Genomic DNA, 89,597 nt, shown 5'->3' with positions numbered 1-89,597 from the left:
TGCCCCGGCGGGCGTGCCCCGGCGGGCGTGCCCCGGCGGGCGTGCCCCGGCGGGCGTGCCCCGGCGGGCGTGCCCCGGCGGGCGTGCCCCGGCGGGCGTGCCCCGGCGGATCACCTCACACGGTCGGCGATGATCCGCGCACACTCCATGGACTCGCTCCGCGTCGTGTCCACCTCCAGGTCGTAGAACACACCCCGGTGGACCAGGTCCGCCTGCGCCGCCGCCATCCCCGTGATCCGATCGCCGCGCGCGACCTCACGGGCCTCGGCAACCGCGCTCTCGCACCGGACACCGACCCACAACACCCGCAGTCCGCCGAGCGCCCGCTGCCAACGCTGCTGGGACTCCGCCCCGCCGAGGAAGACCTCGTCGACGACGACCCTGGCCCCCGCACGGGCCATCGCGGCGACCCCCTCGATCCATGCCGTCTCCAGCGTGCGGAACTCGGGGCCGACGACCACTTCACCGTCCGGAGCGAATGCGATGCCCGCGTCCGACTCCCGCATGGGCGCGGGCATCGCCTCGATCAGCGTGTCGACCCCGAAGGTCAGCCAGGGATCCGGCAGGACCGCCTGAAGACACCGGGAGATCCCGGACTTCCCCGAGCTGGAACCACCGTTGAGCACGATCATCCGGGTCATCACGGCACCACTTTACGAACGTGCTGCGCCACCTGCGCCACCTGCGTCCCCGGCCTCACCTGCGTCCCCGGCCTCACCTGCGATACCGGCGGCACCGGCGGCACCGGGGACATTGGGAACATCGGCGGCCCCCGTGGTGCGCACGGTCGGATCGCGGACGTGCGCGGCCACCGGCCGTGAGCAACTGCCGGTGCGAGGAGATCCATAATCCCTGGGCCTCCGGCGGGAGCCGTGAGTCCATAGGATTTCTACGGAAACCGGATCAGCTTCGCCAGGGGGTCGTCAATGCCGCGTCGTGGAGTGAGAGTTCCGAGCGGTCGGCTGTGCGCGGGGATCGTGCTCGGCCCTGTCGCCGGAGGGGTAACACTGTGGCTGCTCGCCCTCCTCGGCCATATCCTCTACATCTCGCAGAACACGTTCGATGTGCTGCTGTTGCTGGTGAGCGGCATCGCCGTGGGCTGCGCCGTGACCCTCACGCGGATGGGCACCGGCACCGGGTACTCGCTCGGGCTGCTGGCGGCGATCGCGGCCATGTTCTTCTGTGCCCAGCACATGGAGTACCTCTCGTCCAACGCCCTGCACGACCGGGGCCGGGAGGTGTACGGCGTGATACAGAAGGAGACTTCCAGCGTCACCGACCCGGACGGCGCCGGCACGACGTACAGCTACGCCGTCTCCTACCCGGAGAACCTGCGCCAGCGGGAGCTGCCCACCCTGAACAAGCAGTTGGAGGTCGGGGGTCGGTATCTCATCACCGTCGATCCGCAGCACAAGGTTCGCCCGGCCCTCGGTCCCCGGCCGGGCACGGACGTCTTCCACCTCGTCGGGCAGATCGGGAGCGGGGCCCTCGTCCTGCTCTTCTGGACCTGCGCCGTCGTGCTGGGCTTCCGGCCGGACGAACTCGAAGGCTGGTGACGCACCTGAGCCGTGCCCGTGCGGACGTTCACCGCGTCGCGCGCACGCCGCGCCGGGAGTCCGTGCGCACGGGCAGCGGTCACCACGGTCGACTCGGCGAGCGGGGCACTTGGCGCACATGGCCGTCGGCAGAACCGATTCAGCAGCTCCCGTCCGGGTGAAGAATCCCCGCATGTGGCAGTAACCGCAGGTCAGCGACACAGACTTGGGCCGGTTCTGATTTTTTCCCGGGCAAGGAGTGCCTTTCATGCGTCTTCGTTCCACCGTGGCTGCCGCCTTCGGCGCGCTCGCGCTCATCGTGGCCGTGCCGACCTCGGCCGGCGCGGCCTCCGGCGACTTCAGCTACACGTACAGCGGTCTCGACGGCTCACCGCGGATCGGCATCCTGTTCGACCCGCCGAGCAGGGTGTGCCTCACCTTGCCCGAGGTCGCCGACCCCCATTCGTCGAGCCCCGCCCACACTCCGTGGAACCACACCGACGCGACCGCCACCGTCTTCACCGGCGTCGACTGCGAAGGCGACCACTTCTCCCTCCGGCCGTACGGTGGCCACGCCTCCAGCCGGCTGAAGCTCCGCTCCGTCGTCTTCAGCTGACACCCCTCCTCCCCGACCCGCCCGCCCGGCCGCCCCGGTACGAGCCGCACCGCGCTCGCGCCGGGGTGGTGTCGTTCGTCACGGGAATCGTTGCCGGTCGTCGCCGGTTGACCGGACATGCCCATCCCTCCTGTGATCCTTTTGCTGTCCGGAAGCCTGCGCAGCGGTTCCTCCAACGAGACGGTGCTGCGCACCGCGCGGACGGTGGCGCCCACGGGCGTACGGACCGTTCTCTACGACGGCCTTGCGGCGCTCCCCCACTTCAATCCCGATGACGACACCGATCCGCTGCCGGAGCCGGTGGCCGCGCTGCGTACGGCGATCGACGAGGCGGACGCCCTTCTGGTGTGTACGCCGGAGTACGCGGGGACCCTGCCGGGGACGTTCAAGAACCTGCTGGACTGGACGGTCGGCGGCACCGAGATCTGCGACAAGCCGACCGCGTGGGTCAACGCCGCCGCCCCCGGCCGCGGGCAGGGCGCGGAGGCCACGTTGCGGACGGTACTCGGCTACACGGGTGCGGACATCGTCGAACCGGCCTGTGTACGGATCGCCGTGGACCGGAACGCGGTCGACGCGGACGGTGTCCTCACCGATCCGGAGGCCCGCGAGCGGCTCGGCCACGTGCTCGGGCTGCTGACGGAGCGGGCCGCGGGGATCGACCGGGGGTAGGTGCCCTCAGCCGACGGGGCCTGTCCCCGTCGGAGCCGCCCCCGTCCGGTCGGCACGTCCGGTCGACCCGTCCGGTCGGCTCGTCCGGTCGGCTCGTCCGGTCGGCTCGCCCGGTCGGCTCGCCCAGTGAGCACGATGACAGAATGGGGCGAATGACATCTTGTACGCCTGAATCGCAGCCGCGGCCCGGCTCCTGGACGAGCGGCGGGCCGCTGCACGCCGACCTCCTCGCGGCGAAGGCGCTGGTGTACGACCCGAGCGGCTTCACTTGCACCCGGCCGGTGCCCGAACCGGAGAGCGCCGACTACGGGGCGCATGTGTTCACCGTGGACGGCTCCGCCGTCAGGTTCCGGGTGGCCAGGACGACCCCGACGAAGGTCGGCCAGTTCGTGACGGTGTGGAAGCGGTCGGCCGATGGGCCGATTCAGCCGTACGACTCCGAGGACCCCGTCGATCTCTTCGTCATCAGCAGCCGTGACGCCGGCCGTTTCGGGCAGTTCGTGTTTCCGCGGGACGTGCTCTGCGAGCGGGGCATCGTGTCGCGGAACGGCACCGGCGGGAAGCGCGCCTTCCGCGTCTATCCGCCGTGGGTGACGACGGCCAATCGCCAGGCGGACCGTACTCAGGAGTGGCAGGCGGAGTATTTCCTGCGCGTGGACCTGTGTGCGGACGACGGCGGGGCGGACGGCGGTGGGGCGGACGGCGGTGGGGCGGGTGACCAGGCGGCGGACGAGGGCGCATCGCATGAGAGCGCGGCCGTCGACCTGGTCCGGTGCCGGGCGCTCTACCACCCGTGACCGCTGCCGGGCTTCCGGGACTGCGGGGCCGGGACCGCCGGACCTCCGGGCCGGGCGTCAGCGGTAGTCCTCCGGGTGGCCCTGCATCCAGGTGTTGACGCGGTCGCGGGTGCCGAGCAGTTCGGAGCGGTGCTTCTCCAGGTTGGCCGTGGCGGTGTCACCGTTCAGCGTCTTGCGCAGGGCGCTGATCCGGGCCAGCGGTTCCTCGAAGCGGCCCGGACCCTGGGCGTCCGCCCTCATCGCCTTGTCCAGGCGCGCCAGTTCGTCGTTGACCCGGCCCAGGAAGTAGGCGCAGTTCGCCGATCCCGGGGTGCAGTTGTCGTTCAGCGTGGCCTGGAGGCCCGCGAAGGCGTCGCGTACGGCCTCCGGCCTGTTCCGGGCGGCCGCGGCCGACGCGTTCACGGAGGGTGCCACGTAGGGGACGCTGTCACCCGGCCCCTGCGATGTGGTGGCGCCGCTACAGCCCACCAGGAACGCCCCGAGAACCGCGGTCGCGACCACGGTGGTCGCGGCTCCGCGCGCGTCGGTACGGATAGACATGAGGCCCCCTCGTCCGGATGGCCCAGACCATATATCCCCGGCCCGGCGTCGCCGTTGCCTCACCCCGTGATCAGCGTCTGGAGTGCAGGCGCGTACAGGTCCGCGATGTGTTCGGGGGTGGCCTCCGCGCCGGCACCGTCGCGGTGGAGGCTGAGGGTCGCGCCGAGGCCGAGCAGGTGTCCGGCGACGAGTTCGGCGCGCAGGGCGGGTTCGGGGCCGGGGAGGCGGGCGGCCAGGGCGTCGGTGACCTGTCCGTGGAAGCGATCACGCAGCAGGGAGCGTTCGTCACGGTTGCCGAGCGAGAAAACGACCCGCAGCAGGGGGTCGGTCTGCAGTTCCCGGCGGCGGCGCACCAGCGTCACCACCATGTGGCGGCCCAGCGCGTCGAGCGGTGCGTCGAAGAGTTCCGCGGCGGCCGGGCCGAAGTCGGCGACGGTGTTGAAGAGTTCTTCCTTGCGGCCGAAGTGCTTGACGACCAGGGACGGACTCACTCCGGCGTCGGCCGCTATGCCCCTGATGGTCACGTCGGCGTAGGGACGCTGTGTGAACGCCCGGCGGGCGGCGCGCAGGATCGCGTCCCGGCCCGATCCGGGATCCCCGGCTGTGGTCGGCTCCGGCACCGAGTCGCCGGCCGTGGTCGGCTCTGGCACCGGAGCGACGGCGGTCGGTCCCTGAGCCGGTCCGGACGCCGGAGCGACGGCGGTGGGTCCCTGAGCCGGTCCGGACGCCGGAGCAACGGCGGTCGGTCCGGGGGCCGGAACCGGGGCCGGTGCGGTGGCCTGGCCGCTGATCATGCGCCCTCCTGAGTCTCCCGGACCTCCCGGACCGGCATCGTCCGCACGCCGCCCTTCCGGTCGACCGGGGCGTTGCGGCTCCCTTCGACCGTACCCGCCGCCGTGTCCGTACGACCGGGCGGCAGGCACAGCGTGACCAGCAGGGCCGCGAGCGCCGCGCCCGCCGCGATCAGGAAGACGACCTGGTAGGCGTGGAGTGTGGGGGCCGTCCGGCCACCCGCCACGAACGTGATGTTGGCGAGGACCGCGGCCACCGTCGCGCTGCAGAAGGCCTGACCGATCGACCGCATCAGGGTGTTGAGGCCGTTGGCCGCGCCCGTCTCGCTGACCGGGACGCCGCGCATGACCAGCGCGGGCAGCGCCGAATACGCGATGGCGGTGCCCGAGGCGACAACCGTCGCACCCGCGATGATCAACCAGAGAGTGTGGCTGGTGAAGTAGCGCACCACGTACCCGGCCGCGATCACGCCCGCCGCCACCGCCAGACTCACCTTCGGACCGTACTTCGCGGAGATCCGTGCCGAGACCGGCGAGAGCGCCACCATCATCACGCCGCCCGGCAGCAGACACAGCCCGCTGACGACGAGCGAGGCGCCGAGCCCGTAGCCGGTCGCCTTCGGTTCCTGCACCATCTGCGCGGTGACCAGAGAGTTCGCGTAGAAGGCGAAGCCGATCAGCAGTGCGGCGACGTTGGTGAGCAGGACGGCCGGGCGGGCCGAGACCCGCAGGTCGACCATGGGCGTCGGGACGCGGAGTTCGTAGGCGCCCCAGCCCAGCGCCACCAGCACGGCGGCCACCAGCAGCCCGGTCGTACGGGCCGAGGTCCAGCCCCAGTCCGCGCCCTGGGTGACCGCGAGGAGCAGGCAGACCAGGGCCCCGGACAGCCCCAGCGCGCCTACGGCGTCGAAACGGCCGCGGGTGCGGAGCGGGGACTCGGGTACGCACCACAGCACCAGCACGATGTCGACGACACCGATCACCCCCGAGACCCAGAACATCGTGTGCCAGTCGAAGTTCTCGACGACGAGCGCCGCGACCGGCAGCCCGACCGCCGCGCCGATGCCGAGCGTCGAGCTCATCAGCGCCACGGCGGACAGCACCCGCTCGGGCGGGAGTTCGTCGCGCAGGATGCTGATGCCCAGCGGGACGACGGCGAGCGCCGCACCCTGCAGGGCGCGGCCGGTGATCAGTACGCCGATGTGGGAGCTGACCGCGCACAGGACCGAGCCCACCACCAGCACCACGAGCGAGGCGACGAGCACCCGCCGCTTGCCGTACATGTCGCCGACCCGGCCGAGAACCGGCGTGAACACCGCGCCGGTGAGCAGGGTGACGGTGACCAGCCAGCTGGCGGCGGCCGGGGTGGCGCCGGTCAGGGCGGGGATGTGCGGGAGCAGCGGTACGACGATCGTCTGCATGACCGCGACCACGACACCGCAGAAGGCGAGCACGCCGACGGCGAAGCGGGGGTGCGGGGCCTCGGCCGTGGCGTGGTCCGGGGCGGGCATGTCCGCGGGCATGGCTCTCCGTACGGTGCTCGGCGGCAGGGGCGGCGCAGGGCGATCGGACGCGACCCAGGGGGTGCACGCCCGTTCACCCGTCAGAGTAAACGCTTGTGCACCCCCTCGGCGACAGGAACTGCGGGCACCGCGTTAGCCTCGAAGCCCCGGGCTCCCGTCCCGGACGACACGGACAAGAAGGCGAAGGTGGCTGCGATGGCGAAGGTTCCGGCAGCGGCGGTGGCGGCGAGCGGGCTGGTCGGCGGTTACGCCGTCGCACGGTGGACCAAGAAGCGGCCGCTGGGCGGGGTCGCCCTCGCCGCAGCGGGCAGCGTCGCCGCGTACGAGTGGAACCGGCAGGCCGGACCGCGCGCGGCCGTCGGGCTGACCACCGCGTATGTCGCCGCGTTCGCCGGTTCGCACCCGCTGGCCAAGAAGGTCGGCGCCTGGCCCGCCGTGTTCGCCGTCGCGGGCGGCGTGGCCGCCGCGTCGTGGGCGGTCACCCGCCGGGCCGCCTGAATCGGATCGACCGCGCGAATCGGATCATGCGGATCGGACCAACCGCGCGGTGTCTCGGACCAACCGCGTGCTGTCTCGGATCGACCGCGTGCTGTCTCGGATCGACCACACGCTGCCGGTGACGATCCGCCGGACGAGTTGAACGGCGGCCGGGACCCCCGCGTGTGCGGGGGCCCACCCCCGCCGAAACCGGGTGCGTCCCGTACGAACAGGACGGGCACGCACCCGGAGCCCTCTCCGCGAACCGGTCCCTACGCCCCCAGCGCCCACGACACGGTGTAGATCAGCAGCCCCGCCAGCGCACCCACCACCGTGCCGTTGATCCGGATGAACTGCAGGTCGCGGCCGATGTGCGCCTCGATCTTCTTCGACGTCTGGTCCGCGTCCCAGCTCGCGACGGTGTCGCTGATCAACGAGGTGATCTCCGCGCGGTACGTCGTGACGACGTAGACCGCCGCGGCCTCCAGCCAGCCCTCCAGCTTGGCCTGCATCCGCCCGTCCGTCGCCAGCCGCGCGCCGAACGTCAGCAACGACGCCCGTGCCCGCAGCCGCAGCTCGCTCTGCTCGTCGTCCGCCGCCGCGATGACCATCGTGCGTACGGACGACCACGCCGACGCGATGACGTCCTGGACCTCGCCGCGCCCCAGGATCTCCGACTTCAGCCGCTCCACCCGCGCCCGGGTGTCCGCATCCGTCTGGAGGTCGGACGCGAAGTCCGTCAGGAAGGTGTCGATCGACGCGCGCGCCGGGTGTCCCGGCATGTCCCGCATCTCCGTGACGAAGCGCAGAAGCTCCTTGTAGACCCGCTCCCCCACCCGCTTGTCGACGAACCGCGGCGTCCAGCCCGGCGCCCCGCCCTGCACCGCGTCCATCACCGAATCGCCGTGCAGCACCAGCCAGTCGTGGGCGCGCACACAGATCAGGTCCACCACCCTGCGGTGGCCGCCGTCGGCGACGATCTTCTCCAGCATCTTGCCGAGGCCGGGAGCGATCTCCGCCGCGTTGGCCCGCCGGGTGATCGCCTCCCCCACCACGGCCTGCACATCGGAATCCCGCAGCACCGTCAGCGCACCGCGCAGCGCGGTCGACAGCTCGGCGGTGACCCGGTCCGCATGCTCCGGCGCGGCCAGCCAGCCCCCGAGCCGGCCGCCGATGCCGAGGGCGTGTATGCGGCTCCGCACGACATCGCCGGAGAGGAAATTCTCGCCGACGAAGGAACCCAGCGAGGCTCCGAGCTGGTCCTTCTTGGTGGGGATGATGGCCGTGTGCGGGATCGGCAGGCCGAGCGGACGCTTGAACAGCGCCGTGACGGCGAACCAGTCGGCCAGCGCACCCACCATCCCCGCCTCGGCGGCCGCGGCGACGAAGCCCGGCCAGCCGCCCACACCCGCGCTCTTCGCCCAGGTGGCGAGAACGTACACGAGCGCGACCAGCAGAAGGAGGCCCGTGGCCGTGGTCTTCATCCTGCGTACGCCACGCCGCTTCTCCTCGTCGGCCGCGGTGTACGCGAACGCGGCGAGGGGGGCCGGACGCCCGTCGGGCGCGGGACGGGCCGCGCCCGACGCCCGCTCCCGGACACGCTTCTGCTGCCCCGCACCCTGTTCCCCGGGTCCGGTCCGATCGATCCGTTCCATCCGCTCCACCCGTCCGCGTACGCATCGCCCCCGGTGTCCCGTACGCATTGTCCCTACCTGACCTACTCCCGGGCCGCACGCCGAGTTCCCGACACCCTGCCCCATCATGGGATCAGCCCGACCGATCGAGGAGAAACACCGCCCATGCCCAGGCGCCAGGGGTACGCCCTGCTCATCGCCCTCGTGGCGGGCACCGCCGCGCTCGCCGCCGGTGTGGCGTTCGCCGGTTCCCTGCTGTTCGCCGGCCCCGGCGCCCGGTCGCGGCAGATCGTCGCACCCGACCCGCGGTTCGTGGCCCGCACGCCCGCCGCACCGGCCCACTCCGCCGGCCGCTGGTTCGGCACCTGGACGGCGGCCCCCACCGCCGGGGTGAGGGAGACGCACCGCGGCGGCGATCCGGCCCGGCGCACCATCCGCAACGTCGTGCACACCAGCATCGGCGGCGACGCGGCCCGCATCACCCTCTCCAACGTCTTCGGTACGCACCCGCTGGTCGTGGACCACGCCACGGTGAACACCCGCCGCGTGACGTTCCGGGGCGCGGGCGCCGTGACCGTCGCCGCGGGCGGGCGGGTCGTCAGCGACCCGGTCCTCGGCCCGGTCGCCGCGGACGCCGATCTCGTCGTCACCCTGCGCACCCCCACCGCCGAGGGCCCCGTCACCCTCCACCCGGGCGCCCACCAGACGTCGTACGTGGCGGACGAGCGGGGCACCCGGCGCACCACCGACTGGCGCTACCTCACCGCCGTCGACGTACACAACACCTCCGCCGCCGGGACGATCGCCGTGATCGGCGACTCGCTCACCGCGGGCACCGGCTCCACCCTCGACACGAACAGCCGCTGGCCCGACGTGCTCGCCGACCGGCTGGGCGGCCGGTACGGAGTGGTCAACGCCGGCATCGCGGGCAACCGCATCCTGCGCGACGGCCGCGGCGTACGGGCGAGCGCCCGCTTCGACCGCGACGTACTGGACGTCGCCGGGGTGAAGACGGTCGTCATCGCGCTCGGCATCAACGACGTCCAGCAGGTCCCGCAGGAGACCGACCCGCAGCGCATCACGGACGCCCTGCACTCCCTGACCCGGCGCGCCCACGCCCGCGGACTGCGGGTCGTCGGGGCGACACTGATGCCGTACGAGGGGTTCCGCACCTGGACACCCGCGCAGAACGCCGTCCGGGAACGGGTCAACGAGCTGATCCGGGCGGGCGGCGTCTTCGACTCGTTCATCGACTTCGACAAGGCGGCCCGCGACCCGTACCGCCCGACCCGGCTGCTGCCCGCCTACGACTGCGGCGACCACCTCCACCTGAACGACACGGGCTACCGGCGGCTGGGCTCGCTGGTGGACCTGCCGACCCTGCGGCACCGGCAGCCCGTCTCCGACCAGCTCTGACACCCCGGGACCGGCAGCCCGCCTCCGGCCACTTCTGACGCCCCGGCACCGGAAAATCCGGTTGCCGCTCCCGTCCGGTGTGCCGCCATACTCCGGCATGAGCAGATTCGCACAGGTCATCGTGCTGGCGTTGTACGCCGACGACGTCATGGAACCCCTGACCCGGCCCGACGAGACACGCAGCTGGCGGGGCGAGTTCCGGTCGCTCGACCTGTTCGCGGGCGGCTGGGTCATCGAGTTCTACCGTATGGGGCAGCGCAACGGACTGCTGCGGCATCTGGAGTCGCTCCCGTGGCCCGACCCCCGGAAGGTGCAGGTGCTGATCCACGACGAGAACGACGACGTCTTCGGCCTGTGGACGATGCGGGACGGCGCCCTGACCGAGGTGCAGCTGCCGGACACCCGGCGCTACCACGAGGCGGCGCCGACGACCGATGAGTTCGCGCCGAGCCCGGGGTTCCTCTGGCTGGCTGGCGGGCCCGACGCCGAACGCACGGACCTGTTCGCGGAGCGTCAGGATCCGCGCCCCGCCTGGTAGGAGCAGAGCCGGAGCGGCCGGGGAGGGAGCGCCGGGGCCCGCCCTACCGGACCGGCCCTCACCCTTCTCCAGCCCGGTCGGCCCTAGTCGAGCCGTCCCTCGCCCTTCTCCAGTCGGCCCCGCCCGCGCTCCCGGTCCAGCTCCCGGGCCCGCTCGGCCTCCTTCAGCCGCCGCCTCTCCGCCTTGCTGCGCTTGTGCTCCACACCGACGCCGCCCATCAGCGCGAACCCGGTGACCCGCACCCGCGGGGATTCGGGGGACGGAACCCCCTCGTCCTTCGCGCGCTCGCCGAAGCCGCCCATGAAGCCGATGCCCCTGACCTCCACATTCAGCTCCGGCGGGACCGTCACCTGAATTCCGCCCATGATCGTGATGCAGCGGATGACCACCTCGCGGTCCTCGAAGTTGGCCTCGCGCAGGTCGATCTCACCGCCGCCCCACATCGCGAACGCGGTGAACTTCCGGCCCACCGTCCAGTTGCCCCGGCGCCCGAAACCGCCCCACATCGCAAACGCACCGCCCGATGTGGCGGGCTTGCCGATCCGGTCCGCCCAGCGCGCCGCCGAACCGGTCGCCGGGCTCACCGGGGCCCCACTCAACGGGGCCCCCGCCGTGCCCGGCGCCGGAAGGTCGCGGACGAGCGGTTCCAACTCCCCGTGCGTACGCGCCTTGTAGGTCTTTTCGAGCCGCTGCTCGAACTCCTCCATCTCCAGCCGGCCCTCGGCCACCGCCTCACGCAGGGTCTCGGCGATTCGCTCGCGCTCGGCATCGGAAGCGCGCATGTCCGGAAGATCACTTGTCATACCGTCCAGCCTATTGAACGCGTACGCTCACGTCACCGATCCGCTGCGCCTACCTGTCGACGGCCGACGCGTACATCTTCGCGATCACGGCCTCGATGTCCGGCTCCCGGACCGACAGGTCGACCAGCGGGTAGTCCGCGGCGATCCGGGCCACCAGCGGCGCGGCCGACTCCGAGGCCGGGAAGGCCAGCCACTGGCGCGGACCCTCCACCTTCACCGTACGTACCGAGGGCGCCGACTCCAGCCGGATCGGCGGGAGTTGGCACTCCAGGTCGACCACCAGCGTCCGCTCGCTCTCGCCCACCTCGTGCAGTCCGGCGAGCGCACCGTCGTACATCAGACGGCCGTGGTCGATCACCATCACGCGCTTGCAGAGCTGCTCGATGTCCGTCAGGTCATGGGTGGTGAGCAGCACGGTCGTACCGCTGTCGGCGTTCAGGTCCCGCAGGAAGCCCCGGACCTTGGCCTTGGACACGACGTCCAGGCCGATCGTCGGCTCGTCCAGGTACAGCACCTCGGGATCGTGCAGCAGCGCCGCCGCGATGTCCCCGCGCATCCGCTGCCCCAACGACAGCTGCCGTACGGGTACGTCCAACAGCTCGCCCAGGTCGAGGAGTTCGACGCAACGGTCCAGGTTCTCGCGGTAGCGGGCGTCGGGAATCCGGTACATCCGGTGCATCAGCCGGTACGAGTCGCGCAGCGGAAGGTCCCACCAGAGCGTGGTGCGCTGGCCGAACACCACACCGATCCGGTGCGCCAGCCTCGTACGCTCCCTGGAAGGGTCGATGCCCGCCACCCGCAGCCGTCCGCCGCTCGGGGTGAGAATGCCGGTCAGCATCTTGATCGTGGTCGACTTACCGGCCCCGTTGGGACCGATGTAGCCGACCATCTCGCCGCGCGCGACACGGAAGCTGATGGAGTCGACCGCCCGGACCTGGCGGCGTTCACCGCGCATGAAGCCGGTCTTGCGGCGCACGTCGAAGACCTTTTCGACGTTGTCGAGCTCGATGAAGGCGCTGTCGGCTCCGGTGTTGGTTCCAGCGCCGGCTTCGGCGTTGGTTCCGGTGTTGGCTCCGGTGTTGGTTCCGGTGCCGGTCTCGGCGTCAGTGTCAGTGTCGGTTTCGGTGTTCATCTCCGGTGCCCCTGCCCTGCTCTTCTCGCTTGCCTTGCCCTGCTCGGTGTCTTCGTCAACGCCCTGCTCGGTGTCTTCGTCAACTGCCCGTGCTGCGGTACGCCCGCAGTCCCGAGCGCCAGGCCAGGCCCGCGAGCAGCCAGCACAGGCCCGCCACCACCGGGGGCAGGAACGCCACCCAGTCCGGCAGGTCCAGCGGATAGTCCCGGCCCAGTACGTACAGCGCGGGCAGCCAGTTCACGAAGGCCAGCGGCACCACGAACGTCACCCCGCGCACCAGGTCCTTCGCGAAGATCGACGGCGGGTACTGGAGCAGCGTGTTGCCTCCGTACGTGAAGGAGTTCTGCACCTCGGAGGCGTCCTGCGCGACGAACTGGAACGCCGCCCCGGCCACGAACACCGCCGCGAAGACCGCCGCCCCGCTCAGCAGCATCAGCGGGATCATCGCCACCTTCAACGGTGTCCACCCGATGTCCAGCACCACCAGCGCGTACCCGAGGACCAGCGCGCCCTGGGTGATGCGCCCCAGCCTGCGCAGCGCGAACCGGTCCGCCGCGACCTGGGCGAGCACCGGCACCGGCCGCACCAGCAGCGTGTCCAGCGTGCCGTCGCGCACCCGCCGCCCCAGCCGGTCCATCGACCCCATCACCAGGTCGGCGAGACCGAACGCGGTACCGGAGGCCCCGTAGAGCAGGGCGATCTCGGGCAGTGTGTAACCGCCCAGCGCGTCCACGTGCGAGAACATCAGCAGGATCGCGACGAAGTCGAAGGCCGTCACCGCGAAGTTCCCGAACGCCGTCATCGCGAACGAGGCGCGGTACGCCATCGTCGACCGCAGCCACATCGCCGCGATCAGCCCGTACGCCCGGACCCCCTCGACAAGCCTCGACCGCTCGACGAAGACCACCTCGGGCGGGCCGGCCGCATCCGCCCCGGCCACCTCCACCACACCGGCCGTCTCAGCCACCCTGGACCACCACCCTCCGCGTCGCCACCGACTGCACCAACCGTCCCGCCAGCAGCAGCACCAGCGCCCAGCCGCCCTGGAAGGCGTACGCCTCCACCAGCCCCCATCCGGTGCTCCTGCCGAGCAGCACATCGGCCGGCACCTGGAGCAGCGACGACCACGGCAGTACCCGCGCCACGTCGCCCAGCACCCCCGGGAACAGCGTCAGCGGCAGCAGCATCCCGGAGAAGAACATCCCGGCCAGCCCCGTCATCTGCGACGCCCCCGCCCCGTCCAGCAGCCAGAACGCGGAGAGCGCCACCAGGTAGCGGATCGCGAAGCTCACCACGACGCCGAGCGTCACCGAGACGAGGAAGGCCAGCCAGATCCCCGGCGAGGTGGGAAGCGCCAGGTCGAAGGCGAGCGAGCCCAGCAGCATCGGCACGATGCCGCGGCCCAGCAGATGGAACGCGGCCCGCCCCAAGTCACCGGCCAGCCACCAGAGTTGGAGGTCCACCGGGCGATAGAGATCGACCGCGACATCGCCGGTGCGGATCCGCTCGATCAGCTCGTCCTCGAAACCGCCGCCCATCATGGCGCAGGTCATCAGCAGTGCCTGCCCCAGCCATACATAAGTGAGCGCCTGGGGCATGTCGTAGCCGCCGAGCCGCGGACGCTCGTCCCACAGCGCCACATAGGTGTACGCCATGATGAAACCGAAGACGGTGTTGGTGAACACTCCCGCCGCCGTCGCCGTCCGGTAGGTGGCATAGCGCCGGAACCCTCCCGCCGCCACCACCGCATACAGCCGCACCATGTTCACCCCCTTCGCTCGGGCGCCCAACGGCGTTGGACACCAAAGCGCACGACCTTAGTCCAGCCGGCCCGGCCGCCGCGACCGCTTTTCAGGGGTCGATCCGGTGCTTATTCCGTGGAAAAGGGCACTATGGGGGAACTGACCGCGGTCGAGGAGTCTGCACGGACATGAGCGACGAGCCACAGCAGCCGGGCGGGGAACACGAACCCCCGGGCCGGGACCCCAGGACCCCGGCCGCCCACGGCAGCCACAGCGGGGAACCGAGCGAGGCAACCGGCACGGCGAAGAAGCCCAAGCGGCCCAGGCGCACCGGCTGGCGCCGCGCCGTCCCCACCTGGCGGATGGTCCTCGGCGCCGCACTCCTCGTCGCCCTGCTCCTGATCGGCGGATTCATCGCCGGGTACGAGCTCGTCGAGATCCCGCCCGCCAACGCCAGCGCGACCGCGCAGTCGAACCTCTACCTCTACAAGGACGGCAGCGTCATCGCCCGCTCCGGCGAGGTCAACCGGGAGAACGTCGCACTCGCCCAGGTCCCGCTCACCGTTCAGCACGCCGTCCTCGCCGCGGAGGACCGCGACTTCTACTCCGAACGGGCGGTCGACGTCAAAGCCATGGCCCGCGCCGCCTGGAACACCCTCACCGGCAAGGGCAGACAGGGCGGCTCGACCATCACCCAGCAGTACGTCAAGAACTACTACCTCGGCCAGGAACAGACCGTCGTCCGCAAGACCAAGGAGTTCTTCATCGCGGTCAAACTCAACCGCGAGGAGTCCAAGAGCCAGATCTTCGAGGGCTACCTCAACACCAGCTACTTCGGCCGCAACGCCTACGGCATCCAGGCCGCCGCACAGGCCTACTACGGCAAGGACGTCGGCGGCATCACCAGCGCCGAGGGCGCCTACCTCGCCTCCCTGCTCAACGCGCCCAGCGCGTACGACGTCGTCGTCCACCCCGAGAACAAGGCCGCCGCCCTCGCACGCTGGAACTACGTGCTCGACGGCATGGTCAAGGAGAAATGGCTCGGCGCCGGCCCACGCGCGGCCATGGCATTCCCCGTACCCGGCAAGGTCAGGCCACCCACCGGGCTCTCCGGGCAGCGCGGCTACATCGTCCAGGCCGTCGAGGACTACCTCACCAGCAATGACGTCATCGACGAGAACACCCTGGCCACCGGCGGCTACCGGATCACCACCACACTGGAGAAGAAGAAACAGAACGCGCTCGTCAAGGCCGTGGACGACAACGTCATGTCCCAGACGAGCACCGACCGCAAGGCCGACCGCGACGTCCGCGTCGGCGGCGCCTCCATCGACCCCCGCACCGGCCGCGTCGTCGCCATGTACGGCGGTGTCGACTACACCAAGCAGTACGTGAACAACGCGACCCGCCGCGACTACCAGGTCGGCTCCACCTTCAAGCCGTTCGTCTTCACCTCCGCCGTCGCCAACGGCTCCACCACCCAGGACGGCCGGCCCATCACCCCCAACACCGTGTACGACGGCACCAACAAGCGCATGGTCCAGGGCCAGGCCGGGCCCACCGGCTACGCCCCCGCCAACGAGGACGACACCGACTACGGACTCCTCACCGTCCGCGCCGCCACCGACAAGTCCGTCAACGCCGTCTACGCCCAGATGGCCGAGGACGTCGGCCCCGCCAAGGTCAAGCAGACCGCCATCGACCTCGGCATCCCCAAAAACACCCCCGACCTCGCCCCGTACCCGTCCGTCGCGCTCGGCGTCGCGACCGCCAGCGTCCTCGACATGGCCGAGGCGTACGCCACCCTCGCCAACCACGGCAGACACGGCGCGTACGTCCTCGTCGACAAGGTCAGCAAGGGCGGCGAGGACCTGGAACTCCCCGGCCGACACACCGAGCAGGCCGTCGGCCGCGAAGCCGCCGACACCACCACCTCGATCCTCCGCAGCGTCGTCGAGGGCGGCACCGGCACCGCCGCCCAGGGCGCCGGCCGCCCCGCCGCGGGCAAGACCGGCACCGCCGAGGAGGACAAGGCGGCCTGGTTCGCCGGCTACACCCCCGACCTCGCCACCGTCATCGCCGTCATGGGCCAGGACCCCGGCACCGGCGTACAGAAACCGCTCTACGGAGCACTCGGACTGGCCCGCATCAACGGCGGCGGCACCCCCGCCCAGACCTGGGCCCAGTACACCGAGGCGGCGCTGCGCGGCACCCCCGCCCAGGACTTCGACCTCGACCTCGAAAGCGGGGCCGCCGAAACCGCCCTGCCCACCGGGGAGAACACCAGCCCCGGCACCACCCGGACACCGTCCGGACGCCCCTCCGGCATGCGGCCCGGCAGCTCCGGGAACACCGCGCCCGGCACACCGTCGAACCCGGGAAGCAGCGAACCCGCCACCGGCGGCACGGGCACCGGCAGCCCCACGGCCGGCGGAACCCAGAACAGCGGGCCGGAGAACGGCGGAACGCAGAACGGCGGGCCGGAAAACGGCGGCGGGGACAACGGCGGCCCCCGCGGCGGCGCCAACGGCGGCGGGAACGGCACAGACGCCGACGGCTTCCTCCCGGGCGCCCGGGGCACCCCCGCGCCCCCGCCCGCCCCGCGTCAGTGACCCGAGGTCGCCTTCAGCCCCACGACGGCCACCAGCAGCAGACAGACGAAGAAGATCCGAGCGGCGGTCACCGGCTCGTTGAGCACCACCATGCCGAGAACCGCCGCACCGGCCGCACCGATACCGACCCACACGCCGTACGCCGTACCGATCGGCAACGTCCTCGCCGCATGGGACAGCAACAGCATGCTCGCGACGATCCCGAGACCCGTGAACACACTCGGCCACAGCCGGGTGAACCCCTCGGTGTACTTCATCCCGATCGACCAGGCCACTTCGAGCAGACCGGCGACAATCAGCAGAACCCACGCCATGACGGCACCTCCGACGAGACAGAACACGCGAACAACACGGGGTGCGTCGTCTTTGCGAAACCCGGTACGGCGCGTCTCGTCGGGGTGGCTCCACCGTAGCAAAGAACACGCAAAGGGCCTGGTGACACCGGTCACCAGGCCCCACTCGCCACTGCCGCGGACGGCAGCCGCCGACTACAGGTACAACCCGGTGGAATCCACCGACCCCTCGAACCGGTCCGCCGCCACCGCATGCAGATCCCGCTCGCGCATCAGCACGTACGCCACCCCGCGCACCTCGACCTCGGCACGGTCCTCGGGGTCGTACAGCACCCGGTCCCCCGGCTCCACCGTCCGCACGTTCTGGCCCACCGCGACCACCACGGCCCAGGCCAGCCGGCGGCCGACCGCAGCCGTCGCCGGAATCAGGATGCCGCCGCCGGAACGCCGCTCGCCCTCAGGCGTATCGGACCGGACCAGCACACGGTCGTGCAGCATGCGGATGGGCAGCTTGTCGTCGGTGTTCTCGCTCACGCCCCGCAACCTACCTGCCCGCCGCGGCCCCCCGCCCCTCCGGGGTGCACGGACCGCGCCCTCACTTCTTCCGGCGCCGCTTCGACGTGAGCAGACCCACGATGCCCACCACGAGCAGCGCCGCCGGAATCACCCGCTCCAGACGCGGAGCACCGTCCTCGGACACGAACCGCGCCTTCACGTCCGACACCGTCCGGTTCACCGCGACGAAAGCCCGCCCGGCCGTCCGGTCCACAGCCTCGGCGGCCCTGGCCTTCGCATCACCCATGATCGTCTGCGGGTGCACCCGCACCCCGATCTCATCGAGCACCACCGCAAGCTGCTCACGCCTGCTGATGATGTCCGCCTCGATCTGCGCAGGGGTCCTGGCATCCGACACTGCGCCGCCTCCGTGGTCCTCGTCCGGTAAACCTTCATCGACAGTCTGTCAGCTCGACCGTCCATGCACCCGGCGGCACCCCTATTACGCTCGGTCCCGTACACCCCACGTGTCCATCTGAGGAGAACCATGAGCGAGCGACTCCAGCCCGGCGACACCGCCCCCGCCTTCACCCTCCCCGACGCCGACGGCAACGAGATCTCGCTCGCCGACCACCAGGGCCGCAAGGTCATCGTCTACTTCTACCCGGCCGCCCTCACCCCCGGCTGCACCAAGCAGGCCTGCGACTTCACCGACAACCTGGACCTGCTCGCCGGCGCCGGATACGACGTCATCGGCGTCTCCCCCGACAAGCCCGAGAAGCTCGCCAAGTTCCGCGAGAAGGAAGACCTCAAGGTCACCCTGGTCGGCGACCCCTCCAAGGAGACCCTTGAGGCATACGGCGCCTTCGGCGAGAAGAAGCTCTACGGCAAGACGGTGACGGGCGTCATCCGCTCCACGATCGTCGTGGACGAGAACGGCAAGGTCGAGCGGGCCCTCTACAACGTCAGGGCCACCGGCCACGTAGCCAAGATCATCAAGGATCTCGGCATCTGAACCCCGGCCCCCGGCACTGCCCCGTACGGCTGAACGGTGTGAGGGACATCCCATTCGGCCATCGGTCGGGTTTGCAACCGCCATGACCGCGCAGAAGCCTTTCCTGGAACACCCACCCGAGGAGAGGACTCGGCCATGGCGGCCCCCGACCCCCACCAGGCGGCCGACCCGGAAGCGGTCAAACGCCACCCCGCCCTCTTCCGCGCCATCCGGCAGCGGAAGAACCCGAAGCTGCGCCGGACGGACATCACCGTCACCGACGACCGGGCGGTCAAGCGGGCGGTGAGGGCGGCGTCGCTCGGGAACGCGATGGAGTGGTTCGACTTCGGGATCTACTCCTACCTGGCCGCCACCCTGGGCCATGTGTTCTTCCCGTCCGGGAACCACACCACCCAGCTCCTCTCCTCCTTCGCCACCTTCGCCGTGGCCTTCCTCGTCCGTCCCCTCGGCGGGATGTTCTTCGGCCCCATGGGCGACCGGATCGGCCGCAAGAAGGTCCTCGCCCTCACCATGATCATGATGGCGGTCGGCACCTTCGCGATCGGCGTCATCCCCTCCCACGACTCCATCGGGCTGTGGGCCCCCGTCCTGCTGATCTTCTTCCGCCTGGTCCAGGGCTTCTCCACCGGCGGCGAGTACGGCGGCGCCTCCACCTTCATCGCCGAGTACGCCCCCGACAAGCGCCGCGGCTACTTCGGCAGCTTCCTCGAATTCGGCACCCTGGCCGGCTACGTCGGCGCCGCCGGACTCGTCACCGCGCTGACCGCGATGCTCGACTCCGGCCAGATGGAAACCTGGGGCTGGCGCATCCCGTTCCTCGTCGCGGGCCCCCTCGGCCTGGTCGGCCTCTATCTGCGACTGCGCCTGGACGAGACCCCCGCGTTCCAGAAACTGGAGGGCGGCACCGCCCACGCGACGGAGGCCGCCGACGGCGTCGAGACCACCGCCAAGGGCGACCTCTCCACGATCTTCCGGCAGTACTGGCCGTCGCTGATCCTCTGCATCTGCCTGGTCGGCGCGTACAACATCACCGACTACATGCTGCTGTCGTACATGCCGACCTACCTCTCCGACGAGCTCGGCTACAGCGAGACCCACGGCCTGCTCATCCTGCTCGCCGTCATGGTCTTCCTGATGCTGATCATCAATCAGGTCGGCAGGCTCTCCGACCGCTTCGGCCGCAAGCCGCTCCTGATGACCGGCATGCTCGGCTTCCTCCTCCTCTCCCTCCCCGCCTTCCTCCTCATCCGCCAGGGCGGCATCCCCGCCATCACCATCGGCATGCTGATGCTGGGCCTCTCCCTCGTCTGCATGCTCGGCACCATGTCCGCCGCCCTCCCGGCCCTCTTCCCCACCCACGTCCGCTACGGCTCCCTCTCGGTGGGCTACAACCTCTCGGCCTCCCTCTTCGGCGGCACGACCCCGCTGGTGATCACGGCCCTGATCAGCTGGAGCGGCACCGAGCTGATGCCGGCCTACTACGCGATGGCGGCGGCCCTGGTCGGCGCGATCGCCGTGGCCTGCATGAAGGAAACCGCCCAGCAGCCCCTGGCCGGCTCCCCACCGTCGGTGGAGACCGCGCAGGAGGCGGCGGAACTGGTCGCGTCCCAGACACCGGACCCGAAGTTCTGACCCCGCACCCGCCGGCCCTCGGGCACGCCCCGGTAGCATGGCTGACGGCTGGCGGCGGTGGTGCAATGGCGACACAGCAGACTTAGGATCTGTGGCCCGTGAAACGGCTTGAGGGTTCGAATCCCTTCCGCCGCACAGTAAACGGCCTGCGCGTCAAGGGACTTGATACGCAGGCCGTTCTCATGCCCTCGGGCTGTTCCCCTGTTTCCGTCAGGCCCGGCCCAGCAGCTCGCGCACCACGGGTACCAGCGCGCGGAACGCCTTGCCGCGGTGGCTGATCGCGTTCTTCTCCGCGGGGGTCAGTTCGGCGCAGGTGCGGGTGGAGCCGTCCGGCTGGAGGATCGGGTCGTAGCCGAAGCCGTTCGTGCCGGACGGGGTGTGGCGCAGGGTGCCCGTCAGACGGCCCTCGACCACGCGTTCCGTGCCGTCGGGGAGGGCGAGCGCGGCGGCGCAGGCGAAGTGGGCCCGGCGGTGGGGGGTGTCGATGTCGGAGAGCTGGGCCAGGAGCAGGTCCAGGTTGGCCTTGTCGTCGCCGTGGGTGCCGGACCAGCGGGCGGAGAAGATGCCGGGGGCGCCGCCGAGTACGTCCACGCAGAGGCCGGAGTCGTCGGCGACGGCCGGGTGGCCGGTGGCGCGGGCGAGGGCATGGGCCTTGAGCAGGGCGTTCTCGGCGAAGGTGACGCCGGTCTCCTTGACGTCGGGGATGTCGGGGTACGCGTCCGCGCCGACGAGTTCGTGGTCGAGGTCTGCGTCGGCGAGGATCGCGTGGAGTTCGGTGATCTTCCCGGCGTTGCGGGTGGCGAGGATGAGGCGGGTCATGTCACCCAGTATCGGGGGTGGTCAGGGGGTGCAGACCTTGCCGATCTCCTTGGCGGCGTCGGTGACCGGGGTGACGTCGGGGGTGGAGTCGCCCTTGTCGATGGAGTCGCGGACGTTGCCCACGCCTGCCTGGAGCTTGTCGACGGCCTTGCCGAGGTCGGCGTTGTCGGTCTTGTCGCCGAGGTTGCCGAGCTCCTTCTCGATGTCGTCGAGGGCTTCGGACGCCTGGGTGGGGTCGCTGGACGCGTTGGAGACGGCCTGTTGGAGGTTGTCGACGCTGGTGGCGATGGCATCGGCGGTACGCACGCAGTCGAGTGCCTTGTCCACGGCGCCGCAGCCGGCTGTCGCGGTGAGCGTGAGGGTGAGGGCGGTCAGGGTCAGCGCGACGGTGGTGCGTCGGTGGCGGGCGGCCTGGGCCATGGTGCGGGTCCTCCCCGGGTGCGGATACGCGGACGGGCGCACGGTTCGATCCGTGCGCCCGTGCCCGTAACGACGCGTCGCGGTGCGTATGTGGTTGCTTCTTCACTCACCCAGGGTGCGGGCGAGGGCCTCGTTCTGGAAGAGGGTGAGGTCTGCGCAGCCGGCGGTGGCGAGGTCGAGGAGGGCGCCCAGTTCCTTGCGGTCGAAGGGGGCGGCCTCGGCGGTGCCCTGGACTTCGACGAAGCGGCCGTCGCCGGTGCAGACGACGTTCATGTCGGTTTCGGCGCGGACGTCCTCCTCGTAGCAGAGGTCGAGGAGGGGGGTGCCGTCGACGATGCCGACGCTGATCGCGGAGACGGTGTCGGTCAGCGGCTTGCGGCCGTGCTTGACGAGCTTCTTGCGCTGGGCCCAGGCGACGGCGTCGGCGAGCGCGACGTAGGCGCCGGTGATGGCGGCGGTGCGGGTGCCGCCGTCGGCCTGGAGGACGTCGCAGTCGAGGACGATGGTGTTCTCGCCGAGGGCCTTGTAGTCGACGACGGCGCGCAGGGAGCGGCCGACGAGCCGGCTGATCTCGTGGGTGCGGCCGCCGATCTTGCCGCGTACGGATTCGCGGTCGCCGCGGGTGTTGGTGGAGCGGGGCAGCATGGAGTATTCGGCGGTGACCCAGCCTTCGCCGCTGCCCTTGCGCCAGCGGGGGACGCCTTCGGTGACGGAGGCGGTGCAGAAGACCTTGGTGTCGCCGAAGGAGATGAGTACGGAGCCTTCGGCGTGCTTGCTCCATCCGCGTTCGATGGTGACGGGGCGGAGCTGTTCGGGGGTGCGGCCGTCGATACGAGACATGGCATCGACCCTATCGGGTGCGGGGGTGGCGCCCGTTCGGGTGCGGCGCAGGCCCCGTCCGGGGGGAGCGGGGCCTGCGGGGTGCCGGTGCCGGGTGGTCCGTCCGGCCCGGTGGGGGTCCGGCGGGCGGCCGGTGGTGCGGGCCGAGAGGTCAGCCGCGGGGTCGGGCGCGGGTCGGGCGGCCGGTCACATCATGTCTTCGATGTCCGCGGCGATGGGGTCGGCGTCGGTGCCGATGACGACCTGGATCGCGGTGCCCATCTTGACGACGCCGTGGGCTCCGGCGGCCTTGAGCGCGGCTTCGTCGACCTTGCTGGGGTCGTGGACCTCGGTGCGGAGGCGCGTGATGCAGCCTTCGATCTCGTCGATGTTCTCGATACCGCCGAGCCCGGCGACGATCTTCTCAGCCTTGCTGGCCATGGCCTTCTCCCTGGTTGTTCACATGCGTGCGACGGCCCACCCTGGGTCCGTTTCGTCACCGTAACGCACGTTTGGCCCAGCTTCGCGAGCGAGCATCTGGACCGTCCTCAATGATGACGATCATCGGTGCCCTGTCTTCCAGGCGGGTTACGCACCGTACCTCAACTGGTCTACACCAGTGTGCAACGACCCCCGACCGCACCTTGTTCCGGGAGGACGCCGATGAGCTCGAGCAGCGCCGCGGTACCACGGAAGACGTGGTGGAACGGCCTCTTCCAGGGCCTCCAGAAGATGGGCCGCAGCCTCCAGCTCCCGATCGCGGTCCTGCCGGCGGCAGGCATTCTCAACCGGCTGGGCCAGCCGGACGTATTCGGCGACGAGGGTCTGCGCTGGGGCCATGTCGCCAAGGTGTTCGCGGCCGCGGGCGGCGCACTGCTCGATTCGGGACTCGGTCTTCCGCTGCTGTTCTGCATCGGTGTGGCGATCGGCATGGCGAAGAAGTCGGACGGTTCGACCGCACTCGCCGCGGTGGCCGGCTTCCTCGTCTACTACGCGGTGCTGCACGCCTTCCCGGTGGACTGCGCCCCCGGTTCGACGTTCACTTCGGGCGGCACCTGGTTCGGCACCTGCGTCACCGCCGGTGCCAAGGTCACGGCGGCCGAGTACCAGAACCCCGGGGTGTTCGGCGGCATCGTGATGGGGCTGCTGTCCGCCTGGTTCTGGCAGCGGTACCACCGGGTCAGGCTGGTGGACTGGCTGGGCTTCTTCAACGGCCGCCGGCTCGTCCCGATCATCATGGCGTTCGTCGGCCTTCTCTTCGCGGCGCTGTGCGCATGGCTCTGGCAGCCGGTCGGCGACGGTCTGACCGGCTTCTCCAAGTGGCTGGTGGACCTGGACTGGGTGGGCTCCGGCATCTTCGGCGTCGCCAACCGCGCGCTGCTGGTCATCGGACTCCACCAGTTCCTGAACACGTTCGTCTGGTTCCAGTTCGGCGACTTCACCAAGCCGGACGGCACCGTCGTGCACGGCGACATCAACCGGTTCCTGGCGGGTGACCCGACGGCCGGCCAGTTCACCTCGGGCTTCTTCCCGATCATGATGTTCGCCCTCCCGGCGGCGGCACTGGCGATCTACCACTGCGCCAAGCCGCATCGCCGGAAGGCGGTCGGCGGCATGATGCTCTCGGTCGGCCTGACATCGTTCGTGACGGGCATCACCGAGCCGATCGAGTACTCGTTCCTCTTCGTCGCACCGCTGCTGTACGCAATCCACGCGGCGCTCACCGGCGTCTCGATGGCGGTGACATGGGCGCTCGGGGTGAAGGACGGCTTCAGTTTCTCCGCGGGCCTGATCGACTACGTCATCAACTGGAGCCTCGCGACGAAACCATGGCTGATCATTCCGATCGGCCTGGTCCTCGCCGCCGCGTACTACGCGATCTTCCGGTTCGCGATCACCAGGTTCAACCTCCAGACGCCGGGCCGAGAGCCCGACGAGGTGGAGGAGGAGATCGAGAGAGACCTCACGAAGTAGCAGGTCGGACGGGTCTTTCGGCCCACCCGGAGAAGGCCCTCGGACCCTTCCGTCCGGGGGTCTTCGCCGTATCACCGAGCATGGGTGATAGCTCATGCGAAGTAGTCGGAATGCACAGGTTCCTTATCCCGCCCTCACCGTGTTACAACTGGTCTACACCACTGAGTGGTTCAGACCACGTGGCGTTCTGCCGCGTTCTTCGAGTCGCCGCCTCCCCCCGATCGATGACCCGGGCGGCGCCTTGCCCCATGGAGGAAGCTGATGTCCACGGCAGACGCCGCACCCGCGGCGACCAAGAAGAAGGGCGCCGGCGCGATGGCTGTCATGCAGCGCATCGGCCGCAGCCTCATGCTGCCGGTCGCGGTGCTGCCCGCGGCCGCGCTGCTGGTCCGTCTCGGCAACGACGACATGCTCGGCAGGGCGTCGTTCCCGGACTTCGTCACCAAGATCGCGAGCTTCATGTCCGCGGGTGGCAACGCGATCCTCGACAACATGGCGCTGCTGTTCGCCGTCGGCATCGCGATCGGCTTCGCCAAGAAGTCGGACGGCTCGACCGCGCTCGCCGCCGTCACGGGCTACCTGGTCTTCCAGAAGGTGCTCGCCACCTTCACGGACAGCAACCTTCCGAAGGTCGCGACCGTCGTCGACGGCAAGATAGTCATGGCGGACGCCCCCGTGGACGCGAAGGTCCTCGGCGGTGTGGTGATGGGCATCGTCGTGGCGCTGCTCTACCAGCGGTTCTACCGGACGAAGCTGCCGGCCTGGGCGGGCTTCTTCGGCGGCCGCCGCCTGGTCCCGATCCTCTCCGCCTTCGCGGGCCTGGTCATCGGCGTCGTGTTCGGTTACATCTGGCCGGTGCTCGGCACCGTTCTGCACAACTTCGGTGAGTGGCTGGTCGGTTCGGGTGCGGTCGGCGCGGGCGTCTTCGGTGTCGCCAACCGTGCGCTGATCCCGGTCGGCATGCACCACCTGCTGAACTCGTTCCCGTGGTTCCAGGCCGGTGAGTACCACGGCAAGAGCGGCGACATCAACCGCTTCCTGGCCGGCGACCCGACGGCCGGACAGTTCATGACCGGCTTCTTCCCGATCATGATGTTCGCCCTCCCGGCGGCCTGCCTCGCGATCGTCCACTGCGCCCGTCCGGAGCGCCGCAAGGTCGTCGGCGGCATGATGTTCTCCCTCGCGCTGACCGCGTTCGTGACCGGTGTGACCGAGCCGATCGAGTTCACGTTCATGTTCATCGCCCCGGCGCTGTACGCGATCCACGCGGTGCTCACCGGCGTCTCGATGGCCCTCACCTGGGCCCTCGGCATGAAGGACGGCTTCGGCTTCTCCGCGGGAGCGGTCGACTTCTTCCTGAACCTCGGCATCGCGAGCAAGCCATGGCTGCTGGTGCTGGTCGGCCTCTGCTTCGCGGTGGTCTACTACGTGGTCTTCCGCTTCGCGATCACCAAGTTCAATCTGCCGACCCCGGGCCGCGAGTCCGACGAGGAGCTGGCCGAGCTCCTCAAGGCCGAGGCGAAGTAGCCCTCCGCACGGGTCTTCCCCCCACGACGGCTCGGAGCCCTCACCTTCCCGGCGGGAGGTGAGGGCTCCGTCGTGTCCGCGGCGTCGGCCGGGCTGTCAGATCTCGTAGACCGCGCCCGGTGCCGCCACCTCGACCGGTCCGCCGTAGAGCAGACGGGCATCGGCCAGGTTGCGGTCGGCGTCGGTCCACGGCGGGATGTGGGTGAGGACGAGCCGTCCCACTCCGGCGCGGGCGGCGATCTCGCCTGCCTCGCGGCCATTGAGATGGAGGTCCGGGATGTCCTCCTTGCCATGGAGGAACGATGCTTCGCAGAGGAACAGATCGACGCCCTCGGCGAGCTCGTCCAGGGCCTCGCAGGCACCCGTGTCGCCGGAGTACGTGAGCGAGCGGCCGCCGTGCTCGATGCGGATGGCGAAGGAGTCGACGGGGTGCAGGACCTTCTCCGTACGGACCGAGAAGGGGCCGATCTCGAAGGAGCCGGGCTTCAGCGTGTGGAAGTCGAAGACCTCGCTCATCGCCCGCTCGGACGGGGTGTCGCCGTGCGCGGTGGTCAGCCGCTGCTCGGTGCCGTCGGGGCCGTAGACCGGGAGGGGCCCGGGGCGGCCCCCGTCGTGCCGGTAGTAACGGACGACGAAGTACGCACACATGTCGATGCAGTGATCGGCATGCAGGTGGCTGAGGAAGATGGCGTCGAGGTCGTAGAGACCGACATGGCGCTGCAGCTCGCCGAGGGCGCCGTTGCCCATGTCGAGGAGCAGCCTGAAGCCGTCGGCCTCTACGAGGTAGCTCGAACATGGCGATCCCGCGGACGGGAACGAGCCGGAGCAGCCGACGACGGTGAGCTTCATGGAGCGTGAACCTCCGAGGCGTGGGAACGGGGAGGGTTCGTGCGGTCTGTTGAGCGGTTTGTCGAGCCTAAGGCGCGAAACAGCCGGTCGCTCCTCCACGGCCGTCCGTTGTGGGGGAACTCACCTGCTCTGTCACCGGTTCGATGGAAGAGGCCGGGACGCCGGTACGGTCGGGACATGGACATGTCCTGGTGGTGGATCGCGTTCGCCGTTGTCGTGCTGCTCGCTCTCGTCGCGGCGGTCGCCGACGGGCGGGGGCGGGGCGGACGACGGCCGGGCGGACGTTCCGGAAGACCGGCGGGGACGCGCTCCGGCGGGCGTCCGGGCGGGCGGACACGTCCGCCCGCGGGGCCGGGGCGTGGGCCGGGGCCGGAGCAGAGGCCGAGGCCGGGTGAGATCTGGTGGGCCGAGGTGCCGTACGAGGACGGGCCCGGGGCGAAGGACCGGCCCTGCCTGGTGCTGTCGGTACGGGGCGGCTCGGCGCTCGTCGTGAAGATCACCAGCAAGCATCACGAGGAGCGGCCCGGGGTGATCGCGCTGCCCGCGGGGACGGTGGGGGATCCGCAGGGGCGGGCGAGTTTCCTGGAGACGGACGAGCTGCGGGAGGTTGCCGTGCGAGGTTTCCGGCGGCGTGTGGGTGTGGTGGACGCGGAGGTCTGGGAGCGGGTGCGGAAGCTCGGGTGAGGCAGGGTGGGGCGGCGGCGCCGTCGGGGCGCGGGCTCGGGGGCCTGTTTCCCCGCTGGCCTCTTCCCTGGCCGGGGATCCGTCCCGGACCCCCCGCCTCGAACGCCGGCCGGGCCGGGAGATCTCCTCGGCCGCCGGACGCGCCGGCTGTTCAGCTCGTCGGTCGGCTCGTCCGGCGATCGGGTGCGGGGCCACGTGGTGCGGGACTGCATGGCTGCCGGGCTACGTGGCTACGCCCAGAGCTGGCCGTGCAGTGTTTCGATGGCCGCTTCCGTCGTCGGGGCCGTGTAGACGCCTGTCGACAGGTACTTCCAGCCGCCGTCCGCGACGACGAAGACGATGTCGGCCGGCTCCCCCGCCTTGACGGCCTTGTTTCCCACGCCGATGGCGGCGTGGAGTGCGGCGCCGGTGGAGACGCCCGCGAAGATGCCCTCCTGTTGGAGGAGTTCGCGGGTACGGGTGACGGCGTCCGCCGAACCCACGGAGAAGCGGGTGGTGAGGACGGAGGCGTCGTAGAGCTCGGGCACGAAGCCCTCGTCGAGGTTGCGGAGCCCGTAGACGAGGTCGTCGTAGCGCGGCTCGGCGGCGACGATCTTGATGTCCGGCTTGTGCTCGCGCAGGTAGCGGCCGACGCCCATGAGCGTGCCGGTGGTGCCGAGGCCCGCCACGAAGTGGGTGACGGACGGGAGGTCGGTGAGGATCTCCGGGCCGGTGGTGGCGTAGTGGGCGCCCGCGTTGTCGGGGTTGCCGTACTGGTAGAGCATGACCCAGTCCGGGTGCTCGGCGGCCAGTTCCTTGGCGACGCGTACGGCCGTGTTGGAGCCGCCCGCCGCCGGGGAGGAGATGATCTCGGCGCCCCACATGGCGAGCAGGTCGCGCCGTTCCTGGGAGGTGTTCTCCGGCATGACGCACACGATGCGGTAGCCCTTGAGCTTGGCCGCCATGGCGAGCGAGATGCCGGTGTTGCCGCTGGTGGGCTCCAGGATGGTGCAGCCGGGGGTCAACCGGCCGTCCTTCTCGGCCTGTTCGACCATGTGGAGCGCGGGGCGGTCCTTGATCGAGCCGGTGGGGTTGCGGTCCTCCAGCTTGGCCCAGATGCGGACCTCGTCCGACGGTGACAGCCGCGGCAGGCGGACGAGCGGGGTGTTGCCCACCGCGGCGAGCGGGCTGTCGTACCGCATCAGTTCATGCCGCCGGCGACGGCCGGGAGGATGGTGACGTTGTCGCCGTCGCTGAGCTTGGTCGAGATGCCGTCGAGGAAGCGGACGTCCTCGTCGTTGAGGTAGACGTTCACGAAGCGGCGGAGCTCGTTCCCGTCGACGATGCGCTCACGGATGCCGTTGTGGCGGGTGTCCAGGTCCGTGAAGAGGTCGGCGAGGGTCTCTCCGGTGCCCTCGACGGCCTTGGCGCCGTCGGTGTAGGTGCGGAGGATGGTCGGGATGCGGACCTCGATGGCCATGGCGTGGGCTCCTGTCGGAAGCGGGGAGGTGGCATGGGGCGCGCGGCTCTGCCCCCGCGCAGGGGTTGGTGCATGACGTATGGGTTGCTCGCGCCGCGAGCCCTGCCTAGGCCGTGCGGCCGGCGGGCAGGCAGCACGTACAGATCGCGCTGGAGAGCCTGCACAGGTCGACGTGCAGCCGCGCGACGAGCAGTGTGCCCGGCGTCTTGTCGCTCACGTCATGGGGAACCATGCGGTCATCGTATCGATTCCCGGTCCGCGATCAGGAATGTGATCTCACCTGATGGATGCCCGGTGTTCGACAGGTGGACAGAACCCGGCGGACGGGACCTCGGTGGCCCCGGTCCCGTCCGGCCTGTGGAACGCCGGGGCCGGGCGGTGCGGCAAGGTCAGGCGGGCTCGTACGCCTCGACGACCTCGACCGTCTCCTCGGTGATCTCGCCGTCCACGATGCGGTAGGAGCGGAACTGGAAGGGCCCCGCGTCGTCGGCGTCCGCGGTGGAGACGAGGACGTAGTGGGCGCCGGGCTCGTTGGCGTACGTGACGTCGGTGCGGGAGGGGTAGGCCTCGGTCGCGGTGTGGGAGTGGTAGATGATCACCGGCTCCTCGTCCCGGTCGTCCAGCTCGCGGTAGAGCCTGAGGAGGTCGCCCGAGTCGAACTCGTAGAAGGTGGGCGAGCGGGCGGCGTTGAGCATGGGGATGAACCGTTCGGCGCGCCCGGTTCCGGCCGGACCCGCGACCATGCCGCACGCCTCGTCGGGGTGGTCGGCACGGGAGTGCGCGACGATCTGGTCGTGGAGCGCCTGGGTGATGGTCAGCATGGCGCCAGGATAGGTGGGCCGCTCCCCGGTCACCGGCCCGCCTTCGTCTGCGGCCCCCCGTGCACCGGGGCGTGGTGCGCGGGGGGCCGCAGGGCGGACGCGGCCGGTGGGGCGACCGGTGGACCGGGGTGGGGCGGGACGGGGCGGCGGTGGACCGGTGGCACGTCCCGCGGGTGGGCTCAGCCCTTCGTGAAGGCTTTGTTCTCGGGGTTGCGCGCCTTGAGCACCAGGTACGAGACGCCGAGAAGGGCCGCCCAGAGCGGGGCGCAGTACAGCGAGATCCTGGTGTCCTTGTCGATGCCCATCATCACGACGACCACGCCGATGAAGACCAGGGCGAAGACGCCGGCGTACGGGGCGCCGGGGGCCCGGAAGGCGGACTGCGGGAGCACGCCGCGGTCGGCGAGGCGGCGGTAGCGGATCTGGCAGACCAGGATCATGATCCAGGCCCACATGCCGGAGATCGTGGCGAAGGAGACGACGTAGGTGAAGGCGTCGCCGGGCCACTGGTAATTGATCCAGACGCCGACGAGCATCAGGGCGGCGGAGAAGGTGGTGCCGGCGAGCGGGGTGCCGCTCCTGGTGAGCCGGGTGAAGAACCGCGGGCCCTGGCCGTTGAGCGCGAGGTCGCGCAGCATGCGGCCGGTGGAGTACATGCCGGAGTTGCAGGAGGACAGGGCCGCGGTCAGCACGACGAAGTTGACGATGCCGGCGCCGATGCCGAGGCCCATTTCCCGGAAGGCGGCGACGAACGGTGAGACGCCGGGCCGGAACTCGGTCCACGGGACCACGGAGAGGATCATGACGAGGGCGCCGACGTAGAAGACGGCGATGCGCCACGGCACGGTGTTGATGGCCTTGGGCAGAACGGTCTTCGGGTCCTTGGACTCGCCCGCGGTGACGCCGACGAGTTCGACGGCGAGGAAGGCGAACATCACGATCTGCAGGGTCATCAGGGTGCCCTTGATGCCGTTCGGGAAGAAGCCGCCGTGGTCCCAGAGGTGGGTGACGGACGCAGTGTCCCCGGCGTCGGAGAAGCCGAGGGTGAGAATCCCGGCGCAGATGAGGATCATGCCGACGATGGCGGTCACCTTGACCATCGAGAACCAGAATTCGAGTTCCCCGAAGAGCTTTACGGAGATCAGGTTCACGCCGTACAGGATGATCGTGAAGATGAGCGCCGAAACCCATTGCGGAATGTCGAACCAGAACGTCATGTACTGGGCGGCCGCGGTGACTTCGGTGATTCCGGTGACCACCCAGAACAGCCAGTAGGTCCAGCCGGTGACAAAGCCCGCGAAGGGGCCGATGAATTCGCGTGCGTACTCCGAGAAGGACCCCGACACCGGGCGGTACATGAGGAGTTCGCCCAGTGCGCGCATGATGAAGAAGATCACCAGGCCCGCGACGGCATAAGCCAGGACGAGACTGGGCCCGGCCTTGGAGATCGCCTTTCCCGCGCCGAGGAAGAGGCCGGTGCCGATGGCCCCGCCGATGGCGATCATCTGGATCTGACGGGCCCCGAGGGCCCGCCGATAGCCCTCGCCCGTCGGGTCGGCATCCGCGGCCGTTGCGGCCCGCCGGCCGTCCTGTCCCTCGTCGACCTGCGCCGATGTCATGTGCTGCGCCTTTCTCCACACCGATCCGCGGCACTGAGGCTGCGGATCGGATCCTGATCCCCCCGGATACGGATGGAGTGCCGCCGGCGGTCGCCGGCCTGTAGCGCCCTCGGGAACAGGGATGGCGTCCCCGAGTGGTCGTGAAGATTTATCACGGACACATGGGCGATTCACCGGACATTATGTGGCGCACAACACAGGAAGAAGCGGACAAGCGTTCCCAGTCGGTGCAAAAAAGACCATTCAGGTGATGGGATCGTTATGGGGATTTGAGCATCTATTGAGCGACCCCGTTGCGCGGGTGGCCGGCCGGCGGTGAGCACACGGGAACTCCGCCCCCGGGAAAGGCGGACCGGGGTACCCCGTACGCGGGAACTGCGTACGGGGAACTTCATACCCGGGAATTACGGCATCAGGGTTTCCACAAGGGTTTCCTGGAGCGCGCCGAGCCAGAGATAGGCCATGACCATCGGCTTGCGCGGATCGCTGTCGGGAAGCCGGTAGAGCGAGCCCGCCTCGCCCTCGTCGTCGTCGGAGACCTCCAGACGGGTGCCGATGGTCAGCCGGAGGTCGTTGAGGGCGCCGAGCCAGTTGCGGCATTCGTCGGCCGAGAGGGTGAGGACGGCACCGCCGTCGTCGGCGGGGGAAAGGGCGTCCAGAGTGCGTACGACAGCGAGGGCGTCATCGCGCTTGCGGGTGCGCAGATCGTTCTCGGTGAAGCGGCGGAACTCGGCGGAGGCCGCGCGCAGTTCGCTGTCCTCGTCGCCGTACGCCTCGGGGAAGAGACGGGCCAGGGCGGGGTCGGTGGGCGGTTCGCTGGGCCCCTCGGCGAAGAGGGCGGCGAGCGGGTCCTGACCCTCGGCGGGTTCGTCGCCGGGGCCGATCAGTTCCAGCAGCTGGACGGCGAGGGAGCGCAGGATCGCGATCTCCACCTCGTCGAGCGCGACGGCCGCGCCGCCGTCGGGGGTGGCCTCGAAGTGGCCGGCCATGGGTTTTCTCCGATGGTGGGTCGGGCGGGGCAGGACGGGTCGGGCGGGGCGGCGGGCGGATCGGGCGGGCGACCCGACCGGTCCGCCGGTCTAGTTGCGGTCCTGGGTGAGGGTGGCCCACAGTCCGTAGCCGTGCATGGCCTGGACGTCGCGCTCCATCTCCTCGCGGCTGCCGCTGGAGACGACGGCGCGGCCCTTGTGGTGGACGTCCAGCATCAGCTTGTGGGCCTTGTCCTTGGAGTAGCCGAAGTAGGCCTGGAAGACATAGGCCACGTAGCTCATGAGATTGACCGGGTCGTTGTGGACCAGCGTCACCCAGGGGACGTCGGGCTCGGGGACGACGCGACTGTCCTCGGCCGATTCGGGACGCTCGATCTCTGTGGGGGCGACGCTCACCCACCCCATGCTGCCACCCGGGAGGGGTCATCGCACAAACGACCCGAGATCTCGTCACTCTGACGAAATAGGGGTAGCATCCGGAACATGAACTCTGCGGACCTTGGGCGACGGGTCGGTGTGCCGTCGACCGCGCTCTTCACCGACCAGTACGAGCTCACGATGGTGCAGGCCGCACTGAAAGCTGGCACCGCCGAGCGGCACTCGGTCTTCGAAGCCTTCACCCGCCGGCTGCCGGAAGGGCGGCGCTACGGTGTCGTCGCGGGCATCGGACGGGTGCTGGACGCGGTGGAGAACTTCCACTTCGACGACGAGATGCTCACCTTCCTGCGCGAACAGGACGTCGTCGACGGACCCACGCTCGACTGGCTGGCCGACTACCGCTTCAGCGGTGACATCTGGGGCTACCCGGAGGGCGAGGTGTACTTCCCCGGCTCGCCCGTCCTGCGGGTCGAGGGCTCCTTCGCCGAGTGCGTGCTGCTGGAGACGGTGATCCTGTCGATCCTCAACCACGACTCGGCGATCGCCGCCGCGGCCTCGCGGATGTCCGCCGCCGCTGGCGGACGGGGACTGATCGAGATGGGTGCACGCCGCACCCATGAACTGTCGGCGGTGGCGTCGGCGCGCGCCGCGTACATCGGCGGCTTCGACACCACCTCCGACCTGGCCGCGGGCTTCCGCTACAACATCCCGACCGTCGGGACGAGCGCCCACGCCTTCACACTGCTCCACGACACCGAGCGCGACGCGTTCCGGGCGCAGGTCGACTCGCTGGGCCGGGGCACGACGCTGCTGGTCGACACGTACGACGTCGCCGAGGCGGTCCGTACGGCGGTCGAGATCGCCGGGACCGAGCTGGGTGCGGTACGGATCGACTCCGGGGACCTGCTGCTGGTCGCGCACCGGGTGCGGCAGCAGCTGGACGAACTGGGCGCCACCGGCACCAAGATCGTGGTGACGTCGGATCTGGACGAGTACGCGATCGCCTCGCTGGCCGCCGCCCCGGTCGACGCGTACGGAGTGGGCACGCAGCTGGTGACCGGCAGCGGGCAGCCGACCTGCTCGATGGTCTACAAACTGGTCGCCCGCGCCGGATCCGCCGACCCCGCGGAGCCACTGCGCGCGGTCGCCAAGAAGTCGCTCGGCTCGAAGGCGTCGATGGGCGGTCGCAAGTGGGCCGCACGCAGGCTGGACGAGAACGGGGTGGCCGAGGCGGAGGTGATCGGCACCGGTCCCGTACCGGCGGAGCTGGCCGACCGGCAGCTGCTGGTCGAGCTGGTCAAGGGCGGCGAGGTGATCGCCCGCGAGCCCTTGGACGCGGCGCGTGAGCGGCACATGGCCGCGCGGGCGGGGCTGCCGATGTCGGCGATGCAGCTGTCCCGCGGGGAACCGGTGATTCCCACGGAGTACCTGTGACGGAGCCGGGAGCGGGGAGCGGGGAGGGGACGGGAGGGACAGAGGCCACCGGAGCCGTTCGGCGGCCGGTTCACCCCCGATCGCCTGATTCACCTGATTCACCGGAATCACCGGAATCACCGGAATCACCGGAATCACCGGGCAGGCTCGATCACGTCCCCTCCCGAAGCCGCTTCCGAGTCTCTAGGCTCGAATACGCCCCCCATGACCGCCGACCGTCCCCCACCGAAGGACACCCGCCATGCACCGCGCCTTGATCGTCGTGGACGTCCAGAACGACTTCTGCGAGGGCGGCAGCCTCGCCGTGGCGGGGGGCTCCGACGTCGCCGCCGCCATCACCGACCTGATCGGCGAGGCCCAGGCCGGGTACCGCCACGTGGTGGCCACCCGTGACCACCACATCGACCCGGGCAACCACTTCTCCGCGCAGCCGGACTTCGAGGACTCCTGGCCGCCGCACTGCGTCGCCGGCACGGAGGGGGTGGGCTTCCACCCGAACTTCGCCCCTGCGGTCGCCTCGGGGGCGATCGACGCGGTGTTCGACAAGGGCGCCTACGCGGCGGCGTACAGCGGCTTCGAGGGCCTCGACGAGAACGGTGTGGGACCGGCGGACTGGCTGCGGGACCGCGGGGTGACCGAGGTCGACGTGGTCGGCATCGCGACCGACCACTGCGTGCGGGCGACGGCGCTGGACGCGGTCCGGGCGGGCTTCACGACGCATGTGCTGCTCGACCTGACCGCGGGGGTCGCCGAGGCGACCACGGACCGGGCGCTGGAGGAGCTCCGCAGGGCGGGTGTGAGGCTTTCCGGCAAGCCGGTGGTGTAGGCGGCCGTCCCCGGCCGCACCCCCTGCGGCGCCCCCGGCCCGTCCGGCCCCGCGCACCGGACCCGCCCCGCCGCCCCCGCGCGTCAGGCCGGGCGGCGCGTGGGTACGGCCGGGCGGAGCAGGGCGCGGATCGGGTGCCAGAGTTCCTGGGCCCGCTCCGGTCTCGCCCGCCAGAGCACCCCGTCCGGGTGGTGCAGCACAGCGGTGATCTCGTCCGGGGTGGGCGGCTCGGCGTTGCCTCGGAGGTAGACGGCGCGCAGCCCCAGATTGCGCAGCCGGGTCAGCGCGCGGGCCCGGTTGGCCGCGTGCACCAGGACCCTGATCGGGGTGCCCGGACCCGTTCCGTCCGTGGGACTGGGCAGGGTGATCGCCACCACCACACTGCCGTTCGGCAACTTGCTGAATCCTCCGCCTGCCATGGTCCGCGCTCCCCCGTGAGACATCGTGTCAATAAGGATCTGAACAAGACGCACCTAAACACGATCGGCCGCCGCCCGCTAGAGGGCGACGGCCGATCAAGCTCTGACCTGCGGAGATACGAGGCTACTTGTGCGAGGCCCCGACCTTGACGATCATCGTCGAGCCATCGCGCGGCTCGCTGACGATGGTGATCCGGGTGTTCGTGTCAGTGACCTGAACACTTCCGGTCTTGTTCTCCTTGTACCAGTAGGTTCCCTTGTGGTCGTCGAAGACCGGGATGCCCAGCTGCGGCTTGATCTTCACCGGCACGTCGGCGTTGTGCAGCGTGAAGCCGTCGGTCGCGTACCGGCTGAAGGGCGCGTCGAAGGGCTGGATCTTGTTGCGCATGATCGTGCCGTTGGCCCACTTCAGCGGCTTGGCGTGGGCGTCGATCGGCAGGATCAGGCCCTTGCCCGGGTGGGCCGAGACGTTGTTGTCCTTCTGGGACCGGTCCCAGAGCCAGATGAGCAGACCGTTCTGGTACGGGTAGTGCTCGACCCAGTCCGGACGGCTCTTGGAGAAGCCGAAGTTGTACGGGCCGACCTTGAGGGTCTTGTCGTAGCTGACGTACTGGCGGTTCTCCGCGATGTAGAACTGCGGGTACTCCTTGGAGAACGACTCACCGACGCGGGAGAAGCCCTTGGCGGTCCAGCCGTTGTCGTCGCCCTCGGCGTTGTCCGTGAACAGCGCGGCACCGTCGGCGTTGACCGAGATGGTGTCGGCGGCGAAGCCGACGCCGCCCGCGCCACCGTCGGTGGTGTAGCGGAAGCGGATGTCGATCTTCTTGCCCGCGTAGGCGTCCAGCGGGTAGGAGAGCTTCCGGTACGCGCCGGAGACATCGGTCAGGGCCGGCTTGTCACTGGCGTCGCGCGGGATCGCCTTGCCGTCGGCCGTGCCGTCGATCGCGGTCCAGCTGGTGCCGCCGTTCTCCGACACCTCGGTGTAGAGGAAGTCGTAGTCCTTCTCGATGTCCCACCAGCCGGCGAGGTCCAGGGATGCCTTGGACTTGCCGGTCAGGTCGACCGAGCGGGACAGGGTGTTGTTCAGGTTGTCGCCCGCGTCGCTCCACCACTGCTTGGAGCCCTCGGCGGGCTTGGTGACAGCCGTGGTGACCGGCTTGTCGGGCAGCGTGACGACGAGCGCCTGCTTGTCCTTGGTGTTGTACTCGGACACGCCCAGCTTGTGCGTGGAGTTCGTCGCGGCCTTGGCCTCGGCGTAGTTGAGCCAGCCCAGCTGGAGCTTGTCCCAGGCGGTCATGTCGCCGGGCAGGTCACCGATCTGGTTCTTGCCGGTGCCGAGCCAGGAACCGGCCGACATCAGGGACCAGAAACCGACCGAGTTCTCGGCGGTGTTGGTGGTGTCGTACAGGTCGGGCAGGCCCAGGTCGTGGCCGTACTCGTGGGCGAAGACGCCCAGGCCGCCGTTCTCGGGCTGCGCGGTGTAGTCACCGACCCAGATGCCGGTGTCACCGATCTCGGTGCCGCCCGCCTTGTTGCCGGCCGGGCCGGTCGCACCGGCGTTGGTGCCGTACGCGTACCAGCGGTGCGCCCAGATGGCGTTCTCGCCCTCGACGCCGCCACCCGCGGACTCGTCCTCACCCGCGTGGACGATCTGGAAGTGGTCGATGTAGCCGTCGGGCTCGTTGAAGTTGCCGTCGTTGTCGTAGTCGTAGCGGTCCCACTGGTCGTACTGTGCGAGGTCCGCCTTGATCTGCTCGGGCGTACGGCCCTTGGCCTTCTGGTCGGCGGCCCAGGCGTTCACGCCGTCCTTGACCATGTCCCAGGCGTTGGCGCAGTTGGACGAGCCGCAGAAGTTGGACCCGTAACGGGCCTCGTTGTACGGCACCTTGACCCAGTCGGAGACCTCGCCGTCGACCGAGTAGCGCCCGGAGGACGTCTTCTCGTAGTACGTCTTCAGCGAGTCCTTGCCGGCGCCCGTACCGAAGTAGAGGTCCTGGAAGTGCGCCTGGTTGTAGTCGGCCTGCCAGGCGGTGCTGTTGTCCTTCTTGGGGTCCGGCTTGGCTATCTTGTTGTGCAGCGGGCCGGGCGTGCCGCCGTACTTCGGGACGGCCGGCAGGGGGCCGTCGCCGTCCGGGTCGAACATGGTCGTGTTGTCGACCTGGTCGCCGAACTCCACCAGGACCGTGAAGATCTTGTCGGTCTTCTCGCGGCCGAGCTCGACGTACTTCTTGTCGTCGAGCTTGACGACCTTGGAGCCGTTGCGCGTCGACACCTTCTTGTCGCCCGCCAGGACCTGCTCCAGGGCGGCCTGACGCTGGGCGTCCTGCTGCTTGCTGAAGGGGCCCTGGAGGTCGTGCTGGTCACCCTTGGCCGAACCCGGGTCGCGGCGCTCGACTACGGGCGCCTTCGCCCCCGATGTGTGGTCGTCCGCCTGGGCCGTGGCGAAAGCTGACGCCGTCGCGGCAGCAGTGGCCATGGCCACGACAACCGCTGCAGCGCGAAGCGCCCGTCTGTTAGTGGTCACTTGATGCAGTCCTCCCCGGCGTCCGCGGCTACGGCCCGGGGTGGTGTGGAACGGCCGTGCGCGGATACGCGTCACAAGTGACGACATTCGACCGGAGTTACGTGAGAAAAGACAGATCTTGACTTGCACAGGCCAAGTGCACTATGCAGGAGCGCTCTTCCGTTATCCGGACGTTCACCCTGCGGACAGGCAACCGGCGCGTCACGCCTCATAGTTGGAGTGCGGAATGACTCCGTGCGCCCCCCGTGCACCGGCACCGCGGGTTAGGCCGTGCTTACTACCGGTTCCTCTCGGGCATCCACCGTCGTACAGTCGATTGACAGTGCGACCGCGTCGAGAGACTGCCCATCCGATGCCCCGAGGGGGATACCGCCATGCCGCGTATCACTGCCGCACAGCTCTCCTACGGTTCGGTCACCGTCGTCTTCTCGACCCTCGCCATGCTGCTGCTCTCCCGTACCGGCTCGGGCCTCGGCATCGCCGTCATCGGGACCGCGGCACTCGCGCTCGGCCTGCTGGTGGCCGTGACCGTACCCCACCCGTCCCGGGCGAAAACAGCGAAGGCCGGGGCCGCGGCGCGTACGAACCAGGATCCGGTCTCCGCCGCCGTCGAGGCCGAAGGTCTCGCCCACGACGCCGTCCGGGCCCCGATCCCGCCGGTCCGCACGGCCGAACAGCGCGCGGCGGCGCGGGTGGACGAACTCCTGGGCGAGCGCTCCCGGAACTGACGCATACGGCCCCGGTCTGCGTACCGGCTCACTGACCGGGCCGGTACGCAGACCGGGGCCGTACGGGCATGAAGGGGCGTCAGGCGCGGGGGGACCTCGGACGCGAGGTCCCCGGCGCCGGAGGTTCTCAGTCGGTCTGGACGACCACCGTCTTCGCCGCCTTGTCCTGGAGGCCCTGGCGGTACGGCTTGTCCGTGAACATGAGCACGATGTTGATCAGCCACCACAGGCAGGGACAGCACAGCAGCGCCGGCAGCCACAGCACCACGGCCCGCAGGAACGCCGTCCCGGTGTCCGGCACCCGGCCGTCGTTGAGCATCGCGACCCGCAGCTTCAGCAGCCGCTTGCCGAGGGTCCGGCCGTCCTTGTGGGTGAAGTACGTGTCGTACGCGACGTAGACCACCAGACCGATCAGCGACCAGAGCAGCTGGTGCGCGCTGTACGTCTGGCTGAAGACATCGCCGACACCGTTGGTGCTGCTGCCGTTGTTGTTCACCTCGACCGCGCCGCCCCACGGCAACGAGATCAGGTACAGCGGGATCGAGATGATCAGGAAGTCGATCAGCCGGGCCAGAATCCGCTTGCCGGGCTCGCCGAGCGGCGGCATGCCGGCCAACGGGTCCGCGCCCCCGTACGGGCCGCCACCGCCGTAGGGACCGGGACCGTACGGCGGTGGAGGACCGGGCGGCGGGGGCGGCGGAGTGCCGCCGTAGGGCGAGCCCGACGACGGCCCCTGCGGCCCTTGGGGTCCATGAGGGCCCTGCGGCTCTTGCGGCCCCTGAGACCCCTGCGGCTTCTTGAGGAACGGGTCGTCCTCGGGCGGCTGACCGGACGTCGGCTGATCGTTGCTCATGGGGGCAGTGCACCCCGGCCCACGGGCACCCGCAACGGCTCAGGTGCGTTCGGGGGAACGGGCCGTCCCCCCGGCCCTCACCCGATGGGCCGTCAGCCGCAGGAGTGGGCGCCGCGGACCGGGTGCGGCGTCAGCCGGCGACGAAGGTGTGCGCCGCCTTGTCGTGCCAGCACTGGCGCCACGGCCGGTCGAACAGGCACCACAGCACGTTGGCGACCCCGACCACCAGGACGCCCAGCACGCCGTAGACCAGCCAGCGGCGCAGCGCGGCGCCGAAGGACGGGGCCCCGTGGGACTCGATGTCCCGCACTTCGAGTCCGCAGAGCTTCTTGCCGAGCGTACGGCCCCACTTCGCGGTCGGCAGCGCCTCCAGCACCACGCCGAGCACGAGGAACGCGCCGAGCACCGCTCCGAACAGACCGGCCGTGGTGGAGTCCACCAGCCATACGGTGACCGTCTCACCGGACAGCTTCGCCGCGCTGATCTTCTCGTCGATGTGGTCCATCGCCCGCGTGAGGAGTGGGAAACCGATCGCGCCGACGAGCGCGCCCAGCACCACCGTGTCGACGAGCCGGGCGGCGAACCGCTTGCCGAGACCGGCGGGCCTGGCCGACGCCTGTGCCTGCACGAGCTGCGCGAACGGGTCGTCGACCGGGGGCTTCCAGGGCACGACGGGCTGGTCCGGCTGTCCGCCCTGCGCGCCGAACTGCGGGTGGGGCTGCTGGGACTGGTACGGGAGGTGGGGCTGCTGAGGCTGAGGCTGCTGGACTTGGGGCCGGGGCTGCTGGGGCTGCTGGGGCTGCTGGGCCCGAGGCTGCTGGTGAGCCGCCGGGGCGGGCTGGGCGAGCTGGTGGGCCTGCTGCGCCCAGGGGGTGACACCGCCGCCGGGGCCGGGGGCCTGAGCGGGGTTCGGGGCCGGGGCGGGGGCGGGGGTTTGCGCGGGGGGCCGGCGCGCTGTCTGCGGCGATGTCCGCCCCGCTGCCCTGGGGGTGACGGCGCGGATCTGCATCGTCCCGTCCGCGGACGCCTGTTCCGTCGACCGGGCGGTGGTGGCGCGGCCCGGACGGTCGGCCCGGATCGCGACGGTGTTCTCAGGAGTGTTCTCGGGGGTACGGCCGCCGCCGTCACGCATGCCCGGCAGCGCACCGCCCGCCGGCTCCGGGGACGCGGGCCGACGCGGGTCCGCGGGAGCGCGGTCGGCCGGTGTCCGGACCGCCGGAGCGAGGTCCGCCGGTGGCCGGACCGCGGGGAGGCGGCCGGCCGGGACCTGGCCGGCCGGAGCCCGGTCCGCGGGCGTACGCGGATCCTGTCCGGGGTCCGGCGCCGACGGGCCGCCCTGATCGCCCTGCGGTCCCTCGCCGTCCTGCCCGCCGGGCTGCCCGGCGCCGCCCCAGGAGATCCGTCGGTCGCGTTCCCCGCCGAAGCCGGTCTGCCGGGAGGCGTCGGCCTGCCAAGCGGTGGCCGGTTCCGGGCGGTTGTCCGTGGACAGCGCCTCGTCGAGGAAGACCGGACCGGTCTCGTCGATCGGCGCGTCGGCCGCCGCGGACGACGGCTGCGGCTGCGGCTGCGGTTCGGCCGCCGCTCCGGCGGGCGCCGAGGGCATCGACTCGCCCTGCTGAGGGGCGGCCCGGCTCGTGCCGGGCACCCATGAAGCGCCGTTCCAGTACCGGACGTATCCGGGAATGGACGGGTCGGGGTAATACCCCTCACGGGGGCTTTCGTCACCGGGTGCCGGGGTTGGGGCGCTCATCACCGTGGTCCCGTATCTCTTCGAGGCCTCAATACAACGGGTCCACATCTATCAGACAGCCGCACGCCCCTGGGCCGGTCCAGGGGTTTGGGCCACTTTCCGGTCTCCCGGAAATTTTTTCCAGAAGTCGCGTCATAGTCGGCGGGGAGGGCGCTCTCTCCCTGTGCGGACCGGTCGCGGGACCGGCCCACAGGCACCGAGAGGACGTACTCATGCACACCGTCGTGGAACGCGATCTGGAGCTCAAGCTGGTTCTGTCGCCCGAACGCAGCATCCCCGTCCCTGCCCGGCTGACGTACCGCACGGAGGACCCGTACGCCGTGCACGTCGCCTTTCACATCGGCTCCGACTTCCCCGTCCACTGGACGTTCGCCCGCGATCTGCTGGTCGAGGGCGTCTTCCGGCCGTGCGGCCACGGGGACGTGCGGATCTGGCCGACCAAGGTCGACCGGCGCAATGTCATCTTCGTGGCGCTGACCTCGCCCGACGGCGACGCCCTTCTGGAGGTGCCGTCCGCCGCCGTGGCCGCCTGGGTGGAGCGGACTCTGCGGCTGGTTCCGCCGGGCACGGAGACCGAGCGGCTCGGTATCGACGAAGGTCTCGCCGAGCTGCTCGCGCCGCTGCCGGCCGACGATCTGTGGCTGAGCGACCCGTGGGGGTCGGACGAGTCGCAGGACGGCGACGCATGAGCAGGCACGAGCGCGGGCCCGGCCGACGCGGGCGTGGACGCGCTCCTGTCCGGCCGTCAGAACACCTTGCCGGGGTTGAGCAGTCCCAGCGGGTCGAAGGTCTGCTTGATGCCCCGGTGCAGTTCGACGCCCACCTCGCCGAGTTCGCGCGCGAGCCACTCCTTCTTCAGGACGCCGACACCGTGCTCGCCGGTGATCGTGCCGCCGAGTTCCAGCCCGAGCGCCATGATCTCGTCGAAGGACTCGCGGGCCCGCCGGGACTCGTCGGCGTCGGTGTGGTCGAAGCAGACGACGGGGTGGGTGTTGCCGTCGCCCGCGTGCGCGCAGACGCCGATGGTCAGGCCGTACTTCCCAGCGATGGCGGCGGTGCCTTCGAGCATCGCGCCGAGCTTCGAACGCGGTACGCAGACGTCGTCGATCATCGTGGCCGGCCGGACGGTCTCCAGTGCGGTGAGCGCCATCCGCCGGGCCTGGAGCAGCATGTCGGACTCGGCCGCGTCCTGGGCGGGGACCACCTCGGTGGCGCCCGCCCCGGTGCACAGCTCGGCGACGGCGGCCAGGTCGGCCGACGGGTCCGGGGTGTCGAAGGCGGCGAGCAGGAGCGCCTCGGTGGTGTCGGGCAGCCCCATGGCGGCCATCTTGTTGACGGCACGGATCGTCGTACGGTCCATCAGTTCGAGGAGTGACGGCGTGTGACCGCGCTCCATGATCCGGCAGACCGCGTCGCACGCGGCGGCCGCGCTCGGGAACTCGGCGGCCAGCACCAGCTGCCGCGGTGGCCGGGGCTTCAGCGCGAGCACGGCCTTGACGACGATGCCGAGGCTTCCCTCCGAGCCGACGAAGAGCCGGGTGAGGTCGTATCCCGCGACGCCCTTCGCGGTGCGGCGGCCGGTGGTGAGCAGGCGCCCGTCGGCGAGGACGACCTCCAGGCCCAGTACGTACTCGGCGGTGACCCCGTACTTCACGCAGCACAGGCCGCCGGACGCGGTGCCGATGTTGCCGCCGATGGTGCACGTCTCCCAGCTGGAGGGGTCCGGCGGGTAGCAGAGGCCGTACTCGTCGACCGCCCGGGACAGCACGGCGTTGACGACGCCCGGTTCGACGACGGCGATCCGGTCGACCGGGCTGATCTCCAGGATCCGGTCCATCTTCACCAGGGACAGCACGATGCAGCCGTCGCAGGCGTTGGCCGCGCCCGACAGGCCGGTGCGGGCTCCCTGCGGGACGACCGGGACGCGCAGGGCCGTGGCCGTGCGCATGACGTGCTGGACCTGCTCGACCGTGCGCGGGAGCACGACGACGGCGGGCGTGCCGGCGTCGCAGAAGCTCGCCATGTCGTGGGCGTAGGAGGCGGTGACGTCCGGATCGGTGATCACGGCCTCGGCCGGCAGACCCGCACGCAGTTGTTCCAGAAGTCCGTTCATGATCCAAGCGTGGCACCGGGGCCCATTGGTGTGAACCCGTCTGCGGCGGCCTTCGCAAGACGCGGTGTGCTCTTCGTACTGACGCAGAGTGATCAGCATGGATGTCATGCCGCAGCAGCCTCCGGAGTCCGCCGCTTCGCCGAAGCCTCCCCTCGAACCGCCCGGAAACGACCTCGCGGCACTGGACCCGGCGTCGTCGGCCGATCTGCCGCCCGTCTCCCTGCGCACGACGCTGCGCAGGGCGGCCATGGGTGTGGTGGCGGGTGCGGTGCTGGTGACGGGTGCGGTGGTGGCCGTGCCGGATGAGGGGGAGGAATCCGCGCCGCCGCCCGCGCCGGGCCCGGTTTCCCGTGCTCTGAAGGCGGCGGACATGGGCTATCCCGCCTCGCTCTCCGATCTGACGGCGCTGATCGGGGACCGGCAGCAGTGGGTGGGTACGCATCCCGCCGACGCGAAGTCGTGGGCGCTGCTCGGTACGGCCTACGCGGAATGGGGGCAGCGTTTCGCGGACGAGGTGTACTTCGGCCGGGCCGAGGGGGCGTTGAAGCGCTCCCTGAACGTCGAGCCGGGTGAGAGCGGGAACACGGCGGCCTGGGTGGGACTGGCGACGCTCGCCAACGCCCGGCGCGATTTCACCGTGGCGAAGAAGTGGGGCGAGACGGTACGGGCGCGGCAGCCGAAGCAGTGGACGGTGTACCCGGCGCTGATCGAGGCCTACGACGGCCTCGGCGACTACAAGGCTTCGCGCGCGGCGGTGGCGAGGTTCGCGGCGCTCCGCCCCGGCGCCGCGGCGCTCCTGCGGACGGCGCGGATGTACCGGGACCGCGGCTGGCGCGAGGACGCGCTGGCGAGCGCGCAGGACGCGGCGGACCGGGCCACCACACCGGCGCAGAAGGCGCAGTGCCTGCATCTGCTGGGCGAACTGGCCTGGGAGCGCGGTGAGCCCGAGGAGGCGGTGGCGCAGTACAGCGCGGCGCTGCGGACCGACCGCGCCCACCGCGCGTCGCTCGCGGGCCGGGCCGCGGCGCTGGTGGCGCTCGGCCGTACCGACGAGGCGCTGCGCGACTACAAGGCGGCGCTGGCCGGCCTGCCCCGGCCCGCGTACATGCTGGAGCTGGGCGAGTTGTACGAGTCGCTGGGCCGGGACGAGGATGCCCAGGACATGTACGCCCGGCTGCGCGAGGCTCTCGCGCGTGGCGACGGCCAGGGCGTGGACAACGCGCTCCTGCGCGGCCGTTTCGAGGCCGCCCACGGGGACCCGGCGGTGGCGGTGAAGCTGCTGAAGGCGGAGTGGGCCCGGTCGCACCGCAGCGCGGCGGTGGCGGACGCGCTGGGCTGGGCGCTGCACCTGTCCGGCGATTCGTCCGCCGCTCTCGCGTACGCGACGCGCGCGGTCGACGCGGGCGGGCGGATCGCCTCGTACGCGTCCCACCTGGGCGCGATCCAGCAGGCGTTGGGGGACTACGGTCCGGCGCGCCGCAATCTGGAGAAGGCCCTGCGCACCAACCCGCACTTCTCGCCGCTGGAGGGCCCGGCGGCCAAGGAGGCGCTGGACTCCCTGGGGAGCCTACCGGCGGGCGGCCCCCGGGACATGGAGCCCGCCCGGGAACCCGAACCGGCTGCGGCCGCCCCGCAATCCCCGGCACCGCAGCAGCAGGCGCCCACCAGGGCCTCGGCCCCGGCCCCGGCCTCGGTGGCGGGATCGAGTGCGCCGGACGCGAGGCCGGAGCCGCGGACGCCGGATCCGCGGACGGCGGCGGGAGCGTCCGTCCCCGACCGCGGCGCCCATGCTCCGGCCGGGGCGGCACCGCCCGCGCCGGGTGTCCGCTGACGGGGCTGCGGTCCTTCCGCCCCGGTCCGCGTCGATCCACGTCGGTCCGCCCGGGCCACGTCGGTCGAGTGCCGGTTCGGTCACCGGTTCGGTCGCCGGTTCGGTCGCCGGGTGGCTCGCGCTGTGCGGGCCACCCGGAACGTCGGTCGTCTACCGGTGCAGGGTGGCGTGGGCCTCGACCCCGGTCCTCCGGAGCGGACCACAGCCCCGGGCAGTTCGGCGCTGGCGGTCAGGGAGTCCTTCGTCCCCACGGGTGTCCACACCCCGCGACACCGCCGAGTAGCCGAGGGGAATTTCACCCCTCGGCCCTCACAGAACCGTGCGTAGCAGTTTCCCGTTACACGGCTCTTGTCGTCCTGATCACCAAGCCGAGGCGGAGACGGTTGTCTGCCGCTGCGGATGGGTGGCGCGACAGTCTCATTCCGTCACCTTGGAGAAGTCGAGTCGCCTTTCGACCATCCCGGGATCACGGAGATGCAGAACGACTTCTCCTTCTTCCTCGCGGATGTAGAAACCCGTCTCCGAGCCGCTCGCGTTTCCGCACGTCGCCCGGGAAATGACGACGTCGACCCAAGGCTCACCCCCCATAGAGGGGCGCTTAATACTCCATTTTCCCTCAGAGCCCTCTTTCTCCTCACCGGAACCGTCGGGAAACAAATCGGTGCACGAGAAACCGGAAAGCCGGACAACGTCGTTTCGCTCGAATTCCACGACCTCTCCACCGCCCCCCTTCCACGAGCCGTAAAGGGCAACCTTGGACACTGGAGACTGTCCGGATCCACCCCCCTGCCCGATGGAGCAAGCGTGGACGCCGAGGAGCGACACGAACGCCAAGACGCCAAGCCCGGTCCGCCTAACGGACTTCAATCCACTCACTCCATGCGACATTTATCTTCATTGGCTTCTGCCCCTCCGGGAAAGACTTGAGAGCTCGGTCGAACACCTTCTTCAGCAGCCCATTCGATTGACCCGACTTATATCCACCGCTGGTGGGGTTACGCATACCTGACTCGCGCGTCATGGTATCAGTCACGGTGAACTCCACCCGCGCCTTGGTGCCCTTTGCATCAGTCTTCGACACCTTTGCCGTGAGGGCGAAGGAACCAAGGACGGCACTCGACTTGTTATAGGAGCGCCCCTTGTCTTCAGGGCTTGTCCACTTATTGTCGAGCAAGACAGCCAGTCCGTCCTCGGCGATCTGGCCCAGCCTCTCCGTCTGGCTCAGATCCGACATACGGCGGTCGTAGCCCTTGCTCTGACCGGGCTTCATCCCCCGGAGATCCGTGCCCAATTTCTTTCGCACTTCGTCCAACCACCGCAGCCGCATTACTTCATCGGTGAACTCGTCACCTTCGGCGAAGGACCAGGAGGCAGGGGCCACGCCCACGAGCCAGGCGTTGAGGACGGTATACGAATCAACCGATGCAACGTTGACGGACATGCCCTTCCTCCACGCGTTCAAGGTGAGCTGACAGGCCGCGTCGCATTGCGTGGAACCGCCGCCGTGGCTGTCGCCGCCACCTCCGCCGCCGCTGCCCGGTCCGCCGCCACTGCTATGCGTTCCACTTGCGTTTCCGGACCTGCCCGGAGTGGGACTCGCCGGTCCGCTGGGGCCTCCGTCGCGCCTGGGCTCGCTGTGACCGGTTCCGTCGTCGAGCCACAAGCCGCTCGGGTCGCTGTATGCGACCGGGTTGTTGTTGGAATAGGTGTAGCCGTTCATCTGCTGGGGGTCGGCCAGGTCGAGGACCGGGTCGATGGAGATGAAGCGACCGAGGCCGGGGTCGTATTCGCGGGCGCCGAGGTGGGTGAGGCCGGTGGTCCTGGTGTCGTCGGTGCCGCCGACGAAGCCCTTGGTGCTGGGCCAGGCCGTGGGGGTCTGGCCGCGTATGGCGCCGAAGGGGAGTGTGCGGCGCTGGGTGAGGGCCAAATCTGCGGCCTGGACCGCGAGTTCGCCGGTTCCGTGGTGGTCGGCAATGGTGAAGGAGAAGGTGCCGTCGTCCTGGCGGATGGCTGTCTGGCCGCCGCCGAGGTCGAAGTAGCGGGTGGCCTTGGCCTTGTCGGCTCCGGTGGGGAGCGTGACCTCGGTGTTGCCCAGGTAGAGCGTGGCCTCGGTGCTGGTCCGGCTGATGAGCCGGTTGCCGGCCGCGTCGTAGAGATAGGTGGTGGTCTTGCCGTTCTCGGTGACCGTGGCGAGGTGGCCTTCGGCGTCCCAGGTCAGGTCCTGGCCGGGGCGGGTCGTGGTGTTGCCGCTCGGGTCGTAGACGTAGTCGTTGGTCGTGGTTCCCGTGGGTGCCGTAGTGGTGACGGAGGTGAGGGAGTGGGCCTTCGGCTTGCCCGGGTCGGGGTAGTTGTAGGTCCGCTTGGTGTCCTTGGTGGCGTCACCGGCGGTGCTGTGCTGGATTTCGGTGGAGCGGTTGCCGGACTTGTCGTACGTGAAGCTCTGCCAGTACGGGGCGGGCCCGCCGATCTGGTTGCCGGACGGCACCTCGGCGCAGGTGGTGACGGGCTGGGTCCAGGCTTCGGTGACGCGGCCGAGGTAGTCGTTGATGAAGCACTGGTTGTCCGTGCCGGTGCGTGAGACGTCCGCCATCGATCGGACGCTGCCGGCCTCGTCGTAGCGGTAGGTGACGTTGCGGTCCACACCGGGCTGGTCCTGGCGGTCGACGCGTGAGGTCGCGAGCCGCTGGGTGCCCCACTCGTAGGTGTTGGTGACCTGGGTCTTCCTGCCCCCGGTGGTCAGCCCCATCGTGTACTGCAGGGGCTTGCCCGTCAGGCTGTAGGAAACACTGGACGTCATGCCCTCGCCGTAGACCGTGATCGGCCGGAGGGTCTCGTCCTCATAGGTGTAGTTGGACGAGCCCCCGGGCAGCGATCCGGCGGCGGAGTAGCTGACACCACCGGTCAGCCCCGAAGGCAGGTAGGACGTACCCGCCTGATAGGTGCCCTGCAGTTTTCCTTCGGCGGCCGGGATGACAACGGCTGTCTTGGTGGCACGGTAGAGCCGGTCGTAAGCGGTGACCCTGGTGGTGTACGCCTGGCCCTCGACGTACCGCGTGGACTCGGCGAGCTGCCCCTTCGCACCGGTGACGGTGTCGTACACCTGCTTGGTCCGCAGGAGGCCCGTGGCCGAGCCTTCGCGTACCTCGGTCTGCCGGCCGAGGTTGTCGTAGAGGTGGGCCAGACCGGGCACATCGGTCCGCGAGCCCTTGGCGAAGGTCAGCTGCCCACGGTCGTCGTACGTGCTGTTCGTGGTCCCCTTGTCCGGGTCCTTCGCGACGGTCTGACGGCCGAGCTGGTCGTACTCGTAGCTCCAGCTGTTGCCTGCCGGGTCGGTGACCTTCTCCAGCTCGCCGCGCGGCGTGTGCTGGTAGGTGGTGGTGTCGTAGGCGGCGTCGGCCGAGCGGCTGTGGTGCTGACGCAACTCGGTGGTGTTGCCGCGGGCGTCCGTGAGGGTGGTGGTCGCGGTGCCGCCGACCGGCGGGATGACGACGGTGCGGTCGCCGCCGTACGTGGTCCTGGTGGTGTTGAGGACCGTTCCGCCGTCGCCGTTGCCCGCGATCTGCTGGGTTTCCACGGCCCGGTTCAGGCCGTCGAACGTGGTGCGGGTCTGGGTCTCGACGGACAACGCGTCAGCCGGCTTGAAGATCTGGGTGCTCGGCTTGCCTGTCGTGTAGTACGGGGCGAACGCCTTGGCGGCGAGCCCACGTTCGTCGTAGAAGACATCCGAGATGACGCTGCCGCCGGCCGGACCCGGGGTCTGGGTCTGCCGGTCGCGCAGGAACCCGTCGTAGAGCGCGTAGGAGGTGACCTGGCCGCCGCTGTTGTTCAGGCTCTTGGTCGCGACAGCGACCGTCTTGTCGGCAACCGTGTAGACGAACTCCTGGCTGGGAACCTGGGTGTTGCGCCGGTCCGGCAGCCACACCTTCGTGGACCGGCCCAGGGCGTCGTAGGCCAGTTCGGTGACGTTGCTGTTGGTGTCGGTCTTCTTCACCACGACGCCGCGCACGGGATCGACCGTGGTGACCGTCGTCTGTGCCGAGGCCGTGTCAGCGGCATTCGCGGGCGGCGTGGTCACCTTGATCTCGGTGGCCAGTCCGGTTGCCGGGGTGTACGTGGTGGTCGTCGTGCGTCCGTCGCTGCGAACGGTACGGACCGGGACGTCGGTTCCCTTGACGGTGACGTCGGCAACCAGGTCCGTGGTCTTCAGCTGTCGGCCGTAGCCGTCGTAGGTGGCACCCGCCTCCAGGTAGGTGGCCTTGCTGCCGTCGTGGACCTTCAGCGTGGCGGTCGCCGACGCGTCGCCCTTGGTGGGGGCGGCCCCGTACGCACCCCCGTCGTAGGCGGTACGGACGTCCGAGAGCACGTCCTTGGCACGGTCGGTCGTGGCGTCGCACGCCTTCGTGACCGTCTCCACCCGAGCGGGGAGGCTTAGTATGTTGGCGCCGGTGACCTCCGGGTACGTGGTGCGGGTGCACCGGTCGTCGGCCGCGGTGGCGTCGTCTCCGAAGTCGTCGACCTGGATGACCCGCCCCGCGACGGTGTCCTGCTTGACAGCCGTCGACGTGGTGCGCCACTTGCTACCCGCACCGTTGTCGAGCGAGACCCAGTCCTTGGTGCTGGAGGTACCGGTGAAATCGGCCGTCACCGTGCCCCAGTCACGGACCTTCTTCGCCGTCTCGTAGTGCCAGGGCCTGCTGACCGACTTGCTCAGGACCTTGCCGCCCGGCTTGTCGAACATGACGGACATGTAGCGGAACCCCGCAGCGGACTCGTGGTCCGTGATCGGGTCGCCCTCGCCCGCGCCGAGAGTCACCGAAACTGTCTTCGTGCCGCCGGCCTTGTTCTTCCGGTCGCCGTCCATGCCGCGCAGGAAGTAAGAGTCCTGCTGCGTCTTCATGGCCGCGTCGCCGCCCTGGCCACCGGTCCGGACCCGGACCTGGCCATAGCCCCGCCACTGGGCCCAGGTCTTCTCCTTCTCCTTGGTCAGGCCGTCGTCGTCATCGAAATGCCAGGCGGCGTCTCCCAGGTAGTCATAACGCGTGACCTGGTCGGGTGCACCGCCGATACGGTCCGTCGCCGTGACGGACGTGGTCACGTACTTGTTGAACCAGTGCTGCTCAGCCGGGTCGGAATCGCTGCCGCCGATGTACTGGGGGAAACAGCGCGTGGTGTTCGTCTCCGGGGTCGGCAGAGCGTTCCAGTCACACACCGCGGCGGAGTAGTTGGCGCTGATCTGACCGCCGGACTCGTCCGCCACACCGGACAGCCGCGACTTGATGAACGGTGCGAACCCGTCGCCCGTCTTGTCCAGACGGTTCGCCAGCTGCTCGTAGGCGAATGTCGTCTTCGGCAGGGTGATGGCCGGTGTCGCGGACCGGCCGGTGTGCTGAATGCTGTCCAGCAGCAACTGGTAGTCGGTGTCGGCCATGCCCCAGCGGTGGTCGAGCTTCCAGGAGTCGGCCTTGTCGTACGTGCCGCCGGAGTTGAGCGCCTGGGTCGTGATGTCGGTCAGACGCTTACGCGTCCAGAAAGAGGGCGACAGTCTGCCCTTGTCACAGCTGGTGCCGGCCTTGCAGTTCAGGTCCCAGGGCGTGTCGTACCAGTAGAAGGACTTGGTATCGATGGTGTCCGCCGCGCAGGTGACACCGGACTCCGGCAGACACCGCTCGGCGTTGTCGAAGACGACCTGCGCCAGTGGCTTCGTCGCGTACAGATCGTTCGACTTCTGTCCGTAGTCGATGCGCTCCAGATAGCCGCCACGGGTGTACGCGGTGTCGTCGTCCGCCTTGAGGTTGCGACCGTAGGAGTTGGTTTCCTTGGTGTAGTGGTAGCTGATCGCGTTGCCATGGGTGTCGACGACGTAGTCGAGGTTCCATCGCCAGGCCTGCTGGCACCAGGAGTCCGCGAACGTCGCGGCGTGGCACTTCTCACCGGTGTCGTTGCCGTAGACCGGCAGCGTCCAGGTGGAATCCGTGGTGTCCTTGCCCGTGCTCCAGCCGGGCAGTCGGTTGTAGCCGAAGTAGTACTGGGTGCCGTCCGGAGCGGTCAGACGCCAGTACTCACCGTCGTTGTCGCCGTTGCCGCGGTCGGCCGACTCCAAGCGCTTGATCCGGGTCCCGTCGTCGTGCTTCAGCTTGAACTCGTCGTTGCCCGCCGGGACGAGCTCTCCGCCTGAGCCGTTGAAGGAGATGAACGCGTTGTCATAGGCCCAGCACATGTCGCCCGGCTTGCTGCCGTCGGCGTTCTTCACACCGTCATCCGCGCACGGCTTGTAGCGGCGCTCGATGAACCCGGGCCACAGGTCGAAACCGTCACCCACCCACGAGCCCTGGTTGTTCGTCCCACCGGTCCGGCCGTCTATGGAGCCGGAGGAATACGAAAGGCCGACACCCGGCTTCAGTCCTCCCGGGACATCAGGCGTGTCGATGTCGTACGACCAGGTGAAGTCGCCGGTGTTGAGGTTGGTTCGCCAGGTGGAAGAGGGGGCGAGCGGCGTGGCCTTGTAGTCCCCCTTGTCACCTGCGGCCGAGGCCGTCGCGGCGAGAACCGTGGGCCCTCCGGCCCGCAGGCTGACCGACTCCGCTGTCAGCGTGTGCTCTGCCGTGTTGTTGGTGGCAGCAACGGGTTCGCCGGAACGGCATTGCTTCTTGTCAGGGGTCGTGAGCGCGCACGCCGGCAGCTCGACCAGTCGCAGGCGCGACGCGAAGGATCCGCCGAACAGCTCCGCGTAGGAGGCGTAGTCGACAGTCAACGCGATGGACGTCCGCTCCGCTCCGGAGCCCGCGGCCTTCGGAGCAAGGCTGAACAAAGCACCACTCACACCGGCTCGCTCGGCCTGCTCACGACTGAGGACGCGCGAAGTCACACCGCTCGGCGTACGGGGGCCGGTGGCGCTCCGGGCCTCGGCCGATGCCTTGTCCTGGGCCCGGCCGATCCCGATCGGCTGCCCCTTGGGCACGGCGAACCGCTTCGCCCCCTTCGCACCGGCTTCCGGCATCGCGACCGTCGCCTCGGTCGCCTGCGGCAGCTGCGCCCTCGGGGCCCTCGACGGGACCTTGGGCCCCGGGGTCCGCCTACGCGGCTTGACCTCGACTCCCTTGCTTCCCGCGACCGGCTCCTCCGCCTTCGGGAGACCGGGCAGATTCGAGACCGCAGCCGTTGACACCGGAGCTGCCACGGCCTGCAGGAGAGTGGCCACCAACACTGCGGAAACCGCCAGCGACGTGCGGCGGAGCGCTCTGCTTCTGAAGGTGAACCTTGTTGTGTGTCTCATGCGTGGTGTGTCCATCACTGCCGGGCGCCGTATGCCGTTGGGAACGGGCACGACGCGAAACTGAAGGGGCACGCTCGTGAGGGGCGGGCGGGCGCCGGTCCGGACGTTGATCGCGGTCCGGCGCCCCTGCTCTGCGGCTATGTCAACTGCCGGACGGAACTTCGGTCGGAATGTCGAACCAGGTGTTGGCGAGCTGGCTGACCTGTTTCTCGCTCAACGCCCCCTGGAACGCCCAGACATCGTCGATCGACCCGGCGAAGTATCCGCTGGTCGTGTCCGACATCGCGTGTCCCACCCGCAACGTCTTGCCGGCCTTGAACGTCAGTACGTCATCTGCCCAGGCGACCAGATCCTGGCAGGCACTGTCATCGGCGGCGCCGTCTCCGTCGTTGTCGCCACAGGCGACTTCCTGGAGCACCCCATTGACGTAGAGGCGGGCCTCCTTGGCGAAGCCGTCGTAGACCACGGCAAGGTGGTTCCAGTCGCGCACGTCGTAGAACTCCGTGCTGCTGACCTGCTTGGCCGGAGCACCTGAGGTGTCCGCATCGGGAAGCGTCAGCTCCCAGCGGCCCAGTCCGGTGACATCCGCGGGATCGGGCTGGAAGCGCACGTCGAAGGCGCTGCGCGCGCTGCCCGCGGCGCTGACCACCGACATCGAATGGTCTGGCTGAGCGGCTGCCTGTGCCCAGGCGGTCACGGTGAAGCTCGAACTCGTATCGACAGGCACGGCCGGGATCGCCGCATAGGCGTCGACCCCATTGAGCTGAAGGCCGTTGAGGTCGATCATTCCCGGCCCGAGCTCCGCACCCCCGTACAGACTCATGGGCTGGTTCCGGCCGGTCGAGTCCGGAGTAGTGGCGGGTGAACCCGTGCTCTTCTCCTCGAAGTTCCAGCGGCCCTTGAGCACCGGGCTCTGGCGGAACAGTTGCTGAACCTCATCGGCGGACACCGGCCGGTCGAAGAATCGGACGTCGTCGATCTGGCCGGGGAAGAACGAGTCCGGCCGGCCGTCGTAGGAGCCGGCCCCGATCTGTACCGGTCCACCCGCGTACCAGGTCGTGGACGCGTTGGCACGGCCGGCCTCGACTCCGTTGACGTACAGGATCAGTTGGTCCACCACGGTGTCGAGCACTCCGACGAGATGTACCCATTCTCCGCCCCGGGCCGTCGTGCCCTCGGCCTGGATGGCACGGATGGCACTCGAACCGGAGGTGTCGGAGACGAACTGATTGAAGACCCAACGGTCGTACGCGCTTGAGTAATACAGCTCGAACGCAGGTCGGTGGACGCCGGTCTGAGTGGCGATGATGCCCGCATGATTCGGCTTGGTCTCAGGAAGCTTCGCCCACGCGGACACGGTGAAGCTGCGCTGATTGTTCAGATGAGGCGCCCCGGCGGTGGCGTAGTCGTCCGTGCCGTCGAGCGTGAGCGCGTTGCCGTCCATACCGGGCTTGCCGGTGACGGCGCCTCCCTTGAGGACGGCCGGGAAGACATCCGCACGGCCCGTGATCTTCGTGGCGTCGGCCGCCTCGTCCATGGGAAACACCGCGCGGGCCGGCCTGCCGGAGCCGATGGGCTGCTTGTTGTAGAGGCTCGTCACCTCCGCTGCGGAGACCGGCTTGTCAAAGATCCGTACGTCGTCGATGGCGCCGGGGAAGAACGAGCCCGGCCGACCGCTGTACGAGCCCGCACCGATCTGGAGTCCACGCCGGGCATCCCAGGGCGTGCTGTGCAGGGCTGTGCCGACCAGTACCCCTTGGACGTAGAGCTTCAGCTCTTTCGAGGCCGAGCTGTAGGTGCCGACCAGGTGGGTCCACTTCCCGGCGGTCACACCGCCAGGGGCATCCGCCATCGCACGTACGGCACCCGCGGTTGCCGAGTCGGACGTGTATTGGTTGAAAACCCAACGATCATATGCCTTGGAGTAGTACAGCTCGAAACTCGGACTGTGGTTTCCGGGCTGCGCGGCGATGATCGCCGCCGTTTCCGGCATCTTTGACAGATTCGCCCACGCCGATACCGAGAATCCGGTCTCGGTGGAGACGGCGGGGATATCCGTCTCGGCGAAATCGTCGACACCGTCGAACGACACCGCCGTCCCGATGACCCCGGGAACACCGGGGGTGGCTCCACCTCGCAGCGTGGCGACCTGGGCCCCCGCGGTGCCCTTCGCTTCGGTCGCCCCGGCCGCGTCGTTCATGCTCCAGGCGGCCTTCTCCGGTTGGCCGGCCTTGACCCGGTACTGGTATGTACGGATCTCACTGCCGTTTCCGGCCGCGTCGAATGCCTGAGCGGTGACGAAATTCAGCCCGGGTTCGGAGGGCAGAATCCTGACGGTCTTCGCCACACCTCCTGATGTCGCCACCGTGTTCTTCGACGACGGATCACTGTTTATCCCGTACCAGTATTTCGTCACATCGCTGTTGGCGGCCTTCAGTTCGAACGCGCCGTATTTACCCACCCCGTCGAACCATGGGTCCTCCGGGTTCCCGGGATCAGAAGCCGGGTAGTCGCCCGAGGTCACGGCCGGGGCCTTCGGCACCGAGGTGTCGTAGGTGAAATAGCAACCCGTGGGATCGCCTGCGGTCGACCAGGGGGAGTACTGAGCTCCGTCATAGGAGCGGACGTACCAGGCGATCTGTTTGTTCGGCGGTATCGAGGTCGGCAGGCTGATCGCGAAGCTTGAACCGGACGGCTTCGACGTGGTCCTCGCCGGACTCCACCGCGCAACAGCCCCCTTGCCGTCCCCCGTGTCCCAGGAAGCCTGGAACTGCACCGAAACACTGTCGCCGTCGGGATCTGTCACATTGTTCGCGTATATCTTCCCCAGGGTACGGACCCGGGCTGCGCTGTCCGGGCGCTTGCACGTTCCGCCGTACTCCATCGACAGCTGCGACATCTTCACCTGCGCCGGCGGGCGGTTGTACTTCACCCGAAGAAACGCCTTGTCCGAGAATCGCTTCCAGCCGTATCCGTCCACCTCGCTGGCCGCCTGCAGACCGAAGGTCATCGTGGCCCACTTGCCGTTCGCGGCCTCCTGCACAGCGGACTTCACGTCGAACTCCGCATCCTTCGCCGCACAGCCGTCGGACCCGTATGCGAAGGACTTCGACGCCAGCTCCTTGATCCAGAACCCTGACGCGTTCTGCGAGTTCCATGTCGTCGACGACGAGATGTCCTTCGTCCGCCACAGCTGAACGCTGCGCGCAGAACACGAGGCCGACCAGGTGTTCCGCACCACGAACTCCGCCGACAGGACCGACTTGCCCGCGAACGTCGAGGTGGGAATCCGGTAGAACAACCGCTTGGTGTCATTCGGGGCGCAGTAGCTCCAGTTGCAGTACCCCATGCCTGCCGTGGACTCACCGTTGAACTTCCATTGCGGGGAAGAGGCCCAGTACTTGGAGGCCATCGTCCACGCCGAGGCCCGCGGCGAATACCACTGCGGATCGATGAAGACCGGATATGTGGTGTCTGCGCCCCTCAGCACATCGGCGTCCGGTGTCAGTACGAGCTCGTCGCCACCCGCCGCGATCTTCACACCCACCGGGGCAAGCCGTCCCGACTCCGTCGGCGCCGGCTCCTCCCCCGCCGCCATCGGTCCGGCCGCATCCGCCGACATGGGCGAACCGGCCGCGGCGGAAACCTTCTCCCGATTTCCGGGTGCAGTGGTGCTGGAGTCCCACATCATCGGCTTCGGCGCCTCGAACACCGTCCCCTGCGCACCTCGGTCGACGGCCTGGAGCCCCCCGTCGGCCGTCTTGTTCACGTCCATGCCCTGGGCGTCGAGCTTCAGACGCAGTTCGGCGAGCTCCTTGCTCTCCGCGGCCTCTGCCGACTTCACCACCAACAGCTGGGTGAATCCGTCCTCCTGCGCCTCCATGCGCAGATCCACATCCGGGAGGACATTGCTGTACGTGGCGGTCGCGCCGTCCAACTCCGGCGCGGGCAGCTCCCCGGGCCACGACAGGGCCAGCTCACGACCCGCCTTCTTCATGCGCACCAACGGGGCGCTGCCGCCCCCGGAGAATGTCAGGCCGACGGTGCTTGCCTTCGGCGCGACGCCACCCCCGTCGGGCCGGGTCAGATCGGTGTCGACCGGCTTCCACTCTCCACCGACCCGGACTCTCACCGGACGCAGATACTCCCGAGCCTCCAGATTCCCGTCGGCCGTCGCGAAGACATCCCGGCTTTCCCCACGCAGCGACATCACCTCGACAGGCTTGCCGGTGCGCTTCGCAGTGTCCTGCGCGGCGGCGACGCTCGCCTCGGGGGCGGGTTCGGACTCGGATGCCGTTGGTGCCTCGGGTGAGGCAGCAGCAGCAGCTTGCGGTGCCAGAGCCGCCACCGCGGCAAGGCTCACCGCGGCGGCTACGACCCCCGCTCCGCCCCGGGAACGCACACGTCTCCACACAGAACCCACCCCGACTCCCCCAAGAAGATGAAGATCCCCTGAGAAATAGGATCTTGCAGGGACCCTATGTAGAGACCATGTGAATAACTAGAGGTAGTCGGCACATTACTCACACGAAACAGGACAAGCAGTATGTGATTCGCCTCATCACCGGGCACGCGACCGCCGTCCGGAACGCCCTCGTGCCGGGGCTGAAGTGACATCGGCCGGTCGAGGTGTCACGTCGCGCGAAGGATGCCCTGCCACCCCGCGGACCGAGGGGTCCCGTCGAGGGCCTGCGGCGGTCGGCTGCTTCCCGGCCGCCTCATCGTTCAGTGTGGTCAAGGAGCCGATCGGCCTGCGCGTCGTGTGCCGGAGGTGTGCCCGCCGACGCCCGCCGACAGGAACGGGACATGCGGGCGGGGCCCCCGGATTCGCCGGAGGCCCCGCCCGTACGCCTGAAGGTCAGAGGTTGCCGCGCTTCTCCTGCTCGCGCTCGATCGCCTCGAACAGGGCCTTGAAGTTGCCCTTGCCGAAGCCCATCGAGCCATGGCGCTCGATCATCTCGAAGAAGACGGTCGGGCGGTCCTGGACCGGCTTGGTGAAGATCTGCAGCAGGTAGCCGTCCTCGTCCCGGTCGACGAGGATCTTGAGCTCGCGCAGGATCTCCACGGGGACGCGGGTCTCGCCCGCCCACTCGCCGAGGGTGTCGTAGTACGAGTCGGGGGTGTCCAGGAACTGGACGCCGGCCGCCCGCATCGCGCGCACCGAGGCGACGATGTCGTTCGTGGCGAGCGCGATGTGCTGGACGCCCGCGCCGCCGTAGAACTCCAGGTACTCGTCGATCTGCGACTTCTTCTTGGCGATGGCCGGTTCGTTGATCGGGAACTTGACCTTGAGCGTGCCGTCGGCGACGACCTTGGACATGAGGGCGGAGTACTCGGTGGCGATGTCGTCGCCCACGAACTCCTTCATGTTGGTGAAGCCCATGACGGAGTTGTAGAAGCCGACCCACTCGTTCATCCGGCCGAGTTCCACGTTGCCAACGCAGTGGTCGACGGCCTGGAAGAAGCGCTTGGCGGGCGGCTCGACGATCGGGGCGGCGGCGACGAAGCCGGGCAGGTAGGGGCCCTCGTAGCCGGTGCGCTCGACGAGGGTGTGGCGGGTCTTGCCGTACGTGGCGATGGCGGCGAGCACGACCGTGCCGTGCTCGTCCTTGGCCTCGTGCGGCTCGGTGAGGCCGAGGGCGCCGTGCTCGACCGCGTAGGCGTAGGCCGCGCGGGCGTCCGGGACCTCGATGGCCAGGTCGACGACGCCGTCGCCGTGCTCGGCCACATGGTCGGCGAGGAAGCGGCCGTGGTCGGTGGACGCCTTGATGACGGAGGTGAAGACGAAGCGGGCGGAGCCGTTGGTCAGGACGTAACTCGCCGTCTCACGGCTGCCGTTCTCCGGCCCGGAGTAGGCGACCAGCTTCATGCCGAAGGCCGTCGAGTAATAGTGCGCGGCCTGCTTGGCGTTGCCGACGGCGAAGACGACCGCGTCCATTCCCTTCACCGGGAAGGGGTCGGCCTGCCGGGCAGTGTCGGGGGTGGTGTGCAGAGTCTCAGTCATGTCCGAAGGCTCTCGCCGCTTCGCAAGGTGCGCAACAGTTCGCGAATCCCCTGGGCAATCTGCCTAGCGGATCGGGATGATGGCCGGGCTATCTGTACATGATGACCATCACAGAGACCCCCCGGAGGCGCACCGTGGCGATCGATCGACTGGACGGCCGGCTCATCGTACTGCTGGCCCGTGAGCCCCGTATCGGCGTCCTGGAGGCATCGCGCCGGCTCGGCGTGGCGCGCGGGACGGTGCAGGCGCGCCTCGACCGGCTTCAGTCGAATGGAGTCATCCGCGGATTCGGCCCGACGGTCGATCCGGCGGCGCTCGGCTATCCCGTCACGGCGTTCGCCACGCTGGAGATCAAGCAGGGCCAAGGGGCCGATGTACGGGCCCATTTGGCCGGTGTCCCGGAAGTGCTGGAGCTGCACACCACCACCGGCCACGGCGACATGCTCTGCCGTCTCGTCGCGCGTTCCAACGCCGATCTCCAGCGGGTGATCGACCGGGTTGTCGGTTTTGATGGCATCGTCCGGGCCTCCACGGCCATCGTCATGGAGAACCCGGTCCCGCTGCGCGTCATCCCGCTCGTCGAGCAGGCCGCAGGGGACGACGACTGAGCCGAGGAGGAGCGTGTGAGCTTCTGGGAGTACCTGGGCAATCGGCACCAACAGCTGCTCACCGACGCGTTCCAGCACGTCAGCGCCGTGTTCCAGTGCATGGTCATCGCCACCGCGCTGGGCATCCTGATCGGGGCCGTCACCTATCGCAGCGGATGGGCGGGGTCGCTGGCCATCATGTCGACGGCGACGATCCTCACCATCCCGTCCCTGGCCGCGATCGGGCTGCTCATCCCGCTGGTCGGGCTGGGCGTCCCGCCCACGGTGATCACCCTGACCCTGTACGGGCTGCTGCCCGTCGTCCGCAACGCCATCGTGGGGCTGCGCGGGGTCGATCCGGCGCTCGTCGACGCGGCGAAGGGCATCGGGATGTCGCGGCCGGCCCGGCTGTTCCGGGTGGAGCTGCCGCTCGCCTGGCCGCCGATCCTCACCGGCATCCGGGTCTCGACCCAGATGCTGATGGGCATCGCCGCCATCGCCGCGTATGCGTCGGGCCCCGGTCTGGGCAATGAGATCTTCCGCGGCATCGCCTCGCTGGGCAGCGCCAACGCGATCAATCAGGTGCTCGCCGGCACGCTCGGCATCGTCGTCCTCGCCCTGCTGTTCGACGCCGCGTACGTCCTGCTCGGGCGGCTCACCATTCCCAGGGGGATCCGTGCCTGAGAACGCCGACTCCGCGACGACCGGATCCGGGAGCACCGGCTCCGCCGCCGGGAGCACCGCCGCCGGCCGTGCCGGGACGACGAGGACCACCTCCGGCGCGACCATCCATCTGGACAACCTGACCAAGCGCTATCCGGGCAATCCGAACCCGGCGGTGGACAACGTCACGATGGACATCAAGGCGGGCGAGACCGTGGTCTTCGTCGGCCCGTCCGGCTGCGGGAAGTCCACCACCCTGAAGATGATCAACCGGCTGATCGAGCCGACGTCCGGGCGGATCAGGATCGACGACGAGGACGTCACCGACATCGACCCGGTACGACTGCGCCGCAAGATCGGTTACGCGATCCAGTCGTCCGGGCTCTTCCCCCACATGACGGTCGCGGAGAACATCGCCCTCGTACCGAAGATGGTCGGCTGGTCGAAGGCGAAGGTGCGGGACCGCGTCGAGGAGATGCTCGATCTCGTCGGCCTGGACCCCCGGGAGTTCCACGGGCGCTACCCGCGCGCGCTCTCCGGCGGACAGCAGCAGCGGGTGGGCGTGGCTCGGGCCCTGGCGGCCGATCCACCGGTGCTGCTGATGGACGAACCGTTCGGCGCGGTCGACCCGATCACCCGCGACCACCTCCAGGACGAGCTGATCCGGCTCCAGCACGAGCTGCACAAGACGATCGTCTTCGTCACCCACGACTTCGACGAGGCGATCAAGCTGGGCGACCGGATCGCCGTGCTGCGGGAGCGGTCGCACATCGCGCAGTTCGACACTCCGGAGGCGATCCTCACCAATCCGACGGACGACTTCGTCTCGGGGTTCGTCGGTGCCGGGGCGGCGCTGAAGCGGCTCAATCTCACGCGCGTACGGGACGTGGAGATCGCCCAGTTCCCGACGGTGACGGTCGACGACCCGCTCCAGTCGATCTTCAACACGCTGCGCAGCAGCCTGCACAACGAGCTCCTGATGCTGGACCGCAGGAACCGCCCGTACAAGTGGCTGCGGCGCGGCGACCTGATGCGGGCCCGGGGTTCGCTGGCGCGTGCCGGGCAGCTGGTCCACGACACGGTGACGCGGGACGCGACGCTGCACGACGCGCTGGAGGCGGTGCTGACCGACAGCGGTGGACGGGTCGCGGTGACCGGGCGGCGCGGCGAGTTCATCGGGGTCGTCGACATGCACACGTTGATGAACTCCGTCCACGAACTGCTGGAGGCCGACCGGCTCACCGCCATCGAGCACCAGCACGACCTGGAGGAACTCCGCACCCATCGGACCGAACAGGAACTGGAGGGCGGCGCGGGCGCATGAATCCCACATCTCCGTTCGACCCCGGGCCGGGGCGTACAGCGCGCTCCCCCCGCCGGGTGCCCGCGTCCGACAAGGACCGTCCGCCTGGCGAGCACGACGTCAAGGGCCATGCCTTCCGCGACGAGGAGGAGGAACCCCCGCCGCCACCGGCGCGGCCCGGACGCCGGATCACCTGGCGCAAGCTGGTCCTGCTGCCGGCCGCGCTCGTGATCGTCCTGGCCGTCACCTATCTGTGGATCACCGGCGTCCACCTCGACTCGATCGCGAGGAACTCGCTCACCGGCGGCAATGTGCAGCTGCGCTGGTGGCAGCATGTGAGGCTGACCGCGATCTCGACGTTCTGGGTGCTGATCATCGCCGTCCCGCTGGGCATCGCACTGACCCGGCGCAGGCTGCGCAGGGGCGCTCCGCTGGTCACCGCGCTCGCCAACGTCGGGCAGGCGACCCCGGCGATCGGCCTGCTGGCGCTGCTGGTGATCTGGCTGGGCATCGGACCGTCGACGGCGATCATCGGCATGGTGATCTACGCGGTGCTGCCGGTGTTCTCCAACACGGTGGCCGGCCTCAAGGCGATCGAACCGAACCTGGTCGAGGCCTCGCGCGGGATCGGCATGTCGGCGCTGGGCACACTCACCAAGGTCGAACTGCCGCTCGCCGTCCCGCTGATCCTGGCCGGTGTGCGGACGGCGCTGGTGCTCAACGTCGGCACCGCGACCCTGGCCACCTTCGTCGGTGGCGGCGGTCTCGGGGACCTGATCACCTCGGGCATCCAGACCCAGCGGATGCCGGTGCTGGTGCTCGGTTCCGTACTGACGGTGGTGCTGGCGCTGCTGGTGGACTGGCTGGCCTCGCTGGTCGAGGTGGCGCTGACCCCGCGCGGGCTGGAGGTGGGGTGAGATGGGCCCGCGGAGCCGGTGGCCGAAGAGGCCGGGTGCGGGGGGACGGCGGAAGGTGCGTGCCGGGCTCGTGGGGGCGGTGGCTCTGGCGCTGGCACTCTCCGGGTGCGGGCTGAAGAGCGGTTCACCGATGGTGGACGACGTGGTGCCGGGCTCCGTCGGCCGGGGGAAGCCGCTGGACGGTGCCTCGCTGACCGTCACGTCGAAGAACTTCAGCGAGAACATCATCCTCGGCCAGATGATCGGCCTGGTCTTCAAGGCGGCCGGGGCGGAGGTCCTGGACCGGACGAACCTGCCCGGTTCGATCAGTGCGCGCGAGGCGATCGTCAAGGGCGGCGCGGACGCGATGTACGAGTACACGGGCACCGGCTGGATCACCTACCTGGGCCACGCGAAGCCGATCGCCGACCCGTTGAAGCAGTGGGAGGCGGTCCGGGACGCGGACCGGAAGAACGGGGTGACGTGGCTGCCGCAGTCCACCCTCAACAACACCTACGCGCTCGCCGTCAGCAGGAAGAAGAACGCGAAGTACCACCTGCGGACGCTCTCCGACGTCGCCGCACTGGCGAGGAGGAACCCGTCGGCGGTGACGATCTGCGTGGAGAACGAGTTCGCCTCGCGCGACGACGGGCTGCCGGGGATGGAGAAGGCGTACGGGATGTCGATCCCGGCCGGCAACATCAAGAAGATGGACGGCGGGATCATCTACACCCAGGTCTCGAAGCCCAACTCCTGCCTGCTGGGCGAGGTGTTCACCACGGACGGCCGGATCAGGGCCATGGATCTCGACGTGCTCGTGGACGACAAGCACTTCTTCCCCAACTACAACGCCGCACCGGTCGTCCACACCAGGACCTTCGAGAAGTACCCGGAGATCGCGGGGCTGCTCGACCCGCTCAGCAGGAAGCTGACGACGGAGGTCGCGCAGGAGCTCAACGCGAAGGTGGATGTCGAAGGGCAGGACCCGCACGAGGTGGCGAAGGACTGGCTGCTCCGGGAGGGGTTCATCAGGAAGGGGTGACCCCCTCCGGAGCTCCGCCGCCCTCCGTGAGTCCTCCGGCGGATGTCGCAAAGAAGTGGTTGCAAAGACCCTGTTGCAAAGACTGCTTTGTAACTCTACAGTTGAGCCATGCCCGCAACAGAAGATGGCGGCGACAGCCCCGCCGACGAAGAGAACGTCCACCTGGTCGACGCCCGCACCCTGCGCGGGCTCGCCCACCCCCTGCGCCTGCGGCTGCTGAGCGCGCTGCGGGAGTTCGGCCCCGCCACCGCCTCCGGCCTCGCGGACCGGCTCGGCGAGTCCAGCGGCGCCACCAGCTACCACCTCCGGCAGCTGGCGGCGTACGGCTTCGTCGAGGACGACCCGGAGCGCGGCAAGGGCCGCGAACGCTGGTGGCGGGCCGTCCACGCGGGCACCGCCTTCAACACCGGCCGGTTCCTGAGCCATCCGGACCCCGAGGTGCGCGGCGCCGTCGGCGTCGTACTCCACGAGATCGCCACCTCGCACGCCCAGGAGCTGAACACCTGGCTCGGCACGATGCACGAATGGCCCGAGGAGTGGCGGCGCGGCTGGGACGTCAGCGATTTCAAGATGCGCCTCACCCCCGACCTCTCCGCGGAGCTGATCGAGAAGGTCCACGCCCTCTTCGAGAGCTACCAGGACCGGGTGCCGGAAGGCACCGAGGGTTCGGCCCTCGTCCGTACCCATCTGCACGCGTTCCCGCGCCCCACAGACTGAGAGGAACCCACCATGCACCCCGACACGCACCTGCAGCTGCACGCCGTCCGCTCCGCCGAACTGCGCCACCAGGCCGACGAGTTCCGCTTCTCACTCCGCGTCCCCCGAAGGAACCTGCGGACCCGACTGGGCTGGACCATGGTCGAGTTGGGCCTGCGCCTGATACCGAACCGGCCCACACCGGCATTCCACTCGCCCCGTACGGCCTAGCACGATGGACGGGGGGAAGAACGCGCGGGACACCACACCCGCGGGCATGCGTGACCGCAGGCCGCTCGCATCCGTGCTGGCAGCCAACTCCATATCCACCGCCGGGACTTCACTCACCCTGATCGGGGTGCCGTGGTTCGTCCTGGAGACCACGGGCAGTGCGGGAAGGGCCGGTGTCGTCGCCTTCTGCGCGACACTGCCGATCGTCGTCTCGGCACTGATCGGCGGGCCCGTCATCGACCGGATCGGACGCCGGCGGGTCTCCGTCACCTCCGATCTGGTGTGCGGCGTCTCCGTCGCCGCCATACCGGTACTGCACTACGCGGACGCACTGGCGTTCTGGATGCTGTGCGCGCTGATGGCGGTCGGCGGACTCCTGCACACTCCCGGCAACACGGCGCGCTACGTCCTCGTACCGGATCTCGCCGAGCACGCCGGGACCACCCTCGCCCGCGCCGCCAGCCTCTTCGACGCAGTCTCGCGCGGCGCCCGGATGGTCGGGGCGGCGCTGGCCGGCGTACTGATCGCCCTGGTCGGCGCGGAGACCGTCCTGCTGCTGGACGCCGCGACGTTCCTGACGTCCGCACTGCTGATCGCGTCCGGGGTGCGAGGGGTCCGCGCGGCCGAACCGCGCAAGGCCGCCGAGCCGGTCACGCTGCGGGCGTACCGCACCGAACTGCGCGAGGGATACACCTACTTGCTGGGCAACCGGCTGCTGCTCGCGGTCGTGGTGATGGTCCTCTTCATGAACGGCACCGACCAGGGCTGGAACGCCGTCCTGCTGCCGGTGCACGCCTCCGCCGAACTGGGCGGGGCCAGGGACATCGGACTGCTCACCGCACTGTTCGGCGCGGGCGGGCTGACCGGGGCGCTGCTGTACGGGTGGTTCGGCCACCGCTTCTCGCGGCGGGCCGTGTTCACGGTGTGCGTGCTGCTGTGCGGTGCGCCCAGGTACGCGGTTGCGGCGCTGACCGGGACGACACTGCCGCTGGCCGTGACCATGGCGCTGAGCGGCATCGCGGGCGGGATGCTGAACCCGATCCTGACGACGGTGATCTACGGAAGCGTGCCCGACGAGCTCCGCAGCCGGGTCTCCGGGGTCCTCACGGCGGGCGGCGAACTCGCCATGCCGGTGGGCGGTCTCGCGGCCGGCCTGCTGGTGGAGAGCGCGGGCGCGCGGGGTGCGCTGCTGGCGATGGGCGGGGTGTACCTGCTGGCGACACTGAGCCCGCTGGTGTTCCCGGTCTGGCGCACGATGGACGGGGTGGGGAGCGAGGCCGAAGCCGGGGCTGGGACCGAGGCCGAAGCCGGGACCGGGGCCGAAGCCGGGACCGGGGCCGGGGCCGAGGGCTCGGTGGCGGCTGCTGCCGTGCCGTCACCGGCCCGCGAGGTCAGCAGCTCGGGACCTTGCGCCCCTGCTCCAGTGCCTGGAGCGAGGACACCGCGCTCTTCAGGGTCGTGACGGGGATCAGCTGGAGCCCCTTGGGCAGCTCGGCGCCCGCCTCCGTGCACTCGGCCTTCGGGACGAGGAAGACGGTCGCACCGTCACGGCGCGCGGCCTGAGTCTTCAGCGACACCCCGCCGACCGCCCCGACCTCGCCGTTCGCCTGGATCGTGCCGGTGCCCGCGACGGTCCGGCCACCGGTGAGGTCGCCGCCGGAGCCGTCGCCGTCGAGCTTGTCGACGATGCCGAGCGCGAAGAACAGGCCCGCGCTGGGGCCGCCCACATCGGCGAGGTGCAGGGTGACGTCGACCGAGCCCTTGGGCTTGCCGAGATAGTTCAGCGCCGCGTCGACGGCGGAGTTCTGCGACTTCCGCATGTCGTCGAGGTTGTGCTGCTCGATCTCCTTCTCGGAGCCGCCGGTCGGGTAGACGGATTCGCGGGGCAGGACCGCCCGGTCCGTCCGGAACCAGCTGTCGATCACATCGCCGGCACCGACGTCGGCGGTGGGCCCGGTCGCGACGATCGTCGTCATCCGCAGCTCGCCCCGGGTGGTGCGGGTGGGCGCGCCCTTGATGCTGATCACAGGGGTGCCGTGATCGCTCCCGAGCACGTTCGCGGTCGTGCCGGGCTGCGCCAGCGTGAACGGCAGCGGCGCGAAGGCGGCCACACCGAACAGGGCGACTACGGGCAGGGCGCACAGGGCGAGGGTGCGGGGGCGCGAGAGACGAGTGAGCACCCGCCCAATCTAACCACCGGGGCGGGTGGTGCGGGCCGTGCCCCGCCCCGGCCCGGCCCTACCTCAGCGCGTCCGCCACCTCGCGGGCCGCGTCCACGACCCGGGGACCGACCCGCTCGGGTACGGAATCGGCGAGCATCACCACGCCGACGCTGCCCTCGACCCCGGTCACCCCCACCAGCGCGGCCGCCGCCCCGCTCGCCCCGGCTTCCAGCTCGCCGTGGGTGAGGGTGAAGGCGGTCTCGCCCACCGGCTTCTGGCGGGCGGCGAGGATCGCACGGCCCGCGGCACCCCGGTCCAGCGGGTGGCGGAACCCGGCCCGGTAGGCCACGTGGTAGTCGGTCCAGGTCGGCTCGACGACCGCGACCGCCAGCGCGTCACTGCCGTCGACCAGCGTGAGGTGGGCGGTGGCCCCGATGTCCTCGGCGAGGGACCGCAGCGCGGGCAGCGCGGCTTCCCGTACGAGCGGATGCACCTGGCGGCCCAGGCGCAGCACGCCCAGGCCCACCCTGGCCCGGCCCCCCAGATCACGGCGCACCAGGGCGTGTTGCTCCAGGGTGGCGAGGAGGCGGTAGACGACGGTGCGGTTGACGCCGAGTTTGTTGGACAACTCGGTGACGGTCAGACCGTGGTCGGTGTCGGCGAGCAGCTTGAGGACCCGTAGTCCCCGGTCGAGCGTCTGGGAGGTCTCCGCGGTCACGACGCCCTCTCCTCTGGTGGTGAGCGGCGGCGGCTGGTTCCCACGGAATGTGCGCCGCCGGTCCCAGCGGCGACGCACGGAGAGGCCGCCGGCCTGGCCAAGGCACCGGCTGCGCTCCGCGGCGGCGTTGCCACGGGGCGTTCATTTTTTTGGACAGTAGCGAGCCAGTCCGCTCAGCGGAAGACCTCGTCCAGAATCCGGGCGCCGGTGGAAGTGGAGTTGCGGTGAAGAAGCATAAGCGCCGGTCAGTGAGGCGTCGGCCGAAACCTGGATGTCTACGCGCGTCCAGGTCGACCGACGCCTCGGCGACGCTCCGTATACCGGACGTGAACGGGCGTTAACTCACCGTGAACGACTGTTGCACAATCTTTCCGTTCACGAGCACCTCGCAGGCCCTGATCGCCCTCGTCGCCGGATCGCGGACGGTGAAGTTGAGGGCGAACGTGCCGTCGAGTCCGACGATCCGGGTGACATACGTGTCCGCGGTCTGCTTCCCGTCGGCGGTGCGGCCGGTCACCGACACCGTGGCGACGGGGGCGAAGCCCCGGCCGGTCACCTGGACCGCCGTGCCCACGGGCCCCTCGGGCGGCGAGAGCGCGAAGGCCGGCCCGGCCGGGACGGTCCCGTCCTGGACGGTGAACGCCGCCGTCTCGGTACGCGGGTTGACGAGGACCTCCCGGACCCGGATCGCGACGGTGTCGGTGGCGTTGACCGTGAAGGTCTGCGAGAACGCTCCGTCCAGCCCGACGACCTTCGTCCGCACCGGGTCGGACGTCTGCGATCCGTCGGCCCGCAGCCCGACGAGGGACACGGTGGCAACCTTCGCGAAGCCCTGGCCGAGAACGGTGACGGCGGTCCCCTTCGGCCCGGCCGACGGGGTGAGGACGACGAAGGACGGGGCGACGGTCAGCGGGGTGAGGGCCTGCGCTCCCCCGGCGGTGACCTGGAGCGCGTACACGGCGCGCGGGGTGGATCCGGCCACGGTGACCGTACCGGCGAGGGTTCCGTCGGCGTTGATCCGGAGGGTGGAGCCGCTGATCCGCGCGCTGTCGCAGGCGGTGCCGTCGGCGGCGCAGAGCGCGGCGGCGGGCGTCGTGCCGGTCGGCCAGTCGCCGCCGGAGAGGGTGATCGCTCCGCCGGGTTTGACCTTCGCGGCGCCCGCGGAGAGCGTCGCGGAGGCATCGGTCACGGTGAACGGGGTGGTCAGTACGGTGGCCGGGTCGTTGCCCTCGTCGACCTGGATCGAGGCGATGGCCGGGTCGGAGACGGTGAAGTCGACGCCGAACGTGCCGTCGGGGGTGCTCTTCACATAGACGGCGGTGTCGTCGAGCGTCGCCCCGCTCGCGTCCAGGCCGACGGTGTTGATCCACCGGTCCTGGAAGTAGTTGCTGCCGGTGACCCTGACGACGCTGCCGACCGGTGCGCCGGCGCGGGAGAGCGCGATGGCCCGGGGCCCGGTGGGCAGGAACGCCTTGACGGTCAGGGGCGCGGTCGCCTCCTTCGTACCGTCACCGACCTTCACCAGGTACGAGCCGTCGGGCACCGTGCCCGCCGCGGCGAGCACCGCGCTCCCGGTCAGCTCGCCCGAGCCGCTGATCGCGAGGGTGCTGGAGACGAACTTGCCGGTGTCGCAGCCGCCGCCGTCCGCCGCGCACAGCGACGGGACGGGGGTGGCGCCGGCGGTCCACAGGCTGCCGGACAGGGCGACCCCGGTGGACGGCCGGACTGCGGCGGTGGGCGCGGTCAGGGTGGCCGGATGCCCCGCGGTGCCCTCGGCGGTGACGGTGCCGATGGAGCCGCCGCCACCGGTCACGTCGCACGGGGTCTCATAGGTGGAGCCGAGCACCTTCGTACGCGTCAGATTGCGCACCGGTGTGAAGGAGATCGGTCCGCTCGCGTCGGCGGGGATGAGGAAGTCCCCTTCGTACGGCGGGATCTCGATGGGCTTCCCGGACGGGATGTCGAGGTTGATCTGGGGTCCGGTGACGGTGACCGTGCCGGTCGCCCCGCCCGACATGGCGAAGTCGATGCTGGGCGTGGTGGGCACGTCGCTCAGGCTGAGTCCGCTGGTGGCGGGCGACGGGCCGAGGGTGACTTTGGCGTGGACCTTGCCGCCCGGGTCGACGATGGCCGGCGAGAGGTCGACGCTCATCTGCTGCGGCCCGGTGGCCTCGCCCTGACCGGCCGGCAGGGTGCAGTGGACGGTCGGGGTGACGGTGCCCGCGTGGGCGACGGGGGCGAGCGCGACGGTTCCGCCGGTCCAGACGAGCACGGCCCCTGCGGTGAGGGCCATGGCACGACGCAGCGCCGCACCGGGTCCTTCCGTCCTTCTCGATCTCGGTCGGGCGAACATGTGGTTCCTCCATGACTGCGGGAATCCCGCGAATTCGGAAAGGGCGACGCCCGCCTGCTCCTTCGCGATACGGAGCAGGCGGGCGTCTCCGGGACTCTCCCCTGACGGATCTCAGAGAAGAGTGAGGGTCAGGGTGGCGCTGTAATCTCCGGGCCGGGTGAACGAGGGAACCGTCAGCGTGAGATCGGCGTCGGCGTCGAACCGGCCGCCGGTGAAGGGGCGCGAGCCGTCCGGATCCATCCGGCAGAGGCTGGCCGCCTCGCTCCCGAGCGAGGCGGGCGATCCTGCCACCGGCACGCCCACGCTCCCGTCCTGCGCCGTGCACGTGGGTGTCCACCGGACGGCGTCCGCCGGGATGGTGCCCCCGTCGGTGCTGGTGAAGCCGGTGAGGGTGGCGGTCAGCGACCAGCCGCTGTCGACGCCGCGGGCGTCCTCCACCTCGACCCGGTTGAGCCGGGAGCGCTGCACACCGCTGCCGGTGCCCAGGACCGTCGTACCGAAGTCGACGGTGTCGCCGTCCTGGACCATGGACAGTGTCCCGGCCCGGACCGAGGTGTTCAGCTTCTGGTCGGCGGTGCCGCCGTCCCCTCCCCCGTCCGTGGTGACGGTGAACGGGGCGGTCCGTACGGTGGCCGGGTCGTTGCCCTCGTCGGCCTGGACGGCGGCGACGGCATCGGAGATCACGGTGAACTCGACGGCGAAGGTCCCGTCCGGGCCGCTCTTGACGTAGACCGCGCTGTCGTCGAGCCCGGTGCCCGCCGCGTCGAGGCCGATGACGTTGATCCAGCGGTCCGGGTTGTAGTTCTTTCCGCCGACCGTGATCACGCTGCCGACCGGTCCGCTGCTCCGCGAGAGGGAGATCTCGCGGTCGCCGGCCGCGACGGCCTTGACGGTGAGGGGGGCGGTGGCCTCCTTCGTACCGTCGTTGACCTTCACCTCGTACGCGCCGTCCGGCACCGCCCCGGCCTCCGCGAGGGTGGCCGTGCCGTGCAGCGTTCCGTAGCTGTCGATGGTGAGGGTGTGGCTCTTGAACTTCAGCGGGTCGCAGCCGCCCCCGCCCGTCGCGCAGAGCGAGGGCACGGGGGCACCACCCGGCGTCCAGTCCGAACCACCCAGCGTCACGGGGGTGTTGGGGCGTACGGGATCGGCCGGGGCGGTCAGGGTGGCGGGCTCGGAGCCGGTGCCCTCGGCGGTGACGGTACCGATGGAGCCGCCCCCGCCGACCACGTCACAGGGTGTCTCGAAGACGGAGCCGAGCACCTTGGTCTGCGTCAGTGTGCGGACCGGGGCGAAGGAGATCTCCCCCGAGGCGCCCGCAGGGACCAGGAAGTCGCCCTCGTACGGCGGGAGTTCGATGGGCTTCCCGGCCGGGACGTCCATCGTGAACTCGGCGCCCCGCACGGTGACGGTACCGGTCGCCCCACCGGACATGGCGAGGTCGAGGCTGGGGATGGTCGGCACGTCCTCCAGCGCGAGCGCACTGGTGGCGGGGGACGGGCCGAGCGTGACCTTGGCGTGGACCTTGCCGCCCGGGGCGACGACCGCGGGAGAGAGTTCGACGGTCATCTCCTGCGGCCCGGTGGCCTCGCCCTGGCCGGCCGGCAGGACGCAGTGGACGGTCGGGGTGACCGTACCGGCGGCCCGCTGCCCCGCCTGCCGCGCATCCGGCGGCGCGGCCTGGGCGGTGGCCCCGGCGCAGCCCAGTGACAGTACGAAGCAGGCAGCGAGCAGACCGGTCACGCCGGATCTTCGTCGTCGAATCACCAGACACCCCTCCATGACCCATTGATTGCGCACATTGAGGAGGTCACGTGCGGAGAAGTCAAGAGAGAACTGACTGATCTTTATCTGAAATGCCCGAAAAGCATTTCCACGGGCACTTTAAGTGCACCTGTTGGCATCTCTTGACATCTTCGAAGGCCACAGTTTCACTGCACCCGACATGCCGGGCCCGGCACGCAGCTCCGCAAGAAAGATCGACTGCGATTCCCAAGGGTTCACACGATTCCCACGGTCCCCGCGATTCCCACGAATCCTGTGGATCTCGCGAATCCTGCGAATCCTGCGAATCTGCGGAATTCAACCGGAAGGAGTCCCCCGTCATGTCCATCACTTCAGTACGGTCGTCGACGGTACGGCCGCAGAACCGAAGACGCGTCCGTGTCCCGCTGGTGCTGGCCGCGGCCTGTTCCGCGGCCGCCGCGCTCGCCCTGGCGCCGACGGCCCAGGCGGTGACCCCGCTGACCGCGACGGCCACGTACGACTGCGGGACCTGGGGCAGCGGTCTCGCCACCCTGACCGCCGTCGACTCGGGCACGGCCAAGACCATCAAGATCACGTCCACGGCGATCACGATGCCGCTGGGCACCAGTGCCGACCCGAACAGCATCACGACGACGCTCAAGCTCACCAAGACCTCGGGCGGCGTCACCAGTCAGGTGCAGTTCTCCGGAAAGACCAACCCCGGCATGACCAGCCCCAACCCGATCACCCTGGGACCGCTGAAGCTCACCTCAGGCACCCTGGCGGCGGGTGACCGCACCGACTCCGTGGTGCTGTCCGGCCCGCCGAGCGCCACGAACTGGTCCCTGCAGATCGTGGCCTCGTCCCCGACGTCGGCCACGGTTCCGTGCGTGGCCACGGTCAACCAGTCCGCGGCGTTCGTCTGGTAGCCGTTCGTCCGGCAGCCGCATTCGATCCGCACGAACGACGCCGGCCCGGGACGGAGGCCACCACCCCCGCCCCGGGCCGGCACCCGCACGCCTCTGCCGCGTCACGGCACGCCCTGCGGGTGGCCCGCTCCCGCACCTTCCCGACGCCCTGCCGGACCTGCCTCGCTTGCCGTTGATCATTTCCATTCGTGGTCAACTCTTACGGCAACTGCACCGCCCCATTGATAAAGTGACGCACCGTATACCGCCCGCAAGAGCGACATACGGGAATCATTGGGACTGCGGGGAAGGTAATCACCAGTGGCATGGGACGAATGGGAGCAGCTGAAATCCGAGGCGGCGGAGAGACACTCGACTCAGATGCAATTGAACAAATTACCGGTCGAACCGGGCGGCGGAGGGCCGGTTCCCCAGGGCGACCTGAAGGTCGATCAGCAGGACCTGGCGGCTATCGGCAATACCGCGTACCGGATGTACGGAGATCTTGAGAAGGCCGGTGACCACGCCCGCGCCGCCACCCAGAAGGCCGCCGGGGGCCTCAAGACGGAGACCTTCGCCATGGGCGCGGCGCTCGATCACGTGGCGTCACGGTGGATCGACCAGGTCCGCTCCCTGCTGGATGCCTGCGCCCACATCTCGAACCACCTCGATTACACCAAGGGCGCCCACGCCGGCGACGAGGTCTACATCGGCACGACCATCAGCAACATCGACACGCTCGACAAGGGCTTCAGCGAGAGGCCGGGCCACTGATGGACCTGGATTCCCTGCGCTTCGCGAACTTCACCGACCTGGACGCCGCCATCACCGACTGGGGGCAGATGGTCGCCAAGCTCAAAGCCCTCCAGGGGGACGCCAAGGACGATCTCAAGGCCAAGTCGGACAAGGCGAACTGGGCCGGTGAAAACGCCACCGTGACCCGCGCTTTCGTGGACAAGACGGCCGGAGAGTTCGCTGACGCCCACACCCAGGCCGAAACCGTCACGAAGATCCTCACCGACACCCGTGGGGAACTCGTCGGCTACCGCACACAGCTCAACGACGCGATCCACCGCGGGGCGCAGAAGAACCTCACCGTCCAGGACCTGGGCGAGGGATCCTTCACCGTCACGATGAACATCCACCCCGACCGGGCGGCGAAGGGCACCACACTGCCCGAGCACACCCAGCAGGACGTCGACACGTTCCGGGACGAGATCCAGAGCATCCTGAAAAAGGCCACGGAGAGCGACACCTCGGCGGCGAAGGTACTCACCCTCATCGTCGACCAGGCCAAGTACGGCTTCTCCGACGCCAGTTACTCGGACCGCGACTCCGCGGCCAAGGCAGTGGCGGAGGCGGAGAGGATGGCGAAGATCCTCAAGAAGGACCCGCACGACGTCACGCTGACCGAGCTCGACACGCTCAACACCACCCTGGCCGCCTACAAGAACGACCCGCTCTTCGCCGAGCGCTTCGCCACGCAGGTGGAACCGAAGAAGGTCCTGGAGTTCTATGCCGGGATCGCCGACCCGTACCAGGGCTACGGGACCGACCGGGCCCGGATCGAGCAGGCGAAAAAGCTCCAGAAGAATCTCGGCATCACGCTGGGCACGGCCACGCTCTCCGACAGCGACGCGATGGAGCGCTGGGAGCGGCAGATGGTGCAGCTGGGCCCGGACCGGCTCGGCATCGACGACGCCACCGACCCGACGGGCTTCGGCGTCATGAGCAACCTCATGCGCTTCGGCGACTACGACGACCAGTTCCTCAACGACTACGGCGACAAACTCATCGCCTACGACAAGGAACACAACGTCAAGAACATGAGCCCCTGGATCAACAACTGGAATCAGGGAGACCTCAACTTCTACGGGGAGAACGACCGCGGCCGGGACCCGATGACCGGCTTCATGGAAGCCCTGGGCCACAACCCCGACGCCTCGACCCAGTTCTTCGCACAGCCCGACGGCGCGGGGGCGACGGTCGACAAGGAGAGCGAGGTGAACGATCACCTCAAGTACCTGACCAAGGACCGCATCTGGCTCCCGGACGCCACCTTCGGCGGCGACAGCAAGGTCGTCTCCGGCCATGACTCGCTCGGTCACGCCCTGGAAGCCGCCACCACGGGATACGCGTACGACGCCGACCCGATGTCCGGCAAGGACCCCATGGTCCCCGGCAGCAGAGACCACCGAACAGCTGCGACGGCAGGCGTCATGGAGCAGGTGGCGTTCCTGTACGGGAGCGAGGACGGCCCCAAAATGCTGCACGAGCAGTCACAACTGGCCGACAGCCTGGGGAAGATGGGCGCCGCGTACATCGACGACATCGACTACAGCCTGTCGGGTATCGGCGATGAGGCGAAGGACGACGGTACGTTCCCGGCGAAGTACCAGGGGCGAGCCAATTTCGGTAACGACGGCGCCATCAATTTTCTCAGCGTGCTGGGCCAGGATGAGACCTCGCACGGAGTGGTCACGTCCGCGCAGCACCTGTACACGCTCAGTGCGCTGGACGCCTACCCGGCCACGAGCGAGGCGAACGTCGGCAACGCGCACGACGCGCTCACCACGGGCGCCGAGGCCCGCGGCATCCTGGACCACTCGCGCGTGCAGCAGGCGGAGACCACGTACAAGGACGACGCCGATCAGGCCAACAAGTCTCTCGGCCGCTCCGGGGACTGGGTCAAGCTGGGCGCCGGCGTGGTGGTGGGAGGCGGAATCGCGGCGATCCCGCTGCCCGGCTCCACCGCCGCGGCCCTGGTGGTCGCTCCCATGGCGGCGGACACCGTCGGGGACATGGTGAATACATTCATCGGCCACGAGGTCGACAAGAGCATCGACGGCTCCGAGCAGGACGCCACCGAGAAGTCGCAGATGACAAGTCAGAAGTTCTACGGCGCGGGTGTGGCCCAACTGGGAGACGCCTACAACAACTATGTCGAGGCGAACCCCCGAATGGAGAAAGTCGGCGACGACCAGAACTGGACCCAGGACATCAAGAGCAGTTACCTCGGGACGGGGTCGCTTCAGGACGACTACCGCGGGCGCGCCCCGTACAAGGACTGACCACCATGAGACAGACAATCACCCGCACCAGGAGCGGAGCGTTCATGTGGGCGCCGGTCCGCTGGGCCGTGTGCGCGGCCCTCGTCGCAGGTGGGGCCACCGCATGCAGCAAGGACGACACCGGGACCGACAAGCCGGACGTGCTCTCCACATCGCAGGTCTGTGACGGAACGCTGACGTCGGCGGGTGCGGCCGCACTCAAGCACATCGGGGGCAAGGACGGATACACCGAGCCGGAAGATCCCGGGAGGTGGTCGCTGGAGTCGGCCGCGAAGGGCCTTCAGGAATCCGCGATCTCCCGCTACGAGTGCAGCCTGTATCCGGAGGGCGACAAGAGCGGACGTCCTTTGTTGACCATCGGGTTCATGGCGCGGCAGAGCCACCCGGACCCGATGGAGGCGGCAAAGGAAAAGGACCACGACCAGTTGTTCTACCCGCTCGGGGTGTACGCCTCCGCGACGGGGTACGAGGCCACTTCCCTATTCTTCGAATGCCCCACCAAGCGACCCGAAGGCGGCACCCCTTACGTGAAGGCCGAAATGTACTCGGCGAAGAACAAAATGAACGCCGACAGCACCGGCAAGGACCGCATGACGATCCTCAACGACATGTCCCGCGCCCTGGCCAAGGAACTCGGCTGCGCCGCCCAGGCGAAGCTGCCCGCCGAAGTACCCGACGCCCTGCCCGGATAACCGCGAGGCCCCCGGTGCGCGGGCGGATCGCTCCGCCCGCGCACCGGGGGCCGTAGGCACCGGCTCACCTCATCCGGGTGGCCCACTCCTGGACCTTCTCGATCCGCTGCTGGATCTGCCCGGCCGTGGCCTCCGCACTCGGCGGCCCCCCGCACACCCGCCGCAGCTCGGTGTGGATCACTCCGTGCGGCTTGCCGCTCTGGTGCGTGTACGCCGACACCATCGTGTTGAGCTGCTTGCGCAGTCCCAGCAGCTGCTTGTGGGTGACCACCGGCCGCGCCTCGGCCGGCTTCTCCAGCAGGTCGGCCTCCCCGGCCGGCTTCTGGCGGCTGTGCGCGATCTGCCGGGTCTGCCGCTTCTGGAGCAGCAGCTGCACCTGGTCGGGTTCCAGCAGCCCCGGAATCCCCAGGTAGTCCTGCTCCTCCTCGCTCCCGGGGTGTGCCTGCATGCCGAATTCGGCACCGTCGTACAGCACCCGGTCGAAGACCGCGTCGGATTCGAGGGCCTCGAAGGGCAGCTGCTCCTCGGTCTCCTCGTCCTCCAGCTTCTCGGCGTCGGCGAGGAGCCTGTCCTCCTCCGCGAACGGGTTCTCCTCGTCGCTGCCCTTCTTGGGCTTGTCGAGGACGTGGTCCCGCTCGACCTCCATCTCGTTGGCGAAGTCGAGCAGCATCGGAATGGTCGGGACGAAGACGGAGGCGGTCTCGCCGCGCCTGCGCGACCGTACGAAACGGCCGACGGCCTGCGCGAAGAAGAGCGGTGTGGAGATGGTGGTGGCGTACACGCCCACGGCGAGGCGCGGCACGTCGACGCCCTCCGACACCATGCGGACCGCGACCATCCAGCGCGATTCGTCCTCGCTGAACCGGTCGATCTTCTTGGACGCGGCCTTCTCGTCGGAGAGGACCACGGTGGCCTTCTCACCCGTGACCCTCTTGAGGATCTTGGCGTACTCGCGCGCCGACTCCTGATCGGTGGCGATGACGAGCCCGCCGGCGTCCGGAATGCCCTTGCGCACCTCGGTCAGCCGCTTGTCGGCGGCGCTCAGCACATTGGGGATCCAGTCCCCGGTGGGCGAGAGGGCGGTACGCCAGGCCTGCCCGATGGCGTCCTTGGTCATCGGCTCGCCGAGCCGGGCGGCGATCTCGTCACCGGCCTTGGTGCGCCAGCGCATGTTGCCGCTGTAGCTGAGGAAGATCACGGGCCGCACGACGCCGTCGGCGAGCGCGTTGCCGTAGCCGTAGGTGTAGTCGGCCGAGGAGCGCCGGATGCCGTCGTTCCCCTCCTCGTACACGACGAAGGGGATCGGGTTGGTGTCGGACCGGAACGGCGTACCGGTGAGCGCGAGGCGCCGGGTGGCCGGGTCGAACGCTTCCTGGCAGGCCTCGCCCCAGGACTTCGAGTCACCGGCGTGGTGGATCTCGTCGAGGATCACGAGGGTCTTGCGCTGCTCGCACCGGTTGCGGTGCAGCATCGGCCGGACGCCGACACCCGCGTAGGTGATCGCGACCCCGTGGTACTCCTTGCTGACGGGGCCCGCGCTGTACTCGGGGTCGAGCTTGATCCCTATCCGGGCCGCGGCCTCGGCCCACTGCTTCTTCAGGTGCTCGGTCGGCGCGACGACGGTGATCTGCTGCACCACGTGGTGGTGCAGCAGCCATGACGCGAGGGTCAGCGCGAAGGTGGTCTTCCCCGCGCCGGGGGTGGCGACCGCGAGGAAGTCGCGCGGCTGCTCCTGGATGTACTTCTCCATGGCGCCCTGCTGCCAGGCTCGCAGCTTTCCGGCCGTGCCCCAGGGGGCGCGGCCGGGGAAGGCGGGTGAGAGGTGGTGGGAGGCGGTAGTAGTCACGGTCTCCGGTTCGGGTCTCTCGGGTACGTGGGGCGCTGTCCGTACGGGCCGGGACGGACCGGTACGCGATACGACAACCGGGCCACCTTACCGGGGGGCCAGGCGTGAACCGCCTCGAACTACGCCGCCCCGCACGGAATTGCGATGGCCGTCACACGACGTCGACGACCAGCTCGCGCAGTCCTTGAGAGATGGCTTTCACCTCGTCCATTTCCCCGGTGGCCACCGCGATCACCAGGCGTTCCGCGGCATCGATGTCCGGGCGAAGATCGACCCCGTTCATCGCCAGGAAGGTCACGCACGACAGCCAGGCCATGCGTTTGTTGCCATCGAAAAGCGGACGGTTGATCGCCAAGGACTGCAGGAGCGCGGCAGCCTTGTCGATCGGGTCCGGGTAGGCCTCCTCGCCGAACATGGCCGCGGAGGGGCGGTGTGCCGCCGATTCGAGGAGCCCGGCATCGCGCACGACGATGTGCATGTCCGCGCAGGCGTGCTCGGCGATGACGAGGATGTCCTCGGAGGTCAGGTAGACACAGCTCACTTGAGCCGCTCCATGAGTTCGCTCCACTTGGCTGCCTGCTCCTTGGCCGTCTTGCGGACGATGGCTTGCTGAGCGGTTCTGGCCAGGTAGTCGTCGACGGCCTGCAGCAGTATGGCGTGCATGCTGGTCCCCTCCTGCTCCGCGCGCTGCTTGAGGGCTTCGGTCTGATCGTCACGAAGACGCAGGTTCATAGCCATACCAAAACGGTACCACCGAGTGGGGCCAAATTGGTACCAGCTACCATGCCCGCACCCGGGCCGCCACCCACGCCCCCATCAGCGCCACCCCCGCCATCGGCAGGAAGACCACCGCGAACGCCCCCGGATGCGACCCGGAGGCCCCCGCCTCCACCGCCCCGTGCACGGCCCCCACCGCACCGCCGCCGAGCGCGGCGAAGGCCGCACCGCCCGCGGCCAGCAGCAGGACGTTCGACAGCCCGTCGGAGATCTGGAGGGCGGCCGAGTTCGCGCCCGCCTCCTCCGGCGCCGACAGCTTCAGCAGCAGCACGCTCGTCGACGCGATCACCATGCCCATGCCGAAGCAGCCGAAGGCCCAGGCCACGGCCACGGTCCAGACCGGCACCGAGTCGATCAGCACGGACGGCGCGGCCGCTATCGCCGCGGCGACCAGCACCATGCCGCCCACCATCAGCCGTTCCCGGTACGGCTCAAGGCGCGGCCGGGACTGCACGTACGAGCCGAGCGCCCAGGTCGCTCCCCCGGCCGCGAGCGAGAGCCCGGCCATCGTCGGGCTCAGCCCGCGCTGGGTCACCAGCATCAGCGGTACGAACGACTCGGCGGCGATGAACGACCCGGCCGCCACCCCGCGCAGCAGCACCACCGAGGGCAGCCCGCGCGCCGCCCGGCCCGTGCCCGGGGGCAGCAGTCCGCGCACGGCGGGGACGAGCAGGGCAACCCCCGCGACGGCCGGAAGCAGCGCGAACCAGTTCCGCTCCTGCCCGGCGTACTGGAGCAGCCCCGCGCCCAGCGAGATCCCGAGCGCGAGCAGGATGCGGCGCCGGTCGTACGGTTCGACGGGCGCCGCCGGATCGGCCGGCCCGGACGCCCGGCGGCGGATCGCGGGCAGCGCGAGCGCCAGCGGGAACACCACGAGGACGGGGATGCCGACGAAGACCCACCGCCATCCCAGGTGCTCGGTCACGCTCCCGGAGGCGAGCGGCCCCACGACGGACGGGATCACCCAGCTCGCGGCGAACGCGGCCATGATCGACGGCCGCAGACGCTCCGGATACGCGCGGCTGATCACCACGTACAGCGCCACGATCACCAGCCCGCCACCGAGCCCCTGGACGGCCCGCCCCGCGACGAACATCCACATCGTCCCGGCGGTCCCGGACAGCAGCAGCCCCGCCCCGAACGCGCTGATCCCGGTGGCCAGCGGCCCCAGTGGCCCGCGCCGGTCCGCCCACTGCCCGGAGAGGACCATGGCGAACAGACTGGTGGTGAAGTACGCCGAGAACGCGAACGCGTAGAGCGGTACGCCGTGCAGCTCACGGGCGGCAACCGGCATCGCGGTCCCCACGGCCGTCGCCTCGAAGGCGATCAGGAACACGACGGAGACGATGCCGACGCTGAGCGCCCGGTACGTCCGCCCGAGCACCCCTCCGGTTTCGGCGGACGGGGTCGGTATCACCGCATCGGCGGCGGTGCCGGCATCGGTACCGGCGTCTCGTGGTTCCAGGGCACTCATGAGCCCAAGAGTAAGGGGCAAGATCTCCTATGGCCCCTGTCGCGAGACGGTCCCTCGCTCGTCTGTTGGTCGTAGGACCGCGCCGCGCCGGCCGGCGGCGGCAGCGGCGGCGGCGGCGGCGGCGGCGGCGGCAGGACCCGATCGTGAACGCGGTGTGGCAGTCACGTTGCGGCCCGCCCCGCACTCTTGAGCGGCGAGGACACCCGGCCCTACGGTCGGACCACGACGAGGAACACACGGCCGTGTGCCCGAGTGGTTCAGGGGCTCGACTGCAACTCGAGTTACACCGGTTCGAATCCGGTCACGGCCTCGTAGACGAAGCCGCCCGCCCCGGGGAATTTCCGGGGCGGGCGGCTTTTCCTGCTACTTCGGATCGCGGTTGAAAACCGCCTTCGACCAGAAGTAGCCGAGCACGGTGAGGCCCAGGCACCAGGCGACGGCGAGCCACCCGTTGTGGCCGATCTCGCTGCCCAGCAGCAGCCCGCGCAGGGTCTCGATGGCCGGGGTGAACGGCTGGTACTCGGCGATCGGCTGGAACCAGCCCGGCATCGCGTCGACCGGGACGAAGGCGCTGGAGATGAGCGGGAGGAAGATCAGCGGCATCGCGTTGTTGCTGGCCGCCTCGGCGTTCGGGCTGACCATGCCCATCCCGACCGCGATCCAGGTGAGCGCCAGGGCGAACAGTGTGAGCAGCCCGAATGCCGCGATCCACTCCAGGACGGTGGCGTCGGTGGAGCGGAAGCCGATGGCCACGCCGACGGCACCCACGAGGACCACGCTGGCGATCGACTGCAGCACGCTGCCGATGACGTGCCCGGTGAGCACGGAGCTGCGGTGGATCGCCATCGTGCGGAAGCGGGCGATGATGCCCTCGGTCATGTCGTTGGAGACGGAGACCGCGGTGCCGATCGTGGTGCTGCCGATGGTCATCAGCAGGAGCCCCGGCACGAGGTAGGCGATGTACTCGGAGCGATCGGCGCCGCCGCCGCCGATGCCCGCGCTCATCACGTCGCCGAAGACGTAGACGAAGAGCAGCAGCAGCATGACCGGCGTGAGCAGCAGATTCAGCGTCATGGACGGGTAGCGCCGCGCGTGCAGCAGATTCCGCCGCAGCATCGTGGACGAGTCGCGCACGGCGAGGGAGAGGGAGCTCATCGGACATCCTCCTTGGACTGGCGGGGCTGGCTGATCTGGCCGGTCTGGTCGGTCTGGCTGCGCTGGCTGGGCACGGTGGAGCCGGTCAGGGCGAAGAACACGTCGTCGAGGTCGGGGGTGTGCACGGTCAGCTCGTCCGCCTCAATGCCGGCCGAGTCCAGCCAGTCCAGGAGGGAGCGCAGCTCGCGCTGGCTGCCGTCGCTGGGAATCTGCAGCGCGAGCGCCTCGTCGTCCCGGGTGACGTCGCGCAGCGCGACGGCGGCGCTCTGGTACGCGGCCGGGTCGGTGAACCGCAGCCGCACGTGCCCGCCCGGGATGAGCCGCTTCAGCTCCTCGGCGCTCCCCTCTGCGACGATCTTGCCGTCGTTCAGCACCGCGATGCGGTCGGCGAGCTCGTCGGCCTCGTCCAGGTACTGGGTGGTGAGGAAGACGGTGACGCCGTCGGAGACGAGCGCGCGGATGATCTGCCACATGTTGTGGCGGCTGCGCGGGTCGAGGCCGGTGGTCGGCTCGTCGAGGAAGATGATCCGCGGGTTGCCGACGAGGGTCATGGCGATGTCGAGGCGGCGCTTCATGCCGCCGGAGTAGCTCTGGGCGGGCTTCTTGGCGGCGTCGACGAGGTCGAACCGCTCCAGGAGTTCGGCGGCGACCCGCCGCCCCTCGCGCTTGGAGAGATGGTGCAGGTCCGCCAATAGGAGCATGTTCTCCTCGCCGGTGATCAGCCCGTCGACGGCAGAGAACTGGCCGGTGACACCGATCGCGGCCCGTACCCCGTCCGGTGACGTGGCGACGTCGTGGCCCGCGACCCGGACCTGCCCGCCGTCGGCGGTGATGAGCGTGGACAGGATCTTCACGGCGGTGGTCTTGCCGGCGCCGTTCGGCCCGAGCAGCGCGAACACGGACCCGGCCGGGATGTGCAGATCGATGCCGTCGAGCACGGTCTTGTCGCCGTACGACTTGCGCAGACCGACGGCGGAGACGGCGGCCGGCGACGGGTGACCGTCACCCTGCCTTGATGCGGGCATGACAGAAGAAGGCATGGGGCCCTCCCAATCGAAGGCTGAAGTGGTTGGGGAGTGAGTCGAGTGAGTGAGTCGGGGCCGGTTCTTCCGGGGTCAGACCTTGGCGCGGCGGACGTCGATGTTGCCGTACCGGGTGCGGGCGCGGACCTCGACGGTGTCCTCGCTCTCCCCCGGGGTCTCGGACGCGGCGAGCGTGTTGCGCACCTGCCCGGAGCCCGAGCGGACGTCGAGCCAGGCGGCCGTGCCCTCGCGGACGCCGACCTCGATGGCACCGTAGGAGGTCTCCAACTGGACGGTGCCGCGGGCCACTTCACCCACGCGCAGAGTGCCGTGGGCGGTGGTGGCGGTGACCGAGCCCTCGGCGCGCCGGATCTCGATGTCGCCGTTGGCGCCGCTCACCCGCAGCTCGCCGGTCGCGGCGCCGACGGTCGTGGTGCCGTGCGAGTTCTTCAGGACGGCGGGGCCGTCGACGACACCGACGCGCAGGCTGCCGGAGCTGGTGGTGATCTCGGCCATGCCCTCGACCCGGTCCACGGTGATCGAGCCGTGCGACGCGGTCAGCCTCAGCGGGCCGGTCGTGTCGAGGCGGACGTCGCCGGCCGAGGTCTTCACGCGGACCTCGCCGAACCGGCCCTCGCCGAGCACCTGGGCCCAGGCGCCGGTCATGTCGATGCGCGAGCCCGTGGGCAGTTCGACCGTCACGTCGACGGTGCCGGTGCGGCCGAACAGATTGGACTTGGGCGTCCTGACGGTCAGTACGCCACTCGCGTACGTGACCTCGGTCTGGCCGGCCGCCCGTACGTCCTGGTCCCGCTTCGGGTCGCGGGGCCGCACCTCAACGACGGTGTCGAGGCGGTCACCCGCGGTGAACTGGATGGAACCGGCATCCACGTGCGCCGTGGCCGAGATCGGTTCAGGAGTGTCGAAAGAAGGCATGGCTGTCCCGTCCTCTTGGGTCTTCAGGACGTCCCCGCTGGTGGGACGCGGTCTGGGTGAAGTGGTGGGGTGGGGGCGCGACCAAGGGCTGTCCCGTCAGCGCACCCAGCCCGTGAAGCCCTGTCCGACGGTCCGGGCCTTCTCCGTCGTACGCGGCCGGGCGCCGCCGTCGACCGCGGCCGACACGGCCCGCACCAGCCACGCGTTGACCGACAGGCCCTCGCGGCTCGCGGCCTCCTCGGCGCGGGTCTTGAGATGGGCCGGCAGGCGCAGGTTGACGCGGGCGGTGCCGCCCTCGTCGCCGTCGGCCGGGGCCGGGGCCTTGAGCGGCTCGACGGGCACGGCCGGCCCCGCAGGGGCGCCGCCGTCGGTGGGCGGCGGCGTCACCACGAAGTCGGGGTCGAGCCCACGCAGCCGTACATCGACCGAGCCGGGGGCGAGTTCGCGGGTGATCTCGTCCGTCGCGGCGGAGAGCACGTTGAGCATGGTCAGCCGGGCCGCCGACTCCAGCGGAGCGGTGAGCCTCGCCGCCAGCTCGCGGGCTTCCTCGCCGCCGGCCTCGGCGGCCACCGCGAGTTCGCGGCGGAGGGTGTCGACATACGGGGTGAGGTCCATGACGCCATGATGGCACCACAATGGCGTCACCCGCAAGGCGTGAGGGAACATTCTTGGGCCGACATCCGGCACAACTGCGCTGACCTGCGAAAACGTCTTGGCATCTATCTCCTTGACCGTGACACCACGCACGCGCCAGCGCCTGACGGAGCACGGAAGGGCCCCGGATGGCGCCGGGTGACGCCGTACGGCACCGAATGGCACTGGATGGCGCCAAGCCGTGCCACCCGACGCCATGTGATGCCATGTGATGCCACGCGACGCCGCAAGGGGGTGACCTGCCCCCGCCCTGCGGTCTGCCGCTGGACCGAGCCCACCCGAGCCGGCACGAGGCGGCACGACCGGACCCATTCCGCCCGGCCGGGGCGTGTGCGAGGTCGTGGACAAGCGACCCTTCGACGGCCGCGGTGTGCAGGCCGTTCGATGCCGGATCACATCATCAGTGCGGGCCTCAGGACTTGGGGGCCGCCACCGCCGCCTGGGGTCGGATGGGGAGGCGGTTGATCGGGCGGCCGGTGGCGGACCGTACCGCTGCGGCCACTGCTGCGGGGGACGTCACCACGGGGACCGCCGAGGCGGGCTTGGCTCCGAAGGGGGCCACCACGTCGCGCTCTTCGACGAGTTTGACGATGCGGATGTCCGGTGCGTCCAGGGCGGTCGGGAGCGCGTAGCCGGTGAGGTCGGGGTGGCGGATCAGGCCGCGGGCGCTGCGGAGGTTCTCGGTGAGGGCGGCGCCGATGCCCTGGGTGACGCCCGCCTCGATACGGGTCGCCAGCTGGGACGGGTTGAGGACCCGGCCGACGTCCTGGGCGACCGCCATCTCCACGACCCGAACGGAGCCGAGTTCGATGTCGACGTCCACCACTGCGCGGATCGCGCAGAAGGCGAGGCCGACGAAGGCGTCGCCCTGGCCCGCCGCGTCCAGGGGCTCGGTCGGGTGGGGGCGGCACTGGGCGGTGGCCCAGAGTTCCTTGCCGTCCATCGCCTCCATGACCGTCGTGGACAGCACCCCGTCGTACGAGGTGATCTTGCCGTCGGCGATCTGCAGCAGCTCCGTGGACATGCCGAACTTGTGGGCCAGCGGCTGGAGCAGCTGCGTACGGACCATCTTGGCGGCGCGTTCCACCGCTCCGGCCGAGACCCAGGTGTGGCGGCCGTGCGTCGCCGGGCCCGCCGGGGGCTGGTCGGTGTCGACGGACGCCACGTGGACCTCTTCGATCCCGAGCGTCTCCTGGACCACCTGGCGGGCGAGGGTCGAGAAGCCCTGGCCCGTCTCGACCGCGGCGCAGATGACCGTGGCGATGCCGTCGTGGACCCGGACCGTGGCCGTGGAGACCTCGTCGGCGCCCTCCGCGCCGAGCATGTGGACCATGCCGATCGCGTAGCCGACCCCTCGGCGCACCGCGCCGGGTTCGCCCGCGCCCTCCGGGCCGCCGGGGAGCAGCCAGTCGTCCTCCGGGACGTCCTTGGGGAGGGCGGGGAGAGGGAAGTCCCGTACTGCGGTGAGGAGTTCGGACACCGGTGCCGGACAGGTCACCGTCTGGCCGGTAGGGAGGATGTCGCCGGTGGACAGGACGTTGCGCAGACGCAGCTCGGCCGGCTCGATGCCGAGCTTGGCGGCCAGCTTGTCCATCTGGCCCTCGTACGCCGCGCAGACCTGCATGGCGCCTTCGCCGCGCACATGGCCCGACGGCGGGTTGTTCGTCCGGACCGCCCAGCCCTCGATGAAGGCGTGCGGGACGACGTACGGGCCACAGGCGAACGCGACCGCCGCGGCCAGCGACTCGGACGAGGCGTCGGCGTACGCACCCGCGTCGAGCAGGATCTGCGCCTCGACCTTCACCAGCCGGCCCTCCGCGTCCGCGTGGTGGCGGTAGCGCAGCAGCGTCGGGTGGCGGTGGGCATGGCCGAGGAAGGACTCCTCGCGGGTGGCGGCCAGTTTGACCGGGCAGCCGGTGCGCAGCGCGAGCAGGCCGAGCGGGAGCTGGAAGCCGGGGTCCTCGCGGTCGCCGGTCGCGCCGGGAACGCCGGTGACGACGACCTTCACCCGGTCCGGTTCGAGGCCGAAGCAGGCGGCGGCGAGATCGCGGTCGGTGTGCGGGTCGGTGGAGGCGGTGTAGATCTCCACGCCGCCATCGGGACGGGGCACGGCGAGTCCGGCCTCGGCGCCGATCGGGGCGGGGTCCTGGCGGCCGATGCGGTACAGGCCTTCGACGACGACCTCGCCGGTGACCTCCGGGTCGCCGTAGCACAGCGGGATGTGGCGGATCAGATTGCCGTCGGGGTGCAGCGGTTCGGCGGCGAAGGCCTTCTCCGGGTCGGTGACCGGTTCGAGGACCTCGTACTCGACGGTGATGGCCGCGGCGGCGAGCCGGGCCGTGTCGGGGTGGTCGGCGGCGACTGCGGCGATCGGCTCGCCGTGGTGGCGGACCAGGTCGGACGCGAAGACCGGGCGGTCGACGACCCTGCGCCCGTACGCCTTCTCCCCGGGGATGTCCTCGTGCGTGATGACGGCCCGGACCCCGGGCATCTCGACGGCACCCGAGGTGTCGATGGACAGGATGCGGGCGTGCGGGTGCGGGGAGCGGAGTACGGCCGCCCACAGCAGGCCCTCGGCCCAGAGGTCGGCGGCGTACGGGAAGGTGCCCTCGGTCTTCGCACGCGCGTCGGCGGGCGGGAGGGAGACGCCGAGGCCGAGCGCCGACGGCTCGGCGTCGGGTCCTTCTGCCGGCGGGGTGGTGATCCGTGTGCTGGTCGCGTTGGCAGCGGTGGCTGCGTCGTTGCTCACGCCATGCCTCCGTCCTGCGGGTGCGGCTGGACGCTACGGGCGTCCGGGGCCGCCTGGTGGGGGATGCGGACCTCGTCGGACTCCGGGGACGGGGAGTCCGACGAGGCGGCGGGGTCGGCACTTGCCTCGCGGCCCGCGATGACCTCGTTCACGGCGTCGAGGACGCCCCGGTAGCCGGAGCAGCGGCAGAGGTTGCCGCAGAGCGCCTGACGCGTCTCCAGTTCGCTGGGGGCGTGGTTGCCCTCCAGCAGGTCGTGGACGGTCATCGCCATGCCGGGGATGCAGAAGCCGCACTGGACGGCCCCGCACTTGGCGAGGGCGCGCTGGACGTCGGACGGCTCGCCGTCCACGGCCAGGCCCTCGACCGTACGGACCTCGCTGCCGGCCACGGTCGCCGCGGGGACCAGGCAGGAGGCGACCAGACGGCCGTCCACCTGGACGTTGCAGGCCCCGCACTCACCCTGTGAGCAGCCGTCCTTGGCCCCCGCGAGGCCGAGGCGCTCGCGCAGCACGTAGAGGAGCGACTCGCCGATCCAGGCATCGGTGACGGGGCGGTCGGCACCGTTCACATGCAGGACGTAGGAGGCGGCCGGGTGCTCGCTGGGGACATCGAAGGCAGCCTGGGCCTCGGGGAGTTGGACTTCGGGGAGCCCAGCCTCGGGGTGTTGGGCCTCGGGAAGCTGGGCTTCGAGTGCCTGCGCTTCGAGGGGCTGGGACTCGGGGAGTTGCCCGTCGGGAAGCTGTTCCTCGGAGAGCCGGCCCTCGGAATCCTGCCCCTCGGCACGCTGTCCTTCGGGGAGTTGCGCTTCGGGAAGCCGGTCCTCAGCGAGCTCTGCTTCGAGCGGTGGGGCGTCCGACGGGGTGTCCGGCGAGGTGTCCAGTGGTGGCGCGTCGGGCGACGGCTCGGCCGGGAGGTCCTCGGACCCGGCCTCCACCGGGTGTTCGGCAGGGGCGTCCGCCGCCACGGCGGCGTCGGGGGCCGGGGTTTGCGCGAGGTCCGCTCCGAGCACGGGGATGTCTCCCGTGTCTCCGGCAGCGAGCACGGGGGCGTCTCCCGTGTCTCCGGCCGCGGGTACGGGGGCGTCCTCGCCGGCCGTCTCCGGTGTGGCTGCCTCGGAGTCCCGGAGAGCGTCCTCGTGGGCCACGGGGTGCGGCGTCGAGGGCGTCTCGGAGGGCTCCGCCGCGGACTCCGCGGCAGGTGCGAAATCGGCTCCCGGCGCGTGCTCCGGCTCGATGTCCGCACCGGGTGCGGGCTCCGGCCCCACCGCGGGCTCGGGCTCCGCGACCGGCTGCTGGGTCGCCCACGGCGCGGGGGCACCGCCCGGCAGCGTGGCCGGTGGAGTCCGGTCCGCGTACCACTGGGCGGCCAGCGCCGAGGCCGCGAACTCGCCGGACTCCTCCGGGAGGTCACCGTCGGCGACGGGGATCGTCCACTGACCGGTGTGGCCGGGCTGAACGGCGTGGTCGACATTGCCGACGTGGTCGACGTTGCCGGCGTGACCACCGTGGTCGGTCCGGCCCGGCTGGACACCCTGGTCACCGTGGTCGACGTGGCCGGTGTGACCAGGCTGAACACCGTGGTCGACATGACCGCCGTGGTCGACGTGGCCGGTGTGACCGGGCTGAACACCGTGGTCGACATGACCGCCGTGGTCGGTGTGGTCGGTGTGGCCGAGCTGACCGTCGTGGTCGGTGTGACCGGGCTGAACACCGTAACCGGTGTGGTCGACGTGAGCGGTGTGGTCGACGTGACCGGGCTGAACGCCGTAGTCGGTGTGACCGGTGTGACCGGTGTGGTCGACGTGACCGGTGAACTCGGTGGACTCCGTGAAGTTCCACTGGCCCGTCGCGGCCGACGTCTCCCGGTACTGCTCCTGATACGGGTACTCGTACCCGTACTGCGTCTGCTGCTGGTTCGGGTCCGGCCAGTGCACCGCGCCCGGTGCCGGCTGCTCCGGCCCCGTGGCCTGTTCCTGCTGGTTCTGCGTCGGTACGGCCCAGCTGGCCGTGGCCGCCGGGTCGAGGCCGGCCGCGGGGGTCAGCGGCAGGATCATCGGCGGTACGTAGCCCTGACCGGGCGCGGCCAGCGGGATGTTCGCCAGGTCCTCCGGCGGCAGGTGGACGAAGGCGGTCGCCTCGGCGTCGTACTCGCCGCCCTGCGGCGTCGGTTGCCAGTGCCCGTGCTGCGGCTGCTCCCGCTGCCCGTGCTGTTCGTTGCGGTCCTCGTTGCTCACGACAGTGCCCTCCCCAGCGCGCGTCGGGCCAGCGCGGCAACGGTGCGCCGCAGATGCAGTACGGCGGGGGGCAGCGGTGGCGCCTCTCCCCCGTCGGCGGGCGGCGCCTGGTCCGGGATGCAGGCCGCGGCGACGTACTCGCCGAAAGCGGCCAGCGCGTCCGGTGCCAGGCCCCGTTCACCGTCCCAGTCGATCAGTGAGGCGATCCAGCGTTCGGCCTCCAGCGGCCGCAGCGGCATCGGCGCGATGGCGCCGACCGCGCAGCGCACCCCGCGCCGGGCCGGGTCGAGGACGATCGCCACGGACGCGGTGGCGCGGCCGGGACCGGTGCGGCCGGTGGCCTTCAGGAAGACCTGGGGGGCGTGCAGCAGCGGTACCCGGACGAAGCCGATCAGTTCGGCGGGTTCGAGCATGTCGCGGCCGGCCAGCAGGTGCGAGACCGGGATCTCTCGGCGGGCGCCGCCCGGACCCGCGATGACGAGTTCGGCCTCCAGGGCGGCGAGCACCGGCAGGGCATCGCCGGTCGGGGCGGCGGTGGCGATGTTGCCGCCCAGCGTGCCGGCGTTGCGGATCTGGGGCGGGCCCGCGGCGCGCGCGGACGCGGCGAGGGCGGGGATGAGGGCGGCGAAGTCGGGCCGCCCCATGCGTGCGTGGGTGAGTCCGGCGCCGAGCAGGGCGTGGCCGTCCTGGTAGTGCCAGCCGCGGAGCTCGCTGATCCGGCCGAGGCCGACCAGCCCCGAGGGGCGCAGCAGCCCCTTGTTGACGGCCGACATCAGGTCTGTCCCGCCTGCCACAGGAACGGCGGCAGGCATGGCGCCGAGTGCCGCCACGGCCTCGTCGAGCGAGGCCGGCAGCGTCACGGACTGCGTCGCCTGCGGTGCGTGCGTGGTCAACCCAGCTGCCCCTTCCCGGTGTCCCGGCTGTCCGGCTCGTTTCGCCGTACGGTACGTGCTCACAGCCTGGACGTGGCAACTCTGGCACATCTTCCGATCGGACCGACGCGAGGGTCCACGAAGGGCGTATCCGTCCCCGAGCAGGATGATGGTCCCGATTCGCCCCGCTTCGGCACAGAGCGTGAATTGCCACTGTTCAGCGATCCTTGTGCGGGTTCTTCCGTTCCGGTGGGGGTGCGCTCCAGGGGCGCGTTCCGGACAATGACCGCCGGCCGCCACGCTCCCGTGAGCGTGACGGCCGGACCCGGGGCGCAGCCGGAATCACACGTTCGGGGGCGGTCCCTCAAGGGGGCGTCCGAGGACACCGGGGCGCTGCTGCCGGGGCAACGGCCCGCTCGGCGGCCGGTAGTCGACGC

The 89,597-nt window shown here is 70.0% G+C and carries 79 protein-coding genes, 2 tRNA genes and 1 riboswitch (1 of these 82 only partly in view); of the genes, 32 read left to right on the top strand and 49 right to left on the bottom strand.

What is annotated here, in order from left to right:
- Positions 1–110 precede the first annotated feature (110 nt).
- Positions 111–632, bottom strand: coding sequence for a chloramphenicol phosphotransferase CPT (gene cpt, locus ACFVT1_RS25285; protein WP_389799705.1), 522 nt, complete (start codon positions 630–632; stop codon positions 111–113).
- Between the two features lie 309 nt (positions 633–941).
- Between cpt and ACFVT1_RS25280 the strand changes: the two genes are divergently transcribed.
- The 4 genes from ACFVT1_RS25280 to ACFVT1_RS25265 all read left to right on the top strand — a co-directional run bounded on the left by ACFVT1_RS25280 (position 942) and on the right by ACFVT1_RS25265 (position 3,620).
- Positions 942–1,556 carry a hypothetical protein gene (locus ACFVT1_RS25280; protein ID WP_389799346.1) on the top strand — a complete coding sequence of 205 codons (615 nt, stop codon included), beginning with the start codon at positions 942–944 and terminating at the stop codon, positions 1,554–1,556.
- A 247-nt stretch (positions 1,557–1,803) separates the two neighbouring features.
- Positions 1,804–2,151, top strand: a complete 348-nt coding sequence (locus ACFVT1_RS25275; protein ID WP_389799344.1) for a hypothetical protein — start codon at positions 1,804–1,806, stop codon at positions 2,149–2,151.
- 117 nt (positions 2,152–2,268) lie between these two features.
- On the top strand, positions 2,269–2,823 hold the full coding sequence (locus tag ACFVT1_RS25270; RefSeq protein ID WP_389799341.1) for an NADPH-dependent FMN reductase: 555 nt from the start codon (positions 2,269–2,271) through the stop codon (positions 2,821–2,823).
- 152 nt (positions 2,824–2,975) lie between these two features.
- Positions 2,976–3,620 (top strand): MepB family protein, encoded by a 645-nt coding sequence (locus ACFVT1_RS25265; RefSeq protein WP_389799338.1) that lies wholly within the window; start codon positions 2,976–2,978, stop codon positions 3,618–3,620.
- Positions 3,621–3,677: 57 nt separating this feature from the next.
- Here ACFVT1_RS25265 and ACFVT1_RS25260 read toward each other — a convergent pair whose 3' ends face one another.
- The 3 genes from ACFVT1_RS25260 to ACFVT1_RS25250 all read right to left on the bottom strand — a co-directional run bounded on the left by ACFVT1_RS25260 (position 3,678) and on the right by ACFVT1_RS25250 (position 6,474).
- Positions 3,678–4,160, bottom strand: coding sequence for a hypothetical protein (locus ACFVT1_RS25260; protein ID WP_389799335.1), 483 nt, complete (start codon positions 4,158–4,160; stop codon positions 3,678–3,680).
- A 59-nt stretch (positions 4,161–4,219) separates the two neighbouring features.
- Positions 4,220–4,810 (bottom strand): TetR family transcriptional regulator, encoded by a 591-nt coding sequence (locus ACFVT1_RS25255; protein WP_389799333.1) that lies wholly within the window; start codon positions 4,808–4,810, stop codon positions 4,220–4,222.
- A gap of 140 nt (positions 4,811–4,950) precedes the next feature.
- Positions 4,951–6,474 (bottom strand): MFS transporter, encoded by a 1,524-nt coding sequence (locus ACFVT1_RS25250; protein ID WP_389799330.1) that lies wholly within the window; start codon positions 6,472–6,474, stop codon positions 4,951–4,953.
- Positions 6,475–6,669: 195 nt separating this feature from the next.
- Between ACFVT1_RS25250 and ACFVT1_RS25245 the strand changes: the two genes are divergently transcribed.
- Positions 6,670–6,972, top strand: a complete 303-nt coding sequence (locus ACFVT1_RS25245; protein ID WP_327274997.1) for a hypothetical protein — start codon at positions 6,670–6,672, stop codon at positions 6,970–6,972.
- A gap of 251 nt (positions 6,973–7,223) precedes the next feature.
- On the opposite strand, the gene ACFVT1_RS25240 is transcribed toward ACFVT1_RS25245, so the two are convergent.
- Entirely contained in the window at positions 7,224–8,606 is a 1,383-nt protein-coding gene (locus tag ACFVT1_RS25240; RefSeq protein ID WP_389799328.1) for a DUF445 domain-containing protein, read from the bottom strand.
- 144 nt (positions 8,607–8,750) lie between these two features.
- On the opposite strand from ACFVT1_RS25240, the gene ACFVT1_RS25235 reads away from it, so the two are divergent.
- On the top strand, positions 8,751–10,001 hold the full coding sequence (locus ACFVT1_RS25235) for an SGNH/GDSL hydrolase family protein (RefSeq protein WP_389799326.1): 1,251 nt from the start codon (positions 8,751–8,753) through the stop codon (positions 9,999–10,001).
- Positions 10,002–10,098: 97 nt separating this feature from the next.
- Complete coding sequence (locus ACFVT1_RS25230) at positions 10,099–10,539, top strand: hypothetical protein (RefSeq protein ID WP_389799324.1); 441 nt, start codon at positions 10,099–10,101, stop codon at positions 10,537–10,539.
- 83 nt (positions 10,540–10,622) lie between these two features.
- On the opposite strand, the gene ACFVT1_RS25225 is transcribed toward ACFVT1_RS25230, so the two are convergent.
- The 4 genes from ACFVT1_RS25225 to ACFVT1_RS25210 form a co-directional block, all read right to left on the bottom strand.
- On the bottom strand, positions 10,623–11,321 hold the full coding sequence (locus ACFVT1_RS25225; protein WP_389799322.1) for a DUF1707 domain-containing protein: 699 nt from the start codon (positions 11,319–11,321) through the stop codon (positions 10,623–10,625).
- A 70-nt stretch (positions 11,322–11,391) separates the two neighbouring features.
- Positions 11,392–12,474 (bottom strand): ATP-binding cassette domain-containing protein, encoded by a 1,083-nt coding sequence (locus ACFVT1_RS25220; RefSeq protein ID WP_389799320.1) that lies wholly within the window; start codon positions 12,472–12,474, stop codon positions 11,392–11,394.
- A 79-nt stretch (positions 12,475–12,553) separates the two neighbouring features.
- Positions 12,554–13,414, bottom strand: coding sequence for an ABC transporter permease (locus ACFVT1_RS25215; RefSeq protein WP_389799703.1), 861 nt, complete (start codon positions 13,412–13,414; stop codon positions 12,554–12,556).
- 19 nt (positions 13,415–13,433) lie between these two features.
- A complete protein-coding gene (locus ACFVT1_RS25210) occupies positions 13,434–14,234 on the bottom strand; it encodes an ABC transporter permease (protein WP_389799701.1) in 801 nt (266 codons plus the stop codon).
- 170 nt (positions 14,235–14,404) lie between these two features.
- Here ACFVT1_RS25210 and ACFVT1_RS25205 point away from each other — a divergent pair, with 170 nt between their 5' ends.
- The gene (locus tag ACFVT1_RS25205) at positions 14,405–16,828 is read left to right on the top strand and encodes a transglycosylase domain-containing protein (RefSeq protein ID WP_389799317.1); all 2,424 of its coding nucleotides are present in this window, start codon (positions 14,405–14,407) and stop codon (positions 16,826–16,828) included.
- Here the strand turns inward: ACFVT1_RS25205 and ACFVT1_RS25200 are convergent.
- From ACFVT1_RS25200 to ACFVT1_RS25190, 3 genes are all read right to left on the bottom strand, one after another.
- Positions 16,822–17,142: a multidrug efflux SMR transporter gene (locus ACFVT1_RS25200; RefSeq protein WP_362205189.1), complete on the bottom strand. Its 321-nt coding sequence runs from the start codon at positions 17,140–17,142 to the stop codon at positions 16,822–16,824. The genes ACFVT1_RS25205 and ACFVT1_RS25200 overlap by 7 nt on opposite strands.
- Positions 17,143–17,182: 40 nt before the next feature.
- Positions 17,183–17,247: riboswitch (guanidine-III (ykkC-III) riboswitch) on the bottom strand.
- A 69-nt stretch (positions 17,248–17,316) separates the two neighbouring features.
- A complete protein-coding gene (locus ACFVT1_RS25195) occupies positions 17,317–17,655 on the bottom strand; it encodes a co-chaperone GroES (RefSeq protein ID WP_030923137.1) in 339 nt (112 codons plus the stop codon).
- A 61-nt stretch (positions 17,656–17,716) separates the two neighbouring features.
- Complete coding sequence (locus ACFVT1_RS25190; RefSeq protein WP_389799314.1) at positions 17,717–18,034, bottom strand: DUF3618 domain-containing protein; 318 nt, start codon at positions 18,032–18,034, stop codon at positions 17,717–17,719.
- A gap of 129 nt (positions 18,035–18,163) precedes the next feature.
- On the opposite strand from ACFVT1_RS25190, the gene bcp reads away from it, so the two are divergent.
- The 3 genes from bcp (at position 18,164) to ACFVT1_RS25175 (ending at position 20,398) form a co-directional block, all read left to right on the top strand.
- Positions 18,164–18,631: a thioredoxin-dependent thiol peroxidase gene (gene bcp / locus ACFVT1_RS25185; protein ID WP_362205195.1), complete on the top strand. Its 468-nt coding sequence runs from the start codon at positions 18,164–18,166 to the stop codon at positions 18,629–18,631.
- 135 nt (positions 18,632–18,766) lie between these two features.
- Positions 18,767–20,263, top strand: coding sequence for a glycine betaine/L-proline transporter ProP (proP, locus tag ACFVT1_RS25180; RefSeq protein WP_389799311.1), 1,497 nt, complete (start codon positions 18,767–18,769; stop codon positions 20,261–20,263).
- A 51-nt stretch (positions 20,264–20,314) separates the two neighbouring features.
- Positions 20,315–20,398 (top strand) — tRNA-Leu (locus ACFVT1_RS25175).
- A 75-nt stretch (positions 20,399–20,473) separates the two neighbouring features.
- Here the strand turns inward: ACFVT1_RS25175 and rdgB are convergent.
- The 4 genes from rdgB to ACFVT1_RS25155 all read right to left on the bottom strand — a co-directional run bounded on the left by rdgB (position 20,474) and on the right by ACFVT1_RS25155 (position 22,762).
- Complete coding sequence (gene rdgB, locus ACFVT1_RS25170; protein WP_389799308.1) at positions 20,474–21,082, bottom strand: RdgB/HAM1 family non-canonical purine NTP pyrophosphatase; 609 nt, start codon at positions 21,080–21,082, stop codon at positions 20,474–20,476.
- A gap of 21 nt (positions 21,083–21,103) precedes the next feature.
- Positions 21,104–21,502: a hypothetical protein gene (locus ACFVT1_RS25165; protein WP_389799306.1), complete on the bottom strand. Its 399-nt coding sequence runs from the start codon at positions 21,500–21,502 to the stop codon at positions 21,104–21,106.
- A gap of 102 nt (positions 21,503–21,604) precedes the next feature.
- Positions 21,605–22,342, bottom strand: a complete 738-nt coding sequence (rph, locus tag ACFVT1_RS25160) for a ribonuclease PH (protein ID WP_389799304.1) — start codon at positions 22,340–22,342, stop codon at positions 21,605–21,607.
- Positions 22,343–22,528: 186 nt separating this feature from the next.
- The gene (locus ACFVT1_RS25155; RefSeq protein WP_014156020.1) at positions 22,529–22,762 is read right to left on the bottom strand and encodes a glucose PTS transporter subunit EIIB; all 234 of its coding nucleotides are present in this window, start codon (positions 22,760–22,762) and stop codon (positions 22,529–22,531) included.
- A 222-nt stretch (positions 22,763–22,984) separates the two neighbouring features.
- Between ACFVT1_RS25155 and ACFVT1_RS25150 the strand changes: the two genes are divergently transcribed.
- Both ACFVT1_RS25150 and ACFVT1_RS25145 read left to right on the top strand, forming a co-directional pair.
- Entirely contained in the window at positions 22,985–24,295 is a 1,311-nt protein-coding gene (locus tag ACFVT1_RS25150; RefSeq protein WP_389799302.1) for a PTS transporter subunit EIIC, read from the top strand.
- A 261-nt stretch (positions 24,296–24,556) separates the two neighbouring features.
- Complete coding sequence (locus ACFVT1_RS25145) at positions 24,557–25,822, top strand: PTS transporter subunit EIIC (protein WP_389799300.1); 1,266 nt, start codon at positions 24,557–24,559, stop codon at positions 25,820–25,822.
- A gap of 96 nt (positions 25,823–25,918) precedes the next feature.
- On the opposite strand, the gene ACFVT1_RS25140 is transcribed toward ACFVT1_RS25145, so the two are convergent.
- Entirely contained in the window at positions 25,919–26,671 is a 753-nt protein-coding gene (locus ACFVT1_RS25140) for an MBL fold metallo-hydrolase (RefSeq protein ID WP_389799298.1), read from the bottom strand.
- A gap of 177 nt (positions 26,672–26,848) precedes the next feature.
- Between ACFVT1_RS25140 and ACFVT1_RS25135 the strand changes: the two genes are divergently transcribed.
- Positions 26,849–27,355 (top strand): type II toxin-antitoxin system PemK/MazF family toxin, encoded by a 507-nt coding sequence (locus ACFVT1_RS25135; protein WP_389799296.1) that lies wholly within the window; start codon positions 26,849–26,851, stop codon positions 27,353–27,355.
- Positions 27,356–27,585: 230 nt separating this feature from the next.
- On the opposite strand, the gene ACFVT1_RS25130 is transcribed toward ACFVT1_RS25135, so the two are convergent.
- The 7 genes from ACFVT1_RS25130 to clpS form a co-directional block, all read right to left on the bottom strand.
- Positions 27,586–28,536, bottom strand: a complete 951-nt coding sequence (locus ACFVT1_RS25130; protein WP_389799294.1) for a PLP-dependent cysteine synthase family protein — start codon at positions 28,534–28,536, stop codon at positions 27,586–27,588.
- Positions 28,536–28,814 carry a MoaD/ThiS family protein gene (locus ACFVT1_RS25125; protein WP_362205225.1) on the bottom strand — a complete coding sequence of 93 codons (279 nt, stop codon included), beginning with the start codon at positions 28,812–28,814 and terminating at the stop codon, positions 28,536–28,538. Before ACFVT1_RS25125 ends, ACFVT1_RS25130 begins: the two co-directional genes overlap by 1 nt.
- 106 nt (positions 28,815–28,920) lie before the next feature.
- On the bottom strand, positions 28,921–29,046 hold the full coding sequence (locus tag ACFVT1_RS25120) for a putative leader peptide (RefSeq protein ID WP_362205228.1): 126 nt from the start codon (positions 29,044–29,046) through the stop codon (positions 28,921–28,923).
- A gap of 157 nt (positions 29,047–29,203) precedes the next feature.
- Positions 29,204–29,635 carry a Mov34/MPN/PAD-1 family protein gene (locus ACFVT1_RS25115; protein ID WP_389799291.1) on the bottom strand — a complete coding sequence of 144 codons (432 nt, stop codon included), beginning with the start codon at positions 29,633–29,635 and terminating at the stop codon, positions 29,204–29,206.
- 179 nt (positions 29,636–29,814) lie between these two features.
- Complete coding sequence (locus ACFVT1_RS25110; protein WP_389799289.1) at positions 29,815–31,254, bottom strand: amino acid permease; 1,440 nt, start codon at positions 31,252–31,254, stop codon at positions 29,815–29,817.
- A 404-nt stretch (positions 31,255–31,658) separates the two neighbouring features.
- Positions 31,659–32,243, bottom strand: a complete 585-nt coding sequence (locus ACFVT1_RS25105; RefSeq protein ID WP_389799287.1) for a DUF2017 domain-containing protein — start codon at positions 32,241–32,243, stop codon at positions 31,659–31,661.
- A gap of 90 nt (positions 32,244–32,333) precedes the next feature.
- Positions 32,334–32,648, bottom strand: a complete 315-nt coding sequence (gene clpS, locus ACFVT1_RS25100) for an ATP-dependent Clp protease adapter ClpS (RefSeq protein WP_362205240.1) — start codon at positions 32,646–32,648, stop codon at positions 32,334–32,336.
- A 78-nt stretch (positions 32,649–32,726) separates the two neighbouring features.
- On the opposite strand from clpS, the gene ACFVT1_RS25095 reads away from it, so the two are divergent.
- On the top strand, positions 32,727–34,055 hold the full coding sequence (locus ACFVT1_RS25095; protein WP_389799284.1) for a nicotinate phosphoribosyltransferase: 1,329 nt from the start codon (positions 32,727–32,729) through the stop codon (positions 34,053–34,055).
- A 241-nt stretch (positions 34,056–34,296) separates the two neighbouring features.
- Positions 34,297–34,881, top strand: coding sequence for an isochorismatase family protein (locus tag ACFVT1_RS25090; RefSeq protein WP_389799283.1), 585 nt, complete (start codon positions 34,297–34,299; stop codon positions 34,879–34,881).
- Positions 34,882–34,964: 83 nt separating this feature from the next.
- Here the strand turns inward: ACFVT1_RS25090 and ACFVT1_RS25085 are convergent, their stop codons facing one another.
- Both ACFVT1_RS25085 and ACFVT1_RS25080 read right to left on the bottom strand, forming a co-directional pair.
- Entirely contained in the window at positions 34,965–35,300 is a 336-nt protein-coding gene (locus ACFVT1_RS25085; RefSeq protein ID WP_389799280.1) for a hypothetical protein, read from the bottom strand.
- Between the two features lie 124 nt (positions 35,301–35,424).
- Entirely contained in the window at positions 35,425–37,824 is a 2,400-nt protein-coding gene (locus tag ACFVT1_RS25080) for an immune inhibitor A domain-containing protein (protein WP_389799277.1), read from the bottom strand.
- Positions 37,825–38,198: 374 nt separating this feature from the next.
- On the opposite strand from ACFVT1_RS25080, the gene ACFVT1_RS25075 reads away from it, so the two are divergent.
- Positions 38,199–38,552 carry a hypothetical protein gene (locus ACFVT1_RS25075; RefSeq protein WP_389799274.1) on the top strand — a complete coding sequence of 118 codons (354 nt, stop codon included), beginning with the start codon at positions 38,199–38,201 and terminating at the stop codon, positions 38,550–38,552.
- Positions 38,553–38,679: 127 nt separating this feature from the next.
- On the opposite strand, the gene ACFVT1_RS25070 is transcribed toward ACFVT1_RS25075, so the two are convergent.
- Positions 38,680–39,405, bottom strand: coding sequence for an RDD family protein (locus ACFVT1_RS25070; protein ID WP_389799271.1), 726 nt, complete (start codon positions 39,403–39,405; stop codon positions 38,680–38,682).
- Between the two features lie 130 nt (positions 39,406–39,535).
- On the bottom strand, positions 39,536–41,155 hold the full coding sequence (locus ACFVT1_RS25065; RefSeq protein WP_389799268.1) for an RDD family protein: 1,620 nt from the start codon (positions 41,153–41,155) through the stop codon (positions 39,536–39,538).
- Between the two features lie 212 nt (positions 41,156–41,367).
- On the opposite strand from ACFVT1_RS25065, the gene ACFVT1_RS25060 reads away from it, so the two are divergent.
- Entirely contained in the window at positions 41,368–41,844 is a 477-nt protein-coding gene (locus tag ACFVT1_RS25060; RefSeq protein WP_389799266.1) for an SsgA family sporulation/cell division regulator, read from the top strand.
- A gap of 56 nt (positions 41,845–41,900) precedes the next feature.
- On the opposite strand, the gene ACFVT1_RS25055 is transcribed toward ACFVT1_RS25060, so the two are convergent.
- Positions 41,901–43,268: an FAD-binding oxidoreductase gene (locus ACFVT1_RS25055; RefSeq protein ID WP_389799263.1), complete on the bottom strand. Its 1,368-nt coding sequence runs from the start codon at positions 43,266–43,268 to the stop codon at positions 41,901–41,903.
- A 97-nt stretch (positions 43,269–43,365) separates the two neighbouring features.
- On the opposite strand from ACFVT1_RS25055, the gene ACFVT1_RS25050 reads away from it, so the two are divergent.
- Positions 43,366–45,099, top strand: a complete 1,734-nt coding sequence (locus ACFVT1_RS25050) for a hypothetical protein (RefSeq protein ID WP_389799261.1) — start codon at positions 43,366–43,368, stop codon at positions 45,097–45,099.
- A 417-nt stretch (positions 45,100–45,516) separates the two neighbouring features.
- Here ACFVT1_RS25050 and ACFVT1_RS25045 read toward each other — a convergent pair whose 3' ends face one another.
- The 4 genes from ACFVT1_RS25045 to hppD all read right to left on the bottom strand — a co-directional run bounded on the left by ACFVT1_RS25045 (position 45,517) and on the right by hppD (position 58,376).
- Positions 45,517–45,861, bottom strand: coding sequence for a hypothetical protein (locus ACFVT1_RS25045; protein WP_389799260.1), 345 nt, complete (start codon positions 45,859–45,861; stop codon positions 45,517–45,519).
- A 91-nt stretch (positions 45,862–45,952) separates the two neighbouring features.
- Positions 45,953–52,387: an RHS repeat-associated core domain-containing protein gene (locus ACFVT1_RS25040; RefSeq protein ID WP_389799699.1), complete on the bottom strand. Its 6,435-nt coding sequence runs from the start codon at positions 52,385–52,387 to the stop codon at positions 45,953–45,955.
- 127 nt (positions 52,388–52,514) lie between these two features.
- Positions 52,515–56,582, bottom strand: a complete 4,068-nt coding sequence (locus ACFVT1_RS25035) for a LamG-like jellyroll fold domain-containing protein (RefSeq protein ID WP_389799697.1) — start codon at positions 56,580–56,582, stop codon at positions 52,515–52,517.
- Between the two features lie 648 nt (positions 56,583–57,230).
- Entirely contained in the window at positions 57,231–58,376 is a 1,146-nt protein-coding gene (gene hppD / locus ACFVT1_RS25030; RefSeq protein ID WP_389799258.1) for a 4-hydroxyphenylpyruvate dioxygenase, read from the bottom strand.
- A gap of 134 nt (positions 58,377–58,510) precedes the next feature.
- Here hppD and ACFVT1_RS25025 point away from each other — a divergent pair, with 134 nt between their 5' ends.
- The 8 genes from ACFVT1_RS25025 to ACFVT1_RS24990 all read left to right on the top strand — a co-directional run bounded on the left by ACFVT1_RS25025 (position 58,511) and on the right by ACFVT1_RS24990 (position 65,256).
- Positions 58,511–58,984, top strand: a complete 474-nt coding sequence (locus ACFVT1_RS25025) for an Lrp/AsnC family transcriptional regulator (protein WP_362205279.1) — start codon at positions 58,511–58,513, stop codon at positions 58,982–58,984.
- A 15-nt stretch (positions 58,985–58,999) separates the two neighbouring features.
- Positions 59,000–59,647 carry an ABC transporter permease gene (locus ACFVT1_RS25020; protein ID WP_389799256.1) on the top strand — a complete coding sequence of 216 codons (648 nt, stop codon included), beginning with the start codon at positions 59,000–59,002 and terminating at the stop codon, positions 59,645–59,647.
- A gap of 103 nt (positions 59,648–59,750) precedes the next feature.
- The gene (locus ACFVT1_RS25015; protein ID WP_362205424.1) at positions 59,751–60,950 is read left to right on the top strand and encodes a betaine/proline/choline family ABC transporter ATP-binding protein; all 1,200 of its coding nucleotides are present in this window, start codon (positions 59,751–59,753) and stop codon (positions 60,948–60,950) included.
- Positions 60,947–61,846: an ABC transporter permease gene (locus ACFVT1_RS25010; RefSeq protein WP_389799253.1), complete on the top strand. Its 900-nt coding sequence runs from the start codon at positions 60,947–60,949 to the stop codon at positions 61,844–61,846. Before ACFVT1_RS25015 ends, ACFVT1_RS25010 begins: the two co-directional genes overlap by 4 nt.
- Position 61,847: 1 nt before the next feature.
- Positions 61,848–62,867, top strand: coding sequence for a glycine betaine ABC transporter substrate-binding protein (locus ACFVT1_RS25005; RefSeq protein ID WP_389799250.1), 1,020 nt, complete (start codon positions 61,848–61,850; stop codon positions 62,865–62,867).
- Between the two features lie 108 nt (positions 62,868–62,975).
- Positions 62,976–63,584 carry a helix-turn-helix domain-containing protein gene (locus ACFVT1_RS25000; RefSeq protein ID WP_389799248.1) on the top strand — a complete coding sequence of 203 codons (609 nt, stop codon included), beginning with the start codon at positions 62,976–62,978 and terminating at the stop codon, positions 63,582–63,584.
- A gap of 12 nt (positions 63,585–63,596) precedes the next feature.
- Positions 63,597–63,794, top strand: a complete 198-nt coding sequence (locus ACFVT1_RS24995; protein WP_389799246.1) for a hypothetical protein — start codon at positions 63,597–63,599, stop codon at positions 63,792–63,794.
- Between the two features lie 46 nt (positions 63,795–63,840).
- The gene (locus ACFVT1_RS24990) at positions 63,841–65,256 is read left to right on the top strand and encodes an MFS transporter (RefSeq protein ID WP_389799244.1); all 1,416 of its coding nucleotides are present in this window, start codon (positions 63,841–63,843) and stop codon (positions 65,254–65,256) included.
- On the opposite strand, the gene ACFVT1_RS24985 is transcribed toward ACFVT1_RS24990, so the two are convergent.
- The 4 genes from ACFVT1_RS24985 to ACFVT1_RS24970 all read right to left on the bottom strand — a co-directional run bounded on the left by ACFVT1_RS24985 (position 65,186) and on the right by ACFVT1_RS24970 (position 70,767).
- Positions 65,186–65,974 (bottom strand): S16 family serine protease, encoded by a 789-nt coding sequence (locus tag ACFVT1_RS24985; RefSeq protein WP_389799242.1) that lies wholly within the window; start codon positions 65,972–65,974, stop codon positions 65,186–65,188. The genes ACFVT1_RS24990 and ACFVT1_RS24985 overlap by 71 nt on opposite strands.
- 58 nt (positions 65,975–66,032) lie before the next feature.
- The gene (locus ACFVT1_RS24980; protein WP_124723277.1) at positions 66,033–66,674 is read right to left on the bottom strand and encodes an IclR family transcriptional regulator; all 642 of its coding nucleotides are present in this window, start codon (positions 66,672–66,674) and stop codon (positions 66,033–66,035) included.
- A 337-nt stretch (positions 66,675–67,011) separates the two neighbouring features.
- On the bottom strand, positions 67,012–68,967 hold the full coding sequence (locus tag ACFVT1_RS24975) for a hypothetical protein (protein ID WP_389799240.1): 1,956 nt from the start codon (positions 68,965–68,967) through the stop codon (positions 67,012–67,014).
- A gap of 171 nt (positions 68,968–69,138) precedes the next feature.
- Complete coding sequence (locus ACFVT1_RS24970) at positions 69,139–70,767, bottom strand: hypothetical protein (protein ID WP_389799237.1); 1,629 nt, start codon at positions 70,765–70,767, stop codon at positions 69,139–69,141.
- Between the two features lie 362 nt (positions 70,768–71,129).
- Between ACFVT1_RS24970 and ACFVT1_RS24965 the strand changes: the two genes are divergently transcribed.
- The 4 genes from ACFVT1_RS24965 (at position 71,130) to ACFVT1_RS24950 (ending at position 75,441) form a co-directional block, all read left to right on the top strand.
- On the top strand, positions 71,130–71,699 hold the full coding sequence (locus tag ACFVT1_RS24965; protein ID WP_389799235.1) for a hypothetical protein: 570 nt from the start codon (positions 71,130–71,132) through the stop codon (positions 71,697–71,699).
- Positions 71,700–71,999: 300 nt separating this feature from the next.
- Positions 72,000–72,452, top strand: coding sequence for a hypothetical protein (locus ACFVT1_RS24960; RefSeq protein WP_389799234.1), 453 nt, complete (start codon positions 72,000–72,002; stop codon positions 72,450–72,452).
- Positions 72,452–74,749: a hypothetical protein gene (locus ACFVT1_RS24955; protein WP_389799231.1), complete on the top strand. Its 2,298-nt coding sequence runs from the start codon at positions 72,452–72,454 to the stop codon at positions 74,747–74,749. The genes ACFVT1_RS24960 and ACFVT1_RS24955 overlap by 1 nt, the downstream gene beginning before the upstream one ends.
- Positions 74,750–74,754: 5 nt before the next feature.
- On the top strand, positions 74,755–75,441 hold the full coding sequence (locus ACFVT1_RS24950; protein ID WP_389799229.1) for a hypothetical protein: 687 nt from the start codon (positions 74,755–74,757) through the stop codon (positions 75,439–75,441).
- 64 nt (positions 75,442–75,505) lie between these two features.
- Here ACFVT1_RS24950 and ACFVT1_RS24945 read toward each other — a convergent pair whose 3' ends face one another.
- The 4 genes from ACFVT1_RS24945 to ACFVT1_RS24930 all read right to left on the bottom strand — a co-directional run bounded on the left by ACFVT1_RS24945 (position 75,506) and on the right by ACFVT1_RS24930 (position 79,538).
- Positions 75,506–77,287, bottom strand: coding sequence for a DEAD/DEAH box helicase (locus ACFVT1_RS24945; protein WP_389799227.1), 1,782 nt, complete (start codon positions 77,285–77,287; stop codon positions 75,506–75,508).
- A gap of 151 nt (positions 77,288–77,438) precedes the next feature.
- Positions 77,439–77,828 carry a type II toxin-antitoxin system death-on-curing family toxin gene (locus ACFVT1_RS24940; protein ID WP_389799224.1) on the bottom strand — a complete coding sequence of 130 codons (390 nt, stop codon included), beginning with the start codon at positions 77,826–77,828 and terminating at the stop codon, positions 77,439–77,441.
- Entirely contained in the window at positions 77,825–78,025 is a 201-nt protein-coding gene (locus tag ACFVT1_RS24935; protein WP_026290595.1) for a ribbon-helix-helix protein, CopG family, read from the bottom strand. The genes ACFVT1_RS24940 and ACFVT1_RS24935 overlap by 4 nt, the downstream gene beginning before the upstream one ends.
- A 40-nt stretch (positions 78,026–78,065) precedes the next feature.
- The gene (locus ACFVT1_RS24930; RefSeq protein WP_389799222.1) at positions 78,066–79,538 is read right to left on the bottom strand and encodes an MFS transporter; all 1,473 of its coding nucleotides are present in this window, start codon (positions 79,536–79,538) and stop codon (positions 78,066–78,068) included.
- Between the two features lie 238 nt (positions 79,539–79,776).
- Between ACFVT1_RS24930 and ACFVT1_RS24925 the strand changes: the two genes are divergently transcribed.
- Positions 79,777–79,848, top strand: a tRNA-Cys gene (locus ACFVT1_RS24925).
- 53 nt (positions 79,849–79,901) lie between these two features.
- Here the strand turns inward: ACFVT1_RS24925 and ACFVT1_RS24920 are convergent.
- The 8 genes from ACFVT1_RS24920 to ACFVT1_RS24885 all read right to left on the bottom strand — a co-directional run.
- Positions 79,902–80,693 (bottom strand): ABC transporter permease, encoded by a 792-nt coding sequence (locus tag ACFVT1_RS24920; RefSeq protein ID WP_389799219.1) that lies wholly within the window; start codon positions 80,691–80,693, stop codon positions 79,902–79,904.
- The gene (locus ACFVT1_RS24915) at positions 80,690–81,718 is read right to left on the bottom strand and encodes an ATP-binding cassette domain-containing protein (RefSeq protein WP_389799217.1); all 1,029 of its coding nucleotides are present in this window, start codon (positions 81,716–81,718) and stop codon (positions 80,690–80,692) included. Before ACFVT1_RS24915 ends, ACFVT1_RS24920 begins: the two co-directional genes overlap by 4 nt.
- Positions 81,719–81,808: 90 nt before the next feature.
- The gene (locus ACFVT1_RS24910; protein WP_389799214.1) at positions 81,809–82,651 is read right to left on the bottom strand and encodes a DUF4097 domain-containing protein; all 843 of its coding nucleotides are present in this window, start codon (positions 82,649–82,651) and stop codon (positions 81,809–81,811) included.
- 96 nt (positions 82,652–82,747) lie between these two features.
- Positions 82,748–83,266: a hypothetical protein gene (locus ACFVT1_RS24905; RefSeq protein WP_389799211.1), complete on the bottom strand. Its 519-nt coding sequence runs from the start codon at positions 83,264–83,266 to the stop codon at positions 82,748–82,750.
- 451 nt (positions 83,267–83,717) lie between these two features.
- The gene (locus ACFVT1_RS24900) at positions 83,718–86,054 is read right to left on the bottom strand and encodes a xanthine dehydrogenase family protein molybdopterin-binding subunit (RefSeq protein WP_389799209.1); all 2,337 of its coding nucleotides are present in this window, start codon (positions 86,052–86,054) and stop codon (positions 83,718–83,720) included.
- Complete coding sequence (locus ACFVT1_RS24895) at positions 86,051–88,288, bottom strand: 2Fe-2S iron-sulfur cluster-binding protein (protein WP_389799206.1); 2,238 nt, start codon at positions 88,286–88,288, stop codon at positions 86,051–86,053. The genes ACFVT1_RS24900 and ACFVT1_RS24895 overlap by 4 nt, the downstream gene beginning before the upstream one ends.
- A complete protein-coding gene (locus tag ACFVT1_RS24890; protein WP_072484141.1) occupies positions 88,285–89,181 on the bottom strand; it encodes a xanthine dehydrogenase family protein subunit M in 897 nt (298 codons plus the stop codon). Before ACFVT1_RS24890 ends, ACFVT1_RS24895 begins: the two co-directional genes overlap by 4 nt.
- Before the next feature lie 321 nt (positions 89,182–89,502).
- Positions 89,503–89,597 carry the end of a beta-N-acetylhexosaminidase gene (locus ACFVT1_RS24885; RefSeq protein ID WP_389799203.1) on the bottom strand. 1,567 nt of this gene lie beyond the right edge of the window, so only the last 95 of its 1,662 coding nucleotides appear in the window; the start codon falls outside the window, past its right edge — the gene reads right to left on this strand; it ends in the stop codon at positions 89,503–89,505.

Origin of the sequence: Streptomyces sp. NPDC057963, from assembly GCF_042887155.1 — a bacterium.
Taxonomy (GTDB): domain Bacteria; phylum Actinomycetota; class Actinomycetes; order Streptomycetales; family Streptomycetaceae; genus Streptomyces.
This window is presented reverse-complemented; position numbering and strand designations above follow the sequence as displayed.

Coding starts and splice junctions, on each gene's coding strand:
- cpt (WP_389799705.1), bottom strand. CDS start 632: ATGATCGTGCTCAACGGTGGTTCCAGCTCGGGGAAGTCCGGGATCTCC.
- ACFVT1_RS25275 (WP_389799344.1), top strand. CDS start 1,804: ATGCGTCTTCGTTCCACCGTGGCTGCCGCCTTCGGCGCGCTCGCGCTC.
- ACFVT1_RS25270 (WP_389799341.1), top strand. CDS start 2,269: ATGCCCATCCCTCCTGTGATCCTTTTGCTGTCCGGAAGCCTGCGCAGC.
- ACFVT1_RS25265 (WP_389799338.1), top strand. CDS start 2,976: ATGACATCTTGTACGCCTGAATCGCAGCCGCGGCCCGGCTCCTGGACG.
- ACFVT1_RS25260 (WP_389799335.1), bottom strand. CDS start 4,160: ATGTCTATCCGTACCGACGCGCGCGGAGCCGCGACCACCGTGGTCGCG.
- ACFVT1_RS25250 (WP_389799330.1), bottom strand. CDS start 6,474: ATGCCCGCGGACATGCCCGCCCCGGACCACGCCACGGCCGAGGCCCCG.
- ACFVT1_RS25245 (WP_327274997.1), top strand. CDS start 6,670: ATGGCGAAGGTTCCGGCAGCGGCGGTGGCGGCGAGCGGGCTGGTCGGC.
- ACFVT1_RS25240 (WP_389799328.1), bottom strand. CDS start 8,606: ATGGAACGGATCGATCGGACCGGACCCGGGGAACAGGGTGCGGGGCAG.
- ACFVT1_RS25235 (WP_389799326.1), top strand. CDS start 8,751: ATGCCCAGGCGCCAGGGGTACGCCCTGCTCATCGCCCTCGTGGCGGGC.
- ACFVT1_RS25230 (WP_389799324.1), top strand. CDS start 10,099: ATGAGCAGATTCGCACAGGTCATCGTGCTGGCGTTGTACGCCGACGAC.
- ACFVT1_RS25225 (WP_389799322.1), bottom strand. CDS start 11,321: ATGCGCGCTTCCGATGCCGAGCGCGAGCGAATCGCCGAGACCCTGCGT.
- ACFVT1_RS25220 (WP_389799320.1), bottom strand. CDS start 12,474: ATGAACACCGAAACCGACACTGACACTGACGCCGAGACCGGCACCGGA.
- ACFVT1_RS25205 (WP_389799317.1), top strand. CDS start 14,405: ATGAGCGACGAGCCACAGCAGCCGGGCGGGGAACACGAACCCCCGGGC.
- ACFVT1_RS25200 (WP_362205189.1), bottom strand. CDS start 17,142: ATGGCGTGGGTTCTGCTGATTGTCGCCGGTCTGCTCGAAGTGGCCTGG.
- bcp (WP_362205195.1), top strand. CDS start 18,164: ATGAGCGAGCGACTCCAGCCCGGCGACACCGCCCCCGCCTTCACCCTC.
- proP (WP_389799311.1), top strand. CDS start 18,767: ATGGCGGCCCCCGACCCCCACCAGGCGGCCGACCCGGAAGCGGTCAAA.
- rdgB (WP_389799308.1), bottom strand. CDS start 21,082: ATGACCCGCCTCATCCTCGCCACCCGCAACGCCGGGAAGATCACCGAA.
- ACFVT1_RS25165 (WP_389799306.1), bottom strand. CDS start 21,502: ATGGCCCAGGCCGCCCGCCACCGACGCACCACCGTCGCGCTGACCCTG.
- rph (WP_389799304.1), bottom strand. CDS start 22,342: ATGTCTCGTATCGACGGCCGCACCCCCGAACAGCTCCGCCCCGTCACC.
- ACFVT1_RS25155 (WP_014156020.1), bottom strand. CDS start 22,762: ATGGCCAGCAAGGCTGAGAAGATCGTCGCCGGGCTCGGCGGTATCGAG.
- ACFVT1_RS25150 (WP_389799302.1), top strand. CDS start 22,985: ATGAGCTCGAGCAGCGCCGCGGTACCACGGAAGACGTGGTGGAACGGC.
- ACFVT1_RS25145 (WP_389799300.1), top strand. CDS start 24,557: ATGTCCACGGCAGACGCCGCACCCGCGGCGACCAAGAAGAAGGGCGCC.
- ACFVT1_RS25140 (WP_389799298.1), bottom strand. CDS start 26,671: ATGAAGCTCACCGTCGTCGGCTGCTCCGGCTCGTTCCCGTCCGCGGGA.
- ACFVT1_RS25135 (WP_389799296.1), top strand. CDS start 26,849: ATGGACATGTCCTGGTGGTGGATCGCGTTCGCCGTTGTCGTGCTGCTC.
- ACFVT1_RS25130 (WP_389799294.1), bottom strand. CDS start 28,536: ATGCGGTACGACAGCCCGCTCGCCGCGGTGGGCAACACCCCGCTCGTC.
- ACFVT1_RS25125 (WP_362205225.1), bottom strand. CDS start 28,814: ATGGCCATCGAGGTCCGCATCCCGACCATCCTCCGCACCTACACCGAC.
- ACFVT1_RS25120 (WP_362205228.1), bottom strand. CDS start 29,046: ATGGTTCCCCATGACGTGAGCGACAAGACGCCGGGCACACTGCTCGTC.
- ACFVT1_RS25115 (WP_389799291.1), bottom strand. CDS start 29,635: ATGCTGACCATCACCCAGGCGCTCCACGACCAGATCGTCGCGCACTCC.
- ACFVT1_RS25110 (WP_389799289.1), bottom strand. CDS start 31,254: ATGACATCGGCGCAGGTCGACGAGGGACAGGACGGCCGGCGGGCCGCA.
- ACFVT1_RS25105 (WP_389799287.1), bottom strand. CDS start 32,243: ATGGCCGGCCACTTCGAGGCCACCCCCGACGGCGGCGCGGCCGTCGCG.
- clpS (WP_362205240.1), bottom strand. CDS start 32,648: ATGGGGTGGGTGAGCGTCGCCCCCACAGAGATCGAGCGTCCCGAATCG.
- ACFVT1_RS25095 (WP_389799284.1), top strand. CDS start 32,727: ATGAACTCTGCGGACCTTGGGCGACGGGTCGGTGTGCCGTCGACCGCG.
- ACFVT1_RS25090 (WP_389799283.1), top strand. CDS start 34,297: ATGCACCGCGCCTTGATCGTCGTGGACGTCCAGAACGACTTCTGCGAG.
- ACFVT1_RS25085 (WP_389799280.1), bottom strand. CDS start 35,300: ATGGCAGGCGGAGGATTCAGCAAGTTGCCGAACGGCAGTGTGGTGGTG.
- ACFVT1_RS25075 (WP_389799274.1), top strand. CDS start 38,199: ATGCCGCGTATCACTGCCGCACAGCTCTCCTACGGTTCGGTCACCGTC.
- ACFVT1_RS25070 (WP_389799271.1), bottom strand. CDS start 39,405: ATGAGCAACGATCAGCCGACGTCCGGTCAGCCGCCCGAGGACGACCCG.
- ACFVT1_RS25065 (WP_389799268.1), bottom strand. CDS start 41,155: ATGAGCGCCCCAACCCCGGCACCCGGTGACGAAAGCCCCCGTGAGGGG.
- ACFVT1_RS25060 (WP_389799266.1), top strand. CDS start 41,368: ATGCACACCGTCGTGGAACGCGATCTGGAGCTCAAGCTGGTTCTGTCG.
- ACFVT1_RS25055 (WP_389799263.1), bottom strand. CDS start 43,268: ATGAACGGACTTCTGGAACAACTGCGTGCGGGTCTGCCGGCCGAGGCC.
- ACFVT1_RS25050 (WP_389799261.1), top strand. CDS start 43,366: ATGGATGTCATGCCGCAGCAGCCTCCGGAGTCCGCCGCTTCGCCGAAG.
- ACFVT1_RS25040 (WP_389799699.1), bottom strand. CDS start 52,387: ATGGACACACCACGCATGAGACACACAACAAGGTTCACCTTCAGAAGC.
- ACFVT1_RS25035 (WP_389799697.1), bottom strand. CDS start 56,582: ATGTCGCTGCGTGGGGAAAGCCGGGATGTCTTCGCGACGGCCGACGGG.
- hppD (WP_389799258.1), bottom strand. CDS start 58,376: ATGACTGAGACTCTGCACACCACCCCCGACACTGCCCGGCAGGCCGAC.
- ACFVT1_RS25010 (WP_389799253.1), top strand. CDS start 60,947: ATGAATCCCACATCTCCGTTCGACCCCGGGCCGGGGCGTACAGCGCGC.
- ACFVT1_RS25005 (WP_389799250.1), top strand. CDS start 61,848: ATGGGCCCGCGGAGCCGGTGGCCGAAGAGGCCGGGTGCGGGGGGACGG.
- ACFVT1_RS25000 (WP_389799248.1), top strand. CDS start 62,976: ATGCCCGCAACAGAAGATGGCGGCGACAGCCCCGCCGACGAAGAGAAC.
- ACFVT1_RS24995 (WP_389799246.1), top strand. CDS start 63,597: ATGCACCCCGACACGCACCTGCAGCTGCACGCCGTCCGCTCCGCCGAA.
- ACFVT1_RS24990 (WP_389799244.1), top strand. CDS start 63,841: ATGCGTGACCGCAGGCCGCTCGCATCCGTGCTGGCAGCCAACTCCATA.
- ACFVT1_RS24975 (WP_389799240.1), bottom strand. CDS start 68,967: ATGGCCCTCACCGCAGGGGCCGTGCTCGTCTGGACCGGCGGAACCGTC.
- ACFVT1_RS24965 (WP_389799235.1), top strand. CDS start 71,130: ATGTCCATCACTTCAGTACGGTCGTCGACGGTACGGCCGCAGAACCGA.
- ACFVT1_RS24955 (WP_389799231.1), top strand. CDS start 72,452: ATGGACCTGGATTCCCTGCGCTTCGCGAACTTCACCGACCTGGACGCC.
- ACFVT1_RS24950 (WP_389799229.1), top strand. CDS start 74,755: ATGAGACAGACAATCACCCGCACCAGGAGCGGAGCGTTCATGTGGGCG.
- ACFVT1_RS24935 (WP_026290595.1), bottom strand. CDS start 78,025: ATGGCTATGAACCTGCGTCTTCGTGACGATCAGACCGAAGCCCTCAAG.
- ACFVT1_RS24930 (WP_389799222.1), bottom strand. CDS start 79,538: ATGAGTGCCCTGGAACCACGAGACGCCGGTACCGATGCCGGCACCGCC.
- ACFVT1_RS24920 (WP_389799219.1), bottom strand. CDS start 80,693: ATGAGCTCCCTCTCCCTCGCCGTGCGCGACTCGTCCACGATGCTGCGG.
- ACFVT1_RS24915 (WP_389799217.1), bottom strand. CDS start 81,718: ATGCCCGCATCAAGGCAGGGTGACGGTCACCCGTCGCCGGCCGCCGTC.
- ACFVT1_RS24910 (WP_389799214.1), bottom strand. CDS start 82,651: ATGCCTTCTTTCGACACTCCTGAACCGATCTCGGCCACGGCGCACGTG.
- ACFVT1_RS24905 (WP_389799211.1), bottom strand. CDS start 83,266: ATGGACCTCACCCCGTATGTCGACACCCTCCGCCGCGAACTCGCGGTG.